Source organism: uncultured Bacteroides sp. (assembly GCF_910586915.1).
Taxonomy (GTDB): domain Bacteria; phylum Bacteroidota; class Bacteroidia; order Bacteroidales; family Bacteroidaceae; genus Bacteroides.
In genome coordinates this window covers 1-84746 of record NZ_CAJULN010000012.1, presented here as the reverse complement: position 1 = coordinate 84746, position 84746 = coordinate 1, and the positions used below count along the sequence as shown (strand labels likewise).

The 84746-nt window shown below is 47.2% G+C and carries 63 protein-coding genes and 1 pseudogene; 30 read left to right on the top strand and 34 right to left on the bottom strand.

Annotated elements, in window-relative coordinates; genetic code table 11:
* The 10 genes from QZ331_RS06800 to QZ331_RS06755 all read left to right on the top strand — a co-directional run.
* A partial coding sequence (locus QZ331_RS06800) for a lysylphosphatidylglycerol synthase transmembrane domain-containing protein (protein WP_294629199.1) occupies positions 1-701 on the top strand: 701 nt, incomplete at its 5' end.
* Between the two features lie 30 nt (positions 702-731).
* A complete protein-coding gene (locus QZ331_RS06795) occupies positions 732-2189 on the top strand; it encodes an aminoacyl-histidine dipeptidase (protein ID WP_294629198.1) in 1458 nt (485 codons plus the stop codon).
* A gap of 1063 nt (positions 2190-3252) precedes the next feature.
* Complete coding sequence (locus QZ331_RS06790; protein WP_294629197.1) at positions 3253-8889, top strand: alpha-2-macroglobulin family protein; 5637 nt, start codon at positions 3253-3255, stop codon at positions 8887-8889.
* 202 nt (positions 8890-9091) lie between these two features.
* Positions 9092-10159 carry a DUF1573 domain-containing protein gene (locus tag QZ331_RS06785; RefSeq protein ID WP_294629196.1) on the top strand — a complete coding sequence of 356 codons (1068 nt, stop codon included), beginning with the start codon at positions 9092-9094 and terminating at the stop codon, positions 10157-10159.
* Between the two features lie 14 nt (positions 10160-10173).
* Positions 10174-11271, top strand: a complete 1098-nt coding sequence (gene meaB, locus QZ331_RS06780; protein ID WP_294629195.1) for a methylmalonyl Co-A mutase-associated GTPase MeaB — start codon at positions 10174-10176, stop codon at positions 11269-11271.
* A 129-nt stretch (positions 11272-11400) separates the two neighbouring features.
* On the top strand, positions 11401-15432 hold the full coding sequence (locus QZ331_RS06775) for a glycoside hydrolase family 2 TIM barrel-domain containing protein (protein ID WP_294629194.1): 4032 nt from the start codon (positions 11401-11403) through the stop codon (positions 15430-15432).
* Between the two features lie 411 nt (positions 15433-15843).
* Entirely contained in the window at positions 15844-16695 is an 852-nt protein-coding gene (locus tag QZ331_RS06770) for an AAA family ATPase (protein WP_294629193.1), read from the top strand.
* A 26-nt stretch (positions 16696-16721) separates the two neighbouring features.
* Complete coding sequence (locus QZ331_RS06765; RefSeq protein WP_294629192.1) at positions 16722-17750, top strand: DUF4435 domain-containing protein; 1029 nt, start codon at positions 16722-16724, stop codon at positions 17748-17750.
* 1 nt (position 17751) lies between these two features.
* Positions 17752-19089 carry a mechanosensitive ion channel domain-containing protein gene (locus QZ331_RS06760; RefSeq protein WP_294629191.1) on the top strand — a complete coding sequence of 446 codons (1338 nt, stop codon included), beginning with the start codon at positions 17752-17754 and terminating at the stop codon, positions 19087-19089.
* A gap of 35 nt (positions 19090-19124) precedes the next feature.
* The gene (locus tag QZ331_RS06755; protein ID WP_294629190.1) at positions 19125-20021 is read left to right on the top strand and encodes an AraC family transcriptional regulator; all 897 of its coding nucleotides are present in this window, start codon (positions 19125-19127) and stop codon (positions 20019-20021) included.
* Positions 20022-20136: 115 nt separating this feature from the next.
* Here the strand turns inward: QZ331_RS06755 and QZ331_RS06750 are convergent, their stop codons facing one another.
* The 14 genes from QZ331_RS06750 to dxs form a co-directional block, all read right to left on the bottom strand.
* Positions 20137-21576 carry an NADH-quinone oxidoreductase subunit N gene (locus tag QZ331_RS06750; protein WP_294629189.1) on the bottom strand — a complete coding sequence of 480 codons (1440 nt, stop codon included), beginning with the start codon at positions 21574-21576 and terminating at the stop codon, positions 20137-20139.
* A gap of 38 nt (positions 21577-21614) precedes the next feature.
* Entirely contained in the window at positions 21615-23099 is a 1485-nt protein-coding gene (locus QZ331_RS06745) for an NADH-quinone oxidoreductase subunit M (protein WP_294629188.1), read from the bottom strand.
* A gap of 39 nt (positions 23100-23138) precedes the next feature.
* Positions 23139-25028, bottom strand: a complete 1890-nt coding sequence (gene nuoL / locus QZ331_RS06740; RefSeq protein WP_294629187.1) for an NADH-quinone oxidoreductase subunit L — start codon at positions 25026-25028, stop codon at positions 23139-23141.
* Positions 25029-25210: 182 nt separating this feature from the next.
* Positions 25211-25519, bottom strand: a complete 309-nt coding sequence (gene nuoK / locus QZ331_RS06735; RefSeq protein ID WP_294629200.1) for an NADH-quinone oxidoreductase subunit NuoK — start codon at positions 25517-25519, stop codon at positions 25211-25213.
* 36 nt (positions 25520-25555) lie between these two features.
* Positions 25556-26068, bottom strand: a complete 513-nt coding sequence (locus tag QZ331_RS06730) for an NADH-quinone oxidoreductase subunit J (protein WP_294629186.1) — start codon at positions 26066-26068, stop codon at positions 25556-25558.
* Between the two features lie 2 nt (positions 26069-26070).
* Positions 26071-26559, bottom strand: coding sequence for a 4Fe-4S dicluster domain-containing protein (locus QZ331_RS06725; protein ID WP_294629185.1), 489 nt, complete (start codon positions 26557-26559; stop codon positions 26071-26073).
* Positions 26560-26571: 12 nt separating this feature from the next.
* Positions 26572-27648, bottom strand: a complete 1077-nt coding sequence (nuoH, locus tag QZ331_RS06720; RefSeq protein ID WP_294629183.1) for an NADH-quinone oxidoreductase subunit NuoH — start codon at positions 27646-27648, stop codon at positions 26572-26574.
* A 44-nt stretch (positions 27649-27692) separates the two neighbouring features.
* On the bottom strand, positions 27693-29285 hold the full coding sequence (locus QZ331_RS06715) for an NADH-quinone oxidoreductase subunit D (RefSeq protein WP_294629182.1): 1593 nt from the start codon (positions 29283-29285) through the stop codon (positions 27693-27695).
* Positions 29286-29298: 13 nt separating this feature from the next.
* A complete protein-coding gene (locus QZ331_RS06710; protein WP_294629180.1) occupies positions 29299-29913 on the bottom strand; it encodes an NADH-quinone oxidoreductase subunit B in 615 nt (204 codons plus the stop codon).
* The gene (locus tag QZ331_RS06705) at positions 29904-30254 is read right to left on the bottom strand and encodes an NADH-quinone oxidoreductase subunit A (RefSeq protein WP_294629178.1); all 351 of its coding nucleotides are present in this window, start codon (positions 30252-30254) and stop codon (positions 29904-29906) included. The genes QZ331_RS06710 and QZ331_RS06705 overlap by 10 nt, the downstream gene beginning before the upstream one ends.
* Positions 30255-30373: 119 nt before the next feature.
* Positions 30374-30751, bottom strand: coding sequence for a hypothetical protein (locus tag QZ331_RS06700; protein ID WP_294629176.1), 378 nt, complete (start codon positions 30749-30751; stop codon positions 30374-30376).
* Positions 30752-30888: 137 nt separating this feature from the next.
* A complete protein-coding gene (locus tag QZ331_RS06695) occupies positions 30889-32340 on the bottom strand; it encodes a TrkH family potassium uptake protein (protein ID WP_294629174.1) in 1452 nt (483 codons plus the stop codon).
* Between the two features lie 23 nt (positions 32341-32363).
* Positions 32364-33704, bottom strand: coding sequence for a Trk system potassium transporter TrkA (gene trkA / locus QZ331_RS06690; RefSeq protein ID WP_294629173.1), 1341 nt, complete (start codon positions 33702-33704; stop codon positions 32364-32366).
* Between the two features lies 1 nt (position 33705).
* Complete coding sequence (dxs, locus tag QZ331_RS06685; protein WP_294629171.1) at positions 33706-35610, bottom strand: 1-deoxy-D-xylulose-5-phosphate synthase; 1905 nt, start codon at positions 35608-35610, stop codon at positions 33706-33708.
* A gap of 81 nt (positions 35611-35691) precedes the next feature.
* Here dxs and QZ331_RS06680 point away from each other — a divergent pair, with 81 nt between their 5' ends.
* The 5 genes from QZ331_RS06680 to QZ331_RS06660 all read left to right on the top strand — a co-directional run bounded on the left by QZ331_RS06680 (position 35692) and on the right by QZ331_RS06660 (position 44012).
* Complete coding sequence (locus QZ331_RS06680) at positions 35692-36681, top strand: GSCFA domain-containing protein (RefSeq protein WP_294629169.1); 990 nt, start codon at positions 35692-35694, stop codon at positions 36679-36681.
* Positions 36657-39197: a bifunctional UDP-N-acetylmuramoyl-tripeptide:D-alanyl-D-alanine ligase/alanine racemase gene (locus tag QZ331_RS06675; protein ID WP_294629167.1), complete on the top strand. Its 2541-nt coding sequence runs from the start codon at positions 36657-36659 to the stop codon at positions 39195-39197. Before QZ331_RS06680 ends, QZ331_RS06675 begins: the two co-directional genes overlap by 25 nt.
* Before the next feature lie 348 nt (positions 39198-39545).
* On the top strand, positions 39546-39764 hold the full coding sequence (gene tatA / locus QZ331_RS06670) for a twin-arginine translocase TatA/TatE family subunit (RefSeq protein WP_294629166.1): 219 nt from the start codon (positions 39546-39548) through the stop codon (positions 39762-39764).
* Between the two features lie 11 nt (positions 39765-39775).
* A complete protein-coding gene (gene tatC / locus QZ331_RS06665; RefSeq protein WP_294629164.1) occupies positions 39776-40600 on the top strand; it encodes a twin-arginine translocase subunit TatC in 825 nt (274 codons plus the stop codon).
* On the top strand, positions 40575-44012 hold the full coding sequence (locus QZ331_RS06660; RefSeq protein ID WP_294629162.1) for an ATP-binding protein: 3438 nt from the start codon (positions 40575-40577) through the stop codon (positions 44010-44012). The genes tatC and QZ331_RS06660 overlap by 26 nt, the downstream gene beginning before the upstream one ends.
* A gap of 281 nt (positions 44013-44293) precedes the next feature.
* Here QZ331_RS06660 and lepB read toward each other — a convergent pair whose 3' ends face one another.
* The 10 genes from lepB to QZ331_RS06610 form a co-directional block, all read right to left on the bottom strand.
* Positions 44294-44950 (bottom strand): signal peptidase I, encoded by a 657-nt coding sequence (gene lepB / locus QZ331_RS06655; protein WP_294629160.1) that lies wholly within the window; start codon positions 44948-44950, stop codon positions 44294-44296.
* Complete coding sequence (locus QZ331_RS06650; protein ID WP_294629159.1) at positions 44916-45371, bottom strand: hypothetical protein; 456 nt, start codon at positions 45369-45371, stop codon at positions 44916-44918. Before QZ331_RS06650 ends, lepB begins: the two co-directional genes overlap by 35 nt.
* A 13-nt stretch (positions 45372-45384) precedes the next feature.
* Entirely contained in the window at positions 45385-45990 is a 606-nt protein-coding gene (locus QZ331_RS06645) for a heavy-metal-associated domain-containing protein (RefSeq protein WP_279094950.1), read from the bottom strand.
* A gap of 19 nt (positions 45991-46009) precedes the next feature.
* On the bottom strand, positions 46010-47182 hold the full coding sequence (locus QZ331_RS06640) for a 6-bladed beta-propeller (RefSeq protein WP_294629155.1): 1173 nt from the start codon (positions 47180-47182) through the stop codon (positions 46010-46012).
* 16 nt (positions 47183-47198) lie between these two features.
* The gene (locus QZ331_RS06635) at positions 47199-48371 is read right to left on the bottom strand and encodes a 6-bladed beta-propeller (RefSeq protein WP_294629153.1); all 1173 of its coding nucleotides are present in this window, start codon (positions 48369-48371) and stop codon (positions 47199-47201) included.
* Between the two features lie 60 nt (positions 48372-48431).
* The gene (locus tag QZ331_RS06630; RefSeq protein WP_294629151.1) at positions 48432-48899 is read right to left on the bottom strand and encodes a hypothetical protein; all 468 of its coding nucleotides are present in this window, start codon (positions 48897-48899) and stop codon (positions 48432-48434) included.
* Positions 48900-48905: 6 nt separating this feature from the next.
* The gene (locus QZ331_RS06625; RefSeq protein ID WP_294629149.1) at positions 48906-50177 is read right to left on the bottom strand and encodes a hypothetical protein; all 1272 of its coding nucleotides are present in this window, start codon (positions 50175-50177) and stop codon (positions 48906-48908) included.
* A gap of 200 nt (positions 50178-50377) precedes the next feature.
* Positions 50378-51826, bottom strand: a complete 1449-nt coding sequence (locus QZ331_RS06620; RefSeq protein ID WP_294629148.1) for an MFS transporter — start codon at positions 51824-51826, stop codon at positions 50378-50380.
* Between the two features lie 244 nt (positions 51827-52070).
* Entirely contained in the window at positions 52071-52991 is a 921-nt protein-coding gene (gene kduI, locus QZ331_RS06615; protein ID WP_294629146.1) for a 5-dehydro-4-deoxy-D-glucuronate isomerase, read from the bottom strand.
* A gap of 24 nt (positions 52992-53015) precedes the next feature.
* A complete protein-coding gene (locus tag QZ331_RS06610) occupies positions 53016-54422 on the bottom strand; it encodes a PTS transporter subunit IIC (protein ID WP_294629144.1) in 1407 nt (468 codons plus the stop codon).
* 301 nt (positions 54423-54723) lie between these two features.
* Here QZ331_RS06610 and QZ331_RS06605 point away from each other — a divergent pair, with 301 nt between their 5' ends.
* From QZ331_RS06605 to nagB, 5 genes and pseudogenes are all read left to right on the top strand, one after another.
* Entirely contained in the window at positions 54724-55830 is a 1107-nt protein-coding gene (locus QZ331_RS06605; protein WP_294629143.1) for a pectinesterase family protein, read from the top strand.
* A gap of 382 nt (positions 55831-56212) precedes the next feature.
* Positions 56213-57130: pseudogene (locus tag QZ331_RS06600) on the top strand (pectinesterase family protein); the annotation flags it as partial.
* A gap of 393 nt (positions 57131-57523) precedes the next feature.
* Complete coding sequence (locus QZ331_RS06595) at positions 57524-58501, top strand: TIGR01212 family radical SAM protein (protein WP_294629142.1); 978 nt, start codon at positions 57524-57526, stop codon at positions 58499-58501.
* A 44-nt stretch (positions 58502-58545) separates the two neighbouring features.
* Positions 58546-59742 (top strand): FprA family A-type flavoprotein, encoded by a 1197-nt coding sequence (locus QZ331_RS06590; RefSeq protein WP_294629140.1) that lies wholly within the window; start codon positions 58546-58548, stop codon positions 59740-59742.
* A 51-nt stretch (positions 59743-59793) separates the two neighbouring features.
* Complete coding sequence (gene nagB, locus QZ331_RS06585) at positions 59794-60606, top strand: glucosamine-6-phosphate deaminase (RefSeq protein ID WP_294629138.1); 813 nt, start codon at positions 59794-59796, stop codon at positions 60604-60606.
* Positions 60607-60676: 70 nt separating this feature from the next.
* On the opposite strand, the gene QZ331_RS06580 is transcribed toward nagB, so the two are convergent.
* From QZ331_RS06580 to QZ331_RS06565, 4 genes are all read right to left on the bottom strand, one after another.
* Complete coding sequence (locus QZ331_RS06580; protein ID WP_294629136.1) at positions 60677-61288, bottom strand: L-threonylcarbamoyladenylate synthase; 612 nt, start codon at positions 61286-61288, stop codon at positions 60677-60679.
* A gap of 43 nt (positions 61289-61331) precedes the next feature.
* Positions 61332-63839: an AsmA-like C-terminal region-containing protein gene (locus QZ331_RS06575; protein WP_294629134.1), complete on the bottom strand. Its 2508-nt coding sequence runs from the start codon at positions 63837-63839 to the stop codon at positions 61332-61334.
* Between the two features lie 155 nt (positions 63840-63994).
* Positions 63995-65989 (bottom strand): AAA family ATPase, encoded by a 1995-nt coding sequence (locus tag QZ331_RS06570; RefSeq protein ID WP_294629132.1) that lies wholly within the window; start codon positions 65987-65989, stop codon positions 63995-63997.
* A gap of 23 nt (positions 65990-66012) precedes the next feature.
* The gene (locus QZ331_RS06565; protein WP_294629130.1) at positions 66013-66801 is read right to left on the bottom strand and encodes a Cof-type HAD-IIB family hydrolase; all 789 of its coding nucleotides are present in this window, start codon (positions 66799-66801) and stop codon (positions 66013-66015) included.
* A 68-nt stretch (positions 66802-66869) separates the two neighbouring features.
* Between QZ331_RS06565 and QZ331_RS06560 the strand changes: the two genes are divergently transcribed.
* From QZ331_RS06560 to QZ331_RS06535, 6 genes are all read left to right on the top strand, one after another.
* Positions 66870-68042, top strand: coding sequence for a PatB family C-S lyase (locus QZ331_RS06560; RefSeq protein ID WP_294629128.1), 1173 nt, complete (start codon positions 66870-66872; stop codon positions 68040-68042).
* A gap of 684 nt (positions 68043-68726) precedes the next feature.
* Positions 68727-69515, top strand: a complete 789-nt coding sequence (locus tag QZ331_RS06555) for a M60 family peptidase N-terminal accessory domain-containing protein (protein ID WP_294629126.1) — start codon at positions 68727-68729, stop codon at positions 69513-69515.
* Positions 69516-69545: 30 nt separating this feature from the next.
* A complete protein-coding gene (locus tag QZ331_RS06550; protein WP_294629124.1) occupies positions 69546-70517 on the top strand; it encodes a sugar-binding domain-containing protein in 972 nt (323 codons plus the stop codon).
* The gene (locus QZ331_RS06545) at positions 70444-71538 is read left to right on the top strand and encodes a glycoside hydrolase family 2 TIM barrel-domain containing protein (RefSeq protein ID WP_294629122.1); all 1095 of its coding nucleotides are present in this window, start codon (positions 70444-70446) and stop codon (positions 71536-71538) included. The genes QZ331_RS06550 and QZ331_RS06545 overlap by 74 nt, the downstream gene beginning before the upstream one ends.
* Positions 71471-72763, top strand: a complete 1293-nt coding sequence (locus QZ331_RS06540) for a glycoside hydrolase N-terminal domain-containing protein (protein ID WP_294629120.1) — start codon at positions 71471-71473, stop codon at positions 72761-72763. Before QZ331_RS06545 ends, QZ331_RS06540 begins: the two co-directional genes overlap by 68 nt.
* A gap of 13 nt (positions 72764-72776) precedes the next feature.
* Entirely contained in the window at positions 72777-73064 is a 288-nt protein-coding gene (locus QZ331_RS06535; RefSeq protein ID WP_294629118.1) for a glycoside hydrolase family 95-like protein, read from the top strand.
* A 57-nt stretch (positions 73065-73121) separates the two neighbouring features.
* On the opposite strand, the gene QZ331_RS06530 is transcribed toward QZ331_RS06535, so the two are convergent.
* From QZ331_RS06530 to QZ331_RS06520, 3 genes are all read right to left on the bottom strand, one after another.
* Positions 73122-73772 carry an HAD family hydrolase gene (locus QZ331_RS06530; protein WP_294629116.1) on the bottom strand — a complete coding sequence of 217 codons (651 nt, stop codon included), beginning with the start codon at positions 73770-73772 and terminating at the stop codon, positions 73122-73124.
* 42 nt (positions 73773-73814) lie between these two features.
* Complete coding sequence (locus QZ331_RS06525) at positions 73815-75047, bottom strand: DUF4861 domain-containing protein (protein ID WP_294629114.1); 1233 nt, start codon at positions 75045-75047, stop codon at positions 73815-73817.
* Between the two features lie 158 nt (positions 75048-75205).
* On the bottom strand, positions 75206-76822 hold the full coding sequence (locus QZ331_RS06520; protein WP_294629113.1) for a glycoside hydrolase family 28 protein: 1617 nt from the start codon (positions 76820-76822) through the stop codon (positions 75206-75208).
* 298 nt (positions 76823-77120) lie between these two features.
* On the opposite strand from QZ331_RS06520, the gene QZ331_RS06515 reads away from it, so the two are divergent.
* Genes QZ331_RS06515 through QZ331_RS06505 form a run of 3 tightly spaced genes read left to right on the top strand, consistent with a single transcriptional unit; the run spans position 77121 to position 79744 of the window.
* On the top strand, positions 77121-77978 hold the full coding sequence (locus tag QZ331_RS06515) for an enoyl-ACP reductase (protein WP_294629112.1): 858 nt from the start codon (positions 77121-77123) through the stop codon (positions 77976-77978).
* A 6-nt stretch (positions 77979-77984) separates the two neighbouring features.
* Complete coding sequence (locus tag QZ331_RS06510; RefSeq protein ID WP_294629111.1) at positions 77985-78992, top strand: gliding motility lipoprotein GldB; 1008 nt, start codon at positions 77985-77987, stop codon at positions 78990-78992.
* 47 nt (positions 78993-79039) lie between these two features.
* On the top strand, positions 79040-79744 hold the full coding sequence (locus QZ331_RS06505) for an SAM-dependent methyltransferase (protein ID WP_294629110.1): 705 nt from the start codon (positions 79040-79042) through the stop codon (positions 79742-79744).
* Here QZ331_RS06505 and QZ331_RS06500 read toward each other — a convergent pair.
* From QZ331_RS06500 to QZ331_RS06490, 3 genes are read right to left on the bottom strand one after another with little or no spacing between them, the layout of a single operon-like run.
* The gene (locus tag QZ331_RS06500) at positions 79710-80828 is read right to left on the bottom strand and encodes a hypothetical protein (RefSeq protein ID WP_294629109.1); all 1119 of its coding nucleotides are present in this window, start codon (positions 80826-80828) and stop codon (positions 79710-79712) included. The genes QZ331_RS06505 and QZ331_RS06500 overlap by 35 nt on opposite strands.
* A gap of 59 nt (positions 80829-80887) precedes the next feature.
* Positions 80888-81739 carry a lipoyl synthase gene (lipA, locus tag QZ331_RS06495; protein ID WP_294629107.1) on the bottom strand — a complete coding sequence of 284 codons (852 nt, stop codon included), beginning with the start codon at positions 81737-81739 and terminating at the stop codon, positions 80888-80890.
* Positions 81736-83949, bottom strand: a complete 2214-nt coding sequence (locus QZ331_RS06490) for a S9 family peptidase (protein WP_294629105.1) — start codon at positions 83947-83949, stop codon at positions 81736-81738. The genes lipA and QZ331_RS06490 overlap by 4 nt, the downstream gene beginning before the upstream one ends.
* A gap of 193 nt (positions 83950-84142) precedes the next feature.
* Here QZ331_RS06490 and QZ331_RS06485 point away from each other — a divergent pair.
* Positions 84143-84746, top strand: a 604-nt coding sequence (locus tag QZ331_RS06485; RefSeq protein ID WP_294629103.1) for an SPFH domain-containing protein, incomplete at its 3' end; no start/stop codon positions are given.

Below are 84746 nucleotides of genomic sequence, written 5' to 3'. Positions count from 1 at the left end.
CCAGAATCGGTGAGGTGAGCCGTTGCGGTATATTGGCTAAATATAATAATGTGTCGTTTGCCAAATCATTGGGCACGGTAGTTACCGAGCGGATGATTGATACGCTGACAATCCTTCTGATAACGGGCGGAACCGTATTGTTGCAAATGCCGGTGTTTGTCACTTTCCTTCAACAGACCGGCACGAAGATTCCCTCTTTTCTGCATCTTCTGACGTCTGTTTGGTTTTATATTGTCCTGTTTTGCTTCATCGGAGTGGCGGCGTTGCTCTATTTTTTGAGAAAGACGTTGTTTTTCTATGAGAAGGTGAAAGGCTTTGTGCTTCATATTTGGGAAGGAGTCATGTCTTTGAAAGGCGTGCGCAATATTCCCCTTTTCCTATTCTATACATTTGCCATTTGGGCGTGCTACTTTTTCCATTTCTATTTTACGTTCTATTGTTTTGCCTTTACGGCTCATTTGGGTATGATGGCTGCATTGGTCATGTTTGTCGGCGGTACGTTTGCGGTGGTTGTGCCTACGCCCAACGGAGCGGGGCCGTGGCATTTCGTTATCATTTCGATGTTGATGTTTTACGGCATAAATGAGACGGAAGCAGGAATATTTGCGTTGATTGTGCACGCTATTCAAACCTTTTTAGTAGTTTTGTTGGGCGTATATGGTTTGACGGCGTTATCGTTTGCCGGCAGACAGCGAAAGTGACATCTACTAACACACAAAAATAGATTCGTTATGAGTACAATTCTTTCTTTGGCTCCACAGAATGTGTGGAAGCATTTTTATTCGTTGACTCAGATTCCTCGTCCGTCGGGACATATGGAAAAGGTTACTGACTTTCTGATTGGTTTCGGAAAAGGCTTAGGTTTGGAATCTTTTGTCGACGAAGCGGGCAATGTGATTATCCGCAAGCCTGCCACTCCGGGCATGGAGAACCGCAAAGGTGTGATTCTTCAGGCACATATGGACATGGTTCCGCAAAAGAACAACGATACAGTGCACGATTTTGAAAAAGACCCGATTGAGACTTACATAGACGGCGACTGGGTGAAGGCGAAAGGCACTACATTGGGAGCCGACAATGGAATCGGCGTAGCCGCTATCATGGCGGTGATGGAAGCGAAGGACTTGAAACACGGTCCTTTGGAGGCTTTAATCACTAAGGATGAGGAGACAGGTATGTTCGGCGCATTCGGATTGAAACCGGGCACGGTGAACGGAGAGATTCTTCTGAACCTCGATTCGGAAGACGAAGGCGAGCTGTATATCGGTTGTGCCGGAGGGATGGACGTGACTGCTACCTTAGAATATAAGGAAGTAGCTCCGGAGGAAGGAGATATTGCGGTGAAAGTCACACTGAAAGGATTGCGTGGCGGACACTCCGGTTTGGAAATCAATGAAGGACGTGCCAATGCCAATAAATTGCTGGTTCGTTTTGTCCGTGAAGCCGTTGCAAGTTACGAAGCCCGTTTGGCAAGTTGGGAAGGCGGCAATATGCGCAATGCCATTCCGCGCGAAGCGTGTGCGGTTGTGACGATTCCTGCCGAGAATGAAGAAGAACTGTTGGGCTTGGTGAAATATTGCGAGGAGCTGTTCAATGAAGAGTATGCGGCTGTCGAAACTCCGGTTAGCTTTACGGCAGAACGGGTGGAACTTCCCGCAGGACAGGTGCCCGAAGAGATACAAGACAACCTGATAGATGCGATTTTTGCTTGTCAGAATGGGGTGATGCGTATGATTCCCACTGTGCCCGATACGGTGGAAACTTCTTCTAACCTTGCCATTATTACGATTGGCGGCGGTAAGGCCGAGATTAAGATTCTGGCTCGCAGTTCCAGCGACAGCATGAAAGAGTGTCTTACGACAAGTCTGGAGTCCTGCTTCTCTATGGCAGGAATGAAAGTGGAGCTGACGGGCGGTTATTCCGGTTGGCAGCCTGATGTCAATTCTCCGATACTTCATGCGATGAAGGCGTCCTATAAGCAGCAGTTTGGCGTAGAGCCTGCCGTGAAGGTGATTCATGCGGGTTTGGAATGCGGTATTATCGGTGCCATCATTCCGGGATTGGATATGATTTCCTTCGGACCTACTTTGCGTTCGCCCCACTCGCCGGACGAAAGGGCGTTGATTCCTACCGTGCAGAAGTTCTACGACTTCCTTGTGGCTACGTTGGAACAGACTCCGGTGAAATAAGCAAGCGTTTTTTTCCTATATATAATATAGGTATAGTATAAAGCAGAGAGTGTCTCTTCGTATGGAAGAGATGCTCTCTGTTTTTTTGTGCAGACAAGTAGCGTGTGGGCACGCGGTTGATATAAATCAATAAATGTGCTATAAAACATAGAATACAGCCTTTTTGGAGTATAATGCCTAAACAAAGCCCTTACTTTTGTGTTTTAAAACATATAATAGAAAGGATAACAGAATGAAAAGGTTAAAAAGATTGTTTAGAAAGTTCGGCGAAGCCGACGTACACGTATGGGGATATTCCACAATTTATGCGGTAATTCCCAAACAGAAATAATTTAGTAATTAAAAAAAACAGAAGATTATGGCAAAGAAAATAACTTCTTTAGTAAGAAAAATCCTCAGTGAAGTAGGTCGTAACGAAATGCTTGCGTGGGGATACAGGATTGAAAAATAAGCGAGTGTGTATTCGCTTGATTCATGGTGGGGATATCGTTTTAAGGACGTATCCCCACTTTTTGTATCTGCCGGAAACACAATCTGTTCATCGCCTCTCATCTACCGCATCTTGTGCTGCAAACCATCCGTGGAAAACTTCTTTTCCATTGATTGCAAACTTCTCGTTTGCCGTAGACAAAAATCTTTTTTGTCAATCTCAATCTATAAACGAAGGCTTTGATTATATAAATGCAACCTTCGTTTTTATAATCAAAGCCTTCGTTTATAAAAACGCAACTTGCGTTTATAGTTTGAAATTGGCAAAAAACAGGTTTCTGATAGCTTCCGCGCAACTTTATATCCAATAAGGAATAACTTTATCCCCAATCGTTTAGCCTTGAAGAAGCGGTCTGTTTCCATGAACCGGCTGCGGGAAACAGCACGAAAACCAGCCGTATTGTCATAATAATTGTTATGATAGTACAAATCAATTATATTTATTCAAAAAAAGAGGAAGATTCAGATTTTATTTCTTTACTTTGTTATTCAACGTGAGTTTGATACAAGTGCGTTTACGAGCGGACATTGTTCATACAGGTAAGATTAAAGTGAACTTAAAACAGGAAAGATTATGAAAATAAAGCAGGCGTGTATCATGGTACTGCTTTGCGTGTCGGGAATGATTCCCGCAGTGCAGGCACAAACTTTCGACAGTCTATGGGAAGAGGTACAACAGGCGCAACTGGAACACTTGCCCAAACCGGTAGTCGAAATAACGGACAAAATCTACCGCAAAGCAAAGAAAGAAAAGAACTCCGCACAAATGCTGAAAGCCTATATGTGGAAGATGGATGTCCAGGGAGGCCTGGTGCCGGACAGTATCTATTCCTATCTGAAAGGACTGGAACAATGGGCGGAGCAGACCACGACTCCTCCGATGGATCGCGCCATCTTGCACTCTCTGATAGCAGACATCTACGCAGGCTATGCCGCCAATAACCGGTGGGCACTCCGCCAGCGAAAAGAAATCGTAGGAGAAGCCCCCGCCTCTGATATGCGCGAATGGACAGCGAATATGTTTGTCGAAAAAGTACGTACAAACGTAAAGGAAGCATTGGCCGATTCGGTGTTGCTGCTCAAGACTTCCTCGCGCACCTATGTCCCTTTCGTTCTGCTGGCCAAGTATAGCGAATACTACCACCACGATATGTATCATCTGCTGGCTTCCCGTGCCGTCCAATCGCTGAACCGGATAAAGACTTTGGAACGTGCCATCTTCAACGACACCATACCGTCGCCCGTGAAACAGGACATCGCCGATATCTACAAAAACATGATGGCCACCTATAAGAGTGCCGCCATGAAAGAAGGCTACATCCTCACCGCACTCGACTATTTGAAATGGAAAAGCGATACATACGGAGAAGGCACATACCTCTCAGCTTTGAATGCGTTGAAAAACGAGCATACGTCGTCCTCTTCCGTCAGTGCGGAAATCTATTTGGCACAAGCCCGCTACGCCTGCGAAAAAGAACGGCAGACCGAAGCCTTGCAGCTCTGCGACGAAGCCATTCGCCTTTATCCCTCTTACTACAGGATAAATGCCGTGAAGGATTTCCGCGAAGAGATTTTATCCCCTTTTCTCGAAGTCAATACAGCACGGCAGGTTTTTCCCCATGAGGAGATTAATCTGAATGTTGCACATAAGAACCTGGACGGATTCACCATACAACTCTATCAGGCGAAGAAAAAAGTGAAAGAACAGCACTACTCCCTTTCCCGACCGAAGGATTACCGCAGGCAAGACACTGTGTTCACCTTCAAGGCTCCCGACCTCGGAGCGTATGTGATGTGTATCGTGCCCGATGACTGTACGGAGGAGAGCCACGAATACGATTTCACCGTAACGCGATTCAGGGTGCTCTCGTCCTGTCTGCCCGAGAATCAATATGAAGTAGTGGCGTTGAACGGACAAACCGGACATCCCATTCCCTATGCTAAAATCACACTCCATGACCATACAAAGAAAGTGCTGCAAGAATATACGGCCGGTAAAGACGGCAAAGTCAGATTTCCCTGGAAGTCTGAATACAGTTATTTGAAAGCCTCGAAAGGAGCGGATACCTCTATGAAGCCACAGTACATTTATGGTGGAGGTTTCGGACTTTACGGCGATACGAATAAAAAAAACGAAAGGGTGACGCTGCTGACCGACCGTTCCCTATATCGTCCCGGTCAGACCGTCTATGTAAAAGGTATTGCCCACATACAAGGTTCCGATACGGCAAACGTGCTGACCGACAAAAACTACACAGTCGTCTTATTGGATGCAAACAATCAGGAAGTGGGGAAGAAATCCGTACGCACCAACGGCTTCGGCTCGTTTACCGCCGACTTCGCATTGCCTTCGGTATGCCTCAACGGAACGTTCTCTTTGCGGGTGGGAGAAAACTGGAAAGAAATCCGCGTGGAAGAATACAAACGCCCGACATTCGACATCATTATCGAAAAGCAGACGGAAAGCTACAAGCTCGGAGATGAAGTACAGGTGAAAGGAAAGGTGCAGTCGTATAGCGGTGTGCTGCTCCAGGACCTTCCGGTGAAATATACCATACAACGCTCCGTCTACAGTTTTTGGAGAGTTTCCGACTTTACGCAGATTGCCTCCGGCGAAGTGATTGCCGACGCGAATGGGGAGTTCACGATTCCGGTCCGCTTGGAAGAGCGCGCCGCTTATAAGGACAATGATAAAATACACTATCAATATACCGTTGAAGTCACCGCTACCAACGTGGCAGGCGAGACACAGTCGTCTACGGAGATGATTTCGGCAGGCACACGCTCGTTGGTACTGCAAATGGAACTGAAAGAGAAAACGTGCAAGGATGCTCCGTTTGCTGTGGAGTTTAATGCATGGAATCTCAACCGGCAACCTGTGGAAATAAAAGGAAACTATGCGCTGTATGCGGCCAAAGACGCAAACTTCAAGCAGTTGGAAGAGCATCCGGTGGCAACAGGAACTTTTGCTTCCAACGAGCAGACAACGCTCAACTGGCAGCATATCCCCTCGGGGGCGTATGTACTCAAAGCATCGGCGAAAGACAACCAGGGCAAGGAAGTGACGGCAGAGACCCGTACCATCCTTTTTTCACAGCAAGACAAGCGTCCGCCCGTGCCCTCTGCCGTATGGCTCTACCAGCAGAACGTACAGTTCGACGCCACGCATCCGGCAATATTCTATTTCGGAACTTCGGAGAAGGACGCGTATGTGATGATGAATGTAGTCAACGGCAACAAACTGTTGGAAAGTAAGGCACTCAAACTCTCCGATGAGATTCTCCGCTTCGAGTATCCCTATCGGGAAAACTACGGCGACGGTATTTTTGTCAATCTCTGTATGGTGCGAAACGAACGAATCTACGAAGAACAGATTCGGATAGAGAAACGGATGCCGGACAAGAAACTGGCGATGAAGTGGGAGGTATTTCGCGATAAACTGCGTCCCGGACAGAAGGAAGAGTGGAAACTGACGGTTAAGACACCACAAGGACAAGCCGCCGATGCGGAGATGTTGGCTACGATGTATGATGCTTCACTTGATAAAATCTGGAATCACCGTCAGGATTTTCAGATTCATTATAGACGGTTGGTGCCTTCTTTTTATTGGATGAAGGGATATCCGGGAAACAATTTATTCCATTATCAGTGGAAGAACAATTGTTTTTCAGTGCCGTCGATGGAATACGACAGTTTCTCGATTTTGAGCGGAGTAGGTATATTGACATATACAATGTCGGGGGCTTTGGTATCCCGAAGTGCTCCGGTGGAAGTGAAATATGTACCGGCTTTGGCCTCCAAAGCAGCCGGTAATGGAATCTTGGAAGTCGTATCGGATTCAACCGACGAGCTTGGCGCATGGGAAGAGGAAATGCTTCCCGATGCTCCCGCCGACCTGCGTACGAATCTTTCCGAAACAGCCTTCTTCTATCCCCAACTCCGTACGAACGAGCAAGGAGAGGTATCCTTCTCATTCACCATGCCCGAAAGTCTGACGCGCTGGAACTTCCGTGGTTATGCCCACACAAAGGGAATGCTGACGGGAATACTGGATGGCGAAGCCACTACCAGTAAGGAATTCATGCTCACTCCCAATCTGCCGCGTTTCGTGCGCGTAGGCGATAAGACCTCTGTAGCGGCTTCCGTCTCCAACATGACTGACAAGCCGCAAACCGGAACGGTAAGCATGATGCTTTTCGACCCGGCGACGGAAAAGGTAATCGAGACGCAGACAGAGAAATTCACCGTTGAAGCAGGAGGGACGATTGGCGTGAACTTCCTGTTTGCTGTCAGTGACAAGTACGAAGTGGTAGGATGTCGGATGATTGCCGATAGCGGCACATTCAGCGACGGAGAACAGCAGTTGCTTCCTGTGCTCAGCAACAAAGAACATTTAGTGGAAACCCTCCCGATGCCCGTACGCGGAGAAGAAACCCGCATCTTCCCGCTCAATCATCTGTTCAATCGGCACAGCAAGACGGCAACCGACCGTAAGTTGACAGTCGAATTCACCGGGACTCCTGCCTGGTATGCCATTCAGGCCTTGCCGGCTTTGAGTCTTCCCACGGACAACAATGCCATTTCGTGGGCTACCGCCTATTATGCGAACACATTGGCTTCTTATATTATGAACAGTCAGCCGCGCATCAAGGCAGTGTTCGATAGCTGGAGACTTCAGGGAGGAACGAAAGAAACCTTTCTCAGCAACCTGCAAAAGAATCAGGAAGTGAAGAATATCCTGTTGTCCGAATCGCCGTGGGTGCTCGAAGCGCAAACCGAAGAACAACAGAAAGAACGCATCGCCACACTGTTTGATTTGAACAACATCCGCAACAACAACATCGCCGCCTTGACACGATTGAAGGAATTGCAGAATTCCGACGGTACATGGTCATGGTATAAAGGTATGAACGGTAGTACTTACGTCACCGCCTATATTGCCGAACTCAACGCCCGCCTTGCCTTGTTCACAGGCGGGAAGTTGAGCGGAGTCGCATACGCTTTGCAGGCAAATGCATTGAAATCCCTCCATCAGTCGGCTTTGAAAGAGTATGAGGAGATTCTGAAAATGCAGCGAAAAGGGGCGATATTGCGGGGTGTATCAGGCAATATCCTGCATTATCTGTATATTATAGCCATCTCCGGCGAGCAAGTTCCTGCCGCAAACAAGGAAGCATACGCTTATTACCTCTCCAAAGTAAAAGAACTTCTTGCTTCGACTTCGATGAGTACGAAGGCTACTGCCGCTATCGTGCTTGACAAAGCCGGATATAAAAAAGAAGCACAGCAGTTTGTCGCCTCCCTGAAAGCCCATCTGACAAAGACGGACGAACAGGGTATGTTCTTCGCCTTCAACGAGAATCCTTATACCTGGGGCGGAATGCAGATGCAAGCCCACGTAGACGTAATGGAAGCATTGGAAATGGTTGGCGGCAATGCTGAGACGGTAGAAGAGATGAAACTCTGGCTGCTCAAACAGAAACAGACACAGCAATGGAACTCTCCGGTGGCTACCGCAGACGCCGTGTATGTACTCTTGATGAAAGGTGTCGACCTGCTTGGTAATCAGGGAGACGTGCGCATCACGCTTGGCAATGAAGTACTGGAAACAGTTTCACCAAGCAAGACTACCGTCCCGGGATTGGGATACGTCAAGCGTTCGTTCACAGAGGAAAGCGTGGTGGAGGCTCGTAAAATTAAAGTGGAAAAGAGAAATCCGGGCATTGCCTGGGGGGCTGTATATGCGGAATACGAATCGCCGATAAGCGACGTGAAACAACAAGGCGGTGCGTTGAATGTGCAGAAGCAATTGTACGTGGAACGTACAGTGAACAATACTCCGCAACTGCATCCCGTCACATCAAAGACGGTGCTTCAAGTAGGAGATAAAATCGTTTCGCGTTTGAGCATCCGTACAGACCGTGCAATGGACTTCGTACAATTGAAAGACCAGCGTGGCGCGTGCTTCGAACCCATCGGCAACTTGTCCGGCTATCGCTGGAACGGCGGAATCGGTTACTATGTAGACATCAAAGACGCTTCCACCAATTTCTTCTTCGACCATCTCGGAAAAGGAGTCTATATACTGGAATACAGCTATCGCGTGAACCGCACAGGAACTTATGAGACGGGACTGGCCACTATGCAATGTGCCTATGCGCCTGAATATGCGTCTCATTCCGCCTCAACGACCGTAATTGTCGGCAAATAAAAGCAGCAACCGGGCAGGGATTGTATGGTTCTCAATCAACCGTGAACCATACAATCCCTGCTTCATTACCAATGAAAAATTCCCTTCCACCGTAGTAAATATTTGATAAACTACTTTCGTCAATCTGTGTTAATCTGTGTAATCTGTGGTGAGAAACTCATCTAAAACAATTACATTTGTGCACCAAAATAAATTATATCGCATGAAACGTAGTCTGTTATCTATATTATTTCTGCTGACTGTCGCTTTGGCCTCCGTTGCTCAGCCTCGTATCTCTTCCAATAAAGAGACCCATAACTTTGGACAAATAGAGTGGAAACGCCCGGTGACAGTGGAATATACAATCACCAATACGGGTAACCAGCCGTTGGTGCTTACCAATGTCACTACTTCCTGTGCCTGCTCCGTCGCCGACTGGACGAAGGAACCGATTGCTCCGGGAGGAAAAGGCAAGGTAAAGGCTTCTTTCGACGCGAAGGCTTTGGGACATTTTGAGAAATCGGTCGGGATATACAGCAATGCTACTCCGAATTTGGTTTATCTCAAGTTTGCCGGAGAAGTGGTGCAGGAAGTGAAGGATTACACAAAGACCCTTCCCTATGCCATTGGCAATATACGTATGGATTGCGACGAGTTTGCTTTCCCCGATGTTTATCAGGGGCAGAAGTCTACGCTCACTTTCAATATAGCCAATCTGTCCGACCGCCCCTATGAGCCGGTATTGATGCATCTGCCTCCTTATCTCAAAATGGAAGCGGAGCCTAAAGTCCTCTTGAAAGGCAAGAAAGGAACAGTCAAACTGACGTTGGACGCCGGATTGTTGAAAGATTATGGATTGACACAGACATCTGTCTATCTTTCCCGTTTCTCGGGCGACAAGGTGAGCGAGGATAACGAAATACCTGTTTCAGCCGTTCTTCTTCCCGACTTTTCGCGTATGACGGCTGCGGATTCGCTGAATGCTCCTTCCATGCACATCTCGGAAACCAATATCGACCTGAGTGTGCCGTTGATTAAGAAAGAAAAGGTCAACTACGAAATATTGATTGCCAATGCGGGAAAATCTCCGTTGGTTATTAGTAAATTGCAGGTGTTCAATTCATCGGTAGGTGTGAGCCTGAAGAAAAAAATGGTTCCGCCGGATGGAATGACCAAACTGAAAGTGACGATTCGCAAGCGTGATGTGGGCAATAAGAAACATCATTTACGTATTCTGATGATAACGAACGACCCGATACGCCCGAAAGTTGAAATCAATATCAAACGCTAAACAATCTTACGGTCATGGAACATCCTGAAAATAGTGAAGAGTACAAGGGGCTTGTTGTCAATAAAGGCATCGAACAGCCTTCGTCTGTGAATCCTTACTTGAAGCGGAAGTCCAAAAGACGTCAGCTTTCGGTAGCCGAATTTGTGGAGGGTATCATAAAAGGCGATGTCACTATATTGAGCCAAGCCGTCACACTGGTGGAAAGTGTGAAGCCCGAACATCAGGCTGTAGCCCAGGAAGTGATAGAGAAGTGCTTGCCCTATTCCGGCAATTCCATCCGGGTAGGTATCAGTGGGGTTCCCGGCGCAGGAAAGAGTACGTCAATAGATGTTTTCGGATTGCACATACTTGAAAAAGGGGGAAAATTGGCTGTACTTGCCATCGACCCCAGCAGCGAGCGCAGTAAAGGGAGCATCTTAGGAGATAAGACACGCATGGAAAAACTCTCCGTACATCCTAAATCATTCATCCGCCCCAGCCCGTCGGCAGGTTCATTGGGCGGTGTGGCACGCAAGACCCGTGAGACGATTGTGCTTTGTGAAGCTGCCGGATTCGATAAGATTTTTGTGGAAACCGTTGGTGTGGGACAAAGCGAAACGGCGGTTCATTCAATGGTGGATTTCTTTCTGCTGATTCAGTTGGCGGGAACAGGAGATGAATTGCAAGGTATCAAGCGCGGCATTATGGAAATGGCGGACGGTATTGTGATAAATAAGGCCGACGGAGACAATTTGGAACGTGCCAAGTTGGCTGCCAGCCAATTTCGTAATGCATTGCATCTGTTTCCTGCACCCGAATCGGGATGGACACCGCAGGTGTTGACATATTCCGGCTTTTATAATATAGGTGTCAAAGAAGTATGGGATATGGTGTATGCTTATATCAACTTCGTAAAAGAGAACGGTTATTTCGATTATCGCCGCAACGAACAAAGCAAATATTGGATGTACGAAAGCATCAACGAGCAGTTGCGCGACAGCTTTTATCATAATCCGAAGATTGAAGCAATGCTTCAAGAGAAAGAGCGTCAGGTATTGCAAGGCAACCTGACTTCGTTTATTGCTGCCAAAAGTTTGCTTGATACTTATTTCGATAATTTATCTCTAAGATAGAGAAAATACGTTAAAAAAATCATTGTTCATATAGGATAATGTGCTTTTTGTGTGTATTTACTATTAGAGCGAAAAGGCATGAAGATGCAACAGCGACATGAATAATTTTCTATTAACTAAAATACCTTTATGAACAAAACCTTGTTAACTGGTCTTTTGTGTTGTGTTCTGACGACACATAGTTATGCAGACCAACCGTTAGAAGGATTCACTTATGCTTCGGCAAGTGCTCCGACAGGAAAAGAGTGGGAATCTCCCGAAAATCTTGCATTGAATAAGGAACAGCCGCGTGCTTATTTCTTCTCGTTCCAGGATGTGGAGAGTGCCCGCAAAGTATTGCCCGAACACAGTAAGTTCTGGCAATCGCTCAATGGCGACTGGAAGTTTCATTGGGCTCCCGACCCCGATTCACGTCCGAAGGATTTCTACCGGACGGATTTTGACGTTGCTTCATGGGATGTGATTCCCGTACCTTCAAACTGGAATATCTATGGCCTACAGAAAGACGGTAGCCAAAAGTACGGTACACCTATCTATGTCAATCAGCCCGTTATCTTTAAGCATACAGTGAAAGTAGACGACTGGCGCGGAGGAGTGATGCGTACTCCGCCTGCCAACTGGACTACGTATAAAGCCCGCAATGAAGTAGGCTCCTTCCGTCGCGATTTCGATATACCGCAAGATTGGGACGGACGCGAAATCTACATCAGTTTTGACGGCGTGGATTCTTTTTTCTACCTGTGGATAAACGGCAAGTATGTAGGTTTCTCCAAGAACTCGCGCAACACTGCCAATTTTAATATTACTCCCTATCTGCAAAAAGGAAAGAACACGGTAGCTGCCGAAGTGTATCGTAGTTCCGACGGCTCCTTTCTTGAAGCGCAAGATATGTTTCGTCTGCCGGGTATCTTCCGCACGGTAGCTCTCTATTCGGTTCCCAAAGTACACTTCCGTGACCTGGTGGCTACACCGGATTTGGATGCGGCTTATACGGACGGTTCTTTGACCATCAAGGCCGACATCCGCAATTTGGACAAGAAGGCAGTAAAAAACTATAAAGTGCATTATTCATTGTATGCCAACAAACTCTATTCCGACGAGAATACGCTGATAGACGATGTGCTGTCTTCTGTCATTGAGAAAATAGAACCGAGCCGGATAAGTGCGGTGGAGACTGTTTTCCGTGTAAAAGCTCCGAATAAATGGTCGGCGGAATTTCCTTACCGCTACACACTTGTAGCCGAACTGAAAGATAAGAAGGACAGGACTATCGACCGGATATCCACTATCGTTGGGTTCCGTAAGGTAGAAATCAGGGATACACCTGCATCGGAAGATGAATTCGGGCTTGCAGGCCGCTACTATTACATCAACGGCAAAACAGTCAAACTGAAAGGAGTGAACCGCCACGAATCCAATCCGGAGGTAGGACACGCCGTTACCCGTGAGATTATGGAAAAGGAGGTTATGCTGATGAAGCGTGCCAACATCAATCATGTGCGTAATTCGCATTATCCGGACGATCCTTATTGGTATTTCTTATGCAATAAGTACGGTATTTATCTGGAAGATGAGGCGAATATCGAATCGCACGAATATTATTACGGTGCTGCTTCCCTCTCGCATCCGGCAGAATGGAAGAATGCACACGTGGCACGCGTGATGGAGATGGTGCACGCGAATGTCAACAATCCGTCTATCGTCATTTGGTCGTTGGGCAACGAGGCCGGACCGGGTAAGAACTTTGTAGCTGCTTATGATGCGTTGAAACAGTTCGACTTGTCGCGCCCCGTACAGTATGAGCGCAACAATGACATTGTGGATATGGGCTCCAACCAATACCCCTCTATCGGTTGGGTGCGCGGCGCAGTCAAAGGAAAATATGACATTAAGTATCCTTTCCATATTTCGGAATATGCCCATTCGATGGGGAATGCCTGCGGTAATCTGATTGATTATTGGGAAGCGATGGAGTCTACCAACTTCTTCTGCGGTGGTGCTATCTGGGATTGGGTAGACCAGTCGATGTATAACTACGACGCAAAGACAGGAATCCGCTATCTGGCTTATGGCGGTGATTTCGGCGATACTCCCAATGACGGACAGTTTGTTATGAACGGAATTGTGTTCGGCGATTTGGAACCGAAACCGCAATACTATGAAGTGAAGAAAGTCTATCAGAACATTGAGGTGAAAGCGATAGACCTTGAGAAAGGTGTTTTTGAAATCTTCAACAAGTATTACTTCAAGAACTTAGCGGACGAATATAGCCTGTTGTGGTCGGTTTACGAAGATGGCAAAGTGATTCAGACAACTTTGAAAGAGGATATCAACCTGGCTCCCCGCCAACGGATGCAATTCTCCTTGCCTTACAACCGCGCTGCATTTAAAAAGGATGCGGAATATTTTGTGAAATTGCAGTTCGTTCTGAAAGCCCCAAGACCCTGGGCTGGCAAAGACTTCGCGATGGCGGAAGAACAAATCCGCGTCAAGGAGGCTACGGAACGTCCGTCTGTCGGTGAAGTGGCAGCCGCTACTGCCACCGGTTCATTAAAGACCCGCATGAATCCGGCTACGAAAAAGATGGAGATAAAAGGAGAAGGGTTCGACCTGACGTTCGATTTGCAAACCGGAAGCCTTTATAACTTGAAATACGGAAATGAAACGGTTATTGCGGACGGAAACGGACCGAAGTTAGACGCTCTTCGCGCTTTCACCAATAACGATAACTGGTTCTATGCTCCGTGGTTTGAACACGGTTTGCATAACTTGAAACACAAACTGGTAGAGTTTACTACTTGCGACAAGGAGAATAAGGTCGTGTTGAGCTTTACCGTAGAGTCGCAGGCTCCGAATGCGGCAAGCATCAAAGGTGGTACAAGTTCCGGCAAAAACAGTATTGTGGAACAGACGGACAGAGTGTTCGGCAGCAATGACTTTAAGTTTATCACCAATCAGGTATGGACGATATATCCGGACGGTTCCGTCGAATTGCAGTCTGGCATTACTTCCAACCGTCCCAGTCTCACATTGCCCCGTCTTGGCTATGTAATGAAAGTACCTCAACAATATGCTAACTTTACTTATTACGGCCGAGGTCCGGCTGATAACTATGCAGACCGTAAAAGCGGTCAGTTCATAGAACGGTACACCAATACGGTGTCAGGTGAATTCGTGAATTTCCCGAAACCTCAGGATATGGGCAATCACGAAGATGTCCGTTGGTGTGCACTGACCAACCAGTCGGGGCAGGGTGCTGTCTTTATAGCTACCGACCGTCTTTCCGTTTCGGCACTTCCGTATTCGGCACTTGATTTGATACTGGCTTCCCATCCTTACCAATTGCCCGAAGCAGGCGATACTTACCTGCATTTGGACTGTGCGGTTACCGGTTTGGGTGGTAACAGTTGCGGTCAGGGCGGTCCGCTTGTTCAGGATAGGGTATTTGCCGGACAGCATACGATGGGCTTTATCATCCGTCCTGCCGGTGGTAAGGATTTGGCGGCTGTTGCCAACGTTGCTCCTGCCGGAGACATTCCGCTGACCATCACACGTACTCCCGCCGGAATGGTAGAACTGTCGTCGGCACGTGAAGATGCTGTATTCTGCTACACCATTGACGGCAGCAAAAAGGTACAGGAATACAAAGAACCTATCTCTTTGCGTAATGGCGGCACAGTGAAAGCATGGTATAAAGACAATAAGAATATCAGTGCCGTGATGAAGTTTGAAAAGATAGAAAGCATCCAGATGCAGGTAGTATACGCCAGCAGTCAGGAATCGGGCGATGGCGATGCTTCCAACCTGGTAGACGGAGACCCGGGCACGATATGGCATACGATGTATTCCGTGACTGTAGCCAAGTATCCGCACTGGGTAGACCTTGACGCTGGTGAAGTGAAAGAAATCAAAGGCTTTACCTACCTGCCGCGTCAGAATGGAAGCAACGGCCATATCAAAGACTACTCCATCCACATCAGCATGGATGGCAAAGAATGGGGCGAACCTGTCAAGAAAGGAACTTTCGAGAATAATTCGAAGGAGAAGAGAGTGATGTTTGACAAGCCGATGAAGGCACGTTACATCCGTTTCACTGCTTTGAGTTCGCAGAACGGGCAAGATTTTGCGTCCGGTGCGGAAATGACTATTTTGGCTAATTAGTATAGGAGCCTGTTTGAGAGAAACAGTTTGAAGTACCGATTTTGAATATAAGGGGAATATACGGATGATTACTGTATATTCCCCTTTTTTGTTGCCCCCTGTTTACCCGCTATTTTCCCTTGCCGTATGACCGGTTTTCAGCGCATATATCTCCTGTTTTTACGGCATATATGTCCTACTTCCAGCATCTATATATCCAATCTCCAGCACATATATCTCCTGCACGCAGCATATATATGCGCTGTAACCTACTGAATATGAGACTGTAATTACGCTGTTTTGCCGGCAGTCGAAGGAGACGGAAATCCTTGTACATTCCAATGCGCAACAACAACCGAAAAAGAAAAAACGGTTGCGGAAGTTGTTTGTCATAGGATTTATATATATTTGCCTTGATTAAAATGGAATATTATGGAACAACAGGCTAATTATATCCGTCGTATCGAGATTCACGGGCTCTGGGAACGCTTTAATATAGGATGGGACTTGCGTCCCGATGTGAACATACTTTCCGGCATCAACGGAGTGGGGAAGACCACCATTCTGAACCGTTCCGTCGGCTATCTTGAAGAACTTTCCGGTGAAATGAAAAGCGATGAAAAGAGCGGGGTGCGCCTGTTTTTTGACAATCCCGAAGCAACCTACATTCCCTACGATGTCATCCGGAGCTACGACCGCCCGTTGATAATGGGAGATTTCACCGCCCGCATGGCAGACAAGAACGTGAAGTCCGAACTCGACTGGCAACTCTACCTCTTGCAGCGCCGCTACCTCGACTACCAAGTCAACATCGGCAATAAGATGATTGAGATGCTTTCGGCCGACAGCGAAGAAGAGCGCCGCAAGGCAGCCACCCTGTCTGTAGCCAAGCGCCGGTTTCAGGACATGATTGACGAACTGTTCAGCTATACCCGCAAGAAGATAGACCGCAAGCGCAACGACATCGCTTTCTATCAGGACGGCGAACTGCTGTTTCCCTACAAACTGTCGTCGGGCGAGAAGCAGATGCTCGTCATCCTGCTCACCGTGCTTGTGCAGGACAACAGCCATTGCGTGCTCTTTATGGACGAACCCGAAGCATCGCTCCACATCGAATGGCAACAAAAACTCATAGCCATGATACGCGAGCTGAATCCGAACGTACAGATTATACTGACCACCCATTCGCCCGCCGTCATCATGGAAGGCTGGCTGGATGCCGTGACGGAAGTGAGCGACATCTCGACAGAAGCGGACGGATTTAAAGCCGCTCCCGTCCATTGACAACAAACCCATCAAACCCTCACTGCATGGCAACTTCATTACGAGACAATCTAACCTCTTCCTACTTCAGCGCAGCCCACAAACTCTATCCGAAGAAGGCTCGCCGGCGCATCATAGCCTACGTGGAGAGTTATGACGACATCGCTTTCTGGCGTACGCTGCTCGAAGAGTTTGAAGACGACGAACACTATTTCCAGGTAATGCTTCCTTCGGCAACCTCCCTGGCCAAAGGAAAGAAGATGGTACTTATGAATACGCTGAACACCGCCGAACTGGGCCGGAGCCTGATAGCCTGCGTAGACAGCGACTATGATTTTCTGCTGCAAGGTGCCACCGGCACTTCCCGCAAAGTCAATCGCAACAAATACATCTTCCAGACCTACACGTATGCCATCGAAAACTACCACTGCTTTGCCGAAAGCCTGCATGAAGTATGCGTGCAGGCCACGTTGAACGACCGCTTCATCTTTGACTTCGAGACCTACTTGAAGAGGTATTCCGAAATCGTCTACCCTCTCTTTCTGTGGAATGTGTGGTTCTATCGCCAACGGGATACCCATACGTTTCCGATGTACGACCTGCACACCTGCACCGCCTTGCGCGAAATCACTCTCAAGCATCCCGAAAGGAGCCTGGAAGCCTTGCGGCAGCGTGTCGCTCAGAAACTGTCGGAACTCAGGAAACGCTTCTCCCGCAATATCGGGCAGGTGGATGCATTGGGCACCGAACTGAAGGAGTTGGGACTCATCCCCGAGACTACCTATCTCTATATGCAAGGGCACCACGTGATGGACAATGTAGTGATGAAACTGCTCCTTCCGGTCTGTACGGTGTTGCGCCGCGAGCGTGAGCAGGAGATTAAACGCCTCGCCGAACACGACAAGCAATTCAGAAACGAACTGACTTGCTATCAGAACAGCCAGGTGAGTGTTGAAATCATGCTGAAGAAGAACGTCGCTTACAAGCGGCTGTTGCATTACAACTGGCTGAGGAAAGATATAAGCCAATATTTGGGACAAGAAAAAACAATGAACCACATACAAACCGAAAGATAATATGTTTATAGAAGAAGGAAAAAAGACCATCGAAATGCTTCCCGCTGCATTGGTAGAACAGGAAGCCGGCAGTGCGCTGATGCAGAATGTGAACGAAGCCTTGCAGACGGTGGGGATGGATGAAACTCTGGCAGATAAGGCAGACAATTTTGTCGTACTGCTGCTTATTGTTGCTGTGGCATTGCTTGCCAATCTGATTTGCCGCAAGATAATTCTGAACACCGTGTCCAAACTGGTGAAACAGACGAAAGCCACCTGGGACGATATCGTGTTCAACGATACGGTGCTGTCGAACGTCAGCCGCATGGTGGCGCCGCTATTGATTTATATCGCCATCCCTGTCGCCTTCCCCGAACATATCGATTCCGCCCTGCTCGATTTCTTTCGCAGGCTTTGCGAGATTTATATACTTGCCGTCTTTCTGCGCTTTGTAAGTGCGCTGTTCACTGCCGTCTATTTGGTATATAGTGAAAAGGAGCAGTACAAAGACAAACCTTTGAAGGGACTTTTGCAGACGGCGCAGGTGATTCTTTTTTTCATAGGCGGCATTGTCATCATCAGCATCCTGATAGAGCAAAGTCCCGTCGCACTGCTGACAGGACTCGGAGCTTCCGCCGCCGTGCTGATGTTGGTTTTCAAAGACAGCATCATGGGCTTTGTCTCCGGTATCCAGCTCTCCGCCAACAATATGCTGAAAGTGGGCGACTGGATTACGATGCCCAAGTACGGAGCCGACGGCACGGTGATAGAAGTGACGCTGAACACCGTGAAGGTGCGCAACTTCGACAATACCATCACCACCATCCCGCCTTACCTGCTGGTTAGCGATTCGTTTCAGAACTGGCAGGGGATGCAGGAGTCCGGCGGCAGGCGTGTGAAACGCTCGGTCAACATCGATATGACGAGCGTGTGTTTCTGCACTCCGGAGATGTTGGAGAAGTTCCGCAAGATACAACTGCTGAAAGCATATATCGACGAGAAGGAAAAGGCCCTCGATGCTTACAACAAAGAGCTGGCGATTGACGATTCGGTATTGGTAAACGGCCGCCGCCAGACCAATTTGGGCGTGTTCCGTGCCTATCTGACCAACTATCTGAAGAGCCTGCCCGCCGTCAACCGGGACATGACTTGCATGGTACGCCAGCTCCAACCTACCGAGACGGGTCTTCCGCTGGAGCTCTACTTCTTTTCGGCCGACAAAGTGTGGGTCAACTACGAAAGCATCCAGGCAGATGTTTTCGACCACGTGCTTGCCATCATTCCCGAATTCGGCCTGCGCGTATTCCAAAATCCCTCAGGTGCCGACCTGCACCGCATGGGAGTAAAGATAGAACACTGATACATTTACCATCCACCCAATAAACCGCTTATCGTATGAGTACCTCTTTATCCAGTCAGATTATCCGTGAAATAACTCCTTTGTCGGACAAGGATTGTTTTTATATTGCCGAACGCTATAAAACAGAGTTTACTTATCCCATTCACCACCATTCCGAGTTCGAATTGAACTTTACGGAAAAGGCGGCGGGTGTAAGACGGATTGTAGGAGACTCTTCTGAGGTGATAGGCGATTACGACCTGGTGCTGATAACGGGCAAAGACCTCGAGCACGTCTGGGAGCAGAACGAATGTCACTCCAAAGAGATACGCGAGATAACGATACAGTTCTCGTCCGACCTCTTCTTCAAGAGTTTCATCAACAAGAACCAGTTCGACTCCATTCGCCGGATGCTGGAGAGGGCACAAAAAGGACTCTGTTTCCCGATGGCTGCCATTCTCAAGATTTATTCGCTGTTGGATACGCTGGCTTCCGAGAAACAGGGCTTTTATGCGGTCATCAAGTTTATGACCATTCTCTACGAACTCTCTTTGTTCGACGAGCAGTCCCGCACATTGGCCAGTTCGTCGTTTGCCAAGATTGACGTTCACTCAGACAGCCGCCGTGTGCAGAAGGTGCAGGAATACATCAATACCCATTACCAGGAGGAGATTCGTCTGGGGCAGTTGGCAAGCCTGGTGGGTATGACGGATGTATCATTCAGCCGTTTCTTCAAGTTGCGCACGGGAAAGAATCTCTCCGACTATATCATCGACATCCGTCTCGGTTTCGCTTCCCGTCTGTTGGTCGATTCCACCATGTTGATAGCCGAAATCTGCTACGATTGCGGTTTTAATAACCTTTCCAATTTCAACCGTATCTTCAAGAAGAAAAAAGAGTGTTCGCCCAAAGAGTTTCGTGAGAACTATCGGAAGAAGAAGAAACTGATTTGATAAAGAGGGCTTGCTAATGTCATTGACTGATTTTCGCCACGGATTAGTACAGATTTCTTTCTTAATACTCAATAATCAAGTTAAATAATCTGTGTTAATCCGTAGCAATCCCGAACTACATCCCGAACGAGAACTTGTCGATAGATTGATAAATAACGCTTGCAATACCCAGTCCGATGACGCCCAATGCACAGAGCACCAGTCCCCACCGGGTGCAACCGTCGCTGCGGAAGGTAGGAATCGGATGGTCGGAAGGAGTGATGTACATCGCTTTCACAATCAGTAGGTAGTAGTAGAGTGAAATCACCGTGTTTGCCAGTGCGATGAATACCAGCAGATGGAAACCGGCGTCGAAGGCCGCCATAAAGATGAAGAACTTCGAGAAGAATCCGGCGAAGGGCGGGATACCTGCCAACGAGAAGAGCGACAACGTCATCAGGAAAGCAATCTTCGGGTTCGTCTTGTAAAGTCCTGCATACTCTTCGAGGGTGAACTTATGGCTGCGCAGGGCGATAATCGTGATAACGGCAAACACACTGAGGTTTGCCACCGCATACACTAACACGTAATAGACCAACGCCGTCATCCCCTGTGCCGTGCCGCCGATAACACCAAGCATGATATATCCTGCCTGCGAGATGCTGGAGAACGCCATTAGTCGTTTCAAGTTCTGCTGACGGATGGCAAAGATATTGGCGATGGTGATGGAGACGATGATTACCCAGTAGAGCACCTCCTGCCAGTCGTCCACCATCGGGGCGAAGATCTTGATAAGAATGGTCAGCAATACAAAAGCTGCCGCCCCTTTGGAGACAACGCTCAGATAGGCGGTGACTGCACTCGGCGCACCCTCGTAGACATCCGCTGTCCACAGATGGAACGGAACGAGCGACAGTTTGAACGCCATCCCCGTGAAGAAGAAGACAAACGCCATGATTTGCAACGGGTCGCCGATGATGCGTGCGGGAAGGTCGTCAAAGTAGAGCGTTCCCGTGGAGCCGTAAATCATCGACAGGCCGAACAGCAGCAAGGCACTGGAGAAAAGCGCGGTAAGAATAAACTTCGCGCCGGCCTCGGCAGAGTGATGGCGGTATTTGTCGAAAGCAATCAGTGCGGCGAGAGGTACGGAAGCCGTCTCCAGCCCGATGAAGAACATCAGGAAGTGTCCGGCGGAAATCATGAGATACATACCGAACAGGGTAGAGAGCGTCAGCACGTAGAACTCTCCCTGCTTGAAAGAGGTATCTTCGCGTTTCATCCATTCGTGCGCCATCAGAAAAACAATCAGCGTACTAACGTTAAGGACAGACTTCACCACCGTGTGCATCGGCACATAGTGGTACATACCGCCGAAAGCATCGGTGGCAGTTGCCGGAAAGAGGTTGATAGCCGTGTGTACAACCATCAGTAAGACGGGAAGCAAGGTATTCAACCGTGCCTTTCCGTCGTTTTTGTGTGCATCCGGACTCATGAAGAGGTCGGCCAAGAACAGCACTATCAGCACTGCCACCAGCGACAGCTCTTCGCGCATATATAGAAATTGTGAATAATCCATGAGGTTGATTTACTATTTTACGATTAACGGTTTACAGTTCAGGGTATCAGTTGCGAGACAATCGGCAATACACTTTCGCCAATCATATGGCTCACCCAGAAAGGAGCCATACCCAGCCCGGCTACGCAGGCGATGAGGCAGATGACGGCTACGCGTTCGTCCCAAGTAGCATCGGTCAGCGTGAGGTGGTGTCGGTTGGTACACGTTCCGTACAGAATCTTACCTATCAGGCGCAAGATGTAGACTGCCGTAATCACGATGGAAGAGCAGGCAATGATGGTGAGCGTGCGGTGGAAGAGGTCGTTGTTCTCGAACGAGCCGACGAAGATAGTCATTTCGGCCACAAAGCCGCTCAGTCCCGGCAAGCCGAGGTTGGCAAGGCCCGCAATGACGTAGCATACGCTGAGGAAAGGCATAATCTTCATCAGCCCCGACAGCTCGCGGACATCACGTGTGTGCGTACGTCCGTAAATCATACCGATAAGGGCGAAGAAGAGCGCGGTCATCAATCCGTGCGAAAGCATCTGGAGAATGGCGCCCGTCGCTGCCGTCCGGTTCAGCATGAGGATGGCAAAGAGCACCAGTCCGCAGTGGGAGACCGAAGAGTAGGCGTTGATGTATTTCAAGTCCGTCTGCACACAGGCGGAGAAAGCGCCGTAGACAACAGAGATACCCGTCAGCAGAAGGAATATCCAGGACAACTCGCTGGCAGCTTCCGGCATCAGATAGATGGCGATGCGGAAACATCCGTAGCCACCCAATTTCATCAGCACCCCGGCATGAAGCATCGATACAGCCGTCGGAGCAGACGCATGACCGTCGGGGCTCCACGTATGGAACGGGAAGAGCGCACCCAATACACCGAAACCGAGGAAGGTAAGCGGAAACCAGATGCATTGCTGCTCGACGGGGATGTTGTGCAGCCGGGCGATTTCGAGGATGTTCATGGTAGAAGCCCCCGCACCGAAGTAGATACCGAGGATACCTATCAGCAGAAAGGCAGAACCGCCCATCAGCATCAGCGTCAGCTTCATGGCAGCGTACTCCTTACGTCCCGACCCCCATACGCCAATCAGCAGATACATCGGTATCAAGGCTATTTCGTAGAACATGAACATGGTAAACAGGTCGACAGAGATGAAGAACCCGAACACCCCCATCGACAAGAGAGTAAACCAAAGGAAATACTCTTTGGTAAGCGGTTGCAGGCGCCACGAAGCGAACGTTCCGGTGAATACGATGATGGCAGACAGCAGCAGCATTGCCACCGAAATACCGTCGACCCCCACCGAGTAGGAGATATGTAGCGGTGTATACCACAGAGTATCAACGCGGAAGAGCATTTCCGCCGTGTTGCCGGCACTACGCTCTCCGAGATACATGAACGTGAGCACGACCGAAGCAATCAGAAGCGCCGATGCGCCGGTCAGCATCACCCCCCGGATGGCTTTTATTCCTCGTGCCGCCCAAAGTCCGGCAAGCATCAGCAGGGGGATAAGTACGAATACGGATAAGAAATTCATCTTTATAATGATACGTTTTAACGATTTACAGTTTATGGTTTAAAGAATCAGCAGCAAGATAAGCACCAGTGCGCCGCAGAAAAAGACATAAGCATATTGTTGTACCTGTCCGCTCTGAAGGCTGCGTATTTCGTCGCTGGTGGTATGTGTAGCCCACGCAAGGAAGTCGAAGAACCCGTCCACCACATGACGGTCCCACCAGGCGAGCGGCGTAGAGATGCAACGGAAGATAATCCTGTGCGTGACAAACTGATACACCTCGTCCATATAGAAGCGGCGGTAAGCAGCCTTGTGCAACCCTTTGAAACATTTCGCCAATGCATTGGCAACGGGCTGTCTTTCGCCTTTGTACATCCACGTGGCGACGGCGATGGACGTTGCGGCTATGAGCACGCTTGTGACGGCTACCGACGGGTCGAGGTGGATGGAGTAAGACTCACCGTTCGAACTGATGAAATGTCCGAAAGGAATGAACCCGGCTCCGCAGGTGACGGCTGCCAAGAACATCAGCGGGAAAGTCATCGCCAACGGACTTTCGTGCGGCGTGTGGCAGGCATGAAGTTCCTTGTTCTCCTTTCCCCAGAAGATACCGTAGTAAAGGCGGAACATATAGAAAGCCGTCATGGCGGCAATCACAGTCATCACCCAACCCATCGCGGCACTGTATTGGAAGCAGGCAGCCAGTATCTCGTCTTTCGAGAAGAAACCCGAGAACGGGGGAATACCGGCAATGGCAAGGCAGGCAATCAGGAATGTCCAGTGGGTGACGGGCATATATCTGCGCAATCCTCCCATTGCCGACATCTCATTGGAGTGCACCGCATGAATGATGCTTCCCGCGCCGAGGAAGAGCAGCGCCTTGAACATGGCGTGTGTGAAGAGGTGGAACATCGAAGCCATATACCCCAACCCGCCTTCGTGCGGATGCATGGAAGTGCACACGCCTAAGGCAACCATCATGAAACCAATCTGCGAGATGGTAGAGAAAGCGAGTACGCGCTTGATGTCCGATTGCACACAAGCCACGCTTGCGGCATAGAAAGCCGTGAATGCGCCCACCCACGCCACCATGTGTAGCGTCTCCGGCGCATAAGCGATGAAAAGCGGGAACATACGTGCCACAAGATAGACTCCGGCCACCACCATCGTAGCGGCGTGAATCAAGGCACTCACCGGCGTAGGCCCTTCCATTGCGTCGGGCAGCCAGATGTGCAACGGAAACATCGCACTCTTGCCCGCACCGCCCACGAACATCAGCCCGAGAGCCAACGGCAGCATGGCAGCACCACCGCCGAGCAGCGCCACGGTGTCCGGAGTGAAGCCGAACGTACCGCCATAATATCCGTATATCAGGATACCGATGAGGAAACCGAGGTCGGCAAAGCGGGTGACGATGAAGGCTTTCTTCGATGCGGCAATAGCGGCAGGCTTCGTATAGTAGAACCCGATGAGCAGGTAAGAGCTTACGCCTACCAATTCCCAGAAGAGATACATCTGGAAGATGTTCGTAGCCACCACCAACCCTAACATCGACATGGTGAACAGCGAGAGGAACGCGTAGTAACGCTGGAAACCCACCTCGCCTTTCATGTAGCCGAAGGAGTAGAGATGCACCATCAGCGACACGGTGGAGATGACAATGAGCATCATCACCGATATCGGGTCGAGCAGAATACCCAAGTCGAAATGCAGTGTCTCGTTGAAAGGCAGCCACGTGAAATTATATGGTATAAGCGTGGCAAACGTTCCGTCTTCGAGTCGCGGCGCAGAGAAGTACCGGAAGGCGGTGACATAGGAGAGTGCCGTCACTGCTCCCAATACGAGGGTGCCGACGAGTCCGGCTGTCCGGTGCGACATCCGTTTCCCTCCGAGCCCCAATACGAGGAAGGAGAAGAAAGGAAGAAGAAGTATCAGAATTGTTAGTTCCATACAGTATGTGTTTAATTACTTGATTTGTTTGTTATTACTATAGGTTATGATTGTTTCAACCCCGTTTCCTGTTTTTTTCTTCAGAGGAAACGGCCGTTTCCACTATAGGAAACGCTCGTTCCCAATGCAAGAAACGGTCGTTTCCATAGTAAGAAACTACCGTTTCCATTGCAGGAAACGACTCACCACTTCATTTCGTCCAGGTTGCGCACTTGGATGCTGCGCAGGTTGCGGTAGATGTTAATCATGATGGCAATGGCGATTGCCGTCTCCGCAGCCGAGATGGCGATGGAGAACAAGGCGAAGAAATAGCCTTCCATCCCTTCGGGAAAGAGAAAACGGTTGAACACGGCGAAGTTGATGTCCGTGGCGTTCAGCATTAACTCTACCGAAATCAGGATGGCCAACGTGTTGCGGCGGGTAAAGAACCCGTAGATTCCCGCAAACATCATGATGGTGGAGACCACCAGGTAATATTCCATGTGTATCATATTCAGTTCCATGTTTGATTGTTCATACTCCGGGGCCTATCTCTTGCGGGCAATCATGATACCGCCTATGATGCAGGCAAGCAACAGTATGCTCACAGCCTCGAAAGGCAGTACATATCCGTATTTGTCGCTGCTCAGCAAGGCGCGTCCGATGGCATGGATGTTTATCTCCTGCGGGGCAAGGTTGGCCGTCTGCATGAATTTATGTTTCAGCGTGATAAACAAGATAACAGCCAGTCCGGCAACCATCGTGAAGAGTCCCGCTAAGAATCTGCTTCGTTTCAGCTTCTCGGCGCGGTCGCCCTCGCCACTGGTCAGCAAGATGGAGAATACGTAAAGGACGACGATACCGCCGGCGTAAACCATAATCTGGACGGAGCCCAAAAACGTGTAGCCTAACAGGAAGTAGATACCCGCCGTGCCGAAAAGCACGAAGAGCAGGTAGGTGGCGGAGCGTACAATGCGCTGGGTGGTCACCGTCATGACGGACATGGCAATAATGAATGCTGCCAAAAAGTAGAATACTACTGTTTCAAGTGTTGATCCCATATCTATGCTTCTTTTTTCTTTTCGATTACTTTACTACCCTCGCGGTTCAGTCTCAGGACGAGCTTGGAGCGGTCGAACACGGCGTGCTCGAAGTTCTGGTCGAACGTGATGGCGTGGTGCGGACAGGCATTCACGCAGAGTTGGCAGAAGATGCAGGAGCCCAAGTCGTATTCGTAGGCCGACAGCACTTTCTTTTTCTTTCCCTCTTCCGTTTCCACGGTTTGGGCGGTCACGCTGATGGTTCCGTTCGGGCAGGCGGCCTGGCACAGTCCGCAGGCGATGCAGCGATGTTCGTTGTTCTCATTGTGGGGCATGGACAGCGTTCCGCGAAACCGGTCGAACATCTTCAGTTCCTTCCGGTTCTCCGGATATTGTTCGGTCACTTTCTTGCGGAAGTAGACCTTGATGCTGGTTTTAAGCCCCGTAGTCAGTGTGCCGATACCATGTATCAGCCCACTTAAATAGGTGTATTTTTTCTCTTTATATTCCATAATGCTCAGTTATCAGAAGTGGAAGCCGAAGGCTACGCAACAAGCCATGATTAATAAATTCACCATAGAGATGGGCACTAAGTATTTCCATTCTAAGTTCAGTATTTGGTCGATGCGCAGGCGAGGGAACGTCCATTTGCCCCACATCAGCAGGAATACCACGAAGAACGCCTTGCCGAAGAACCACACGAAGCCGGGAATGTAATCCATCACGGCGTTGAACCCCTCCAGTCCGGCGATGTGCAACGGCATCCATCCTCCCAAAAAGATGGTGGCGGCAACACTTGCCACGATAAACAGGTTCAGGTATTCGGCAAGGTAGAAGAATCCGAAGCCCATTCCGGAATATTCGGTGTGGTATCCGGCAGTCAGCTCGCTTTCCGCTTCGGGAAGGTCGAACGGGCCACGGTTACACTCCGCATTGCCAGCTATCAGGTAGACGACGAAAGCAATCACCGCCGGGATGTGTCCCTTGAAGATAAACCATCCGTCGGCCTGGCTCTCTACGATTTCGGACAACTGCATAGTGCCCATCAGTACCACCATCGTCATGATGCTCATACCTACCGAAAGCTCGTAGCTGATAATCTGCGCGCCACTGCGCATGGCGCCAATCAGCGAGAACTTGTTGTTGCTTCCCCAGCCGGCAAGCAGGATACCCACCACGCCGATGCTGGAAGCTGCCAGCAGGAAGAACACGCCCACGTTGAAGTTCAGTATCTCCGCCCCTTTGTTGAAAGGGATGCAGGCAAAGGTGAAGAACGAGGCAATGATGACCATAAACGGAGCAAGGTGGTAAAGGAAGCGGTCGGCGCCTTTGGGCATGAAGATTTCTTTGGTCAGCATCTTAAGCACGTCGCACACCACTTGGATAGAACCCCATTTGCCGACACGGTTGGGACCGAGGCGGCACTGGAAGAAACCGCAAACCTTACGTTCCATATAAATAAGAACGATGGCAAGAATGGCATACAGTGCCACCAGGCACACGCCCACCGCCACGCATTCTATAAAGACTGCCGCTCCCTCAGGCATCACGGAGAGGAGCAGCTCATGTATCCAGTTTGTTACTATACTAAAGTCGAACATAAAAAAGTTATAAAGTGTAATTAGTTATAAACACCGTCTCGCCCCTATCTGTCTACGTCGGGGACTACATAGTCTATCGTTCCGCCGATGGCAATGAGGTCGGCTATCTTGGCTCCCCGGCAAATGGTGTCGATGGCGGCAACGAGCGGCAGACCGGTGGAGCGGTAGTGCAGGCGGTAAGGCACTTTGTCGCCCTGGCTTTCGAGGAATACGCCGAATTCGCCACGGCTTCCTTCCACGGCGGCATAGTAGCTGCCTTCGGGAACGCGGATAATCGGTTTCATCTTCTCTTGGTAGGCTCCTTCGGGTATGTTGTCTATCAACTGCTCGATGATGCTTAGGCTCTCCATGATTTCGTCCATACGCACTAAATAGCGGGCAAAGCTGTCGCCTTCGCTGTAGACGATTTCCTTGAAGTCCACTTTGTTGTACACACCGTAGGGTCTCCGCTTGCGTACGTCGCAAGCCCAGCCCGAAGCACGCCCCGTTCCGCCGGTACAGCCGAAGGAAATCGCATCTTCGCGGCTCAGCACGCCTACGCCTTTCAGGCGGTTTTGCGCGATGATGTTGCCTGTGAATATGTCGTGGTATTCGTGGATGATTCCTCTCAGGTAGGGAATGAACGCTTTCACCCGTTTCACAAAGTTCGGATGAATATCCGCCTGCACGCCGCCGATGGTATTGTAGTTCATAATCAGCCGTCCGCCGCAAGTCTCTTCAAAGATGTCGAGAATCTTTTCACGGTCGCGGAAGCCGTAGAAGAAAGCTGTCAGTGCTCCCAAATCCATAGCAAGGCAAGAGTAATACAGCAGGTGCGAGTCGATGCGCTGCAACTCGTCCATAATCGTACGGATGTACTGCACACGTTCGCTCACCTCGATACCCATTGCCTGTTCGATACACATACACAGCGCATGACGGTTCTGGTGGGCGCCCAAATAGTCGAGCCGGTCTGTCAGTGCCAACGTCTGTGGGTAGGTGAGGCTCTCGTTCATCTTTTCGATGCCCCGGTGTATGTATCCGCAGTTAGCATCAATCTTACGAATGATTTCTCCTTCGAGCGAGACCCGGAAGCGCATCACACCGTGAGTCGCAGGGTGTTGCGGCCCGATGTTGACTACGTACTCCTCTTCTCCGAAGAGTCTCGTTTCTCTGTTCTTGACGGTTCCGTCCGGATTCAGCTCTATCTCCTGAGTCGTGTCTAACGTCTCTTCGTTCGTCATACGGAGCGGGTTCTCCTTTTCCGGGTCGTTGTCCTTGCGCATGGGGTGTCCTACCCAGTCGTTGCGCAGATACAGCCGACGCATATCGGGATGGCCTACAAAGGTGATACCGTAAAAGTCAAAAACTTCGCGTTCATAGAAATCCGCTATCTTCCATATATTGCTGACAGACGGTATTTCGGGCCGCTCGCGGTCGGTTGTCGCTGTGCTCAGTACCACCCGTTCGCCCGTGACGGTCGATTCCAGATGGTAGACCACGCCCAATCCGCGTAGTTTCTCCGGAGCGTCTTCCTCATCCGCCGCTCCCCAGTCCATACCGGTGAGGCTTTCGAGAAAGTCCATCTGCTTCTCATTTCGCAAGCGCAGCATCTCTTCGTGCAGTGCTGCGGGGGCTATAAATTGTATTTCCTGCATAATCGGTTTCTCATTAATCGTTCATCTCCGACCGTTCATCGTCGGTTTCCGGTCTTTTCTCTTTTCTGTTTACTCCACCAAAGAATTTCTCTACTTTCACCTTGCGCTGCAACTGCATCATACCGTAGTAGAAAGCCTCCGGACGGGGCGGGCAGCCGGGTATATACACATCTACCGGAAGAATCTTGTCCACTCCGTTCACCACATGGTAGGATTTCTTGAAAGGACCGCCGCTGACGGCGCATCCGCCTACGGCAACCACATACTTCGGGTCGGGCATCTGATCGTACAGACGTTTCAGCACGGGCGCCATCTTATGGGTGATTGTTCCGCATACCATAATCATATCGGCCTGGCGCGGACTGGCACGGGCTACTTCGAACCCGAAACGTGCCATGTCGTAACGCGCGGCACCCAGTGCCATAAATTCGATACCGCAACAACTGGTCGCAAACGTAAGCGGCCACAATGAATTGCTGCGTCCCCAGTTGATGAAGTCGTCAAGAACCCCGAGAGCCACGTTGGCTCCTCCGGCATTAAGCTCTTTGACCAGCTTTTCCAACGATTCATTGTCGATAAACTCCTCATAAGGAATTGATTTTATTTTCGGCTTTTTGATTATTTCCATTCCAACGCTCCTTTCCTCCAGGCATAAGCAAGACCCAGAACCAAGATGATGAAGAAGAAGAGAATGCTGATGAGTCCCTGCGGCCCCATGTCGCGCATGACTACCGCCCACGGAAACAGGAAGACTGTTTCAACATCGAACATCAGGAACAGGATGGCAAACAGGTAGTAACCTACACGGAACTGCATCCATGACTTGCCGCGTGTCGGGATACCGCATTCGTATGCTTCAAACTTCTGCGCATTGTACGAACGGGGAGAGATGGCACGCGAAAGGGCAATCACTACACCGACGAAAGATAGTGCTGTCAGTAAAACAACAACTAAAAATGTAAAATTCATAATTCAATAACTATTTGGATTGAATGGTATAAAAACGTACAACCGACTTATCCGCCCACCGGGGGATAAAACCGACTGTTGATATAAATGACGGGGAAGAGAACCGACTGTACTGCCGGCTAAACTACAATTTTCCTTAACCCGTATATATAATAGGATATAGGGTCGTGATAATAGGAGGGGGTATGAAGCGATGTGGATTCGGGCGAGGTTTGAGGTTTGTGGTGCTCGCAGAAACAGGTTGCGGGTGGCAGCATATGTTTGTCCGTAGGTGCGTTGGCCGGCTCTGCGTTGCTGAAACTACCCGCCTGGATGGAGAAAAAGAAAGTGAGGCGCTGCATCGCTTCCTGCACCGGATTGCTTGGTGAAACACGGCACATCTCCGGCTGAGAGAGGGGAGAGGTGAGTTTGTCCATACGGTTCATTGCTTCGTATGTGGCGCAATGAATCAGCCAAACCAATACCGTGAGTAATCCGAATCGTAAACTTAGTTTCATCTTTTTCCTTAATCGGCTGCAAATATAGAACTAATATTTATACTATTGGCACGCTCTCAGTCGCAAAAAAAGGTTTTTTAGCACTCCGCCGCGATTGGCGGAGCTATCTGTCGGGGTAAGTTCATTGGTGGCGTAACTTAGCTCTTTTTCCAAAAATCGGAAGTGAAGAGCAACAATACGGTGAACAATTCCAGACGTCCGAGAAGCATCAGGAACGATAGCAGCCACTTGGCTGCATCGGGCAGCGCACTCCATGAGTAGGCAGGACCGCACAACCCTAATCCGGGCCCCATGTTGCTGATGCTGGAGATAACTACTCCCACCGATTCCATAAAATCTACTCCCAACCCCATCAGAATGAGCACGCAGACAAAAGCGATGACTACATAAAGAAACGAGAAGGCAAGCACGGTAGAGAGCGTAGACGAAGAGATGACCTGCTTGTTGATACGTATCGGCAATACGGCATTGGGGTGGAGGATATGTTTGAATTCATTCTTCACTATTTTAAAGAGAATTACCATGCGGATGCACTTTATACCGCCCGTGGTACTGCCGGCGCACGCGCCCACCACCATGATTACTGCTAAGCATCCCCACAGGATGGGCGGCCACTGCATATAGTCGGCAGTTGCAAATCCGGTGGAGGTCTGCAAGGATACCACTTGGAACAGGGCTTTCCTCAGGGCTTCTTCCATTCCTATCGGAGTTTCGCGGTAGAGCCATCCGGCAATGAACAGCGTGAAGAACAGAACGAATTTGAAGTAAAACCTTAATTCGGCATCGTTCGCCACCTTTCCGATTTTTCTTTTGAATACGAGCAGCAGCAACGTGAAGTTGATACCCGAAAGAAACATAAACAGGGAGAGTACATACTCCATATAGGGCGAGTTATAGAATGCAATGCTGCTCTGCCGGGTGGAGAAGCCTCCTGTACTGGTGGTGGTGAGTGCGTGGCACACGCTGTCGAAGGGTGACATACCACCCAGAAACAGTAAGACGGTGAGCGTGCCCGTCAGTCCGGCGTAGATACTCCATATCCATTTGGCGGTGATTCCGATGCGGGGGTGCACCTTGTCGTGTGTGGGACCGCTGGCTTCTGCTGCAAATACTTGTACGCCACTCACTCCGAAGATGGGCAGTACGGCAATGGTGAAGAAGATGATTCCCAATCCGCCTACCCATTGTGTGAGCGACCGCCAGAAAAGGATTCCGTGCGGCATGGATTCAATGTTGTCCAAGATGGTGGCTCCGGTGCTGCTGAAGCCCGACATGGTTTCAAAGAAAGCATCGGCAAGATTCGGAATGTAGTTGCCGATGCAGAAAGGCAGCATCCCGAACACGGAGAATACCACCCATGCAAGGCTGACAATGACATAGCCTTCGCGGCGGTTGAGCGTCCTTTCGGCTCCTTGCCCTAACTTGAGCAGCAGCAGGCTTGCTCCGGTGGTGATGGCAGACGAAATCAGGAAACTCTGTAAGTCGTCTTCACGGTAGAAGAACGAAATACCCCCGCAGCATAACAGCATCGCTGTCTCTATCAGCAGCAGGAACCCCATGATGTGGTATATTATCTTGGAATTAATCATACTCGTCGGTCTTAAATGACGGCTTAATGGAAGAACTTTTCTACTTTCTTAATCATCATGTTCAGGCAGAACACCACTACGTGGTCGCCCGGTTGGACCAATGTATCGCCGGTAACCAATATTCCCTCTCCGTTGCGAATCATACCGCCGATGGTCGTTCCTTTCGGCAATCCCAAATCTTTGATGAGATGTCTGGTGATTTTGGCTCCGGCGGGTACGGTGAATTCGGCAACATCCGCATTGGCAAACGTAAGGCATTTTACATTGGAAACATCGGCATCCAGCATCATCTGGTAAATATGGCTGGCGGCAATCTTCTTTTTATTGATTACCGTACCGATATCAAGGCTCTCGGCCATACCGATGTAATCAATATTCTCCACTTCCGCCACCGTTTTCCCTACGCCCATGCGTTTGGCTGCAAGACAGGCAAGAATATTGGTTTCGGAATTGTCGGTCAGTGCGACAAAGGCTTCGGTATTCTTCAGCCCTTCTTCGATGAGCAGGTCCATGTCGCGGCCGTCGCCATTGATAATCATGGTTTTGTCGTCCAGCAATTCGGTCAGTCGGTTGCAACGGTTAATATCGTTATCTACGATTTTCACCTGCATATAGTCGGGCACATACTGCGCCGTACGGACGGCAATGCGGCTTCCGCCCATAATCATCACATTGCGCACGTCGGCATAATCTTCCTTGCCGGCTATCTTGCGTATATAGGGAATGTATTTGCGGGTAGTGGTGAAGTAAACAATGTCATGCAGCTTTATCACATCGTCTCCACGCGGGATGATGGTTTCCGTTCCGCGTTTGATGGCTACTATGTGGTAAGGAATGTCGGGTGCACCCAATTCATAAAGGGGAATATTGAGTATCTCCGCCTTCTCGCGCATCTTCGTACCGATGAGTACGAGTGCTCCGCCGCAGAACTCCCACCATTGGCGCACCCAGCTCATGCGCATGGAAGATACGATTTCTTTGGCAGCCAACATCTCGGGGTAGATTAACGAGTCAACTCCCAACTTTTGGAAGAACTCTTTGTTTTTGGGCAGAAGATATTCGTAGTTGTCGATGCGTGCCACTGTCTTTTTGGCTCCTAAGTTGGTAGCCAGCATACAAGCAGTCATGTTGCGGCTTTCGTCGGGAGTGACGGCAATGAAGAGGTCAGCGTCTTTGACACCTACCTCTTTCAGTCCGGAGATAGACGAAGGGGATGCGGCAACCGTCAACAAGTCGAAATTGTTGCTAAGTGCGCTCAGTTTCTCTTCGTCGTCATCCATCAGTATGATGTCCTGCTTTTCGCGCGAGAGCAATTTGGCAAGATGGGTGCCTACGTTTCCGGCACCGGCGATAATAATCTTCATGTCAGTCGATAAGTTCTTTTATTTTAGTCAGGATACCCTCTTCGTCCATGTTGCAAAGATGGTAAAGCTCGGCTACTGTGCCGTGTTCGACGAATGTATTGGGGACACCGATACGTTTGACTGCCGGTTTGTATCCGTTGTCTGCCATAAATTCGAGGATGGCACTTCCCATACCGCCTTGAATGATGCCGTCTTCGACAGTCAGGATATGTTTGAATTTGCGTCCTATTTCATGCAATAATTCTTCATCAAGCGGTTTTAGGAAGCGCAAGTCGTAGTGAGCGATGTTCCTGCCGAGTTCGGCTTCTGCCCGGACGATGGCCTGTGCGGCCGTATTTCCTATCGGGCCAATGGTGATAACGGCAAGGTCGTCGCCCTCTTTCAGCTTTCTTCCTTTGCCTACTGGGATTTCTTCCAACGGACATTTCCAGTCTACCAACACACCCCGTCCGCGTGGATAACGGATGACGAACGGACCTTTGTCCGGCAGTTGTGCCGTGTACATCAGCCGGCGTAACTCGTGTTCGTCCATCGGTGAGGAGATTGTCAGGTTGGGTATCGGACGCAGGCAAGCCATGTCGAAAACTCCGTGATGTGTGGGGCCGTCCTCGCCGACCAGTCCGGCACGGTCAAGGCATAGTACCACAGGAAGACTCTGTATTGCTACATCGTGGATGATATTGTCGTGCGCCCGTTGCAGGAAAGAGGAATAAATGTTGCAGAACGGCAATAATCCGTCCTTCGCCATACCGCCGGAGAAAGTGACGGCGTGTCCTTCGGCGATACCGACATCGAAAGCACGTTTCGGCATCTTCTCCATAAGGATATTCATCGAACAGCCACTGGGCATGGCGGGAGTTACGCCTACAATCTTCGGGTTGGCTTCTGCAAGTTCTGTCAATGTATTGCCGAACACATCCTGAAACAGAGGCGGCATCCCTTCCGTATTGGCGATGAACCGTTTGCCGGTGACAGGGTCAAACTTACCCGGTGCGTGCCATTCGGTAGCGTGTTCCTCTGCCGGAGCAAATCCTTTTCCTTTGGTTGTGTGAAGATGCAGGATTTTAGGTCCTTGCAAATCTTTTATATCGTGCAGAACGCGGGCGAGGTTCTTTACATCATGTCCGTCTATCGGTCCGAAGTAACGGATATTCATCCCTTCAAAGATGTTCTGCTGTTGTGCGGCTATTGATTTCAGACTGTTGCCGAAACGTATCAGCGCCTTGCGGCGCTCTTCATTCAGGATACCGAGTTTGAATAACATACGCGACATCTTGAAGCGCAATTGGTTATAGCGGTTGGAAGTCGTTAAGTTGAAAAGATACTGTCTCATACCACCGACACTGCGGTCGATGGCCATATCGTTATCGTTCAGTATGATGAGCAAATTGTTCGGAGTGACAGATGCATTGTTCAGTCCTTCGAAGGCGAGTCCTCCACTCATGGAGCCGTCGCCGATGACAGCTACCACATGGCGTTTGGAATCTCCTTCCTGAGTAGCGGCAACCGCCATACCGAGAGCGGCGGAGATGGAGTTCGAAGCGTGTCCGCACGTGAAAGTATCGTATTCACTCTCTTCAGGCGATGGAAAAGGGCGGATTCCGCCAAACTTCCGGTTGGTCGAAAAGGCTTCACGGCGTCCTGTTAAGATTTTATGACCGTAGGCTTGATGTCCCACGTCCCACACAATACGGTCGTAAGGCGTATTATAGATGTAGTGTAGGGCTACTGTCAGTTCCACCGTTCCTAAACTGGCGGCAAAATGTCCCGGATTGCAGCAGAGTTCTTTAATAATGTCTTGCCGCAGTTCATTGCATACTTCCGGCAGTTGTTCTACGTTTAGTTTCCGTAGGTCTTCGGGGTAATTAATAGCGTTTAGCAAGTTATATATCGGTTCATTCTTCATGATTCGAGCAAATTTAGTGCAAAAGTAAGAAAAGAAAGTCTACTTTTGCATAGGAAATGTAATAAAGTGATGGAAAATCGTATGAACTTTCAAACATCCGTGGAATTGCCTGCCGGGTTGCCGTCCGTGGGGCATATGCACCATATTCTTTTGATGGGTTCTTGCTTTGCCGAGAATATAGGCGCTTTGTTGGAAGAGGCTAAGTTCCGGCTGAATCAGAATCCTTTCGGTATTCTCTACAATCCTTTATCCATATTATCAGCTTTGCAGGAGATTGAGGCGGGAAAAGAGTATGCGGAGAAAGACTTGTTTGCTTATAGAGGGCTGTGGCACAGCCCGATGCATCATGGCTCCTTTTCTGCATCCACTCCGGAGGAGACCTTGCGGAATATCAATCTCCGTCTGTCTCAGGCTCGCCGGACGATGCAGGAACTTGACTGGCTGATGTTGACTTTCGGCACAGCGTATGTCTACGAACAAAAAGAAACAGGAAAAGTCGTAGCCAATTGCCACAAACTTCCCGAGAGCAGTTTTACCCGCCGGCTGCTTCTGGTGGAGGAGATTGTAGACGGGTATGCTTCGATGATTACCCGCCTGGTGGCTCACCATCCGAATCTGAAGATTCTGTTTACGGTAAGCCCTATCCGTCATATCCGTGACGGGATGCACGCCAACCAACTGAGCAAATCCACTTTATTACTTGCCATCGACCGCTTGCAGCAGCTCTTCCCGCAACACGTTTTCTATTTTCCTTCCTATGAAATCGTGTTGGATGAGTTGCGCGATTATCGCTTTTATGCAGACGATATGTTGCACCCCTCCCCATTGGCGGTCCGTTACCTATGGGAACGCTTCTCGGAAACCTTCTTTTCGGCTGACACAAAGTTGGTTATGGCAGAGATTGAAGAGATAAGACGTGATTTGGGACATAAACCTTTTCACCTCGGTTCGGAAGCGTATCAACGCTTTTTAGGACAAATAGTGTTAAAAATAGAACGACTTATCGGAAAATACCCGTACTTAGATTTTCAAAAAGAAATAGAACTATGTCATATACGATTAAATCCATAGCCGAATGCATCGGTGCCCGTTGTGTGGGTACCTGCGAGGCGTCTATCGATTGGCTGCTGACAGACAGCCGTTCTTTGAGTTTTCCTGAAGAGACTCTTTTTTTTGCTTTACCTACCAAACGGAATAACGGTGCCCGCTACATCCCCGAGCTATGCGATAGGGGAGTGCGCAATTTTGTCGTTTCCGAAGATGACTTTAAAGAAATGGAGCATGGAGCATGGAGCATGGAGAAATCTGTGCAGCATGATGGTGCGCAGCCCGTTCTTAATTCTCAATTCTCCATTCTCAATTTCCTGATTGTCCCCAACCCCTTGAAGGCTTTGCAGAAACTTGCCGAGATGCATCGCGAGCATTTCAAAATACCCGTTATCGGTATAACCGGCAGCAACGGAAAGACGATTGTGAAAGAGTGGCTGCACCAATTGCTAAGTCCCGACCGTTGTATCGTGCGTTCTCCGCGCAGCTATAATTCTCAGATTGGCGTGCCTCTTTCCGTGTGGCAACTCAATGACGAAGCGGAGTTGGGAGTCTTTGAAGCCGGTATTTCCGAAATGGGAGAGATGGGGGCTTTGAAGCGGATGATACAGCCCACCATCGGTATACTGACCAACATTGGCGGTGCACATCAGGAAAACTTCTTCTCATTGCAGGAGAAGTGTATGGAAAAGCTCTCGCTTTTCAAAGATTGCGACGTTGTGATTTACAACGGCGATAATGAACTCATCAGCAATTGTGTGGCGAAGTCGATGCTGACGGCCCGTGAGATTGCCTGGAGCCGTACCGACATCGAACGTCCGCTCTATATCGGCAGCGTGACAAAGAAAGATGACCATACCGTCATTTCTTACCGCTATTTGGATATGGACAATACTTTCTCCATTCCTTTTGTTGACGATGCTTCCATAGAGAATGCGCTCAACTGTCTGGCAGCCTGCCTCTACCTGATGACTCCTGCCGACCGGATAACGGAGCGTATGGCGCGTCTCGAACCGATTGCGATGCGTCTGGAAGTGAAAGAAGGAAAAAACAACAATGTACTGATAAATGACAGTTATAACTCAGACTTGGCCTCTTTGGATATAGCGCTCGACTTCCTTGTGCGCCGTTCCGAAAAGAAAGGATTGAACCGCACGCTTATCCTGTCGGATATACTGGAGACCGGGCAAAGCACGGCAACGCTTTATCGGCGTGTGGCCCAACTGGTGCGAAGTCGCGGCATAAACAAACTGATAGGCGTAGGTCAGGAGATTTCATCGTGTGCCGCCCGTTTTGATACCGACATCGAGCGCCACTTCTTTCCCAATACCGAAGCCCTCTTGGCCTCAGGCTTGCTCCGTTCTCTTCATTCGGAAGTGATTCTTATAAAAGGTTCGCGCGTGTTCAACTTCGATAAGGTATCCGAAGTGCTGGAACTGAAAGTGCACGAAACCATCCTCGAAGTAAATCTGCGTGCGATGGTAGAAAACCTGAACCACTACCGTTCCATGCTCCGCCACCCCGATACGAAAATGATTTGCATGGTGAAGGCTTCGGCCTACGGAGCCGGTTCGTACGAAATAGCCAAGACCCTGCAGGAGCATCATGTCGACTACTTGGCGGTAGCCGTTGCCGACGAAGGTTCCGAACTTCGCAAGGCGGGCATCACCTCTTCCATCATTATTATGGACCCCGAGCTTACTGCATTCAAAACCATGTTCGACTACAAGCTCGAACCGGAAGTTTATAACTTCCACTTGTTGGATGCGCTTATCAAAGCTGCCGAAAAAGAGGGGGTTACCAACTTCCCGGTTCATATCAAGCTGGATACCGGTATGCACCGCCTCGGCTTTGCCGTGGAAGATATTCCCATGCTTGTGCGCCGGCTGAAGAATCAGAGCGCAGTGATTCCCCGTTCGGTATTCTCCCATTTTGTGGGAAGCGACTCTCCGCAGTTTGACGCATTTACACGGCAGCAGATAGAGCTGTTTGAAAGAGGCTCGCGTGAGTTGCAGGAAGCCTTTCCGCATAAGATTCTGCGCCACATCTGCAATACGGCGGGAATTGAGCGTTTCCCCGGTGCACAGTTCGATATGGTACGCCTGGGGATAGGGCTTTATGGAGTCAGCCCGATAGACAACTCCATTATACACAATGTGAGCACGCTCAAAACCACGATACTTCAGATTCGTGATGTTCCCCAAGAGGATACGGTAGGATACAGCCGGATGGGACATTTGGTACGCTCTTCGCGCATTGCCGCCATTCCCATCGGGTATGCCGACGGCCTGAACCGACATTTGGGACGTGGAAATGCATACTGCCTGGTCAACGGAAAGAAAGCGCCGTACGTGGGCAATATCTGTATGGATGTCTGTATGATTGATGTGACCGACATCGATTGCCGCGAAGGCGACCAGGCAATCATCTTTGGAGATGACTTGCCGATAACGGTACTCTCCGACAAGCTGGATACGATTCCCTACGAAGTGCTTACCAGCATATCGACACGGGTGAAACGGGTCTATTATCAGGAATAATCCCCATCGCAGACGGCCGGATGAACACAGGCGAAAGAGAACCTGCCAATGAAACGGAACCGGCTTGCTTATGTCTTTCTATCTACTTGTAAACGAGCTTGTTGCAGCGCATATATATCCTGCGTCCAGCATCTATATCTCCTGGACGCAGGACATATATCTCCTGGACGCAGGAGACGTATGCGCTGGACGCAGCATCTATAGGTGCTGAAAATCGGCCCTACGGAGCGTGAAAACAGCCGATAATCTTTTTAAATAAAGTTGATAAATCCGGCTGAATCGGTGTAACCTGTGGCGAAAATGATTATATTTGCACCGACTAATAAAAAACTTAATATAAACAGACTTATGACAAACTTATTATTGTTGGGCCTGCTGCCCAGTGGTTCCGAATGGATTATTATTGCTTTGGTTATTCTCCTGCTTTTCGGCGGAAAGAAAATTCCTGAACTGATGCGTGGTTTGGGCAAAGGAGTGAAGAGCTTCAAAGACGGAGTGAACGAAGCAAAAGAAGAAATAAACAAGGCGAAAGACGAACTGGATAAACCGGCGGACTCAAGTAAGTAAAGCAAGTACCGATGGCAGAAATGACCTTTTGGGATCATTTGGACGAACTGCGCAAGGTACTTTTTCGGGTGATTGGAGTGTGGCTTGTATTGGCAATAGGCTATTTCATTGCTATGCCTTATCTCTTTGATCATGTGATTCTGGCACCATGCCACAATGATTTCATATTCTACGATTTGTTGCGTCATATCGGGCGGACATTTGAACTGACCGATGAGTTTTTCACACAGGAATTTCATGTGAAGCTGGTCAATATCAATCTGGCAGCTCCCTTCTTCATACATATGTCGACAGCCTTTTGGATGTCGGTCGTAACCGCTATGCCCTATATCTTTTATGAAGTATGGCGTTTTATCGACCCCGCTCTTTATCCGAACGAGAAGGAGGGGGTGCGCAAGGCGTTGACTGTCGGAACCGTGATGTTCTTTCTCGGCGTCTTGTTAGGCTATTTTATGGTTTATCCGCTGACGCTCCGTTTCCTTTCCACCTACCAGCTTAGTGCGGAGGTTGAAAACGTGTTGTCGCTCAATTCCTACATTGACAATTTCATGATGCTGATTCTTTGCATGGGACTGGCTTTCGAACTGCCATTGGTGACATGGCTGCTTTCCTTGTTGGGAATAGTCGACAAATCTTTCCTGCGGAAATACCGCCGCCATGCCGTGGTTGTCATTGTGATAGCGGCTGCCGTCATTACCCCGACGGGCGACCCGTTTACATTGAGCGTTGTAGCTATCCCGCTTTATCTGCTCTACGAAATGAGCATTTTAATGATAAAGGATAAGAAGAAAAAAGAGGAAGAGGAGGAAGATGAAGTTGCCCTGTCAGAAGAGTGAAGCGATAGAATCTTATGAGTTACTTCTGGCGGTTTGCCGGGCAGACGATGCCCGGCTTGCCGCCGGATACAAACAAATGCGCGACTTGCTGGAGCGCATTTGCCGTTCGCAGATACAGAACGAGAGTCTGCAGATGACCGACCTTTCGGCACGAATCAGCTTTGTGGCTGCCAAGACCGGACTGTCTGTAGGAGAGCAAAACCGGTTGCATACCTTCCGGCTGACTTCCAACCGTATCTTGAACCGTTGTCTCGAACCGACCCGCGAAAACCTGTTGCGGGACGCCAAAACGCTGGCCTTTTTAGTACGCAAACTCTCCGAAGAAGATATTCCCGACCCATTGTATCGCCTGCTTCCGCGTGCCGACTCCACCTATCTGGTTGCCCCTCCCGCCCGTGAGCGGGTACAGCGTATGCGTGTCTGTTTTCAGTATGCCGACGAACAGTATCTTTATGTCACTCCGTTGGATGAAGTTTCGGAGACGCTCCGGCTTGTCCGCTACAATATCCCTCAGATTAATGAAGAATTTACCGAAACCTGTAAACTGCTTTGGCGGCACGCCCAACTGAACTTGTTGGATGTGAACATCGACAGTTCGGGAGTGCTTACTCCCTCGTTCATCGTTCTCGAACCCGATTATCTGATTGATATCAGTTCGCTTGCCGAGTGCTTCCGCGACTACGGACACCATCCGGCGAATTATTACCTGTCTCGTCTTCAGCCCATAGAGAATACACGTCCCTTGCTGTTGGGAAATATAGCCAATCTTTTTCTCGACGAGTGGATTCATGCACAGGACGAAGAGGTCGATTACCGTACGTGTATGCAGAAAGCCTTCCGGCGGTATCCTATCGAGTTGGCAGCCTGCCCCGACCTGCAGGACAAGGAGAAAGAACGCCAATTCTTCGACGATTGCAAACTGCACTTCGAACATATCCGCCAAACGGTGAACGATACCTTCCACGCCGCCGGATATGAACTCGACAAGACAGACGCGGTGCTCGAACCTTCTTATATTTGCGAGGCACTCGGACTCCAGGGGCGCCTCGACTATATGCAACGGGATATGTCTTCCTTTATCGAAATGAAATCGGGCAAAGCCGACGAGTACGCCATCCGTGGCAAGGTTGAACCCAAAGAGAACAACAAAGTACAGATGCTTCTCTACCAGGCCGTTCTACAATACTCTATGGGAATGGACCACCGGAAAGTGAAAGCCTATCTGTTCTATACCCGTTATCCGCTTCTTTATCCGTCGCGTCCTTCGTGGGCAATGGTGCGCCGGGTAATCGACCTGCGCAACAGGATTGTAGCCAACGAATATGGTATCCAACTGCACAACAGCCTGGAATACACCGAACGCAAACTGGAGGAAATCAACGCTGCCACCTTGAACGAACGGGGGTTGCAGGGACGTTTTTGGGAGACTTATCTGCGCCCGCCCATCGACAGCTTTCAGAAGAAACTGAAAGCGCTTTCGCCGTTGGAGAAAAAATATTTCCATGCCGTATATAATTTCCTGACCAAAGAGCTTTATACCTCCAAATCGGGCGACGTGGACTACGAAGGACGTACCGGAGCCGCTTCGTTGTGGCTTTCTACATTGGACGAAAAGTGCGAAGCCGGCGAAATAATCTACGATTTGCGCATCAAAGAGAACCATGCGGCCGACGAGCATAAAGCTCATCTGCTGTTGAGCCGTTCGCTCACTTCTTCGCTTTCGCAACCTTCGCTGCACTCTGTTGCCTCTCCGGCTCTTCAGGTGGAAGAGGTAGCTGCAAGCAGCAAGGCCGACGGGTATGATGTACTTCCCAACTTCCGCCAGGGCGATGCCGTCATTCTGTATGAACGCAACAGTGATACGGATAATGTAACCAACAAAATGGTGTTCAAAGGCAACATCGAATATCTGACAGACCACGAAATCTGTGTCCGTCTGCGTTCTACGCAACAGAATCCTTCCGTGCTTCCCGACGAAAGCCTTTATGCCATCGAACACGATACGATGGATACCACCTTCCGTTCTATGTTTCAGGGATTGTACGCTTATCTGTCGGCTACGCAAGACCGCCGTGACCTGCTACTGTCACAACGTCCGCCCAAGTTCGACGAATCGTTGGACGCTTTAATCTCTCAAGCGAAAGACGACTTTGTCCGTGTTGCATTGAAGGCCAAAGCGGCCCGGGATTATTTTCTCCTTATCGGCCCTCCGGGAACGGGCAAGACTTCCTGTGCCTTGAAGAAGATGGTGGAAACTTTCCATGCCGATGGAGATACCCAAATACTGCTGCTCTCATATACCAACCGTGCCGTCGATGAAATATGCAAATCGCTCATTGCTATCCGTCCGGTTGTCGATTTTATCCGTGTCGGGAGCGAATTGCCATGCGACGAGCACTACCGTGACCATCTGATAGAAAACGAACTGGCCTCCTGCAACCGCCGTTCGGAAGTTTACGAGCGTATCCGAAACTGCCGCATTATCGTGGGAACGGTTGCTGCCGTTTCCGGCAAACCTGAACTTTTCCGCTTGAAACATTTCAATGTGGCTATTGTCGATGAGGCTACGCAGATACTTGAACCTCAGTTATTGGGTATTCTTTGTGCTCGCGACAAAGAAAGCCGTAACGCCATTGATAAGTTTATTCTGATTGGCGACCATAAACAACTTCCTGCCGTTGTGCTTCAAAACACGGAGCAGTCGGCAGTTTATGACGAAGCATTGCTGTCTGTCGGGCTGGCAAATCTGAAAGATTCTTTGTTCGAGCGCCTTTACCGGAGTTGCTCTTCGGGCGATAGCCGCTCGTTCGATATGCTTTGCCGCCAGGGGCGTATGCATCCTGAAGTGGCTTTGTTTGCCAACCGTGCTTTCTATGGCGGACGTCTGCTTCCCGTCGGCCTGCCTCATCAGTTGGAAGATTTCGGAGCTGTTTCGCGCGTAGCCTTTTATCCTTCCGTTCCGGAGCAGAAAGGAACATCTGTCAAAATAAACTCTTCGGAAGCCCGGATTGTTGCCCGACTTGCCGCTCAGGTTTACGAGAGTAACCGGTCGGACTTTGATGAGTCTCGTACATTGGGAATTATAACTCCTTACCGGAGCCAGATAGCTCTTATCAAAAGAGAGATAGAAACATTGGGCATCCCGGCTCTCAGTCGGATACTGGTGGATACAGTCGAACGTTTTCAGGGCAGCGAACGGGACGTGATTATTTATTCCTGCTGCATCAACAGTTATTATCAGTTGAAATTTGTATCTAATTTAACCGAGGAAGACGGTGTGTTGATAGACCGCAAACTGAACGTAGCTCTTACCCGTGCGCGGAAGCAGATGTTTGTGACCGGTGTCCCCGAGTTCTTGAATGCCGACCCGCTTTACCGGAGTTTATTAAAATTAATAGAGAGTAAAGAGTAAATTCGCTAATTTTTGCAGACGTTAGTTTTTATTCTCTCTTTATGCAATTCATTAACACCTCTATAATGAACAAACGCCTATATTTGCAACACGTTTTTTTCATAGAGATTTAGATTTAAGGTTAGAAGAATTGTGGAAGTCGTGAGACTTCCCTTTTTTTCATCTTAACGTTTACTATTCTTTGTTTGTATCACTTGTATTTGAGTATGAAAAAAATGGGGAATAAGTAAACTTGAAAAGCCCTCTTCGTGAGAAGAGGCTTTTTTGTGTGCAGTTGTCCGTTATTCAATCGCAGTGAATAGAGACGAGTTTTCTTTGAAATTCCATAGCTTGTATGTCGCTTTTCCCGCAATGCAGTGAAAGGGTACCACTCCCTTATGTCTGCTATCCAACGAATTTAGTCTGAAATCCCCCATTACGAAATAGCAGTCGTCATCTATGATGAAAGGCCCGTAGTTGTCATACGAAGTGATTCTTTTTCCTTTTTCTTCGATGGGGTCGTGGTTGATGTACACTTTTCCGTTGGCAATCAGGACAGTGTCTTTGGGCATTCCGATGATGCGTTTTATATATAATGGCGAATCATCGTTTGCCCATTTAAAGATAATCACATCCATGCGTTGTGGGGAAGAATATCCCCACATACGATGGTTGCCCCAATTCCGTTGTTTGTCTTTTTGGGCGATGGTTGGAACCAGGCAGAGCAGATTCAGTATAGGTGTTTCTTTCATGCGTTGCGGCATGAGTGCACCGTAGGTTAGTTTGGAGTTCCATACTAAGTTTCCGGTGCGTAGGGTAGGAAGCATACTATCGGAGGAGATATATACCCATTCTCCGATGAATACTTTTAAAAAAAGCAACCCGCCGAATAATATACCTATCCACTTGACAGTCCTTTGAAAGTTAGATGTTCTTTTCTTTGGTGAATTTGAAATCATAATCCGGGGTATTGTCTTTGGAAGTTAGCGGCACCATTGTTCCTTCGATAATCATCTCGTTGGAGAGGTTCATCGTGTGCAGTGGAAATATGTCATAGCCGGTGGCTACTTCTTTCACCCATTCCACCATTTTTTCTTCACAGATAATTAATGTATTCTGTGGGTTATACAGCAGGGGAGCTTCTGTCAGGTATTTGTTCAAGCGGATAAAGTCTTTGAGAGATGCTTTTTTGTTGATTGCTATGACATGGATATACGAAGGTTTCCATATACTTTTCAATTCCTTTGACTGGATATGCGAAATATCATCTACGGTTGTAATCTTAGTTTTGATAACATTGCGTTGCCGAGTGTCGATTTGAGCATAAGTTGTACTTAAAACCATGCTGAATAAGCACATTAGTAAAATTCTTGTTTTCATAAGTTTGTTGTTTTTAATTAGTTTGAAAATAGCGTTGACTTATATTTTTGAGATAGGAATCCGTTAAGTGGTGTACTGCTTTGTTGGGAGTGAATGAGTGCAGCACAGTCATATCTTTTGTCAGTACAAGGCAATAAGGGAAATTGGCTTCTTCCAATGGAAATGATATATCCGTACTATTGACCGAACAAGTCTTAAGCGCGGGTGCAAGGTTGCGAACCGATTTGAGTGCAACCGGATTTTGGTAGCTTGCCAATACGAGTGTATTTGCTGTCAGATTTAGTTCCGACGATAATCGGTTGAGTTTTGACATAATGGAAGTGACACAGTCGTTGCAGTGCATATCGCTGATTCTAACCAATAAGACGTAAGGTATGTCTTTCATATATTCTTCCAATGCAATTGGCGGTTGTTCTTTGGAGGCAAGTTTCACATTGTCGAATTTAGTTCCATCCGTATGTATCCCTTGCAAGAAGTTAACCCAATATGTGTGCTCCAGTTCACTTGTTGCATACAACTTTCCTTTTTCTTCTATCAACTCTTTCTTGTATGTACGCAACTTATTTACTACAAGATAATTGGTTATGATAAGAGAAAGGAAAGAGATACTTATTATCATTTTAATATACCGATTCATTTTAGTCTACATTTACATGAAAGAAAAATATGGTAGGGTTACTCTCTTCTGTCAATCCGTCGTATAGTTGCGATAGAATTTCCTCGTTTACGGCATTGCTTTCATACAACCGTTGTTTTAATTTGAGCATACTCAAAGCCGAATTTGCTGTCACTAATGTATTTTCTTTGTCTCGTGTGAGAGGTACTTTATATAAGCAGAATAAAGGATTGTGACAGTTTAAATTTCCATAATACGTTTTTTTTGATTTGAAAGAATATGCAACAATGGGGTAACCTCCGTTTGGCATACTTAGTTGAAATACAGCAACATCTTTTAATATGATAAAATCTTCGCAGTAGATGGTTTTATACAGTTGCTCTGCATATACTCTGTCGTCTATTCCTTCTTCTATAGGCGGAGCGCCTCCTCCCTTAATGAAATTGATATGAAACGCCTTCGATACGTGGTTGGAGGATACTTTATAAAAAGTATCAGAATAGGGCAGGTTAAAATATACTTCATTATCGAATTTTCTCAAAGGATTCATCGGGGATAATACAAAATTGTCGGTACTGATTGTCGGAAAAGCACAATGTTCGAGGTTGAGTTGCGTATCATAAACCGATAACATGGGTTTGGATTTTACGCTTGTATTACCGTAAAATTCAAATCCTGCCATTAAGTTATTGTCGATAAATTCAAGATTGCGTATGGCGTGGCTGGAATCTAATGTAATTTCTTTAAGGAGATTTCCTTTAAAATCGAAATAGAGCAATTTTCCCCAATCCATAATTATCAGATTCTTTTTGTCAGGTGACAAGGTTATGTAACAGTAATATCCACTGTATTCTCCAGGTCCTTGTCCTACAGCACCTAATTTGCGTAAGAATTTTCCTTGACGGTCAAAGCAATAGATGCTTTTACTAACATCTCTGTCTGAAATGAACATCAGACTATCTGTACAAATAATTTGCGAAATTGCTCCTATCAGGCAGTCATCGTTTGTTTCTAACCGTACAAAAGAAATATCGTCAATTAAACTATCGTATGGAACTCCTTGATAGTTCTCTAAATTGACAGTAATTTCTACTGTAGTAGAGTCGCTTTCTATGTTTGATGTATATACTTTTCTTTGCTGGCATCCTATGCTTAAAAATAGGATGATGCAAAATAATAATGTCTCTTTTTTCATGGGTTCGTGTATTGTTTTAGTCTACATTTACATGGAAGAAAAATATGGTAGGGTTGCTCTCTTCTGTCAATCCGTCGTATAGTTGCGATAGAACTTCCTCGCTCACAGCATTGCTTTCATACATGATTTGTTTTAAAGCAAGAAGTTTTAAAGCCGAATTTGCTACTACTAATGTATTTTCTTTATCACGTGCTTGCGGTATATTATGAAAGTGGAATAATAAATTATTACTGTTCATGTTGCAGCAGTATGTTTTTTTAGATTTAAAAGAATACACCACGAATGGAGAACCGGTTCCTATTGGTATTCTTAGTTCGAATACAGCAGCATCTTTTAAGATTGTAAAATCTTCGCAATAGGTTACATGATTTAATTGTTCTGCGTAAACTTTTGAATCCATTCCTTCTTCTATTGGTGGAGCACCTCCCCCAATGAAATTGATATGAAATGCTTTCGATATATAATCGGAGTAAACTCTATAAAAAGTATCGGAGTAGGGAAGATTAAAATATACTTCATTGTTGAACTTTCTTAAAGGATTAGTCGGAGATAGTATAAAATTGTCGGTGCTGATGGTAGGGAAAGCACTTTGTTGTGAGTGCATTTTGTTATCATAAATTGATAACATAGGTTTTTCTTTTATTTGCGGATTGCCTGATAAATCAAATCCTGCTATTGAATTGTTATCTATAAATTCGAGATTGCATATAGCATAGTTAGAATCTAAAATAATTTCTTTGGTAAGATTTCCTTCAAAATCGAAATAAATTATTTTCCCCCAATCCATAATTACCAGATTATTTTTGTCTGGTGATAACGTGATATAACAATAATATCCACTGTATTCTCCAGGTCCTTGTCCTATTGAACCAAATTTTCGCAAGAATTTTCCTTGACGATTAAAACAATAAATATTTTTACTAACATCTTTGTCTGAAATGAATAATAAACTATCTGTACAAACAATTTGGGAAATAGCTCCTATCAAGCAGTTGTCGTTTGTTTCTAACCGTACAAAAGAGATATTATCAATCAAACTATCGTATGGAACTCCTTTATACTCTTTAAGATTAACCGTGATTTCTACAGTTGTAGAGTCACTTTCTATAGTTGAAGTATGTACTTTTTTTTGCTGGCATCCGATACTTGAAAATAGGATAATACAAAGTAGCAATATATTTTTTTTCATAAGGTAGATTGTTTGTATAGACTGGCCAAAAAGTTTTAGACCAGTCTATTATTTTTAATATCATGGAAGTTTACAAGGATCAAAAATATAACAAGTGCTTGGCTTATTATTTACAGGAGGTTTGCACCAATATTTTGTTCCCCAATATTCTTTATGAATAGTTGTGGTAGTACTACTTGTTGACCCTGTTGATGAACCACTTCCACTTGTAATTTCTCCAGTAATATTACCACCCCATGGACCAACTCCCCAATTTATATTTCCTCCAAGGCTTCCAGTTGATGTGTTTGTGGAAGAGCTTCCTCCAGTTGTTTCTGTTGATTCAGAAACAATACATTTTACTCTTTCTTCAGCTTGATTTCCTGTTCCTGTACGATATCCGCTATTAGGTCCTGTCTGTGCCATAACCTGTGGATGCAACGAAATATCCAACACACCAAATTCATTCAACGCATCGTGTACGTTTAAAATTGTTCCGGCTACTAATAAAGCCATTCCACTTGCGATTAAAATTTTCTTTTTGTTCATAGTACTTTAATTTTTATGATTAATAATAGAGAGAGTTTTTCTTTTTTGAAGCACTCCCTTGAAATGTTCTTTCAGAGTATCTGAGTTTTTCCATATTGGTGCGTAGTTTGCCGTGTAAAAACATAGAAAAGAAAGATATAATAATACTACGCATAATATTCGTTTTCCATACTGCTCGTATAAATGATAGGACAATGCGGAGATTCCGATTGCATATGTTATATAGGGTAGATATAGATAACGGTCTGCCGTGATTACATAACGGGGAAGTGGAATTATGTGGAGTACAGGCAATAGATGTAACAGAAAGAATAAAGTACAGAAAATAATCAGTCTGTTCTTGCGATTTAGGAAGATAACATATCCGATGAATAAGATAATAAACGGATAAACCCATAGTGACAAGGCGATGTCTTCTCCTACCTGGAATGGGAAAGGATATAAGTAGGATAGTTTGAACGGAATGGCACTAATCAAGATGTATTTGAATAATGAGTAACAGAAAAATAAGAATCTCTCTATAATGGTATATCCGATAGTTTCTTCTCCCGAATTCTGATTGCTTATAAGTGTGACTATGAAAAAGGCAATAGTGGGAATGAGAAAGTATATTTTCTCGAGATAGACATTCAAAGAGAGCATATTTCTTTTGAATAGTATCCAGTCGAATAGCAATATACACGAAATGAGCGTTACGGATTGCTCTTTGCATCCCATAGCAATGATACCGCTGCATACACTGCATAAGAGGTATTTCCATTGGCTGCTGCGTACATATTGTGTATAGGCTATTAGTGCCAGTAGATAAAAGAATGTACTGAGTACGATTTTAGACGCACTTATCCAGCATACGGTTTCTACTTGCACGGGATGAACAGCGAATAATAGTGCGGAAAGAAAGGAAATGAACAAGGTCTTTTTTCTGGAAAATGTCTCTTTTAGGAGGGTATATGATAATGTGTATATTAAAAATGCATTTAGGATATGGAACAGTAAATTGCCGATGTGGAAAGCACTGCTGTTGTATCCAAAACAGAGATAGAGCAGGGTATAATATAATTGGTTGGCAGGCGAATATTGCCCATTATAAATGGTAGTGGTTATGGTTTGCAGATTATCCAGCGTGATTCCGTTGCTTGTCATTGTGTTGATGAGTTGCCATTGGTCGTCCCATTGCAACTGGAAGTCGTGGGAGAATATACTATAATAAACTATTGTGGTAATAACTGTAATTATACTCCAATGGATGGATGATATTTTAAAAGTATTTGCTTTCATCGTGTTTTATTGTATTAGTTTTTGGCAAATATAGAGTTAAATTTGATATGTGCGAATATTTGTACTGATATTTAACAAATAAAAATAAATTCGGAACTAAACAGAATGTGTAGAAGAGGAGGGGAATGAAAAAGGTCTGAAAAGAGACTTCTATGATTGAAGTTTTCTTTTCAGACCTTTGACAGTATGTATGGTGAGATTTATTCCAATACGATAGGTTTATATTTGGGTACTAACGTTTTCATGATTATCCAGCCAATCAAGTAAGCCACGGCACAGATACAGAACATGATGAAATATCCGGCAGGCTTGCCTTCAAATCCCATAAATGTCATATTCGTTTCGTCGGCATGAACAAACAGAAGTCCGGCACCAAACTGCATCAGCATGGAACCTACGCCGCCTGCCATACCGCCGATTCCCGTAATGGTGGCAATTGCCGATTTCGGAAACATATCACCTACGGTAGAGAAAATATTAGCCGACCAGGACTGATGGGCAGCGCCGCCGATACCAATCAGGATAACGGGAAACCAGGGCGATAATGTGCCCAACGGTTGTGCCAACAATACTACTAATGGAAAGAATGCGAAAATCAGCATTGCTTTCATACGTGCCGCATATGGATTCATTCCCGTCTTGTTGATAAAGATAGTCGGAAGTTTGCCGCCGTAGATAGACAGCATGGTCACTGCGTAGAGGGTGAAAATCAAGGCCATTCCTAATCCGTCAGATGTTTTGATGTTAAACTGGGTATTCAGGTAAGACGGTGTCCAGAACAGGAAGAACCACCATACGCCGTCCGTCATGAATTTGCCGACGGCAAAAGCCCATGTCTGCTTGTAAGTGAAGCATTGAAGGAAGCTCATCTTCTTCTCTTCTTTCTCTTCGGCAACTGCGGGAGCAGCACCTTCTTCATATTTGTCCTGTTCGATGTAATCCAGTTCGGCTTTGTTGACGTACTTGCTCTTTGCCGGAGCATCGTACATGAATATCCACATTCCCATCCAAACGAAGCCGAGCGCACCGATAACGATAAAAGCCATTTCCCAGCCCCATGCTTTGGCAATCAGAGGAATAGAGACCGGAGCAACCAAAGCACCGATAGAAGCACCGGCGTTGAAGATGGAAGTAGCGTAGGCGCGGTCTTTCTTCGGGAAGTATTCTGCCGTCACTTTGATGGCAGCCGGGAAGTTGCCCGCTTCGCCAAGGGCCAAGATGCAGCGTGCGGCGAGGAAACAATACATACTTACGGTAGCTAATACCACTACCACGTCGCCTGTGGCAGCCATCAACTCGGCTGCACTGTGCATACCTACATATTGTTCGGTCACGATTCCGCAAAGTGCGTGCATACAAGCACCGGCCGACCATATGCCGATTGCCCAAAGATATCCTTTCTTAGTACCCATCCAGTCGATGAACCGGCCGGCGAACAACATACAGATTGCGTACACAATAGAAAAAACGGAAGTAATTGTTCCATAGTGGACTTCGTTCCAATGGAATTCGGGTTTGATAAACTCGTCCCAGGTAAGAGAAAGCACCTGGCGGTCGAGGTAGTTGACGGTAGTGGCAAAGAATAGCATGGCACAGATAGTCCATCTGTAGTTTGTCATTTTCTCGCCTGTTTTTTGAAATGTATTCATGATAAAGGATTTAATAGATTTTGATTTGTAGACAAAGGTCGGTATTCCGACTGGATTTTATTTGTAAAAATTGGTCGAATTCATGCACTATTCGTTACATGGTAATATATTTATGTGTTTTCCTGGGGAATATAAAAAAAGACAGGCACGGGTTGTACGGAGACTACACGGCTTTGGCAACCGGTATAGTCTGTGTACAATCCGTGCCTGAATATATTATAATATACTTTGGACACGTTTTCTTTTAGCGCATTTCTGTATATTTAAGTTTGTCCATATCTCCGTAATCGAGGTTTTCACCCGCCATACCCCAAATGAACATATAGTTGCTTGTTCCGGCAGCGGCGTGGATAGACCATTCGGGCGACATGACAGCTTGCTCGTTTTGCATCCATACGATGCGTTCTTCCTGAGGTTCGCCCATGAAGTGGCAGATGGCGTTGTCGGCAGGCACGTTGAAATAGAAGTAGGCTTCTACGCGGCGGCTGTGAGTGTGAGCCGGCATGGTGTTCCATACGCTGCCCGGTTTCAGTTCGGTTAGTCCCATTTGCAGTTGGCAAGGGCCTTCTTCGAGTACATTGTTCACAATCAGTTGGTTGATAACGCGGTCGTTGCTTTCTTCCATCTTTCCTGCTGTGAAAGAGTTGGCTTTCAGCGAGCCTTTGCGTCCGTCGATAGTAATCAACTGGGTCTTGTATTCTTTGTGGGCGGTAGCCGAGTTGATATAGAACTTGGCGGGATTGCTTGAATCTTTGCTCTTGAAAGTCATTTTCTGTTTTCCTCTTCCCACATATAGGGCTTCTTTGAATTTCAACGTATATTCTTTACCGTCAACGGTCACGATACCTTCGCCGCCGATGTTGATTACACCCAGTTCGCGGCGTTCGAGGAAGAATTTAGCTTTCAGCGGGTCGATGGTTTCCAATACCAATTCTTTGGTTGCGGGAACTGCGCCACCGAAAATCAAACGGTCGTACATGGAGTAAGTAAGGTTGATTTCGTTCGGAACCATTACTTTTTCCATCAGGAAGCTACTACGCAGGCGGTTTGTATCGTACGTTTTCACGTCTTGCGGACTGCAAGCCACTTGCATTTTATAGTTCACCTGGGCCGAAGCAGACATTGCTGCAAGACCCAACATCATTGCAATTGCTAATTTTTTCATATTTCGATTTTTTATTGGATTATATTATTTCTCTTCTTCTTTCGCTGCACGCTTTGCATCGTTTTTGGTCATGCGGATACGGTTGTAGACAGCCATTCCGAGTGCAAGAACCACGAGGATGGCAAGGCCGACAATCTTGATGCTGTAAGTCAGATGGAAGATGGCCCAGCAGAAAAGGCTGGAAGCAAAGTCGAGCGCACCACCTTCGAAACCGGCAGGGATATTCACGGTTGCATCGCCCGTAGCGGCATATACGTCTTTGGCTGCCAGTGTGAAGAATCCGGCAAGTCCGGTGACAAAATACAGGCCTACGATTAAAGCCACCAGTCCGATGATGAATGATTTCACCACGTTGCCTTTCGTGATGGGCAGAATCATCGGGAACAGATAGAACATACCCGCCAGCGACGCCAATGGCAGAAAGCGGTTGCCCGGCAGGATAACGGCAAGGAAGATAGTGACAGGAATCAGAAGCAGCGAAACCACCAATGTGGTCGGGTGTCCGATAACCAGTGCCGGACTCATACCGATGCTGAGTCCCGTGCTGTTTTTGTATTTCTTGGCGATAAGTTCGCGGGTAGCGTCAGAGATGGGCTTCAACCCTTCGATGAAGAGTCCGGTGATGCGCGGAATCAACTCCATTACCGCCCCCATCTTGATACCTAAACTCAAGATTGCAGGAATGCTGTCTACCACTTCCTTCCAGCTTCCGCAACCCAATGCACCGATGCAGCATCCGATGACGATACCCAAGAACAACGGTTCGCCCATCAGGCCGAATTTCTTCTTCATTCCTTCCGAGTCGATATTCAGTTTGTCGAATCCCGGAATCATATCAAGTAGTCTGTTGATGACAATGGCAAACGGAACAAAACTTTGGCAGAACGGTTGGGGAATGGAAATACCGTCCATTTTATCGTAGAACTTCTGAAAAGCGGGAGCAGTCATATCGGCCATTACCAACGTGATGATGTAGCAGACGATAGCCGCGAAGAACCCCCAGAGAATGCTGTCCGAAGCAAAGTAAACGATGGCACCGATAAATGCGAAGTGCCAGTAGTTCCAAAGGTCGATGTTGACAGTACGAGTTGTCTTGGTGAGCAACATAATCAGGTTGACTCCTAAACAGACCGGAATGATAAAAGCACCGACGGAGGTGTTGTAGGCTACTGCTGCGGCAGAGGGCCAGCCCATATCGAAAATACCCAGTTCCAATCCGTAGATTTCTACCATTTTGCTCAGCGCAGGTCCTAAACTGCTGGTGAGTAACGCTGTCACTACCGACAGGCCGACGAAACCGACACCTACTAACAAACCGCTTTTCAGCGCTTTTGAGAATTTAATACCAATACATACTCCTAAAATTGTGAAAATGACCGGCATCATCACTGCCGCCCCAAGACCGATAATGTACTTGAATACGTCTTCCATTCTGTTCTGTTTTTTCTCTGTTTAAATGATGAATAACTGTGTTTCCTTTAAAGGGTATTAGTTGTAAACCGTGCCAAAAGTACGACCTTTTCCGCTTTCTTCCAAAACGAAACTCTTAATTTATCAGATATTGCATCAAAAATGGATATTTTTGACGTTTGCGTGCACAAAATTGCTCGTTTCCGTGCACGAAAAACGAAAAGTACACTTACTTGATTAAAAAATCCCACCGCTTTTGGCCGAAAAGCACTACTTTCGTAGCGTAAAACAATCGTATGTTCAATCCTTAAAATAACGCAGCATGAGCCGCCTCCTTTTTTCTAATTTTTTTGTAATATTTCTCTCGGTTGCAATCACTCTTCCGTTTACTCTCCGGGAGCATCTTGCCGTTCGAACGGAGAAACACCAAGAACCGACAACCGACCGATGCTGCCTGTCGCCCGGCGAGAGCGGTGAGGCAGGAAATTATCCCGAATCATTCTTGTCATACGAACGCTTGCAGCCCTCGCAGCAACCCCAACGTAAAGATACGTTGGTAGTGGCCCGCGACGGAACAGGAGATTACCGCAACATTCAGGAAGCACTCGAAGCAGTCCGCGCCTTTATGGACTACACGGTGACCATCTATATCAAAAACGGCACATACAAAGAGAAACTGGTGGTTCCCTCTTGGCTGAAAAACGTGCACTTGGTGGGCGAAAGTGCCGAAAAGACAATCATCACACACGACGACCATGCCAATATCCGTAAAATGGGAACCTTCCGCACCTATACCGTAAAGGTGGAAGGCAGTGACATCACCTTCAAGAACCTGACGGTTGAGAACAATGCGGCTCCTTTGGGGCAGGCAGTGGCGCTTCACACCGAGGGCGACCGTCTGATGTTTGTGAATTGCCGTTTTCTCGGCAATCAGGATACTGTATATACCGGAGCGGAAGGGACCCGCCTGTTATTTACCCACTGCTATATAGAGGGCACTACCGACTTTATTTTCGGACCATCTACGGCACTTTTTGAATATTGCGAACTGCATAGCAAACGCGATTCGTACATCACCGCCTCTTCGACTCCTGCAAACGAAGCGTTCGGTTATGTCTTTAAAAACTGCACGCTGACGGCTGCCCCGGGAGTGAAAAAGGTATATTTGGGTCGCCCGTGGCGTCCTTATGCCGCCACGGTGTTCATTCATTGCCAGTTCGGCAGCCATATCCGTCCCGAAGGATGGCACAACTGGAAGAATCCGGCGAATGAGAAGACAACCCGTTACGCCGAATTCGGAAATACAGGCGCGGGTGCGGATACGTCGGGACGTGTCGCATGGGCAAGACAGCTTACCCCAAAGGAGGCGCTCAGGTACACACCGGAGAATATCTTCAAAGAAAACAGCAATTGGTATCCTTATAAATAGAATCATTAACTCGAAAACAATCAAACGATTATCCCCTATTTTCCCCTACCTGCCCAATGACGGAATTACACCTTAATAATCAGCTTGTTACAGCGCATATATCTCCTGCGTGCAGGACATATATGCGCTGGACATTGGATATATATATGTTGCGTGTAGGACATATATGCGGTGGAAATAGGAGCTATATGCGCTGTAAATCGGTCATATGGAGCGGAAAAACAGGCGGATAATCATAAACAATTATATCGTTGATATGCAACAGATTAAAGAAGATAGAAATACGTTTCTTTTGTTATTGGCAGTCGTCTTTATCCTTTGTTCGGCTTTTCGTGTAGACAAGTCGGATGTGACTCCCGGACAAACCAAACACCGCCCTCACTACGATTATGTCGTAGCCCAAGACGGCAGCGGTGATTTCTCAACCGTGCAGGCAGCCGTAAACGCCGTTCCTGACTTCCGCAAAAATATCCGTACCACGATTCTCGTCCGTAAAGGCACTTACAAGGAAAAGATAATCATTCCCGAAAGCAAAATCAACATCTCCTTGATAGGCGAAGACGGCGCGGTGCTTACTTACGATGATTTCGCCAATAAGAAAAACAGGTTTGGTGAAAACACGGGAACTTCCGGCTCAGCCTCCTGCTACATTTATGCTCCGGACTTTTATGCGGAAAACATCACGTTCGAAAATTCATCCGGTCCCGTAGGACAAGCCGTCGCCTGTTTTGTTTCTGCCGACCGTGCCTTTTTCAAGAACTGTCGCTTCTTGGGTTTTCAGGATACACTTTACACTTACGGCCGGCAAAGCCGCCAATACTACGAAGAGTGCTATATCGAAGGAACCGTCGATTTCATCTTCGGCTGGTCGGCTGCTGTTTTCCACCGTTGCCATATTCACAGCAAGCGCGACGGCTATGTGACGGCTCCTTCTACCGACAAGGGAAAAAAATACGGCTATCTTTTCTACGACTGCAAGTTTACCGCCGAACCGGAAGTCGCAAAAGTATATCTTTCCCGTCCGTGGCGTCCGTATGCACAAGCTGTATTTATCCGTTGCGAACTGGGCAGGCATATTCTTCCCGAAGGATGGGATAACTGGGGCAAAAAAGAGAACGAGAAAACCGTCTTTTATGCTGAATATAAGAGCCGTGGCGAGGGGGCCAATCCAAAAGCACGTGTCGCTTTCTCCCGTCAGTTGAAGAATCTGAAAGGATATGATATAAGAACTGTCCTGACGGGAGATGACGGCTGGAATCCCGTAGAAGATGGAAACAAACTGTTGGACATAAAACGTTGACCGCTTTATTCCGCCCCTGAGAAAAAAAAGAATTTGAAATTAAAACTTGATTCCAGTACTGCGAATCATACCGGAGGCTTTGGCTGTAATAAAAGAAAAATCCTCTTTATAGTCCGATTGGAATATAAAGAGGATAATTTATGACGAGAGTTGCATGGGGTATGGTGAGATGAAATCATTTGGGGAATGAATTGCACAAGACTTTCACAAGTATCCTCCCGTCAATGCCTAAAATCTGAGCAAATCTAATTAAAAATATTTTCTAATTACCATATTTATTAAATTATCTTATGCACTTTATGATTATTTTAATATGTTGAAGATATTTTGTGGCATCTTTTTTTACCTCGTTGATTTTTATTATGTTTGTGGATTCAATAACGAACGAACAGAATGAATATGTCAACTTCTTTTTTATATAATGATTTCGCTACTTTCTTGCGCAAGCATTTTCCTTATAAAGTACAGAAAATCTCCCTGAATGCAGGTTTTACCTGTCCCAACCGCGATGGAACGAAAGGCTGGGGGGGATGCACCTATTGCAACAACCAGACTTTCAATCCGGATTATTGCCGCACAGAGAAATCCATTACCGACCAACTGGAAGAGGGAAAGAACTTTTTTGCCCGTAAATATCCGGATATAAAATATTTGGCTTATTTCCAAGCCTATACCAATACTTATGCAGAATTGGAAGGGTTGAAGCGTAAGTACGAGGAGGCGTTGGAAGTAGATGGAGTGGTAGGCTTAGTGATAGGAACGCGGCCGGATTGTATGCCTGAAGGACTGCTGCGCTATTTGGAAGAGTTGAACAAGCATACTTTTCTGATGGTGGAATACGGAATAGAGAGTACGCGCGACGATATTTTGCAACGCATCAACAGAGGACACACTTATGCGGATACTGTCGAAGCGGTAGAACGGACGGCGGATTGTGGCATCCTGACGGGCGGACATATCATCCTCGGGCTTCCGGGAGAAACGCGCGACACGATGGTGGAGCAGGCGGAATTACTTTCGGAGTTGCCTTTAAGTACACTTAAGATTCATCAGCTACAACTGATTCGCGGCACGCGCATGGCTCACGAATATGCAGAGCACCCGGCCGATTTTCATCTCTTTACGGAAGTTGACGAGTACATTGACCGGGTGATTGACTATATCGAACATCTCCGTCCCGACATTGTGGTGGAACGCTTTGTCTCCCAATCTCCCAAAGATTTATTAATAGCTCCGGATTGGGGACTGAAAAATTATGAATTTGTGGCACGTTTACAAAAAAGAATGAAAGAAAGGAGTGCTTATCAAGGCAAGAAGTATAGGGATTCGGAAAAAAGGATTATTTTTGCAGATGATAAGTTTACTATTTGATGAACATCGGATAGTGAGAGAGATTTCTTAATACAACTTAAAGAATGGAACATAAAACAAGAATTAAAGGAAATGTCCACTATGTAGGAGTGAATGACCGCAACAAGCACAGGTTTGAAGCGATGTGGCCATTGCCTTACGGAGTTTCATATAACTCTTATCTGATTGATGATGAAATGGTGGCGTTGGTGGATACGGTAGATATCTGTTATTTTGAAGTCTACTTGCGCAAGATTAAGCAAGTAATTGGAGAACGTCCCATTAATTATCTGATTATAAATCATATGGAGCCTGACCATTCCGGCTCTATCCGACTGATTAAACAACATTATCCGGACATCGTCATTGTAGGCAATAAACAGACATTCGGCATGATTGAAGGCTTTTACGGTGTCACCGGCGAACAGTATGTGGTGAAGGACGGAGATTTTCTTGCCCTGGGACATCACAAACTGCGTTTCTATATGACTCCGATGGTGCACTGGCCTGAAACGATGATGACATTCGACGAAACGGACGGGATTCTTTTCTCCGGCGACGCATTCGGATGTTTCGGTACGCTCGACGGAGGTTTCTTGGATACCCGCATTAATGTGGATAAGTACTGGGGAGAAATGGTGCGTTACTATTCAAATATCGTCGGCAAGTATGGAAGTCCTGTGCAGAAAGCATTGCAGAAACTCGGCGGACTTCCTGTTTCAGTCATCTGTTCTACGCATGGTCCGGTATGGACGGAGCATATTGCCAAAGTGATAGATGTTTATGACCGTTTGAGCCGTTATGAGGCAGAGGAGGGAGTAGTTATCGCTTATGGAAGTATGTATGGAAACACGGAGCAGATGGCTGAGGCTATCGCTGCGGAACTTTCGGCACAGGGCATCAGGAACATCGTCATGCACAACGTGACGAAGAGCCATCCTTCCTATATCATTGCCGATATCTTCCGTTACAAAGGGCTGATTATCGGTTCGCCCACTTACAGTAACCAGATTTTTCCGGAAGTGGAAGCGTTGCTTTCAAAGATTCTGTTGCGTGAGGTGAAAGGCCGCTATTTGGGATACTTCGGTTCGTTTACATGGGCGGGTGCTGCCGTGAAACGTATGGCGGAGTTTGCGGAAAAGAGCAAGTTAGAGTTGGTAGGTGACCCTGTAGAGATGAAACAGGCAATGAAGGACATCACCTATACTCAATGCGAAAACCTGGCGCGTGCAATGGCAGACCGCTTGAAGAAAGACCGCTAAAACAAGTAAATAAAGATTTTATATATTACTAACCTATAAAACAATCGACTTATGAGATTAATTATTCAACCGGACTATCAGTCCGTATCTCAGTGGGCTGCACATTATGTTGCTGCAAAAATAAAGGCTGCTAATCCGACTCCGGAAAAACCATTTGTATTGGGTTGCCCTACAGGTTCTTCTCCTCTGGCTATGTACAAAGCGTTGATTGACTTAAATAAGAAAGGAATCGTTTCCTTCCAAAATGTAGTGACATTCAACATGGACGAATACGTAGGATTGCCGAAAGAACATCCCGAAAGCTATTATTCTTTTATGTGGAACAACTTCTTCAGCCATATTGACATCAAGCCGGAGAACACAAATATCCTCAACGGCAATGCTCCCGACCTGGATGCAGAATGTGCACGTTATGAAGAAAAGATTAAGTCTTACGGCGGTATTGATTTGTTTATGGGTGGTATCGGTCCCGACGGACATATCGCATTCAACGAACCGGGTTCTTCACTGACTTCACGCACGCGCCAAAAGACATTGACAATGGATACAATCATTGCCAATTCCCGTTTCTTTGACAACGATATCAACAAAGTCCCCAAGACTTCATTGACAGTAGGTGTGGGTACCGTACTTTCTGCCAAAGAAGTAATGATTATTGTAAACGGTCATAACAAGGCACGTGCTTTGTATCACGCAGTGGAAGGTGCTATCACTCAGATGTGGACCATCAGTGCTTTGCAGATGCACGAAAAAGGTATCATTGTTTGTGACGATGCTGCTACTGTAGAACTGAAAGTGGGTACTTACCGCTACTTTAAAGATATCGAATCTGCTCACTTGGAACCGGAATCATTGCTTAAGTAAGCATCGGAAAGAAGTGAAACATGATAAAAAACGGGCTGCAATCCACTATGGACTGCAGCCCGTTTTTTTACTATTCTTTCAGCCATCCTTTCCCTTGACGCACGACCTCCGGTTCGCCTTCCGTACATTTTACGATGGTTGAAGGTTCTATACCTCCGATTCCCCCGTCAATGACCAAGTCTACAATATTGCCGAACTTTTCGTCTATAAGTTCGGGGTCGGTCATGTATTCCAAATCCTCCTGTTCTTCATGCGGCAGTGTGGTCGTCATGATGGGGGCATCGAGCAACCGGGCAATCTCACGGATAATATGGTTGTCTGGCATACGGATACCCACTTCTTTGCGGTTACGGAAAATTTTGGGCAGCCGGTTGGTGCCGTTGAGGATGAAGGTGAATGCTCCCGGAAGGTTGTGCTTCATCAGTTTGAATATACTATTGTCTACTTTGGCATATTCGCTGATGCTGCTCAAGTCATAACAGATGATGGACAGGTTGTTCTTTCGCGGGTCTATCTCTTTGATTCGGCATATCCGTTCTATTGCACGCTCTTTCAGACCGTGGCAACCGATGGCATACATCGTATCGGTGGGGTAGATGATAAGTCCGCCGTCATTCAGGATATCGACTACGCGTTGTAAGTCCTGCGGATTGTTATTTTTGTTATACAGTTTCAGAAGCATAACTTCTTCTCCTTCCTTTTTTGATTCTTTATTTAAGTTTCTTCTAGAGAAAATCCAGTGCCTTTTCAGCGGCTTTTTCCGTAACCTTCTGCTTGATTGAATCTTTGTTGGCAGTAGCGGCAGAATCCAAACCGAGTTTCTGACCGAGTTTGCCGATAGCTTTATCGGCTACGGCTTCCACAGCCTGGTTTGCCATACTTTTGGTGTCGACACTGACTTTGGGAGAAGTGAACGAGCCACCGATTTTCAAGTCGAGAGTCATCAGTTTGGAGATGTTTCCCGCAGATGCAGGCAACTTGATTTTTCCTGCGTAATCAATGGTTTGGTCAAGTCCCGTGCTACCGGAAAGATTCAGGTTGTAGTCTCCCATCTTGATGTCGAAAGGTTTCGTTTCCACCCGTCCGTCCTTGATGGTAAAGTCCAATGTCATATCTTTCACTTTCATATCTTTCAAGCCCGGTTGCTTCACGGCATCGGCGATTTGGTCGATTGCTTTTACTCCGCTCAAACTGAGGTCGCGGGTCGAAAGGCTACCATCACCCTGCATAGTGTTCAATACAGGACTCATGGTAGCATCCAAATCAGTCAATACATGGATGCTTCCTGAGAAGTTGCCTTTCAGGTTTTCAAAGATTGGAGCCATCTTCTGTACCATATCCATCTCCTTGTAAGCCTGTGCAAATCCGATATTCGTCAGGTTGAATCCGGCTTTCAGTTCCGGTTTCTTTACGTTGGCGGTAGAGTAATATCCGTTCATCACCACGTTTCCTCCCATCGTATTCATGGACAAGTTCTTCATATCCACTTTGCCGTCTTTTACAACAAGTTTGCCGTTCATATTGTTGAAAGACATTTTATCGAACAATACTTGTTGCAGATTGGCATCCATTTGGAAGTCGATGTTGCGCGGTACTTCGACAATTCCGGCAGAAGTTGCGACAGAGTCGGTAACTACTGCTGCATCCGGTGTAGCGGTTTCGCCTGCCGAAGCAGTTATGAAATCGTTCAAATTGAAATGACTGGAACGTACATTCAGTGTTCCTTTCAAAGTAGTACCTTTCAGCGCATAACCGATGTAGTTTTCAAACCGGCTGTCGGCAGTGATATCGTTCTTGCCGATGTTGACTGTTGTCTCGCTCAACTGGAGATATTTCGGTGTGAAGGTGAAAAGTGACTTCTTGATTTCTACATCGGGCATATCTTTCATTTTCAGCTTCATATCTGTCAGCCCGATGGTGCCCGAAGCCTGCATACGTTCATACTGCTCCTGCTCAATGTAGGAGAGGCGTCCCGACATCTGCATATCGGCGTCGATTGTGCCGTTCAACTCCATGTCTCCAAGCGGATATACCTGCTTAATCATACCCAAGTTGAGAATACCTTTCGCTTCGGCTTTAAAATCCGGGTCGCTGATTGGAGTCTTTACATGAGCGGTGAGACTGAACGGATTGTTTGCCAGTCGGAAGCTGAACGGATGAATCTCAACGGTAGTCAAGTCAATGCTTCCACCTGGATTCTGAACGTTGGCACTGATATTGATTTGGTCTACCCCCGTCGGTAAATCGGGATAGCGGAACATGGCGTTTTTCACTTGCATAGCCATATTGAATGCAGGAACGGTGTCTCCTTGTAGTACGCCTTTGGCTGTGGCGGTAAGGGTGGCTGTTCCGTCGGTTTTCAGGCTGGAAAACTCGGTTGCATAGATGGCAGGAATCAACGACAGGATTTCCTTGAAACTGATATCATTGGTATTGAGTTTCAAATCCATGTCGATAGCCGGGTCTTTCAAGGCTACCCAACCGTCGATACCAGCTTGGATGGCATTGAGACGAATCGTATTGTCTTTTAATGTATATTTATTGTTAGCAAGGTCGGCGTCTACATCCATCTTTACGGAGATATTGGCATTTACCAGAAAAGGAATCCCGTTCATCTTGTAAGTCAACGATTTGGTTTCCGCTTCTAATTTCAAGGTCGTGCGCTCGCTTCCTAAGTCTCCGGCACAGGCGGCGTTGAAGTCGCGGATATCGGCATACATCTTTCCTTGTCGGTCGTCGTAAAGCAAGTTCATGTTTTTGATGACGAAACGTTGCAGTTTCACTTTAAAAGGAGACGATTCCTCGTCGGCAGGTGTTTCGTCGGTTGCGGTTGTGTCCGGTTTCATAATATCCCAGTTGGCTTGGCCGTCCGGCAATACGATGGCGTGCAGTTTGGTATCTTCGATGAAGATTTTGGAAATGTCGTAGCCGCTGTCTCCGAAAAGTGATAATAGATTGATGGCGGCAGTCACTTCTCCGGCTTGCACGAGCGTATCGTTTGCAAATTCTCCCGTACCTTTCAGCCAGAAATCCTCGAGAGTGACAGAAGCCTGCGGAAAGTTGCGGAACAAACTGATGTTGAGTTTCTTGAAGTCGAACTGCGCATTCAGCATCTTGTTGCCTTCCGTCTTTACAATACCGGCTATCTTGTCCTGGAAGGCGAAGGGGAGAAGTAACATCACTATGAGAATTACTCCTATGGTGATAGCTGTGATTTTCAAACCTTTTTTCATTTGCTTCTATTTTAAGAGTTTGACGAATAATAGCGAGCAAAACTAATAAAACTTTTTGATAAATTGGAGCAGAGAGTTCTTTTTCTTTCGTATCAAGATGAAAGAAAAAGGAACCCCAAAGAAAGAATCAATGCTGCGTTTGCAGAGTGAGGCAACTATTTTTTCTTCCTCAGTTCTTCCGCAATTCTCCATTGCAAGGCTGCTTCTATCTCTTTTCCTGCTTTCAACAGGGCATCGCCGAACAGTTCGTGTGCACTGGGATGTTCCGGTTTGAGACTTGTCGCTTTGTCTAAGTCGGCAATAGCCCCTTCCGTGTTTTCTGTTTTTAGTCGGAGTTTCCCCCGGTTGTAAACAGCCTTGAAGTTTGCCGGATGAAGATTGACAGCCGTATTGAAGCAGTTCTCCGCATCAAAATAAGATTGGTTGTTAAAGAGGGTGATTCCTTTTCGTATCCAAGCCTCTACGTAGTTCGGGTCGAGGCTGAGTGCTTTGTCATAATTGGCAAGGGCAGCACGTGCGTCGTGTGCTTGAGTGATACATTCGTTTCCCATCAACAGATACTCATGCGCGTATTGGCGCAACCGTTCCTGCTGTTCTTGCATCAGTTTCTTGAGTTGCCTGTTCTGTTCTCTCAAGGTGTTGATAACACCAAGTTTGCGGCGGAGCAGGCGACGGGGGACAGGCTTTTCGATGTCGTAGCGGGAATGGATGGCACGGAAAAACTGTTCCAGACACTCTTCCATGTCTCCTTTGTCGAAAGCACGTGCGGCGGCTGCATATTGCACATCAGCCTGTGCCTGTTTCAAAGCCTTGTCGATGGCTTGCCGGTTATTGAAACGTCCTGCAAAGTTCACAATTTCGGGACGGACGAAAACATCAGCCCTGTTAATCGGTTTCTTGAGCTGGATACCATTGAGCGAAGTGCATCGGCTGAGTGCTACATACGCTTGTCCGCCGGCAAATACTCCGCCCGTGAAGTCGATGACCACCCGATTGAAGGTCAGTCCCTGGCTTTTGTGAACAGTAATTGCCCACGCCAGGCGAATGGGATATTGCGTGAAACTGCCCAATACCTCCTCCTCAATTTCCTTCGTCTTTTCGTTGTAACGATAACGGATGTTGCGCCATGAATCCCGTTTTACGTCGCACTCTTTTCCGTCGTCGGTGACGACGTATATTGTTTCCTCTTCCTCGTCAATACCGGCAATGACGCCAATCGTGCCATTCACCCAGCGACGGTCGAAATCGTTCTTGATAAAGATAATCTGTGCGCCGGGTTTTAGCACCAGTTCTTGTGAGGTAGGCAGGCTGCTTTCGGGGAAGTCTCCTTCGATGACTCCCTCAAAAGTCACCGGTTCTCCCGGAAGCTCTGCCAGTTTCTTTTCGTTGATAGCGTCTACCGTATCTCTGCGGGTAGCGAGCGTGATGTACATATCCGCTTCCGATGCTTCAATCTGCGTTCCGTATCGGGTGTTCAGCAGTTGCAAATCCGCAGCTCCGGCAGTATTGGTACGGATATGGTCGAGTACACCGACAAAGACAGGGTCGGTCTGTCGGTAAACCTTTTGCAGTTCGATAGACACCAAATCGATTTGGCTGAATACACGTGCGGAGAAAAAGTAGGAAGTGGGATAGAAGCGGTTCAATATATCACGTTCATCATTCTTTACGACAGGTTCCAACTGGAATACATCGCCTACCAGCAACAACTGCTTCCCGCCGAACGGTTCGCGCAAGTTGTGTGAATATACACGCAAGATGCGGTCGATGGCATCAATGATATCCGCCCGCACCATTGAAATCTCGTCAATAATCACCAGTTCTATCTGTTCCAACAGCTTCCGGTGGGGCTTGGTGTATTTAAAAAACTCATGGATGCGCCCCCGTTGCAGACTGAGGTTCGGGTCGTCGGGCAACAACGGGTAGAAAGGGAGTTTGAAGAAACTGTGCATCGTACTTCCTCCGGCATTGATTGCGGCAATCCCCGTCGGAGCGAGTACGACGTGTTTCTTTTTAGTATGTTCGCAGACGTAGCGCAGGAATGTCGATTTCCCCGTACCCGCCTTGCCGGTGAGAAAGACGGATTGGCGTGTGTATTGAATCAGGTTCAGGGCATCCTGAAACTCAGCGTTGTTGGTGTCTACGTTCATGCGCGTAAATGCGGTGGTTTCTTTTATTCAATGATTCCGAAATGCTTCATCGCTTTGCTGATACCGTCTTCATCGACCGAAGCCGTTACGTAGTCGGCGGCAGCTTTCACGTCATCTTTTGCCTGTCCCATCGCTACTCCGATAGCGGCATGGCGCAGCATACTGATGTCATTTCCTCCATCTCCGAATGACATCGTATCTTCCAGGCTGATGTTAAAGTGGCGGATGATTTCGTCAATTCCTTTTTGCTTTGTATCCCCTTTGGCGGTTACGTCTGCAAAAGACGGATACCACCGGCCTATCTCGCAAGTGGGGATGGAGGGGCAGATTTCCTTTTCTTCTTCCTCCGTGATGAAAGGTGTCATTTGTAGAATCTCCCTGCCGGTGGCTTCTTCAAAGGAGACAGTGGGGATTTCGTCTACGTGGAGGAAATCATAGAATATCTTCTTTACCATCTCGTCCGGCTGGCAGACCGATATGTGATGTTCTTCCACAAAGATGCAAGGCACTCCCTTCTTTTCGCAAAAAGCCGCCATTGCTTTTACTTCCTTCTGGGGGATGGCACTTTTGTAAATCACCTGTTCGCCGACAAAACAGTAAGCCCCGTTCATGGTGATATAGCCATCTATAAGATTCCGGTCTTGCAGTTCGGAAAGGTTGTTGATGATGGCTTTCGGGCGTCCGGTAGCGATGAATATTCTGTGCCCTTTCGCATGAGCGGCTTCCAGTGCTTCGATGGTGGAAGCCGGAATGTGGTGAGTTTCAAAACTGACCAGCGTTCCGTCTATATCAAAAAATAAAGCTTTCGTCATAAATTCCTTGTTGAATTGAATACAAAAGTACTACTTTTGTCTCACATAACATAACAACATCGTACAGTATGAACTATAATTTTGATGAAATAATAGACCGTAACGGTACCGACTCCGTCAAGTGGGACGGCGTGGAAGGTCGTTGGGGACGCAAGGACTTGATTCCGATGTGGGTAGCCGATATGGATTTCCGCACAGCCCCCTTTGTAATAGCCGCCTTGAAGAAACGGTTGGAACATGAAGTGCTCGGATATACTTTTGCCTGCAAGAAATGGGCGGAATCCATTGTCGGCTGGTTACGGACGCGCCACGGATGGACGGTACGTCCGGAAATGTTGACATTTACTCCCGGTATTGTCCGCGGATTGGCTTTTGCCATTCACTGTTTTACGCAGAAAGGAGACAAGGCCATGGTGATGCCGCCTGTCTATCATCCCTTCTTCCTGGTGACTCAAAAGAATGAGCGCGAAGCCGTATTCAGTCCGTTGGTGCTGAAAGACGGGCAATATCAGATTGATTTCGCCCGTTTCCGCCAAGATGTTCAAGGTTGCAAACTGCTCGTCTTAAGCAATCCCCACAATCCGGGCGGACGTGTATGGACCAAAGAGGAGCTGACTCAAATAGCCGATATCTGCCATGAAAGCGGTACATTAGTCATTTCCGACGAGATTCATGCCGACTTGACCTTGCCGCCATACAAGCATTCTACGTTTGCTCTTATTTCGGAAAAGGCACGCATGAACTCGCTTGTCTTTATGTCTCCGAGCAAGGCGTTCAATATGCCGGGGTTGGCCAGTTCTTATGTAATCATCGAAAACGAGGAACTTCGTCACCGCTTTCATACATATATGGAAGCAAGCGAGTTCAATGAAGGACATCTGTTTGCGTACCTGAGTGTAGCGGCTGCTTACAGTCACGGTACGGAATGGCTCGACCAGGTGCTTGCCTATATCAAAGAAAATGTGGACTTCACCGAAAGCTATCTGAAAGAGCATATCCCTGCCATCAGGATGATTCGTCCGCAGGCTTCGTATCTCATCTTTTTGGACTGCCGCGAATTGGGGTTGAATCAGGAGGAGTTGAATCGTCTTTTTGTAGAAGAGGCTCATTTGGCGTTGAACGATGGAGCTACGTTCGGCAAAGAGGGCGAAGGCTTCATGCGTTTGAATATTGCTTGTCCGCGTGCTATATTGGAGCGGGCGTTGAAGCAGTTGGAGCAGGCGGTGAATAGGAACGTATAACGTGATGTACTCAGATATATTAACGTCAGTTCGATTTAGAGCCTGTTTACAAATGGTTGAAATAAAATTTTAAGAAGGTTTCCATACCTGCCCAATAATATCTTTATTTAAAGTGACCAAACTTTAAAAAAGATGTATCAGACAGATTTACCGGAAACCGAGTGGCAATATGTAACAAAAGTGCTGAATCAGCAAGAAAGAAAGCGGAAATAAAATTATTATTGAAGAAAATTTAAACAGGCTCTTAAGAATTAAATTTATCCTTTAGAATATTAGGAGTATAGCGGTAATCGCTTAAATGTTATAATGTCCAATTATGACATTTAAGCGATTACCGCTATATTCTCATATATTGAACTGACATTAAAATAAAGGAGATACAGCCATTTTTTATAGTGTACCTCATCGGATGCATACGTTCAGCCTATCGGTTAGCGGAGAATTGCCTACGATTTAATTTTCCGTTGCCTACAGACTAACGGTCGGGATGCATACATTTATTCGTCTGACTATAGTTGAACTTGCGTCTGACTGTAGTGTTTCTTTCGTCTGACTATAGTCAGACGAAACGGTCACTATAGTCAGACGAATAAATTTCAGAAAGAAAACCGACAGACATTCGTATTGCAACTGACAGACCATCGTAGGAAAAAGATTAGTTTTATATAAGGTTCATGCGTGTGTATGCAACGTTTTCGAGCGGGCAATGCCTCTGTAACTTTCAGAAGCATAGCGCAAAGCCTGTACGACAAGATGTACGACCTGACATATCGCGTGCAGGCGTATCAGCCTTACCGCGAACTCAATGATTTGGCGGCGGAAATGAAGACAGGCAGATATAATCCGTTTGAAAACCCTACCGGCATTTATTTTAAAGACGGAGAGGAGGCTATTGTGATAGTGGGCAATACGCACGGTGAACGTGTGGCGCTGAAAGTGTACGATTTCGACGCCGTCAATTATGGAAAGCGTACACCCGACCCTACTTCCTATCCTTTGAGGGAGGGCATCAACAAATTGAGGATTGCGCAGAGAGGATTGAGTTATGTAGAGTATTATACCCCGAACTGGAAAACAGCGCTGGAACTGAAATTGCACATTGCCTCGGGCACCGTGAACGGATACTACGACAAGCACTGGGATGCATCGGCCGACTGGCGCGGGCTGTTGGACAAAGCCACGTATGGTTGCATAGACATCAAAGGCGACTGGGTGAATCTAGTGTTTGGAGTGAACAGCGTAAAGACTCACTGCGACAATTTAGGAAAACTGATACAGAACTATGACGATATCGTGGGGTTGGAGCATGAACTCATGGGATTGGACAAGTACAATCGCCGCCCCAAAAAACATATGTTTGCCCGTGTCACCAAAGACGGACTGTTTGCCGACGGCTGGGGAGCCGGATGGTATGAAGGCTGCATGAGCGAATTGGCAAACACCACCAAAACATTGGTCTATGGAAGAAGATAATATCGAATTCAATAACCTATCGAAGACAGAATGATGAATTGTAACGGATTTTATTTTTTACTGCTGCTGTTTGCGCTTGGCTTCGTAACTCCGGGGCTTGCGCAAAAGTGCTGTATCAACCGCGACTGGCAGTTTTGCCGCATCTCGGACGAAACGTCGAAGGCGGAAATAAGGAATCAGGGAATCGGTTGGAGTTCGCAATACAATGTGCAGCATATGGATGCGGATAGCGAACTGGCTGTTCCGCAACAGACGTTGAACGCGGAGCTGCAACAGTTGGAGCACAAGCAATGGGAGCGAGTCGCCCTTCCGCATACGCCGTTTGTGGAACCGTTGACCGTGCTGCACCAATGGCAAGGCGTCTGCTATTACAAGAAAATGATAACAATTGCGCCGGAAGAGGAGAGGAAGCACCTTTGGATAGAGTTTGAAGGAGCCATGCACCTGGCGGATGTATGGATAAACGGCAAGCACGTCATGCAGCACGCCGGAGGGTACACCCCGTTTGTTGCGGACGCTACCGGATTGCTGAAAGCCGGAGAGGAGAATGAACTGTTGGTCAGGCTGGACAACCGCAACAATCCGTTGATTCCTCCCGGAAAACCGTTGGAGGCTTTGGACTTTTGCTATTATGGGGGAATTTATCGGAATGTACATTTGATAACCAAAGCCGATGTGCATATTACCCATCCCATCTTTGACGGGCGTCCGGCGGGAGGCGGTGTTTTCATCACTTATCCGAAGGTGTCGCAGAAGGTATCGGAAGTGGAGGTGAAGACAGCGATTGCCAATACTTCCGGTAAAGACAAAACGGTGGAACTCAGACACACGCTTTATACGTGGAAGAAACGGAAAGGACAAAAGGATACAAACCATTTCGGAAACGCTCACTGTGAATCGCGGTGCTTCGGTAGAAAGCAGACAGAGTATGGAGGTGAAAAACCCCGCTTTGTGGAGTCCCGATGCCCCGAATCTGTATGTGCTCTCGACGGAAGTGATTGAAAACGGGAAAGTGGTGGACAAGGAGGAAAAACGGATTGGTATACGCCGCATGGAGATGAGCATTGAGAAAGGATTTGTCCTCAACGGCAAACCGTTGAGACTGGTGGGCAGCAATCGGCACATGGAATATCCGCATGTAGGTAATGCCATTTCCGACCGGGCACAATACCGCGATATGTATCAGATTCGTTGCAACGTGTTCAACATTGTCCGTTTAGGACATTATCCGCAGACTGTCGCCGCATTGGATGCTTGCGATGAATTGGGGCTTCTTGCCATAGAACCGATACCCGGGTGGCAGTTTTTCAATAAGACCCCGTTGTTCATATCGCTCACGCACCGGGATGTACGCGACATGATTCGGCGCGACCGCAATCATCCGTCTGTTGTGATATGGGAAACAACCCTTAACGAATCGTGGCCTCCGGCAGAATGGAAAGACGGAGTGGTGCGGATAGCCCACGAAGAATTGCCGGGCGACCAATGTTTCACGTCGGGCGATTCGTATGGTTACAACGGGTTCGATGTATGCTACAATGATTGGGCGGAAGGGTTCAATCGTTCCAATAACAGTGGCAAGCCGGGATTCATACGTGAGTATTACGATTATGAATTTGGCGGACATTACAGCACAACGCGTATCAGAAGGGGAGACGGAGAAAAGGCCCAGCTACAGAACGCATGGAATGCGCAGTGGTCGCACAACCGTTACCGGGCGTATTATCCGAAGACGATGGGCGATGCGGTGTGGAGTATGTATGACTACAACCAGGGATGTTGCGACAATATCTGTTATAGCGGTGTGGCAGATATCTTCAGGCTGCCTAAGTTCAGTCTCTCTTTCTTCCGTACACAAATGGAGGAAGGTACGCCGCTCCCTTCGGGAAAGATGTCTTATGAACTTTTTATTCCGGCCTATAGAGACGAAGTGTTGTCCGATACGGTTATGGTGTATGGCAATGTGGACGAGGTGGTCGAAGAGTCCGGCACAGCAATGGGAGGATGCCTTTGTGACCGGTAATGGAAAGACCGGCAGTCTAATCGTGGGGCGTTCGCAGGAAGAACGAATCACTTGTGTGCACGAAGAACTGTTTATCCGTGGATGGGACAGACATAAAGTGACTGTTCCGTATACAGCTCCGTTGATGCCATATGTCCGTCAACTGATGGCAGAAGGCAAATCGGATGAAGCGGCTCGTATGCTGACAGATGAGGCGGACAGGCAATTGCGTGCGATGGGCGCCAATCAAAGATGGCCGTTAATCCCGCATCCGGCTTTCGTTCTTTGCATCCGTCCGTTGGAAAAATCGTCATTGCCGGTGACAGATTACCGACGGAATTTGAACTTGGAGACCGGAGAAGCTACAGTTGCTTGGAAACAGGAAGCAGGGAGTTTTACAGAGTCGGTGTTTTCGTCGAGGAAAGACAATGTGAATGTCATTCGTCTGAAAGCAACCAAGAGCGCGAAAATAAATGTGGAACTTAGCCTGGAGGAAACTCCTGGGCGGAAAGGAGAACATTTTGAATACGATTTGGAGCACGCTTTCTCTGAGGTGAATCGGGAAGCCTTCGGACATTGGCTCACTTATCATGCCGCATATGATAAAGATTTCGGCGGATATGACGGGGTGGCGAAGGTTACTTTGAAAGGAGGAAGCATACAGGCGAAAGGTAAATCGTTGGTGGTCAGAAATGCGGAAGAAGTATTAATTGTTGTGAGTATTGTCTCGCAGGAAGATGTGCGAAATGCTTCATTGGATGCAATCAAGGCCGGACTGGATAAATTGGCTGTAAACTATGACAAATTGTTGCGGCCTCATGCGCAAAAGCACGGCGAGCTGTTCCGCTGTATGCAGTTGGACTTAGGATGTGGCGAACAATGGGCAGTGACACCTACCGAACAACTGTTGACACAAATCAAAAAGACGGGAATAACTCCCTTGTTTCTTGAACAGCTTCATGCCGTGGGGCGTTATCTGCTGATTTCTTCGTGTGGAAAATTTCCTCCTCCTTTGCAGGGAATATGGAGTGGCGGATGGAATCCGGCGTGGATTGGAGGATTTGTCTGGGATTCCAACCTTAATCTTGCTATATCTGCTACGACGATGAGCAATCTGCCCGAATGTACTGAGAGCTACAACCGGCACATAGAAACCCTCTTGCCGGGATGGCGGCTGAACGACCGCAATTATTTGGGATGCCGCGGATTTATCGTGGCTCATTACAACGACCCGCGCCATCTTTAATCTCGACGCCATATTGAGCTTTCCCCGTTTGCTGATGGAGATGTTGGTGTTTACCAAAGCGGGACATATCGAATTCTTGCCCGCTTGGCCTGTCGGATTCCCCGATGGTTCGCTCAAAGGAATGCGCATTTACGGCGGGCACACACTGGACATCTGTTGGAAAGCAAGCAGGCTTGAGTCGTTTACCATCCATACCGTTGCTGACGAGACTTTGGAATGGGCACACGATGGGATGAAAGAAGAGTTGGAGTTGAAAAAAGGTAAACCGTACCGGTGGGTACGGCAGACGGATGATGCTTAAATCAATGTTTTGACACCTCCGAAGTTATTGTATACCCTTTGTCCGGCACTTCTGATATTAAAGAATTAATTTCTCAATCTCTCTGGCTGTATCTACGATATAAGCCGGACTGAACCCTTCCAATTCCGTCCGTGGACGGAATCCCCACGTAACACCGCAAGCTGTGACGCCGGCATTGGCGGCTGTTTGCATATCGACCCCCGAATCGCCTACGTAGAGCACATCTTTTTTTTCCACATCGGCCAATTTCAAAATATCAAAGACTATGGTCGGGTCGGGCTTTACGTTCACTCCTTCCCGTTGGCCGAAAACGGCAATGAAACGGATTTCGGGGAAGTAATGGGCTATCAGTTTCTCGGTAGCTGCGTGATACTTGTTGGAAGCTACGGCAAGCCGGATACCGGCAGATTGCAAACAAGATAAAAGTTCGGAGATACCCGGATAGGGGCGGCTGTCGTCTGCATTGTGGAGATTATAGTAAGGAATGAACTCCTTTCTTACACGAAGTACGTTTTCTTCGTTTTTTTCTCCATCGGGCAGGGCACGTTCAAAGAGTTTGTTGATACCGTTTCCTACCATGAAATTATACTTCTCCACATCGTGCGTGGGGTATCCCAATTTATTTAAAGCGTAGTTGGTACTGTGTGCCAGGTCGGCGATGGTATTCAGCAATGTACCATCCAAGTCGAATATTGCTAATTTCTTCATTAAGTTTTTTTGTTTGACGGTTGAAAATCGGTGATTCAAAATCTATTCTTCCATTTTCACTTTTACAGTCACTGGGTGAGCCAGTTCTTCTTTCCATTTGCGGAGATAAGCGAACCATGCTTCCGGAGTCTTATAGCCGAAAGTCTCCTTCGTGGATGTGAAAGTCGTATGATAGTGGAAACGGTTGTTTCCCGGAGCGGCGATTGTGTAGAGGAAGTTTGCTTTATCTTTCTCTTCTGACTTCACATAGCGCTGAGGGATGCAAGTGCCCAATCCTACGGTCTCTTTGGCATACTTCACCGTGTCGTTTACGGGCCAGTCCGTTCCCCAGCTTCCCACCAGACCTTTATGGTTGGAGAAAGACTGGGAAGTACCTGCGATGTCTTGCACACCTGTGCAGAACACCTCTTTATCGAGTGGATCGTCAAAGAAGGCTTCGATATGCAAGTCGCGATGTCCCGCGTAAAGTGTGTAGCGTGTCGTCATATTTAATTCCTTCCCCTGATACTGCCATCCGGTTACTTCAATTTCCGCAACCGCACGCACCGGACCGTAAGAGAGGATGCGTTCCGTGCGGGTTTCTACCGGAGTGATGTGGGTTGCTTTCTGTCCGTCCCAACCTTTCAGCGCACCCGGGCCGCAACTGTCGAACACACGAAGCACATCGTCGCCGAATCCTTTGGTCAATTGGGCATCCGTAGGATAGAACTGAGATTCCTTGATTTCCAGCCCCTTGTTGAATTTGCCGTAAATATCGGGTGTCTGTTTCTCATTGAAGTAGAGGCGGTAGCCTACCAACTCCGATTCCAGAACCGGACCGTGAGGACGTACCATACTATATATATTGCTGGTACCGGGAACTGTAATAGCCTGCACCCGTTGATGCTTCCCTTTACGGTGGTCTGCGATGAACATATCGGCATACACCCGTTCGGGATAACTGGCCGTGCTCTTTTCCGAAGAGAGCGTGACTTGGAACGTCTTTGTGCCATGAGCGGGAAAGTCGGCTACAAAGGCAAGTTCGTCCATCTTTCTGTCCCTGTCCAAATCGTCAAGTTGCGAGGGTATCTCATTCGTCCCTTCCATGACAACGGCAGACTTGATTTTGAAGCCTGCGTGCAATTCGCCCAGATTGACAACAACCGGAGCATCCGTTCGTGCCTGATTCCAATGGTTGTGTACTTCGACCGTAATGCTCTTTTCCTGTCTTTGCCCCCAAGCCGGCAGGCTGAAACTTCCTAAAAGGAAAGCGATGATGAAAAGATTCTTTTTCATGATTCTAAGGCTGATATTATACGTGATATTTCACGCCGCAAAAATAGTTGAAAAAAAAGCAGACTCTCTATCTTTTGAAGATAAAATAGTCTGCTTTTTGAGCTTTTTACTCTATATAATGATATTGTGGTTTTCTTTTTCTTTCTTTTGAGTGAATCTTATTTGAGCTTTAGAATCTCTCCTTTCGCTCCTACTGTTTCGTAAATCTTTCCGTTTACGGTCAGGTTCTTGGCATTCTTAGCATTCAGTATGTGGTTGCCTTTTGAAGATTCTACATGGATATTCTCCAGCGTAACCCCGTCTGCTTGGCTGATGACGACACCATCCGTAGCTTCCGTTATCACGACGTCTTTGACGGTGATGTTGCTAATCGGCATTTCCGGCAGACCGTTGAAGAACATCGCCCGTCCCGAACCTCGGCATACGATGTTTGAGATATGGATGTTGCGGAATGCCGGCGTCTCTTCCGTTACCGGCGGGATAGCTGTTTTCATACGGTTCAGCAAATCCTCTTCCGATTCTTCTCCGGCGCCTTTTCCGCCGTAGAACAGGTCGAATAGCAACGGTTCGTTTGGAATGTTAATCATATTGATGTGGTTGATGTAGATGTTTTCCACCACACCGCCGCGTCCGCGGGTACTCTTGAAGCGCAAACCTACATCCGTTCCCATGAATGTGCAGTCTTCCACATAGATATTCTTCACGCCGCCGGACATTTCACTGCCCACAACAAATCCGCCATGTCCGTGCAATACCGTATTGTTCTTCACAATCACATTCTGACAAGGTTCTCCACGACGGCGACCGTCTTCATCCTTGCCCGACTTGATACAGATAGCGTCGTCTCCCGCATCAAACACACTGTTCATAATCAGTGCATTCTTGCAAGATTCCAAGTCGATGGCGTCGCCATTCTGAGAATACCAGGGATTGATAACCATGATATTGTTCACAGTCAAATCTTCGCAGGATAACGGATGCAGACACCAGCTCGGAGAGTTTTTGAAAGTCACGCCCTCCAACAGTACTTTCTTGCTTTTCACAATGCTGAGCAACACCGGACGCAACCAGGGACGGATTTCGGCCCATCCTTCGTCCGTATGGATACCTTCGGGTACATTGAAATCTTTGCAGGCCATAGCTCCTTTCAGCGAACCGGCCGTGGGATACCATATCTCCTGCTTCTCATCGAGCACACCGCCCGAATTCACCAACTTCTTCCATTGGGAAGCGGTCAGCTTGCCTTTCTTCACCGGACGCCAGCAGTCACCGTTACCGTCGAATGTGCCATATCCCGTGATGGCGATATTCTCCGCGTTGCGTGCTGAAATCGGCGATTGGCAACGGCGGGTTTCCAGCCCTTCAAACGAGGTGGCGATGATGGGGTATGCTCCGAAATCTCCGGTGAAGAGCACCAGTGAGTTCCGCTCCGTATGAAGATTTACATTGCTCAGCAGTTCGACAGGACCGGTCAGCCAGATACCTTCCGGAATAATCACTTTGCCTCCGCCGTGCCGGTGTACGTCCTTGATGGCATCGTTGATGGCTTTCGTATTCAGGAACAGGCCGTCCCCTTTGGCTCCGAAATCTGTAATGCTTACTTCGTAGGCCGGGAAATCCGGTTGTTGCACTTTCGGCATATCGAAAGGCAGGTTTTGATAAATGGCGTTGTCCGTTGTGTTGTCGCCAGTTGCTTTCTCGCCAGACTTACATCCTATTGCGAAGGGCAAACAGCATACGGTCATCCAAAGGACTCTTTTTGTCAATGTGTTCATTTAATAATCTATTTTTTCTATCGGGTTATACATCTTCCTTTTTTGTGATGATTATCTGCTGTTTTCACTCCCGGTATGACCGATTTTCAGGGTATATATACTCTACTTTCAGTAGATAATCATTCTTGTTTTTCATATGTTTTTTCGAACGCAAAGATAGAAGCGAACCTCAAAAGCGATGTGGACTAATTGATAGAATACCTGTATTTTTTGGCATTTCCGCCTATAATTTGCACACTTCTCATGATTTTATGCAGAAAAGATGCTATCTTTGCACAAAATTTAACTATTAGAAAATATGAGTTACAACTTGTTGAAAGGAAAAAGAGGTATTATCTTCGGTGCTCTCAATGACCAGTCTATCGCCTGGAAAGTGGCAGAGCGTGCTGTAGAAGAAGGTGCGACAATTACATTATCAAATACTCCGATGGCTATCCGTATGGGAGAAGTCAACGCTTTGGCCGAAAAACTGAATTGTCAGGTTGTTCCGGCCGATGCTACCAATGTAGAAGAGTTGTCGAATGTATTCAAGACCTCGATGGACATATTGGGCGGACCGATTGACTTTGTGCTCCACTCTATCGGTATGTCTCCCAACGTACGCAAGAAACGTACTTACGATGACCTTGACTATGGAATGTTGGATAAGACATTGGATATTTCGGCTGTATCATTCCACAAAATGATTCAGGCTGCCAAGAAGTTGAACGCTATCGCCGAATACGGTTCAATCGTAGCCTTGAGCTATGTGGCTGCACAGCGTACATTCTACGGTTACAACGATATGGCAGATGCAAAGGCTTTGCTGGAATCCATTGCACGTAGTTTCGGTTACATCTACGGACGCGAGCACAATGTGCGTGTGAATACCATTTCACAGTCGCCTACGTTTACCACAGCCGGCTCGGGTGTGAAAGGCATGGACAAACTGTTTGATTTTGCCAACCGTATGTCTCCGCTTGGAAATGCGAGTGCCGACGAATGTGCCGACTATTGCATCGTGATGTTCTCCGACCTCACCCGCAAGGTGACCATGCAGAACCTCTTCCACGACGGCGGATTTTCCAGTGTGGGGATGAGCCTCCGTGCGATGGCTACTTACGAGAAAGGACTCGATGAGTACAAGGACGAAAATGGTAACATCATTTACGGATAATAAATTATGAAACGACGGATTTCTCTTCTTTTCATTTTAATAAGTATGCTTTTCGCCGCCTGTGGGTTAAGCACAGGAAAAGGTACGGAGCAGAAAGAAGAGGAGATTTCTGTTCTGAGATACGATAAGCTGTTGAGCGAATATGTTCGTTCCAACAGCTTTTCGGCTATGCAGAAGTTGTCGATGGATTATCGCCAGCCCACGAAGATTCTGATAGAAGATGTGTTAGCTATCGGTACGGTGGGCGATGATACGATTTCGCAACGTCTGCAAAAATTCTATTCGGATACGACACTGGTGCGTCTGATGGCGGATGTGGAAACCAAGTTCCCTAATTTGAACGAGGTGGAAAAGGGGCTGACCAAAGGCTTCAGGAAATTGAAAAAGGAAGTGCCCGATACCCAAGTGCCGCTAATCTATTCGCAAATATCAGCATTCAATGAATCGATAGTGCTGGTCGACTCCTTGCTCGGCATCAGTCTCGACAAATACATGGGCGAGGACTACCCGCTTTACAAGCGTTTTTATTACGACTACCAATGTCGCTCCATGCGTCCCGAACGAATCGTGCCGGATTGTTTCGTGTTCTATCTCCTGAGCCGTTATGATATGGATTATCACGAAGGAACTTGTCTTGCCGACTTGATGATGCACGCCGGTAAAATCAATTATGTAGTGCAGCATCTCTTGGGATGCAATAACGGCGGTGAGGCGATGGGATATTCGAAAGAAGAAAACGGCTGGTGCAAGGAGAATGAGAAAGCTATTTGGGAGTATGTATGTTCCAATGGGCACTTGAGTGCGCGCGACCCGATGGTAATCCGCTATTATATGAAACCGGCTCCGGCTGTCGAAATGTTCGGCGTACAGGCTCCGTCATTGATAGGTACATGGATAGGCACGAGAATCGTTGCCGCATATATGCACAGGCATAAGGACATGAAGTTGAAAGAGCTTTTGGAATTTACCGACTACCATGTCATGCTGAGTGAATCCGGCTACTTGGCTTCCTGAATCGTTTCTCTCTCTTATTTCTCAATTTTTAATTCTCAATTCAAAAAGTGGAAACCGCCCTCTATTTGTTGCCCGTCACTTTAGGCGATACACCTATCGAAAAGGTATTGCCCTCTTATAATAAGGAAATCATCTCTGCTATCCGGTATTTCATAGTCGAAGATGTCCGTTCTGCCCGTCGTTTCTTGAAAAAGGTAGACCGGAAGATTGATATTGATGCGCTTACGTTTTATCCGCTGAACAAGCATACTTCCCCCGAAGATATCTCCGGTTATCTGAAACCTTTGATAAACGGTGCTTCAATGGGAGTCATCTCTGAAGCCGGTTGTCCGGCTGTTGCCGATCCGGGTGCCGATGTGGTGGCCATTGCGCAACGCAAAAAACTGAAGGTAGTTCCATTGGTTGGGCCTTCTTCCATTATTCTCTCCGTGATGGGTTCGGGCTTCAACGGTCAGAGTTTTGCATTTCACGGCTATCTGCCCATTGAGCCGGGAGAGCGTGCGAAGAAACTGAAAGCATTGGAACAGCGTGTGTATGCCGAGAACCAGACGCAACTCTTTATCGAGACTCCTTACAGGAATCACAAAATGGTAGAGGATATTTTGCAGAACTGCCGTCCGCAGACCAAACTCTGCATTGCTGCCAATATCACCTGTGAAGGAGAGTATATACAGACGCGTACGGTGAAAGAATGGAAAGGACACGTGCCCGATTTGTCTAAGATTCCTTGTATTTTTCTCTTATACAAATAACATTTTTCAGATGCTCGTACTCTTCTTCAAAACAACTGCTAAAGAACCCTTTGCCTAAGTTCTCCTCAATTTGCTTGAAACTCCACAGTTTGCTGTTCTTAAAGCGGGGAGTACAGAGCACGGAATCATCATCCAAATCGAGGATGAACAGGTAGATAAGTCGGTTGGTTACTCTATTCTCGAAGTGATAGGCGATGTTGAATTTCGGTTTGACCTCTTTGAGTTGCGGAAGTGCATGATGCATCAGGCGGGTAGCACCTGCTGTCAGGGATTCTCCGTAGCGAAGATAGCACTCCATTGGAATATCTGCTTTATTCTTATCTAAAATAGCTGTCGATGGTCTGTTGCAGAGAAACAACATTCCATGCGTGGATACGGCAATTCTTATTACCGGATGGATGTAAGCGTTCTTGTAATTGGTTGCTTCCATGATGGGTGTTTTCCCGATTACGTCTCCTTTGGTATTGACGATGGGTACATACTCCGTGTGAGACATCAGGTGATTGAAGAAATGGATAGCCGTTTGATTGAACAGAATGCTCAAGGCAAAGACCGTAGGGGGCAATATTTGATAGAGAATGAGTGTACTCGTTTCGCTTAGCGGGGCTTGGAAAATTAGCATGATACTGATACTGACGAAATGCAGCAGGCCCAAAATTAAAGCGATGCGTGCCGATACGATGGCGGCTTCCGCTCCTTGCAGGTACAAACGCCTGTGGCAACCGTCTATATGTTTCGTGAAATGGGTGATAATTCTTTTCTTATGCATATAGAGTATCAGCATCGGGATGAGGACACTCACTTCCAATGTCAGAGAAAGTGCGCCTGCCGGTACATAATCTCCCGGAATAAGTGCAGCTAAGGACAATAGAGACATTATCCCGGTAACTATATACAGGATAAAGTTCGGGATGAGTATTCCTTTGGGTTTATGAGAAAGTCCTATGCCTACGATACCTATGCCCGTACCGATGTAAATAGCTGTGTCTTGCGTTATAAATTCACACAATATAATGGAAATAATAACGGGGATAAAACCCAATGACATATTAAATACGGAAGAAAGTTTTCCTTTATGCTCCATCTCTGCTTTCTGTTTATTTGTCGGTTCTGCTAATAGAACAAATGGTATCTGTATTTTGTTTACGGACGGATATGTTTTTCTGCATGGTAGGATGAACGGACAAGAGGAGCACTCTCTACGATGTGGAATCCTTTTTCCAAACCGATGGTCTTGTATTTGGCGAATTGTTGCGGAGTCACGTATTCCGCAACTGGATAATGACGGTGGCTGGGTTGCAGGTATTGTCCGATAGTAAGAATCTGACAACCCACTGCCAATAAATCATCCATCAATATTTCCACTTCTTCAGGCGTTTCGCCCAAACCGACCATGATACTGCTTTTGGATTTGATTCCTTTGGACGCGATGCGTCCGATAACCTGTAAACTCGTGTCATAATTGGCTGCGCTGCGCACCACGGGGCTGATACGACGCACGGTCTCCATATTATGTGAAATGATGTCGGGACAAGATTCTATCACAAGGTCTATCAGTTCCGTTCTGCCTTGAAAGTCGGGTATCAGCACTTCGATGGTAGTCTGGGGATTCAGGCGCTTGATTTCGCGGATGGTACGTGCCCAATGTTCCGCTCCTAAGTCGGGGAGGTCATCCCTGTCTACGGAAGTGATAACGGCGTGGTCCAGTTTCATCAATGCAATGGATTCTGCTACATGGGTAGGTTCGTTGGTATCCAACGGATGCGGGCGTCCGGTCTGTGTGTTACAGAACTTGCAACTGCGGGTGCAGATATCACCGCCAATCATAAAAGTGGCAGTACCTTTTCCCCAACACTCACCCATATTGGGGCAACGCCCACTGCTGCATATGGTATGCAGGCAGTGGGAGTCGACTATCCGTTTGGTTTCGGTGTACCGTTCGTTGGCACCGATATTGATTTTCAGCCATTCGGGCTTGCGTACTCTGTCCGTCATTGCAGGTTGTTCAAGAAGAAGTTGGTCAATCGGGTGTAGAGATGATGGCGGGTGTTTCCACCGTATATGCCGTGGTTGCGGTTGGTATATACCTGCATATCGAACTGCTTGCCGAGCTGGACTAAGTGTTCGGCGTATTCGACACAGTTCTGGAAGTGTACGTTGTCATCTGTCATACCGTGTACGAGTAGCAAATTACCATGCAGTTTGTCGGCACGCGTAAAAGCGGAAGATGCTTTGTAACCTTCGGAATTCTCTTTGGGAGTACGCATGAAACGTTCCGTATAAACCGTATCGTAGAAACGCCAGTCGGTAGGTGCGGCAACGGCTACTCCTGCTTTGAACACAGGCGTTCCTTCACTCATACTCATCAATGTCATATATCCGCCGTAGCTCCATCCCCAAATACCGATGCGATTTTTGTCTACATAAGGTTGCTTGCCGAGGTAAAGAGCGGTTTCTACCTGGTCTCTGGCTTCTTTTACTCCGATTTTCAGGTATGTACATTTTTCAAAAACTTCTCCGCGACCGCCTGTTCCGCGACCGTCCACACATACCACAATGAAACCACGGCTTGCCATATAAGTTTCCCAACTGATGTTCCAGTTGTCCAACACCTGTTGAGAACCGGGACCGCTATACTGGAACATCAATACCGGATATTTGTTTGATTCGGAGAAATCAACAGGTTTCATCATCCATCCGTTCAAGGTGACACCGTCTGTAGTTTGGAAAGTGAAGAATTCTTTTTGCGGTATTGCATAGCCCGATAAGGTCTGTTTCAGTTGGTCGTTTGTAATCAATGTCTTGAGTGTTTTGCCTGAATTATCATTCAAAGTCACCACCATAGGATTATTCAGATTGGTGAACTTGTTCATATAATATTTCATTGATTTGCTGAACAACGGAGTGTTTGTTCCTACCTGCTGAGACAGTTTGGTCTTTTTACCTTTCTTGTCTGTCTTGTAGACAGCTTTGCGCAACGGGCTTTCTTCATTACTTGTGTAGTAGAAAGAACCGTCCGTCTCGTCATATCCTAAGAAGTCTTTTACTTCAAACTTTCCGTTTGTCACCTTTTTGATGAGGTTTCCCCCCATGCTGTACCAGTAAAGGTGGCTGTAACCGTCACGTTCGCTGAGCAGGCTGAAATATTCGGGATAGAATTTGATGTTATCGAAAATATTTTCTTTAATATAATATGGTGACTCGTCACGCAATACCAATTTACAAAGTGTGGAGCGCGGGTCGGCAAAGTACAGGTCGAAACGGTCCTGATGACGGTTCAGCGTCATGATTGCCAACTTGTTGGCATCTTTGGTGAAACGGATACGGGGAATATATCCATCTGCATCCAACGGAAGTTTCATAGTACGGGTGACGCGCGATTTGATGTCATACGTGCGTACTTCTACTTTCGAGTTCGGATAGCCTGCTTTCGGGTATTTATACGTATATGTTCCCGGATAATCTCTGAGAATATCGAAGTGTGGAGCCTGTCCGGCAAATACCGGGAATGTGTAAGAGGGAACTTCCGATTCATCGAAACGGATAAAGGCAATCTGCGTATTGTCTGCACTGAATTCCAAAGCACGGTTGAAACTGAACTCCTCTTCGTACACCCAGTCGGGGATACCGTTGATAATGGAATTCGGTTTGCCGTCTTCGGTCACTTGACTTTCGCTGTTACCATAAAGCAGTTTCACGAGGAAGATATTGTTTTCACGGACAAAAGCAATCATCGTTCCGTCCGGAGAAAAAACAGGAACCTGTTGAGGACCCCCATCAGACAGTTTTTCAATAATGTTATTTGTCGTAACGCCCTTTTCGTTTCGTTTCAAAGGATAGATATAATGTACGGCTGTGTAAGAATGCCGGTAAATCGGAGTTGTCTTGGTGGCAATCAGCAATTTCTGACCGTCGGGCGAGAACTGATAACTATCGAAGTTCTTGAAGTCACATTCGCGTGCAGTATTTACATCAAAGATAACCTCTACCTTTTCACCGGTTTTGAAAGAGTATTTAATGATTTGTGTGCCTTTGGCGTTCATCTGTGTGTAGTGTTCGCCGTCGGGGGTGGGGGTGACTCCTTGAATGTTTTCCGGCCGGAAACGTCCGGAAGTGATGTCTTTTAAATCAAGTGCCTTTGAGCCTTGCGCCATTTCGGTCAGGCAGAGAAGGCAGGCAAGCAGTGCTAAACTTATCTTTCTCATATTAGTGTGTTTTTATATTTTGCTTTTAATAAATTCGGGTTCGTATCTTGCAAAAATACGAATAAATTGAATAAAGTGGTGTTCTTTAGTTAAAAATGTACTTTACGATGAAAGAAAACTCTTTGTTTATTTGCTTTTTTGATTTGAGGTTTAATATATTTGTGATATCAAAATAATATCAAATTATAGTGCTATGAATACCAAAGAAATTAAGTACAACGATGCAGTTGTAAACGGCTTTTTAGCCTTGTTCTTTCATGTTATTGTATTGCCTTTACTGGCTGTTGTGAGTTTTGTGCTTTTCAAAGGAAGCATACTTCTGTTGTTCCTGTTATTGTTCTTTATAGTTTTGGTAATTCTGATGATTCCGGGTTATTTCTCGCAAGAGCCGAACGAAGCTCGTGTCATGGTATTCTTCGGAAAATATAAAGGTACGTTTACCGAAACGGGATTTTTCTGGGTGAATCCTTTTATGAATAAAAAGAAGTTGTCTTTGCGTGCCCGTAACTTGGATGTGGAACCTATTAAAGTTAACGATAAAATCGGTAATCCTATTTTGATAGGTCTGGTGCTTGTATGGAAACTGAAAGATACCTATAAAGCAATGTTTGAAATTGATGCACAAACAATGGCGGATACTCGAGGAAGCGGGCAAATGACTGTGACTGTTGCCGGGCGGATGAATGCCTTTGAAGATTTTGTCCGGGTACAAAGTGATGCAGCGCTCCGCCAGGTGGCAGGCCTCTATGCTTATGACGACAATGAGACCGACCGGAGTGAGTTGACTTTGCGTAGTG

Bases quoted from the DNA above. Each gene is read 5' to 3' on its own strand.
- QZ331_RS06795 (WP_294629198.1), top strand. From the start codon at position 732: ATGAGTACAATTCTTTCTTTGGCTCCACAGAATGTGTGGAAGCATTTT.
- QZ331_RS06790 (WP_294629197.1), top strand. From the start codon at position 3,253: ATGAAAATAAAGCAGGCGTGTATCATGGTACTGCTTTGCGTGTCGGGA.
- QZ331_RS06785 (WP_294629196.1), top strand. From the start codon at position 9,092: ATGAAACGTAGTCTGTTATCTATATTATTTCTGCTGACTGTCGCTTTG.
- meaB (WP_294629195.1), top strand. From the start codon at position 10,174: ATGGAACATCCTGAAAATAGTGAAGAGTACAAGGGGCTTGTTGTCAAT.
- QZ331_RS06775 (WP_294629194.1), top strand. From the start codon at position 11,401: ATGAACAAAACCTTGTTAACTGGTCTTTTGTGTTGTGTTCTGACGACA.
- QZ331_RS06770 (WP_294629193.1), top strand. From the start codon at position 15,844: ATGGAACAACAGGCTAATTATATCCGTCGTATCGAGATTCACGGGCTC.
- QZ331_RS06765 (WP_294629192.1), top strand. From the start codon at position 16,722: ATGGCAACTTCATTACGAGACAATCTAACCTCTTCCTACTTCAGCGCA.
- QZ331_RS06760 (WP_294629191.1), top strand. From the start codon at position 17,752: ATGTTTATAGAAGAAGGAAAAAAGACCATCGAAATGCTTCCCGCTGCA.
- QZ331_RS06755 (WP_294629190.1), top strand. From the start codon at position 19,125: ATGAGTACCTCTTTATCCAGTCAGATTATCCGTGAAATAACTCCTTTG.
- QZ331_RS06750 (WP_294629189.1), bottom strand. From the start codon at position 21,576: ATGGATTATTCACAATTTCTATATATGCGCGAAGAGCTGTCGCTGGTG.
- QZ331_RS06745 (WP_294629188.1), bottom strand. From the start codon at position 23,099: ATGAATTTCTTATCCGTATTCGTACTTATCCCCCTGCTGATGCTTGCC.
- nuoL (WP_294629187.1), bottom strand. From the start codon at position 25,028: ATGGAACTAACAATTCTGATACTTCTTCTTCCTTTCTTCTCCTTCCTC.
- nuoK (WP_294629200.1), bottom strand. From the start codon at position 25,519: ATGATACACATGGAATATTACCTGGTGGTCTCCACCATCATGATGTTT.
- QZ331_RS06730 (WP_294629186.1), bottom strand. From the start codon at position 26,068: ATGGGATCAACACTTGAAACAGTAGTATTCTACTTTTTGGCAGCATTC.
- QZ331_RS06725 (WP_294629185.1), bottom strand. From the start codon at position 26,559: ATGGAATATAAAGAGAAAAAATACACCTATTTAAGTGGGCTGATACAT.
- nuoH (WP_294629183.1), bottom strand. From the start codon at position 27,648: ATGTTCGACTTTAGTATAGTAACAAACTGGATACATGAGCTGCTCCTC.
- QZ331_RS06715 (WP_294629182.1), bottom strand. From the start codon at position 29,285: ATGCAGGAAATACAATTTATAGCCCCCGCAGCACTGCACGAAGAGATG.
- QZ331_RS06710 (WP_294629180.1), bottom strand. From the start codon at position 29,913: ATGGAAATAATCAAAAAGCCGAAAATAAAATCAATTCCTTATGAGGAG.
- QZ331_RS06705 (WP_294629178.1), bottom strand. From the start codon at position 30,254: ATGAATTTTACATTTTTAGTTGTTGTTTTACTGACAGCACTATCTTTC.
- QZ331_RS06700 (WP_294629176.1), bottom strand. From the start codon at position 30,751: ATGAAACTAAGTTTACGATTCGGATTACTCACGGTATTGGTTTGGCTG.
- QZ331_RS06695 (WP_294629174.1), bottom strand. From the start codon at position 32,340: ATGATTAATTCCAAGATAATATACCACATCATGGGGTTCCTGCTGCTG.
- trkA (WP_294629173.1), bottom strand. From the start codon at position 33,704: ATGAAGATTATTATCGCCGGTGCCGGAAACGTAGGCACCCATCTTGCC.
- dxs (WP_294629171.1), bottom strand. From the start codon at position 35,610: ATGAAGAATGAACCGATATATAACTTGCTAAACGCTATTAATTACCCC.
- QZ331_RS06680 (WP_294629169.1), top strand. From the start codon at position 35,692: ATGAACTTTCAAACATCCGTGGAATTGCCTGCCGGGTTGCCGTCCGTG.
- QZ331_RS06675 (WP_294629167.1), top strand. From the start codon at position 36,657: ATGTCATATACGATTAAATCCATAGCCGAATGCATCGGTGCCCGTTGT.
- tatA (WP_294629166.1), top strand. From the start codon at position 39,546: ATGACAAACTTATTATTGTTGGGCCTGCTGCCCAGTGGTTCCGAATGG.
- tatC (WP_294629164.1), top strand. From the start codon at position 39,776: ATGGCAGAAATGACCTTTTGGGATCATTTGGACGAACTGCGCAAGGTA.
- QZ331_RS06660 (WP_294629162.1), top strand. From the start codon at position 40,575: ATGAAGTTGCCCTGTCAGAAGAGTGAAGCGATAGAATCTTATGAGTTA.
- lepB (WP_294629160.1), bottom strand. From the start codon at position 44,950: ATGATTTCAAATTCACCAAAGAAAAGAACATCTAACTTTCAAAGGACT.
- QZ331_RS06650 (WP_294629159.1), bottom strand. From the start codon at position 45,371: ATGAAAACAAGAATTTTACTAATGTGCTTATTCAGCATGGTTTTAAGT.
- QZ331_RS06645 (WP_279094950.1), bottom strand. From the start codon at position 45,990: ATGATAATAAGTATCTCTTTCCTTTCTCTTATCATAACCAATTATCTT.
- QZ331_RS06640 (WP_294629155.1), bottom strand. From the start codon at position 47,182: ATGAAAAAAGAGACATTATTATTTTGCATCATCCTATTTTTAAGCATA.
- QZ331_RS06635 (WP_294629153.1), bottom strand. From the start codon at position 48,371: ATGAAAAAAAATATATTGCTACTTTGTATTATCCTATTTTCAAGTATC.
- QZ331_RS06630 (WP_294629151.1), bottom strand. From the start codon at position 48,899: ATGAACAAAAAGAAAATTTTAATCGCAAGTGGAATGGCTTTATTAGTA.
- QZ331_RS06625 (WP_294629149.1), bottom strand. From the start codon at position 50,177: ATGAAAGCAAATACTTTTAAAATATCATCCATCCATTGGAGTATAATT.
- QZ331_RS06620 (WP_294629148.1), bottom strand. From the start codon at position 51,826: ATGAATACATTTCAAAAAACAGGCGAGAAAATGACAAACTACAGATGG.
- kduI (WP_294629146.1), bottom strand. From the start codon at position 52,991: ATGAAAAAATTAGCAATTGCAATGATGTTGGGTCTTGCAGCAATGTCT.
- QZ331_RS06610 (WP_294629144.1), bottom strand. From the start codon at position 54,422: ATGGAAGACGTATTCAAGTACATTATCGGTCTTGGGGCGGCAGTGATG.
- QZ331_RS06605 (WP_294629143.1), top strand. From the start codon at position 54,724: ATGAGCCGCCTCCTTTTTTCTAATTTTTTTGTAATATTTCTCTCGGTT.
- QZ331_RS06595 (WP_294629142.1), top strand. From the start codon at position 57,524: ATGAATATGTCAACTTCTTTTTTATATAATGATTTCGCTACTTTCTTG.
- QZ331_RS06590 (WP_294629140.1), top strand. From the start codon at position 58,546: ATGGAACATAAAACAAGAATTAAAGGAAATGTCCACTATGTAGGAGTG.
- nagB (WP_294629138.1), top strand. From the start codon at position 59,794: ATGAGATTAATTATTCAACCGGACTATCAGTCCGTATCTCAGTGGGCT.
- QZ331_RS06580 (WP_294629136.1), bottom strand. From the start codon at position 61,288: ATGCTTCTGAAACTGTATAACAAAAATAACAATCCGCAGGACTTACAA.
- QZ331_RS06575 (WP_294629134.1), bottom strand. From the start codon at position 63,839: ATGAAAAAAGGTTTGAAAATCACAGCTATCACCATAGGAGTAATTCTC.
- QZ331_RS06570 (WP_294629132.1), bottom strand. From the start codon at position 65,989: ATGAACGTAGACACCAACAACGCTGAGTTTCAGGATGCCCTGAACCTG.
- QZ331_RS06565 (WP_294629130.1), bottom strand. From the start codon at position 66,801: ATGACGAAAGCTTTATTTTTTGATATAGACGGAACGCTGGTCAGTTTT.
- QZ331_RS06560 (WP_294629128.1), top strand. From the start codon at position 66,870: ATGAACTATAATTTTGATGAAATAATAGACCGTAACGGTACCGACTCC.
- QZ331_RS06555 (WP_294629126.1), top strand. From the start codon at position 68,727: ATGCAACGTTTTCGAGCGGGCAATGCCTCTGTAACTTTCAGAAGCATA.
- QZ331_RS06550 (WP_294629124.1), top strand. From the start codon at position 69,546: ATGATGAATTGTAACGGATTTTATTTTTTACTGCTGCTGTTTGCGCTT.
- QZ331_RS06545 (WP_294629122.1), top strand. From the start codon at position 70,444: ATGGAGGTGAAAAACCCCGCTTTGTGGAGTCCCGATGCCCCGAATCTG.
- QZ331_RS06540 (WP_294629120.1), top strand. From the start codon at position 71,471: ATGGCAATGTGGACGAGGTGGTCGAAGAGTCCGGCACAGCAATGGGAG.
- QZ331_RS06530 (WP_294629116.1), bottom strand. From the start codon at position 73,772: ATGAAGAAATTAGCAATATTCGACTTGGATGGTACATTGCTGAATACC.
- QZ331_RS06525 (WP_294629114.1), bottom strand. From the start codon at position 75,047: ATGAAAAAGAATCTTTTCATCATCGCTTTCCTTTTAGGAAGTTTCAGC.
- QZ331_RS06520 (WP_294629113.1), bottom strand. From the start codon at position 76,822: ATGAACACATTGACAAAAAGAGTCCTTTGGATGACCGTATGCTGTTTG.
- QZ331_RS06515 (WP_294629112.1), top strand. From the start codon at position 77,121: ATGAGTTACAACTTGTTGAAAGGAAAAAGAGGTATTATCTTCGGTGCT.
- QZ331_RS06510 (WP_294629111.1), top strand. From the start codon at position 77,985: ATGAAACGACGGATTTCTCTTCTTTTCATTTTAATAAGTATGCTTTTC.
- QZ331_RS06500 (WP_294629109.1), bottom strand. From the start codon at position 80,828: ATGGAGCATAAAGGAAAACTTTCTTCCGTATTTAATATGTCATTGGGT.
- lipA (WP_294629107.1), bottom strand. From the start codon at position 81,739: ATGACGGACAGAGTACGCAAGCCCGAATGGCTGAAAATCAATATCGGT.
- QZ331_RS06490 (WP_294629105.1), bottom strand. From the start codon at position 83,949: ATGAGAAAGATAAGTTTAGCACTGCTTGCCTGCCTTCTCTGCCTGACC.